Source organism: Bradyrhizobium sp. LeoB3 (assembly GCF_055456055.1).
Map to the genome: position 1 here is coordinate 57,672 of NZ_JBVBEF010000007.1, position 96,960 is coordinate 154,631.

Here is a 96,960-nt window from a genome sequence, read left to right on the forward strand (position 1 = left end):
TCTTCAACGCCGGCTCGAACGTCAACAAGCCGTTGCTCGAGACCACCGAAAAGCTGTTCTTCAAGGCCTGGGAGCTGGCCTGCTATGCCGGATTCCTGGTCGGCCGCGAGGCGGCGCGCTATATGGTGCCACGCGGCCGTGGCACCATCTTTTTCACCGGAGCGACCGCGAGCATCCGCGGCGGCACCGGCTTTGCCGCGTTCTCATCGGCGAAATTCGCACTACGCGGGGTCGCGCAGGCGATGGCGCGCGAACTCGGTCCGAAGAACATCCATGTCGTGCACCTCATCATCGATGCCGGCGTCGACAGCCCGGCCATCCATGAGCGCATGAAGGCCCGCGGCATCGAGGCGAGCGCGATCCCACAGGACAGCCTGACCAAGACGTCGTCGATCGCGGACGCCTATTGGTTCGCGCATCAGCAGACGCGGGACGGCTGGACCCACGAACTCGATCTGCGCCCCTCGGTGGAGAAATGGTGAGATGGCCGCGCCGGAGCTGACCCTCTGGGGCGTGGGCACGAGCCGGACGATCAGGCCGCACTGGGCCATGCATGAGCTTGGCCTCTCCTATAAAACGCGGCCGATCGGTCCCCGCACCGGCGAGACCAAGACGACGGAATATACTTCGCTCAATCCGCGGCAGAAGATTCCGCTGCTGCAGGACGGCGATTTCTGTATCGGCGAGAGTGCAGCGATCGTCGCCTATCTGTCGCGAACCTATTCGACGCCCGAGCGTGCGCTGATTCCGGAGAGCCAGCGCGATTATGCCGCCTGGCTCGAATGGTGCTTCTTCATCGTTGCCGAGCTCGATGCGACCAGCCTGTACGTCATGCGCCGCCACAGCGGCAATGCGCTGGGCCACATCTATGGGGTCGCGCCCGATGTCGTGGCGCAGGCGGCGGAGTATTTCCGCCAGCAATCGCGCCATGTCGAGGTCGCGCTCGCCGACGGCCGCCAATTCCTGATGGGCGATCGTTTCACCAGCGCCGATATCCTGCTCACCACTTGCCTGGATTGGGCAATCGCCTACGGCGTCGGCATCTGCGACCACGCCCATCCCTATCTCGAGCGCATCCATCAGCGGGACGCGTATCAGCGCGGCCAGGCCGCAAACAAGCCGCTTGCCCCGGTCACACCGCCCGCGCCGAGGGCGTGAGCAGCCAAGCGCGGGACAGCAGTTCTCCCTCTCCCCGTCCCTGCCCTCTCCCCGTGAAGAACGGAGAGAGAGAGAGAGAGAGAGAGAGAGAGCGCGCGAGCGCGTCCCACTCGTCGCTTATTGCTTGCGCGGCACCTACACCGCCACCCGCACGGCCTTTTCGCTCACCATCCGATCGATCGCCGCGTCGTCATAGCCGAGCTCGCGCAACACTTCGCGCGAATGCTCGCCGACGCGGGGTGCCGGTCCGCCAATCGACGCCTGGTTGACTTCGAAACGCGCCGCTGGCTTGGGCTGCCGCACGCGCCCGACCTTGGGCTGCTCGAATTCGGTGATGATGTCGCGCGCCACCACCTGCTCGTTATGGATGATCTCGGCGCGGCGCAGGATCGGCGCGCAGGGAACATCGGCGGCATCGAGCCGCTCCAGCCATTCGGCCGTGGTGTGCTGCGCGATATATTCGGCCATCTTGTTGATGCGCGCCGTCGCATTCACCGATCGCGCGGAAGGCGTCGCAAAGCGCGGATCCTTGGCGAGCTCGGGATCGCCGGTGGCGCGGCAAAAGCCCTGCCATTCGGAATCCGAGATCGTGCCGGCAGTGATGTAGCCGTCGCTGGTCTTGAACACGAGATCCGGCCGGTCATTCGGATCGGCGGCGGTCTCTTCGGCGCCGACCACCGTGTATTGCATCATGCCTTCCGGCCACAGATACGAGATCATCGCATCCAGCATCGCGACCCGGATGTGATCGCCCTGCTCCGTCTTCTCGCGGGCATAGAGCGCGGCCGCCACCGCCTGCGCCGTCATCACCGCCGTGGTCTTGTCGCAGACGATGGTGCGGATCATCTGCGGACGGTTCGTAATGGGCTGCGACTGGATGTCGGCGAATCCAGACAATCCCTGGATGATCGGATCGTACACCCGCTTCTTCACATAGGGACCGGTCTCGCCGACCCCGCTGATCGAGACATAGATCAAGCGCGGATGGCGCTGGCGGAGCTCATCCGCGCCGAGGCCGAGCCGCTCCATGGTGCCGGGCCGAAAATTCTGCACCAGCACGTCGGCCTGCGCGACGAGCTTGGCCAGCACCTCGCGGCCGGCCTCGCTCTTGACGTCGATCGCGAGCGAGCGCTTGCCGCGGTTGGAGGAAATGAACAGCGCCGAGAACTCGCCGGATTTGTCTATGGTGGCGCGGCTGCGGCGGGTGATGTCGCCGCCAACAGGCTCGATCTTGAGAACGTCGGCGCCCTGGTCGGCGAGGAACATGGTCGCGAACGGCCCCGACACCACGCCGGTCAGATCCAATACGCGTACGCCATTGAGAGGGCCCGGCATCACGTTCTCCTTATTTGTTCGGCAATCTCCGGCCGCCGCGACCAGGCGCTCACGCGCTCTTGGCCAACTGCCTTGTCTGCTCGACGATGGATTCCTCGACGTCGCGAAGCTGGTCCTTGCCGAAGAACATCTCCTTGCCGACGAAGAAGGTCGGCGAACCGAACGCGCCGCGGTTGACCGCGTCTGCCGTCAGGTCGATCAGCCGCTTCTTGACGTCGTCCTGCTGCGCCCGTGCGATCAGCCTGTCGGCGTCCAGGCCGGAAGATTTGAGCGCGGCGCGAACCACTTCGACGTCATCCATCTTCTTCGGCTCCTCCCACATGTGATGGAAGGCCGCACGGAAATAGGGCTCGAATACGCCTTCGAATTGCGCAGCGACCGCGCCACGCATCAGCATCAGGGTGATGACCGGGAAGAACGGGTTCGATCGATAGGTCGTGATGTTGTGGCGGCGGATGAAGCGCTCGGTCTCCAGCGCCATGTATTCCGGCTTGTTCTTGATGCCGCGCAGTGAATCCGCCGGCGACATGTTGCCGGTCGCCTTGAAAATTCCGCCGAGCAGGACCGGCACATAGTCGAACTTCACGCCGGTGCGCTGTTCGATCGAGGGAATCACGAGTTCCGCCAGATAGGCGTTCGGGCTGCCGAAATCGAAATGGAATTCAACCTTCAAGGGATTTCCCACCGGCCTCTCCTCGCGGGCATCCGTTATTCTCCGCCTGCCACGCGTAGGCGATCTGCAGCCATGCCCTGGCTAGTCCCCGTCATACAGTTCCAAAAATGAACTGTCAATTCTCGAGACCGTCCAATATGCTGCTGCGACCGAAGCTCGAAGCATTGTGCGGCGGAGCCGGCCTCTCAGGGAGCGCCCCTCATGATCACGACCCTCGACCACACCAGCGTCCTGGTTCACGATCTCGACACCGGCATTGCCGCTTATCGCGAGGTACTCGCGAGGGAGCCGGCGTTTCGCGCCAGAACTGATGGCGTCGAAAGCGCGTTCTTCGTTTTGGACAACGCCACCTTTCGGGTCGCGGCACCCAACGGCGAAGGCGCGTTCGGTGCGCGCGCCCGCGCCGTCCTTGCCGAGAGCGGCGAAGGCCTGTGGTGTCTGGACTTTGCGGTCGACGACATCGAAAAGAGTTATCGGCGATTGAAACATATCTCGCTGCAGCCGGACGATGTCGCCGACATCACCTGGAGCGATCTTGCGACCGACACGATGCTCTCCTGGAAGCGGAACGGCTTGCCGGCCGAACAATCACATGGCGTACCGATCCGCTTCAGCAAGCTTCTATCCGAAGCGGCCCGCTCCACAGCGACAGCGCCGGCTACGGTTCGCAGGATGGACCTGGTGGTGGTTGCGACCGACGAGCCGGAGCGCGCGATAGCGCTCTACGGCGCGCGTCTCGGGTTAGAGCTGATCTTCGACCGCGCCGACGCAAAGAGCAAAAGCCGATTGATGCAATTTGCCTGCGGCGACATGCTGATCGAAGTTGTCCACCGTCCGGCCGAGGGCGACGCGCGCAAGGCGGACCGCCTCTGGGGCATCGCCTGGTCGGTCGACGATGCCGACGCCGCCCGTGAGCGGCTGCTGCGCGCCGGCCGCAACGTGTCCGATGTCAAGGCCGGTGCCAAGCCGGGAACGCGGGTGTTCACCCTCCGCGACGGCACGTGCAACGTCCCCACCCTGTTCGTGCAGCATCTTTCGTAAGAGCCGTAGGCCAGAGCCTTCCAGCGCTCACGTCATTTCAACACTTCGCAAACCGTCTGTTGTTCGATGCCCGCCGGCCTCGGATATCGCGCCGAGACGTTGTTCCACCATGCATCGAGCGTATCGCGGTCGCAGCGGAGGCGGACGCTCATGCCGTCGGCGAACTTGGTCCAATGGGCAAAGCGGTGACTGGGCACCGCGATCACGACCGGGATATCCGCGCTCAGCGCACGCTCGACCAGTGCCCTCGCATTCCTGCCGGCCGAAGCGGTTGACGATCAGCACGTCGGCGCCGCGATCGATCGCCGCCGCGATCCGCTGGCCCGCATCGAGCAACTGGCCGACGTCAAGCCGGCAGCCGGCCGAGCAACTGCCAAGGTCCTGGAATAGCTGCAGCTCTTCGCCGGTATGGACCAGCATGGCGGACAGGCCGGCATCGAGGCAGTGGTGGCCGAGCTGCACAATCCCGACCGCGCGATATCCGGCTCTGTTCAGGCTGGCGGCGAAATCGCGCAGGATCTCGTCGGGATCCTGATGCTGCTCATACACGAGCGCAGCAAGATCGCATTGGGAGTCGAACATGGCGGGCCTCATCTCCATTTGCGACGGGCCCCCGGTCCGGGCTCCGTTATATCCGTCACCATATCACGTCTCGGCGGTTTCCGGCCATACCCGTGACGCGGCGCGGCAGGGTCAAGAAAGACGGGCTGGACGCCCGGGATCGCATCGATATATCTTGATGGATATAACGGATATTTGTTCGGAGCCTATGATGCAGATCGACACCCAGGCCCTGACGACGTGCGAAGTCGCCGCTGATGGCGCCGTTTCGCTTGGCTTCGTCGATTCCGCCGGTAATCCCGCGACCCTGCGGCTTTCGCTCAACCAGGTCGGCACGCTCGTGATGACCCTGCCGGGATTGCTCGACAAGGCGCTGCAGCGCCGCTATGGCGACGGCAGCCTCCGCTACGCTTATCCGCTGGATTCCTGGATGGTCGAGCAATCCAGCGATCCGAGCGTGCGCATGGTGACGCTGCGGACGGTGGATGGATCCAGCGTCTGCTTCTCGGTTCTGCGCGAGCAGCAGAACTCCTTGGGAGAGGCGATCGCGGCCGAACCGCAGCAAGGCGTGACGCTGCGCGCGAACTGACGGCGGCATCACGCCTTGCGGGCGATATCGGTCTGCAAGGCCGCCAGCTCCTTGCGCACCGCGCTCGCTGCATCGCGCTCGATCTTGCGATAGCGCGCGACCAGGGAGAGGCCGAACGGCGTCAACATTGCGCCGCCGCCATTCTTGCCGCCGGTCTGCCGCTCGACTGCCGGATGCCGGCAGATCCGGTTGATCTCGTCGACCAGGTCCCACGCCCGCTTGTAGGACATCTCCATGGCGCGGCCGGCGGCCGAAATCGACCCGCAATCGCGGATATGCTCAAGCAACTGGATCTTGCCGGGCCCGATCCGCTCGTCGCTATCGAGATCGATGCGAACGCTCAAATGTGGAAGCGATTTGGCGCCCAGTTTTGACATGCAGAATCCGTTGGTTGCGTCTGCCCCCTAGAATGCCATTGAAGCTTTTCACGGACAAGATGAGCGCCGGCCGATAGCGCCACGATTGACGTCGGCCGGCGCCGTCTCTTCTAAGGCGCGATGAGATGAGGATGAATCATCATCGCGCTTTAGGTGGTTGTTTGAGCGTGATCTTTTCGAAAACCGCTACACACTTTTCCGGATCACACCCTAGACTAGAGCAAGTCGCTCAACTGTTACTTTAACGGAACTGGCGTGATCGCGAATGGACCGGGATCTTTCCCCTTGTTGGGACCGATGAGGTAGGACAGCTTGCCCTCGGCGATCCATCCGGTGTTGCCGACCTGGGTCACCGAAACGGGCTCGGCAAGACCGTCCTTGATGACATCGACCTTGGCCTCATCGCCCGTCACCGTGACCTTGTCGAGCCGGCCCGCGCCTTCGACCAGCAGGAAGTCGCCGCCGAACGCGCGCATGGCGTCCGCGTGATCCAGCGGACGGGACGGCTTCAACTCGGTGATCTCCCCCGCCTTGCCGTCCTTGACCGCGATCCTGAACAGTTTGGCGGGAATAAAGGTCGTGACGTAGAGATGGCCGTCCGATCCGACCGCGATGCCGTCGAGCCCGACCCCGTCCTTGGCCGGCGCCAGCAGCGGATCGGTCGCCCACACGTCGAGCGCCGTGCCGCCCGGCTTCAGGCTGTAGATATACGGCGCGAAGGAGTCGGTGACGTAAGCGGTTCCGTCACCGCCGATCGCGATGTCGTTGCAAAGCGATTTCGGATCCTTGAGCTGAAAGCTCGCCTTCGGGGCGCCGGTGGCGAGATCGAAGGTTTTCAGCCAGGCGCCCTTGGTCTCACTGGGACCGGCAACGCCCGAACCGCTCAGGTCGTTGGAACAGACGTACAAGGTACGGTTCTTTTCATCGGCGAGTACGCCGAGCACCGAACGGCTGCCATCGGCGCCGGGCGAGATGAACTGCTCGGTTTTTCCGCCCGGTGCCGCCTTTATGACGCCGCCCAGGTTGAAGCTTCCGATATAGAGCGTGCCGTCGCTGGTGGCGGTTACGCTCTCCGGATGGCTCTTGTCGGGGACACCGATCGGCGTCTCCGCACGCGCCGTGCCGAGCATGAGCAATATCAACCCGGCCGCGCCGAGCGCCCATGCATTACGGTTCTTGAGCAAGTCTCCCTGTCGCAGCGAGCACAGGGCAACGCTGTCATTCTGTTTCATGTTTTGGTTCCTGATGGACGTGGGGTGGACGAGGCAATGCCCCGAACGAACGATCATCGGTCGACGATCGTTCACTGCGCGTCCTGCAGGACCGGAACTCCGTAGCTCTTCCGGCCCGGCTGTCCGCCCTCGATGTATAGCGCAACATACAACGATGCGAAAGCCGCCGCTGCCGTACGGATCGCCTCGGCGATCTCGCTTTATCGCGCTTCAGACGTCATTTGCGAATGAGAGCCTCGATGCCCGCCTGGCAGACGACGGCGTCCTGCACGCCTGCTCCTCCGCTGCATCCAATGGCGCCGATGACCTTGCCTTCGCTGATGATTGGCATGCCACCCGGCGAAGCGACCAGCGTTGGATCGAGCGTCATCACGTAGGGATGGCCGGTCTCCGTCAGATCGAACATGCCCTTGGTGTCGCGCCGAAAGCGCGCGGCGGTGCGCGCCTTGTTCTGGGCGATGGTTGGCGATGCCAACATGGTATCGTCCATTTTCACGAAATAGGTCAGGTCGCCCGAGGGCGATACGACCGCGATGGCCATCTTCCACCCCCGCTTGGATGATTCCGCAAACGCGGCTTCCACCGCTTGTCGGGCAAGATCGAGCGAGATCGGCGTCCCATAGGGAATGTCGGCGGGCATCTTCTCGGGGACGCCGGGCGGGAGCGGCTGCTGCGCCGATGCCGCTCCTGCGGTGAGCGCCGCCACACAGGCGATGATCCAAGTTGCAAAACCATGACGGAAGCCGAAAGGAACAAAAGCAAACAGCCGTAACGCCAGGAAACGCAAATAAATCATGATAAAACCCCAGTTGTGGCCGCAAGATCAAAGCACAACTTGAGGCCGATCCTCAAGTTTCCGAACGATTTGTCCTGCCGCCGGCGATCCGGGCGCGTCCTTTCAACGCCGATATCGTGATGCTAGTTTCGACCGCGGCAGGGAGCACCTGCTTCCTGCTTCATTCCGGACAGGAGGACGACATGCCTGAGAGCGTCTACAAGGTCATCGAACTGATCGGCACCAGCAACGAATCCTGGGAAAAGGCCGCGGCCAACGCGGTCAGCCAAGCGGCAAAATCGCTCCGAGATCTTCGCGTCGCAGAGGTTGTCAAACTCGATCTGCAACTGGACGCCAAGGGGCAAGTCGAGGCCTACCGCGCCAAGCTCAACGTATCCTTCAAGTTCGAGGGCTCCTGACGTTTTCGCAACCTCGCCCCGCTCGCGGGGCGAGGTTGAACTCGATCGCGGTCCGCTTCCAGCTGATCTCGATTCGAAATTTCGGAGTATCCAGTATCCCGCTCTTTTCGCTCAAGAAATCCGCTGCGCCAATTTGATGGTTTTCAACCGATAGCGATAACCATTTGATTACCGTGCACTGCAAACGAGCTGCGCCTCCACCATTTGGGTAACGATCGGTGACGTATAAGGCGCCGATCTCATCTCGGCCCGGCGTCATGCTTCTCGACCAGTTTTCGATCCTCGTCGCCATCGGCTTCTCGGGCGCCTCCCTTGGACTGACGCTCTGCATGATGTGGGTCGTCGGAAAATCCGAGACCCACCTGCTAAGCTGGTCGATCGGCCTTGCCTTTATCGTCGCCGGAGTGGCGTTCTTTGGCACTGTCATTCAAAGATACGACGCCAATCTGCTGCTCGTGTCCTTCGTGCTGCTGATGTGCGGCTTCGGACTGCTCTACGCGGGCTCGGCCAAATTCTGCTCAAGTCGGTTCAATTGGTTCACCGTATTCGCCGTGGTCGGCCTTGGCATTCTGTCCACATCGGCCACATTCGCGTTTGGCTATTCCGGCACCGGGACGATCGCTGCAAATGTCGTGATCGGCATGCTGCTGCTTATGACCGCTTTCCAGTACTGGACAGGGCGCGCCGAATCCCCGCTCCTGATGTCCGCCAATGCGACGCTCTATCTGATCGCCTCAGCATCGTTCGTCGCGTGTGGCTATGCCCTCGCCGAGCAAGGCCAGTTCGTCCTGACCGCTCGTCCATCCAATTGGGCCGAAGACATCAATTCCATCGTCGTGATCGCGGGCTTGACCGGCATCGGCACATTATCGCTCACCCTCAATCAGGCGCGGATCGCGAATCGGCATAAGTCGGAAGCCATGACGGACGCCTTGACCGGACTCTTGAATCGCCGCGCGCTGTTTGACGGTCCGCCGGCCCATGTCCCGGTTGGCACCGCCGTCGTCGCCATGGATCTGGACCACTTCAAGACCATCAACGATCGTTTCGGACACGATTCCGGCGACCGGACGTTGAAGGCCTTTGCCGAAATCATCACCGCAAATATCCGTTCAGACGATCTGGCCGCGCGAATCGGCGGCGAAGAATTCTGCATCGTGATGCTGAACTCGAGTCCAAGGGCCTCGGCAGCCGTTGCCGAGCGCATCAGAGCGCAGATCGAGGCGATGTCCGTCCCTACTCCTTTGGGCCCAATCCAGACGACCGTAAGCGGTGGAATTGCCTACGCCACCGGATCCGAAACGATCCAGTCGCTACTGATCCGCGCCGACGAAGCCCTCTATGAAGCGAAGACCTCCGGCCGCAATCGCGTGAAACTCTCGGAGTTCGGGTTGGCTGCTTAGGCGCCACCATCGCGGGCTCATACTCAAATAATGAGCGGACGCTTGAGGCAAACTCAACCTCATCGGCACGCGCCGGAATTCGTGATCGTACGACCGCGCCGACCTCGCGCGTGATTGAAACGATGTGACAGAGTATTCCTTTAATCGGTCGATCGCTTCTCCATCTTCACAGAGAATCCTGTAGGCTCTTCGTATCCGATGGAGAAAATTGAGTGAGCAAGTCTCGACTTCTCCCGGCGGCACTGATCGCCGCAGCCATATTCGCAACTCCCGCTCTGGCTCGCGAACATCATGTGAGCTCCCGGCACCTCACAGAGAACGCCGACGCAAATGCCACGATCGGCGCGGGTCATGATGACTGGCGCCCCTGCTACGGCAACCTTGCTGGCGATTTGCATCGTGAACTCTGCGGTTACGAGGGCGGCGATATGTGGGGACAATGGGGCGGCTACTACGGGCCCATGGTTCACGTGCCTTGATGTGTTCGGCGTACGGGATGGATCGCCGCGCGGTAAGCTCGGCGCAAGAATTATTTCCTGAATACCTGCTTTGACGGGGCGTCGAACCTGGCTACGGGCCGATCCATCTGCCAGAGTTCCACATCGTGGCTGTCGACAAGACGCTCGGCGGATTTGATGGCTGAATCATCGTCGACACAATCGATCCGAACCACTCCAATCGACCGGCCGTGCAGTCCAACAATGTATGCATGATAGACCGTCATCCTGACCTCCAGGCAGCGCGAACGCCGCGCGGGTGAATTTTGCCGGCCGACGCCCAAAGCGGACAATCATCTTCTGTCCTTATCGCCAAGACGGGACCGAACGGCTGCCCGGAAGGTGAATGGCAAGGCGTGTAAATTCCATGGGGACTGCTTTGTCCTCTTATAAAGGCCGCATAGTGCCGTCCGGCTCAGATCGGCCTTCCTGACCACGGGTCAGATCATACGCGCGACGATCGGAATCCTTCGCAGCAGGATGGTCGCGCCCCAACTGACGAAGAGTGTGCCGAGGAAGACGATCGCGAATTTGGCAAACACCGGCAGCGGCGGATCGTAGACGAGATACTGCAGCCAGATCAGCGGAACGAAATGCACGAGATAGATGCCGTAGGCCGAAGGCTGCATCGCATCGAGGAACCGAAACCGTGATTGCGCAAAGTGCAGGAACAGCGCGGGCACCGTGAAAGTCATTGCCGCGTTGAACATCGCAAAGGCCAGGCCATAGGCTATCTGCCACCATAGCGGCGGCGAACGGAAATCCGGCAGCACGCTGTGATGGACATAGACCAGGAGCAGGATGACGCCGTAGAATGCGAGCGCACACGTGAGCCATAGCATCCCGCGCTTCGCCACCTCGCCGCTTTCCGCCAGCAGCCCGCCTCTCAGGCTGATGGCACCGACCGCGACGCCGGTGAAGAAGTAGCCGGTGTACAGCAGGATACGGCTGGTCTGGATCGGCAGCGGATAGTGGCCGGGCACGAACCACGCGGAATCGCCGAACTCCAGGTGCAGCGGCAGATAGACGACGATCGAGAAGATAAGGAACGCAGCGAAGGCCGCCATCGGCCGCTGACGAAAGCCATCGACCAATCGCCCGAGCGCCGGGATCGCGCCGGGTGCCGCGGCCCAAAGCAACGCGGCGATCGCGTCCAGCGCAAGCAGCACCCACAGGAACCAGGCCGATCCCGATGACCACGGGCCGACGGTGACCATATGCCAATAGAACTGCGGGAAACTGAGCTCCGTTACATGGTAGCGGTAATAAGCGATCGGCATCAGCACGAAGATCGATACCAGATACGGAATACCCAGCCGCCAGGCACGGCTACCGAGGAAGTTCGCCGGGCCCCTCCGCGCCAGGCTGTCGTGAACGAACAGGCCCGAGATGAAGAACATGCAGGCCATGAAGAAACTGTCGTTGAACAGCGCGATCAGGTCGAAGCCGATCCATCGCATCCGGTCGCCGCCGATACCGAAATAGGTGTAGTTGATTACGCCGTGATACAGCACCACCAGGAAGGTGATGAAGGTGCGCGCACGGTCGAGCGGAACGATGCGTGTCCCGGTCGTCCCGGCCAGCTCGGTGGCATGGGATTTCTTGAGCATCGGCCCCTGCGTGTCGCAATGACGCTGCGTCGCTGCCGCAGCATATCACGGCAGCGACGCAACCATACACCGTCGGCCAAGGGAATCCGATCAGCTATGGCGGCGTAAGCCGTTCACGCCCGTTTGAATCGGCTGCTCAGCCCGCAAAATTTTTCTGAATCGCACGATCGAGTGTTTCATTGCCAAGAAAGCGCTTGCGCAATTCCCGCTTCAGCAATTTGCCGCTCGGGTTCTTCGGCAGGCTGTCCACGAAGATCACGCGCTTCGGCACCTTGAAATGCGCCATCTGGCTGGCGCAATGTCTGATGACGGTCTCCTCATCCAGCGTGTCGCCGCTCTTGACCACAACGATCGCGGTCACCGCCTCGATCCAGCGCGGGTCCGGCAGGCCAACCACCGCGACTTCGGAGACCGCCGGCAGCCGATAGACCATCTCCTCGACCTCGCGGCTTGCGACATTCTCGCCGCCGGTCTTGATCATGTCCTTGACGCGGTCGACGACGGTGACGTGCCCCTCGGCATCGACGGTCGCCAGGTCGCCGCTGTGGAACCAGCCCCCGGCAAAGGCCGCCTCCGTCTTGGCCGGATCATTGTAGTAGCCGGACAACAGATGCGGCGAGCGGTGGACGATCTCGCCGACCTCGCCCACCTTGACGTCCTGCATCTCGGCATTCACCACGCGCGTCTCGACATTGAGCGCGGGCTTGCCCGCCGATCCCGCCTTGGGCAACTGATCCTCGGGCTTCAGCACGGTCGCGAGCGGCGCGATCTCGGTCTGGCCGTAGAAATTCCAGAACTTCACGCCGGGCAAACGCCGCTGCAGTTCGAGCAGCACCTCCACCGGCATGATGGACGCGCCGTAATAGCCCTTTTGCAGACTCGAGAGATCGGTCTTGTCGAAGGCCGGCGAGCGCAGCATCGCAATCCAGATCGTCGGCGGCGCAAAGAAGGCGTTGATCCTGTGGGCCGCGATCAGCGAAAGGATGTGATCCGGCGCAGGCTTGCCGGTGATCACGTTGGTCGCGCCGAGATAGATGCCAGGCCCGAGGAAGACGTCGAGCTGCGCGCAGTGATAGAGCGGTAGCGCGTGCAGGATGGTGTCCTCCGCCGCCATGCCGCCATCGATGATGCAGCTCACATATTGCCACATCACCGCTTCATGGGTGAGGACGGCGCCCTTGGGCAGCGACTCCGTACCACTGGTATAGATGATCTGCGCGATGTCGCGGCTGTCGACGGAAGCCTCGAGCGGCGAGGCGCCGGCCGCAAGCAGGTCCGCAAAGGTCGTGACGTCCTTCGGCGGCTCCGTGGCATCCTCGCCCGGGAGCCAGATCAGTTGCTCGACCTTCGTGCCCTTGGCGGTCGCAGCGCGGCCGGCCTCGACGAGATCAGGGCCGACGGCGAGCAGCCTCGCGCCGGAATTGGCGAGGATGAAATTGATCTCGTCGGGGTTCAGCATGAAATTGATCGGCACCAGGATCGCGCCGATCTTGGCGAGCGCAAAGCGCAGCGCCGCAAAGGCATGCGAGTTGCGTGACAGCACCGCGACGCGATCGCCCTTCGTCACCCCGAGCCCGCCGAGGCCACGGCCCAGGCGATTGCAGATCGCATCCATCTCCGCATAGGTCCATCTCACGTCGCCGCAGATCAGCGCCGTCTTGTCGGGATAGCGCCGGGCCGAGCGGCGCAGCAGGTCGCCGATGCTTTGCTCGCGCGCCTTCTGGATCGTCGTGGTGATGTCCGCGGTCATTTTTCCCTCCCTGAACGTCCGCTGTTTGTTTGTGGTTCGGACGATGCGTTGTCGTTCTATCTACGTCGAACCGCTTGTGCATGCTCCATGTACATATGTTCGACCGACCGGTCGAGCGAAGCGATCCGCTCGAAGCCGCGGCGCCAGTCCTGCAGGTGACGCCGGGTCCACTGCACGCCCGCCGCCTTGTCACGCCGCCGGATCGCCTCGAGCAGATGGCGATGCGCCTCGACCAGGCGCGTGGCGCCCTGCGCGCCATGGCTCACGATCATCTCGGTGGTCGGAAAGAACAATTGCGCGGCTGGCTCGCGCGCGAGCTGCAGCACGCGGTTGTGCGAGGCTTTTGCCACCAGCACGTGGAAATCGGCGTCGCATTCGGCAAGCGCCGCGGGATCGGCGATCACCTGCTCGCTCCGCGCCAGGTTGTCGGCGAGTTCGGCGATGTCCTCCTCGGTAGCCCGTTCGACCGCGCATTCCGTGCTCGCGATCTCGAGCGTCATCGACACCTCGAACAATTCGCGGAAGGTGACCTCGTGGAGCACCAATGCGCGGCTGAGGCGCGTCGCGAGCTTGTTGTAGCGCGGCAGGCAGGCCTGCAAGCGGCGGCTGGAATCGCGCCGCAGCAGGCCGCCTTCCTCCAGCACCCGGATGCCCTCGCGCACCGTCGAGCGGTTGACGCCAAATTGCCGCACCAGCTCAAGCTCGGTCCCGATCGGGTCTCCCGGCTTGATCCGGCCGCTGACGATCTCGCGTTCGATCGCGTCCGCCACCTTCTGGTAGGCGGGCGCGACGTCGATCCGTCGAAACAGCGGCGAAGCGGGCAAAGGTGGCCTCAATGTTGGTTGTCCGACAAAGTAGTCCGGCCGCGACGATGCGTCAATTCGGCCGCGCGGGCTCCTTATCGACAGCCGATTGACTTCCCCGGAACCCAAATCTACTTTGTCCGACAAACTGATAAAAACACGGAGGAGACCCCATGAAGCCTATCGCAAGGATGGTGTCGACGGCTTGCCTGTTGTCGGCGCTATTGATCGCATCAGCGTCCGCTCAGCAGCCAGCCGCGACGCCGCTGAAGATCGGCGTGCTCACCGATTTCTCGTCGGTCTATTCCGACATCGGCGGCGCCGGAAATGTCGAAGCGACCAAGATGGCGATCGATGAGTTCGGCGGCACCATGTTCGGCAAACCGATCGAGATCGTCTCCGCCGACGTGCTGAACAAGCCTGACATCGCGGCTACCATGGCGCGCAAATGGTGGGAGAACGAAGGCGTCGACATGATCATCGATTTGCCGACCTCCGCCACCGCGCTCGCGGTGATGGAATTGTCCAAGCAGCACGAAAAGATCATGATCGTCACGGACGCCGCGAGCTCCGATATCACCGGCAAATCTTGCGGCCCCTACGTCGCGCACTGGACCTACGACACCTATTCCAACGCCCACACGGTCGGCAGCGCCATCGTCAAGAATGGCGGCGATAGCTGGTTCTTCATCACCGCGGACTATCTGTTCGGCCACTCGATCGAGCGCGACACCGGCGATGTCGTGAAGTCCGCCGGCGGCAAGGTGCTCGGCAGCGTCAAGCATCCGCTCAACACGCCGGATTTTTCCTCCTTCCTGCTGCAGGCACAGGCCTCCAAGGCCAAGATCATCGGCCTCGCCAATGGCGGCGGCGACACCATCAACACGATCAAGCAGGCCGGCGAATTCGGCATCGTCGCCGGCGGCCAGAATCTCGCAGCGATCGTGATGTTCATCTCTGATGTGCACAGCCTCGGGCTGAAGCTCGCGCAAGGCCTGATCGTCACCGAGGCCTATTACTGGGACCTCAACGACAGGACCCGCGCCTTCGGCAAGCGCTTCTTCGAGCGCATGAAGCGGATGCCGACGATGAATCAGGCCGCGACCTACAGCGCCACTCTGCATTACCTCAAAGCCGTGCAGGCCGCGGGCACCAAAGAAACAAAGCCCGTGATGGCCAAGATGCGCGAGATGCCGGTGCGCGACGCCTTCACCGACAACGGCGTGCTGCGCGCCGACGGCCGCATGGTGCACAGCATGTTCCTGTTCGAGGTAAAGAAGCCCGAGGAATCCAAAGCGCCTTGGGACTATTACAAAGTGCTGGCCGAGGTGCCCGGCGACCAGGCCTTCCGCCCGCTGAAGGACGGCGGCTGCCCGCTGGTGAAGTGAATGGATTTAGTTACGCGGCTTCCCTTCTCCCCTTGTGGGAGAAGGTGGCGCGCATGAAATGCGCGACGAATGAGGGGTTCTCTCCGCGGGCGACAGCGCAAGTGGAGAGAACCCCTCACCGAAGCGACTTCGTTGCAGGCACCTGAGCCGCCCTCTCCCACAAGGGGCGAGGGCACATCAACTAGCATCGCGCCCGTGTCTCCAACATTGCAACGAAGTCGTAGGGTGGGCAAAGGCGCCCTTCGCGCCGTGCCCACCATCAAGCACTCCGCAAGGAATGGTGGGCACGCTACGCTTTGCCCACCCTACAACGCCTGGCTCACGCCTTGCCGTAGTCGTAAAAGCCCCTGCCAGTCTTGCGGCCGAGATAGCCGGCGTCGACCATCTCCTTGAGCAGCGGCGCGGCGCGATATTTCGGATCGTTGAAGCCCTTGTAGAACACGTCCATCACCGAGAGCATGGTGTCGAGCCCGATCAGGTCGGCCAGCGCCAGCGGGCCGATCGGGTGGTTGCAGCCGAGCTTCATGCCGGCATCGATCTCCTCGGCGGTGGCGATGCCTTCCTGCAGCGCGAAGATCGCCTCGTTGATCATCGGACACAGGATGCGGTTGACCGCGAAGCCCGGGCTGTTCTTGGCTGTGATCGCGACCTTGCCGACGCGCTTTGCAAATGCTTCCGCTTTGGCCAGCGTATCGTCCGAGGTCTGCAGGCCGCGGATCAGTTCGAGCAGCGCCATCACCGGCACCGGGTTGAAGAAGTGCATGCCGATGAAACGGTCGGGCCGGTCGGTCGCGGTGGCAAGCTTGGTGATCGAGATCGAAGACGTGTTGGTGGCGATCACCGCCCGCGGGTTCAGCGTCGCGCTGAGATCCTTCAGGATCTTGAGCTTCAATTCCTCGTTCTCGGTCGCCGCCTCGATCACGAGGTCGCAGGCGGCAAGCTTGGCCTTGTCGGTGGTCGCATTGATGCGCCCGAGCGCGGCGTTCTTGTCGGCCTCGGTCATCTTCTCCTTCTTGACCAGGCGGTCCAGGCTGCTGCCGACCGTCGCCAGCCCGCGCTGCACGGCCGCGTCCGAGATATCGACCATCACCACCTGAAGCCCGGCGGCCGCGCTGACCTGGGCGATGCCGTTGCCCATAGTGCCCGCCCCGATGATGCCAACGGTTTCGATCATTGCTCGTATCCTTCTCGTAAAACGCGCAAGGCCTCGCGCCCGCGCACACAGACGGTTGCGGCGACCAGTCGGCCGCCGCCGATGCCCATGGTTAGCAGGGCCTCGCGTCCAAGGATACGGTGCAGTTTGGCGTGCCGGCGCCGGTTCGATCGGGAAGACGAAGCGTTCCCGCTCAGCAGCAGCAGGGCCCGCGGAGCTGGAGTTCGGTCTGGTCGGGCTTCGTCTCGAGCGAGTCGATCGTATAGGTATTGGCGCAATATTCGCGATGATGCAGGGCGGCGGTTCCGGCCTCGAGCTCGCTTTGGCAGCGGGATTTCTCGATGCAGAGCGCGCACACCCGCATCATGTCGTGCAGCACGCCCGGCTCGTGGCGCTTGATGGCAACTTCGTCGATCCCCAGCGTCTTCAGCATCTTCGGCAATTCGTCGGCACCATGACGCCCCCGGGCAACCAGCGTCTCGAGCTCGGCCGGAGCGATGCGGAGATCGTGCGCCACGGAACAGGCTTCGGCCGGGCTGAGGCCGCGGATTTCGCCGATGTCACGGAACCTTTCGAGGAAGCCCGTGAGCTTGCCGATCAGTCTGGCCGCAATCGATTCCGTCCGTGTTGCCGATGCCATGGCACCCTCCCGCAATTCTATGCAGGTTGACTATCGGCCCATGCAAAGCCGCCGTCATTGCGACAGATCAAACGCCACGATGCGCGGCCGACGGCCCCGGGGTGGTCGGCGTCTCGTCATCGTCGGAGATCGCCCGCCACGCGGCGCCTTCGAGATCGTCATACTGGCCGTTCTTCAGCGACCACAGGAATCCGAGCAATCCAAACAGGCCAAGCAGCAGCGCCAGCGGCACCAGGAACGCGATCACTTCCATCACACCTGCTCCTGCCGCACCCGACGTCCGCGCAGCGCGTTCAACATCACTAGGATCGAAGAGCCCGACATCGCCGCGGCCGCGATCAGCGGCGTCACGAAGCCCAGGATCGCGATCGGCACGGCGAGGAAGTTGTAGCCGACGGCGAGATAGAGGTTCTGCCGCATCAGCCGCAGCGCTTTGCGCGAATAGTCGATGGCGGCGATCACCGGCGCCAAGGGCTTGCCGAGGAAGACGAGATCGGCGGTCGCCTGGCTCAGATGCGCGGCCGAGATCGGCGACATCGAGACATGCGCGGCCGCAAGCGACGGCGCATCGTTCAGGCCGTCACCGACCATCATCACCTTGACGCCCTGCCGCTTCAATTGCTCGATGCGCGCGATCTTGTCCGATGGCATCACGCCGGCACGCCACTCGGGAATGCCAAGCGTCTCGGCCGCCGCCCGCACCGCGGGTTCGCGATCTCCCGACAATATCTCGACCGCGATGCCGCGCCGCTGCAGCGCCGCGACGGTTTCGCGTGCGTCCGGTCGCAGACCCTGGCGGACCGCGAACACGTAGGGCTGTTCGCCGCGGGCAAAGGCGACTACGGAGGCCTCGGGATCGCGGCGCAGGACCTCCTCGGCGAGGTCCTCGGCGTTGCAGAAGGAGGGACGGCCGAGCCTCACCTCTTCGCCGCCGAAGCTGCCGCGCACCCCCTGCCCCGGCTCTTCCGTGACGCCGGGCAGCGGCGATTTCGCACCGGCCGCGCGCGCCAGCGCCGCGGCAACCGGATGGTGGCTTGCCAGCGCGAGCCGGCCCGCCAGTTCGAACACATCGGCCGGCACGGCAGTGGAATTCACCACATCGAGCTCGGGCAAGGTCAGCGTTCCCGTCTTGTCGAAGATGACGTAGTCGACCTCGGCGACGCGCTCGATGGCATCGCCCGAATTGATCAGCACGCCGGCGCGGAACATCGCCCCCGCGGCAATCGTCTGCACCGTTGGGATCGCCAGTCCCAGCGCACAGGGACAGGTGATGATGAGCACCGCGATCGCGGTGATGACGGAATCGTGCAAGCTCGCGCCGGCGATCAGCCAGCCGATCATGGTCAAGAGCGCGGTTGCATGCACCGCCGGCGCATAGAGCCGCGACGCGCGGTCAGCGAGCTGCACATAGCGCGAGCGCGCCTGCACGGCGTGGTCGAGCAATCGCTGGATCTCCGCCAGCAGCGTGGCTTCCGCCGCCGCCGACACGCGGATGCGCAGCGCGCCCGAGATGTTAAGCGAACCGGCATAGACCGCGCTGCCCGCCTCGACCGCCGCATGCCGCGTCTCGCCGGTGATCAGGCTCTGGTCGATCTCCGACCGGCCCTCGATCACGGTGCCGTCGACCGCGCAGCGCTCGCCTGGCCGCAGCAGCACGGTATCGCCGGCCCGGATCGCCGCCGCCGGCACCACCGAAATCTCGTCCGGTCCGATGAACTTCGTCGCAGTCTCGGCCTTGAGCGCGGCGAGATTGCCAGCGACCGCGCGGGTACGCCGCCGCATGTTCTGGTCGAGATAGCGTCCCACCAGGAGGAAGGTGAACAGCATGATAGCGGCATCGAAATAGGCGTGGTCGGCATGTCCGATAGTCTCGACGATGGACATGCCGAGCGCCAGGATCACGCCGATGCTGATCGGCACGTCCATGTTGACATTGCCCGCGCGCAGCGCGTTGAAGGCCGAGCGGAAGAAGGGCTGGCCGGCATAGGCGGCCGCCGGCAGCGCGATCAGCGCCGACATCCAGTGGAAGAAATCGCGCTGCTCCGGCAGCATGTCGCTGACATTGCCGGACCACACCGGAATCGACAGCATCATCACGTTCATGGTCGCGAACGCCGCAACTCCGAGGCAGCGTAGCAGGAAGCGCGAGTTCTCGACCTCGGCGGCTTCAGCGCTCACCGTCTCGAACGGATAGGCCTTGTAGCCGAGTTCGGCGAGCCGATCGATGAAGTTGCCGGGGTCGAGCGCGCCCTCTTTCCATTCCAGCGCCACGCGGCGGTCAGTGAGATTCACGCGCGCCAAGGTCACATCGGGAATCGCCGAAAGCCCGCGCTCGATCTTCGACATGCAGCCGGCGCAATTGACGCCCTCGACCGCGAGGTCGATATGCGCCAATCCCGAGCCGAGATGTTTGACATAGTGCGAAAAGTCCCGTGTCGCCTGCATCACGCCCTCTTAGTTCAGCACCACGCGGTTCCTCGAGAGGAACACGCGCCGGCCATCGGCTTCGCTTTCGAGCACCAGCTCCCATTGTCCGGGGCCGATCGCGCTGCCCTTGCCGCGGTAGCGACCGCCGCCGGCTTCCGACAGCTCGATCGCCTGGTCGGCGCGCCGGTCGGTCGGGCGCTCCAGGCGGGAGGTGAACTGCAATCCGATGAGCGGCCTGCCATTGCCATCACGCGCTTCGACTTCGAGCGCTGTGCCGCCACCGGCATCGCGCGCCAGATGCGCGTCGACCTTCCAGTTGCGGGCGTCCTGCTCGCGCGCGGCGACGATCTCTTTCTCATAGGCGAGGCTCGCCGCGTAGGCGCTGTCGACGTCGGTGCCGGGCAGCGTCAAGGTCGCCAGCTTGATCATGGTGACGTTGACGCCGATCACAACGCCGAAGAATGCGACCAGCATGACCAGCACCTTGCGGCCGGTCAGCGGTTTCTCCGATCCGTATTCCCTATTCATGGCGGCCCTGCTTCTTCCCGTTATGGCGCGACGAAATTGTCGGTGGCGGACGCGACTTCGCCGAGACCGATGTCGGTGACGCGGAATTTCACCGGGATCGACTTCTCGGGATTCCGGTCGGACGGCGCGGTGACGAGCACGCGCAGCTCGGTGGTGCCGTCGCGCCCAAGCACGATCATGGGACGATCCGGCGTGATCGAATCGCCGCCGACGACATGGAGCTTGGCATCCTGCGGGCCGTCGACGTCGATCGCCACCACACGGTCGAAACCACGCTTGTTGAGGAAGCGGACCGTATAGGCATTGCGGATCGAGCCGTCGCTGAGCTTCACCGCGACCGGATTGCGGTCGTGCAGCACGTTGATGTCGAGCAGCGAACGCGTCGCGAGCGCATAGAGCATGATGCCGCCGACGAGTGCGATCAGCGCGGTGTAGATGATGGTGCGCGGCCGAACGATGCGATAGATCGGCGCTTTGCCCTCGATCCGGCGCTGGATGTTGATGTCGTTGTCGTAGCCGATCAGCCGCGTCGGCCGGTTGATCTTCTTCATCACATTGTCGCAGGCGTCGATGCACAACCCGCACTGGATGCAGTCGAGCTGCGGCCCGTTGCGGATATCGATGCCGACCGGACAGACGGCGACGCACTGATAGCAATCGACGCAGTCGCCGGCTTGCTGGCCGAGCGCGCGCAGGTCGTTTGCCTTCTTCACCGACATGCGCTTTTCGCCGCGGTCGTAGCGATAGGTGACGTTGAGCGCCCATTCGTCCGTCAGCGCCGCCTGGATGCGCGGCCACGGGCACATATAGACGCAGACCTGCTCCCGCATGAAGCCGGCGAGCAGATAGGTCGTCGCGGTCAGGATCGCGATCCAGATATAGGCGATCGCCGGCGCCTGGAAGGTGACGAGCTCTTTGACGAGCGTCGGCGCGTCGGTGAAATAGAGCACCCAGGCGCCGCCGGTCCACCAGGCGATCATCAGCCAGATCGAATGCTTGAGCACGAGCTCGGAGATGCGTTCCAGCGTCCAGCGATGGGCGGAGGCATCCTTCTTCATCCGCTCGCGCCGGTCGCCCTCGACCAGGCGCTCGACCGCGTAGAACAGGTCGGTCCAGACCGTCTGCGGGCAGAGATAGCCGCACCAGATGCGGCCGCCGACCGAGTTCATCAGGAACAGCGTGATCGCGGCGAGAATCAAGAGGCCGGTGAAGTAATAGACTTCTTGCGGCCACAGCTCGATGAAAAAGAAATAGAAGCGGCTGTTCGGCAGGTCGATCAGCACCGCCTGATCGGGCGCGGCGAGGCCACGATTCCAGCGCACAAACGGCAGGAAATAATAGATGCCGACGCAGAACGCCATGAGGCCCCATCTGATCCGACGGAAGGTCCCGGAGACCTTCTGCGGGTAGACCTTCTTGCGCGCTGCATAAAGCGGCCCGACGTCTTCGACTTGGTCAGGGTCTATCTGGACGATCTTGTTCATGGGCCGGGATTCTTCTGGCATCGTGGGAGGAGAGGCTATCCCCTCTCCCCGCGACCTGGTTGATCCAGCGCAAACAGGCGGCGTATTCGCCGCTTATTTACCGCCGCCCAGCGTATGCACGTAGACCGCAAGCGCCTTGATGGTGGACGGATCGAGCCGACCGACCCAGGCCGGCATCACGCCGGAACGGCCGTTGGTGATGGTCTCGATCACGGTGGCCTCGTCCGAGCCGTAGAGCCAGATCTTGTCGGTGAGATCGGGCGCACCGAGCTCCTGGTTGCCTTTGCCGTTCTCGCCGTGACAGGTCGAGCAATTGTCGGCAAACAGCTTGGCACCGGCGGCGGCATTGTAGCCCTGGCTCGTCGCCAGGCCCGAGAGCGAACGGACATAATTGGCGACCGTGACGATCTCGTCCTTCTTCAGGATGCCATCCTTGCCGAAGGCGAGCATCGCGCCCTCATGCGCCTTGGCGTTGCCTGAGCGCGCGCCAAACTGGATGGTCTGCTGGATCTGCTCGAGCGAGCCGCCCCACAGCCAGTCGTCGTCGTTCAGGTTCGGAAAACCCTTGGCCCCGGCGCCGCCCGAGCCGTGGCACGGCGCGCAATTGTCACCGAAGGCCGCCTTGCCGCGGGCGCGCGCGAGCGCCAGCAGTGCCGGATCCTTCTCGATATCCTCCAGCGACGCCGCGCCGAGCGCGACCATCTTGTCGCCGCGGATCTTCTCGAGGTTGGCCAGTTCGACGCCGACATCGGCGCGCGACGAATAGTTGATCAGCCCGTTGGTGTGGCTCCACAACAGCGGCCAGGCGGGGTACACCACCCAGTAGCCGATCGCCCAGATGATGGTGGCGTAGAAGGTCAACACCCACCAGCGCGGCAACGGCGTGTTGAGTTCCTTGATGCCGTCCCACTGGTGACCGGTCGTGGTCTTGCCGGAGACTTGATCGAGTTCGGTTTCAGCCATGGTCTCTCACTCCTCCCGCAACGGTATCCGCGATGCCTCATCGAAGGCGGCCTGGTTGCGGGGCCAGAGCGCGTAGATCACGATCGCGACGAACAGGCCGACGAAGATCGGCGTCCACACGCTCGTCACGAGATTCGACGCCAGATTGTGAACTGTCAGAATAGCTTTCATCGTCCGGCCTCTCAGCGAAGATTGGCTTTTTCGTTGTAGAGCTTGAAGTCGACCAGCGTGCCGAGCATCTGCAAGTACGCGACCAGCGCATCCATCTCGGTCGGTGCTCCGCCCTTGCCGTCGAAATTGCGGATCACAGCCTTCGGATAGCGTTTGGTAAAAGCATCGGTGCCGGCATTGTCAGGATCAGCCTGCGCCTTCAGGTCGGCGACTGCGTTGGCGATCTGCTCGTCGGTGTAGGGCACGCCGACCGCGCGGTTGGTCCTGAGGTGATCGGCAATCGCCTCGGGATCGAGCTCGGTCTTTGCAAGGAAGGGATAGCCCGGCATCACCGACTGCGGCACGATCGCGCGCGGATTGGTCAGGTGGGTGACGTGCCACTCGTCCGAATATTTGGCGCCGACCCGCGCCAAGTCAGGCCCAGTACGCTTCGAGCCCCACTGGAACGGATGGTCGTACATGCTCTCGGCGGCGAGCGAGAAGTGGCCGTAGCGCTCGACCTCGTCACGCAGCGGCCGGATCATCTGCGAGTGGCAGAGATAGCAGCCTTCGCGCACATAGATGTTGCGGCCGGCGAGCTCGAGCGGCGTGTACGGCCTGACGCCGTCGACCACCTCGATCGTGCTCTTGAGGTAGAACAGCGGCGTGATCTCGACCAGGCCGCCGATCGCGATCACGACCAGAATGCCCGCGATCAGGATGATCGAGTTCTTTTCGAAGATTTGGTGGCGGGTCCAGAAGGACATGTTGAGCTCCTTATTCCGCCGGCTGCAGCGCGAGTGGCGTGGTGACTTCCACCTCGCCGACCCGCACCGTCATCCAGAGGTTATAGGCCATGATCAGCGAGCCGATCAGGAACAGCGCGCCGCCGGCGGCGCGGATGATGTAGAAGGGATGCATCGCTTCCACGCTCTCGATGAAGGAATATTCGAGGAAGCCGAGCGAGGTGTAGGCGCGCCACATCAGGCCCTGCAGGATTCCCGAGACCCACATCGCGGAGATGTAGAGCACGATGCCGATGGTCGAGATCCAGAAGTGCCAGTTGACGAGCTTCAGGCTGTACAGTTGCTTGCGGCCCCACAGCCACGGCACCAGGCAATACAGCGCGCCGAAGGAGACGAAGCCGACCCAGCCAAGCGCACCGGAGTGAACGTGGCCGATGGTCCAGTCAGTGTAGTGGCTCAGCGAGTTCACCACCTTGATCGACATCATCGGGCCTTCGAAGGTCGACATGCCGTAGAACGCGACCGAGACCACCAGCATGCGCAGCACCGGATCGGTGCGCAGCTTGTCCCACGCGCCCGACAGCGTCATCAGACCGTTGATCATGCCGCCCCAGGACGGCATCCAGAGCATGATCGAGAACGTCATGCCGAGCGTCTGCGCCCAGTCCGGCAGCGCCGTATAGTGCAGATGGTGCGGGCCGGCCCAGATATAGAGGAAGATCAACGCCCAGAAGTGGATGATCGACAACCGATAGGAATAGATCGGCCGCTCCGCCCGCTTCGGGATGAAGTAGTACATGATGGCGAGGAAGCCCGCGGTCAGGAAGAAGCCGACCGCGTTATGGCCGTACCACCACTGGAACATCGCATCCTGCACGCCGCCCCAGGCGATGTAGGACTTCGAGCCGAACACCGACACCGGAAGCGCCGGGTTGTTGCCGAGGTGAAGGACCGCGATGGTGACGATGAAGGCGAGATAGAACCAGTTGGCGACGAAGATATGCGGCTCCTTGCGCTTGATCACCGTCACCAGGAACACGAGCAGATAGACGACCCAGACGATCGTCAGCCACAGGTCGGAGTACCACTCCGGCTCGGCATATTCCTTGGACTGCGTCACGCCCAGGAGATAGCCGGTGCCCGCGACCAGGATGAAGAAGTTGTAGCCGAGCACCACGAACCATGGCGCAAGATCGCCGGCGAGCCGCGCCCGGCAGGTCCTCTGCACGACGTAGAATGAAGTCGCGATCAGCACGTTGCCGCCAAAGGCGAAGATCACCGCCGAGGTGTGCAGCGGACGAAGCCGGCCAAAGCTGGTCCAGGGCAGATCGAAATTGAGCCAGGGCCAGGCGAGTTGGCAGGCGATCACGAGTCCGACGGTAAATCCGGCAATGCCCCAGAACATCGCCATGAACGAGGCGAACTTGATCGGACCGAGATTGTAGTTCGGCTTACCGTTGATCTCCTGCGGCGGCAGCTCCGCCGGGCGATCGAAATAGCGGTTAAGGATGGCGAAGGCGGCAGCGCCGCTGGCCACCGCGGCGAGCGAAGCATGGAAGGCAAACGGCGCATCCAACGCCTTGGCCGCGGCGAAGGCGCAGAGGAAGGCCGCCGCCGTGAAGAATAACGTCAACCCGGCTTCGCCGTGGGTCATCCATTTCGTGGATTGAACTTGCTGCATGTTTGATTCTCTTTGCAGGGGCCTTGCCCCATCAGCCCAGCTTTGGCCGCCACGTCCTTGATCGAGATCAACCGACGGCTACCGATCAGAAAGGACGATGCTTGCGCACTTCCGGCGCCGGCTGCCGCGCCCCCGGTGCGTGAACACTCGCCCAAGCGAGCACCCCGGCGAAAACCACGAAAACTGAAACGACGGCTGCGGAAACCAAAATCGAATCGACGGGCATAGCGACCTCCATTGAAGCTCGCTCGAATATCGTCGCTCGCGCGGAACCGTCTTTGACTTCGATCAAAAATGTGAGAGCACGCGCGCCACCATCACCACTCGTCATGCCCGGGCTCGACCCGGGCATCCACGTTCTTCAAGTCCGCTGTGAGAAAAAGCGTGGATGGCCGGGGCAAGCCCGGCCATGACGCAGCACGCTAGGCCGCTGACAGCGCCTCGGCGCGCGCCGCATCGAGCAGGCTGATGCCGCCCGTAAGAATACGGATGATGCCGTCGCGTTCGAGCTTGGTGAAGGTGCGGCTCACCGTTTCGATGGTGAGTCCCAGGTAATCGGCGATATCGAGCCGGCCCATAGGCAACGGCAGCGCTTCCCCGACATGCCCGATTTCGGCGAGCCGATCGCGCCAGCCGATCAGGAAGCTCGCAACCTTCTCTTCGGCGGAACGGCGTCCGAGCAGAACCATATGCTCCTGCGCCCGGATCAATTCGCGGCCCGCCAGTTCGTTGATACGGCGCAGGAAGCGAGGCCGGTTCTCGGCGAATCGCGAGAAGCTGGCTCTGAAGAACTGGCAAAGCGATACCGCGCCTACCGCATCGGCGGAGAACTCATACTGCGGCGAGCCGGCAAGTCCGAGGAAATCGCCGGGCAAGACAAAGCCGATGATCTGCCGGCGGCCATCCGGCAACAGCTTATAGAGACGCAGGACGCCTTCGAGCACGCTGAAGAACGACGTCGCCATGGTCGCCTGCGCAAACACCGTCGTGCCGGGTTCGCACTGGACATGGCGCGACAGGTTCGCCAGCTCCCATACCTCGGTCTTGTCGAGCGCGGCGCAGATCGCAAAGCCACGTACCGCGCAATCGGTACAGGTTTGCCGATGAGAACCTTCCAAGAGAGAAACCTTCACGCGCCGCTCCGAATGACCGCCGGCGGGCGTCCTTATGCCGCCCGGCGGAGTCAGCGCAGTGTACCGTCCACACCGCCGGGGTGTTGATGCAGATCAATCGCCCCCACCATTGCAAAGCTAATTTCAAAACCGTCGCTCCGTCCAACGCGGAGCTTTTTGATAGATGGGGCCGTAATGCTGCAGTCCGCCGCACGCCAGGTTTTCATTGCGATCGTGCTGACGACATCGGCGCTTGCCGCTTCGCCGTCCGAGCAGCGCGGCCGGACGTTCGCGCTCAACAATTGTGCCCGCTGCCACTCCATCGACAAGGTCACCAAAAGCCCGCTCAAGATCGCGCCGCCCTTCCGCACCCTGCACAAGCGTTATCCCGTCGAGAGTCTCGCGGAGGCGTTCGCGGAAGGCATCCAGACCGGACATCCGACGATGCCGGAGTTTCGGCTTGACCCGGACCAGATCCACGACCTGCTGGCCTACCTGAAGACGCTGGAATAGCGCGACGGCGCCCCGCCGCGAGAGTTGACGCAAATCAACCACGGCATGGCGAGCGCCGATAACAGTTTTTCATGATGCAACAGGGATGAACGAGATGTTCAACACGACCCATCTGAACGACGAACTGCAAGCCCTGAAGATCGATGTGTCGCGCCTCTTCAACACGACAGGTGAAGGCATACGCGACACCGCAAGAGCGAGCGCCGACGCCTTCACCACGCGCATCAAGGAAGCGCTGGAGGAACTGAGCGAGGTCCTGAGCGGCGAAGACACTCAGGTCCGCCAGTTGATTTCGGAACGGCCGATCACCTCGCTCGCCTCCGCCTTTGCGCTGGGCGTGGTCGTCGGCTTCGCAATGCGGAGGTAGCAAAGTGAACACCGAAAATATCGTCAGACAGCTACGCGTACTCTGGCGCACCGACAGGATCATCGCCGATATCCGCCTGCGCCACCTCCTGATCGGCCTTGGCCTGCGGGCCTTCGCGGGCCTGATTGCGGCATTCGGTCTTCTGATGTTCGAACTGTCCGCGTATTTCGCACTGGTCCAGGTCTGGAGCGCGGTCTCGGCCGCGGCGATCCTAGGCGCCGCCAACTTCGCCATCGCGGCGATCCTGTTTGCCCTCGCGCTCCGGCCGCCGTCAGGCCGCGAGCTCGACCTCGCCAGCGAGATCCACGGCGCTTCCGTCGAGGCGCTGCAGGTCGAGGCACGCGCGATGCAGTCGCAAGTCTCCGGACTAGTGCGCAATCCCCTGAACGGAATCCTGCCGGTGCTGGTGCCGCTGATCGGCATCATCATCAACAGCCTGAAGAAACCCGCGGCCGGGCACGCCGCGAAGGACAACGCCTGACGCCGCACACCGCGCCGATCGAGCCGAGTAGAGCAAGATGACAACCGCACCCCAAACGCCGATCCTCAACACCTCCCTGCCGCCGCAGTTTCGCAAGATCCGCCTCGAGCTCGCGCGCGAGCCTGATCATCCCGAAGGCGATGCCGGCGCCGGCTACGTGATGGTCGCGCCGCTCGACGACGACTACAGGATCGACCAGAAGCTGTGGCGGGCCAACCGCGAGGCGTGCCGGGTGGTCCGGCTCCGACCCGACGAGGAATACATCCTCGGCCATCTCGTCCACCACCAGGGCGGCGGCTGGGTCCTGCACTATGACGGCGCACCCGGCACACCTGATGAGATCGGCTTCCACTTCAAGGACGAGCGCTTCGTCGCGGGCGAATACGTCTCGATCGGCGAAGGCGACAAGATGCACACCTATCGCGTCACGATGGTGTCGCGGCTTTGATCACTCCGTAGCCCGGGTGAAGGTCCAGCGTAACCCGGGACTGCTCGCGATCGCCAAAGCAGATGCCCCGGGTTACGCGTTCCGCTCCACCCGGGCTAAGAGCTAGCCACGCGTTCACTCCACCTCTCCCGCTTGCGGGGGAGGTCGGCGCGTAGCGCCGGGTGGGGGCTCTCTCCCCACGACCAGTCTCATCGTGGCGACACCCTCACCCCAGCCCTCTCCCGCAAGCGGGAGAGGGAGAACCAGCACCGCCTCCTCCGCTTCACAGCGCCAGCTTGACGTCACAGAGGCCGTGCTCGAGAGGATCGGCCTTCACCTCGAAGCCGAATTTCCGGCACATGTCGAGCATCACGATGTTCTCGGTCAGCACCTGGCCGGAAATCGCCTTCAGCCCTTCCGATTTCGCGTATTCGATCAGCAGCTGCATCAGCGCCCAGCCGAGGCCCTTGCCCTTCAGATCGGTGCGCAGCAGGATCGCATATTCCCCGCTTTCATAGATCGAGTCGGAATGAATCCGCACCACGCCCAGGATTTCCTGGGTACTTTCGTCGACCGCCACGAAGGCCATCGCGCGTGCGTAGTCGAGCTGGGTGAGCCGGGCGATGAACTCGTGGGAGAATTCCTTGATCGGCGCGAAGAAGCGCAACCGCAGGTCCTCAGCCGTGACGTGCCGCAGCAAGTCGTGGATCTGCGGCTCGTCTTCGGGTCGGATCGGCCGCGCGAAGATACGTCGCCCGTCGATCGGCTGCCCGTCACGGTCCGCAAGCTGCCGCTGCCATCGTGATGGATAGGGCCTGACCGCAAAGTTGCTGAGCCCGGGCCCCGCAAATTTGCGCGGCACGATGCCGACCGCAACGCGCGCATCGACCACGAGCACGCCGGCCTCGTCCGCCAGCAGCGGATTGATGTCGAGCTCCCTGATCTCGGGGAGATCCGCCGCCATCTGCGCGAGCTTGACCAGCACGGTCGCCACCGCATCCGGCTTCACCGCCGGCACGTCGCGATAGGCGCGCAGCAGCCGCGACACCCGCGTGCGCTCGATCAATTCGCGCGCCAGCCGCATGTCGAGCGGCGGCAGCGCCAATGCCTTGTCGTTGATGATCTCGACCGCGACGCCGCCGCGGCCGAACACAACCACGGTGCCGAAGGTCGGATCGTCGGCAAGGCCGAGAATGAGCTCGCGCACCTTCGGCCGCACGATCATCGCCTGCACGATGACGCCGGAAACCCGCGCATCCGGCCGCAGCGCCGTGGCGCGGCCCAGGATCTCGGCGGTGGCCACGCGCACGGCATCAGGCGTGGTCAGATTGAGGATGACGCCGCCGATATCAGACTTGTGCACGATGTCGCGCGACATGATCTTCAGCACGACCGTCATGCCTTGCGCGAACAGGGTGTTGGCATACTTGACCGCCTCCTCCGCATCGGCCGCGAGATAGGTCTCGACCATCGGGATGTCATAGGCTTCGAACAGCCCTTTGATCTCGATCGGGTTGAGCCACTGGCGTCCGTCCGAGATCGCGGCGGTGACAATCTTGCGCGCCGCCGGAGCGTCAGGCGTAAAGCTCTCCGGCATCGCCGGCGGCACCTGCGTCAGTTCCTCCACGACCTCGCGATGCCGCACCAGGTGCATGAAGCCGCGCACCGCGTCGTCCTCGGTGATGTAGTTCGGAATTCTGTTGCCGCTGAAGAGGTCGCTGATCGCGCCGTTGGCGCCGACCCACACCGCAAGCACCGGCTTGGCCGCCCTGCCCCGCTTCTTGCGGTGCTCGGTCACGATCTTGGTCACGGTCGAAGCAATCTCGTCCGGCGCGGCAATCGCGGTCTGCACATTCATGACCAGGACCGCGTCATTGCCGGGATCGGCGAGCAGCGCCTCGAGCGCCACGGCATAACGTGAAGCCCCGGCATCGCCGACGATGTCGACAGGGTTCGAGCCGGACCAGGTCGGCGGCAGGGCCGCATCGAGCTGCGCGTGAGTGTTTGGCGTGATCGTCGCCGGAATTCCGCCGAGCTCGACCAATCGGTCGATCGCGAGCACGCCGAGGCCGCCGCCATTGGTGAGCAGCGCCAGCCGCTTGCCCGGCGGCGAGGCCACGCGCGCCAGCGTCTCGGCGCAGTCGAACAATTCGCGCAGATCGGAGACCCTGAGCATGCCGGCGCGGCGAAAGGCGGCATCATAGACTGCGTCCGAACCGGCAAGCGCGCCGGTATGCGTCGCCGCCGCTTTCGCGCCCTGCGCCATGCGGCCGGACTTGACCACGACCACCGGCTTGATCCTCGCCGCGGCGCGCGCCGCCGACATGAATTTGCGCGCGTCCTTGATCGACTCGACATAGAGCAGGATCGCGTGCGTTGCGCCGTCGAGCGCGAAATAATCCAGGAGATCGGCGATATCGACGTCGAGCTGATCGCCGATCGAGACGATGCCGGAAAATCCGACCACGCGCTGCGCGGCCCAGTCCACCATGCCCGCCGCGATCGCGCCCGATTGCGAGATCAGCGCGAGGTTGCCCGCCGCCGGCAGATGCGTCGAGAAGCTGGCATTGAGACCGACGCTGGGCGCCATGATGCCGATGCAGTTGGGGCCGATCAGCCGCATGCGATGCTTGCGCGCCGCCTGTTCGGTGGCCTCCGCGAGCGACCCCGGGCCGTGGCCCAGTCCGGCGGTGATGATGACGGCGCCGATCGCGCCGCGCTGGCCGGCATCGTCGACGATCCCGGGCACGGCGGCAGCCGGCGCCGTGATCACGACGAGCTCGGGCACGAATGGCAATTCGGCGATGCTGCCGACCGTCGCAACGCCGGCAATCTCGGCATGGCGCGAATTGACCACACCGAACTGGCCCTTGAACTTGCCGCCGGAAATATTCTGCACGATGGCGCGGCCGACCGAGCCCTCGCGCGGGCTGGCTCCGACGAGCGCGACCGAGCGCGGCGACAGCAGGTGATTCAATCTGTAAGTGGACATGCTCTGCTTCCGGACCTTCGGCCGGCACTGGCCGTATCGAGGTTACGAGGCGATGGCGCTGCGATGCGACACCGTAACCAGCCATGGTGGCCGGCCCATGACGAATAGTTCCTGTTCCGGAGTCGGCCTTGCGTTTGCTCAATTCCGACGGGCCCGAACGCGTTGACCTGCCTCAAGCGCCGGGCCTACGGTACGGCTAGGCTGCGACTATCAACCGCATCAAATGGAACAAACCCATGCGCGCCCATCAGATCATGACCCGCCCGGTCATCTCAGTCACGCCTGAAACAACCATCGTCGATGCAGCCAACCTGATGCTGCAACGGCATATCAGTGGACTACCAGTCGTCGCCGCCGGCAAGCTGGTCGGCGTCATCTCCGAGGGCGACTTCCTGCGCCGCGGCGAGATCGGAACCCAGCGCAAATACGGTCGGTTCCTGAAATTCCTGCTCGGCCCCGGCCCGGCCGCGACCGAGTTCGTTCGCGAGCAGGGCCGCAGGGTCGCCGAGATCATGACCTCGGATCCGATCACGGTCACCGAGGAGACGCCGGTCGAGACGATCGTCGCGCTGATGGAGAAGCATCACATCAAGCGCCTGCCGGTCGTTCGCGGTGACGAGATTGTCGGCATCGTGTCGCGGTCCAACCTGCTGCAGGCGGTGGCAAGCCTTGCCCGCGATATCCCCGATCCGACCGCCGACGACGACCACATCCGCGACCGCGTCATCGCTGCGCTGGAGAAAGCGGATTGGTGCCCGTTCGGCCTCAGCGTCGTCGTCCGCGACGGCATCGTGCACTTGAGCGGCGTCATCACCGACGAGCGCAGCCGCCAAGCCGTGGTGGTCGCCACCGAAAACGTCGCCGGGGTGAAGAAGGTCCACGACCATCTCTGCTGGGTCGAGCCGATGTCGGGATTCTATCTGGCTTCGCCCGACGACAGGGAATGGGCGAAGACGGGCTGAAAAGCGCCGGCCCTTCGCAGCGTGACGACGGGCGGTCGTCACGCTGCAATTCCTTCATGAAGATTGAAATTGGAATCAGCCGGCGCAGTCGCGCAGGGCGCGCATCACGTCTTCGCGAGAAATGATGCCGGCGAGCCGTTCGCCCTCGAGCACCGGTATGCTCCGCAGCCGGTGATTGACCATCAGTTCGAGCACCCGCGTCAACCGCGTCTCCGGCACCACATAGATGAATTCCGACGTCATCACGTCCGCGGTCGTTTTCTGCATCAGATCCTCATAGCGCGGCAGGATGCGCGCCGGCGTGAAGACGAAGCAAGACAAGAGGTCGAATTTGGAGACCATCCCCACCACCTGCGTCCCGTCGACGACGGGATAGGTGTTGAAGTCCTCCTTCTCGAAACGTTCGCACAGTTTGGCCATCGTCATCTCGCGCGAGACCGTCTTCGGCTCGCGCGTCATGTAGTCGGCGGCGGTGAGCTCGAGAAATTTGTACAAGGCGAATCCTCTGTCAGCTTCTTTATTTAAGCCAGCCGCCCCGCTGGCATATTGACCGAAGTCAATCACCGAACCTGCCGCGGGTCACGGCGACTGCGGGACGAAGCCCCTCCTCCCCTTGAGCAGGACTGGCCAATCGGACCATAATCTGCCAGACCACTGTACGAATCCGCCCCGCGGCGGCGAAGAACCGGAAAAGCGTTTGACTGGCCTCGACCCTTCCCCTTCCGATGACTGCGCCCCCGATCGGCGCTTTCGGCTCGGCGCCGAGGGAGCCGGGATCGGCGGCTGGGATATTGATCTGTCGACCAAGGAGCTCGCCTGGTCGACCACCGCGCGCAGGCTGTTCGGCGTTCCCGATAACGCGCCGATCAGCTACGAGTTCTTCCTCTCGCTGCTCGGGCCCGATGACCGCGAACGCACCGAACAGGCGATGTCACGCGCGGCCGAAAGCGGCGAGCCCTTCGACCTCGCCTACCGGCTGAGCCGGAATGATGACGGCGACCGCTGGGTGCGGCTCCGCGGCAGCCTGACGCGGGACAAGACGTCCGCGCACCTTTCCGGCATCGTGCTCGACATCGATGAGGAAAAGCGGCATGAGGAAGCCCTGCGCACGCGCGAAGGGCACCTGCGGTCGATCCTGGAGACGATCCCCGACGCGATGATCGTCATCGATGGCCGCGGTACCATGCAATTCTTCTCGAGCGCGGCGGAACGGCAGTTCGGATATGCCGAGCAGGAGGCGATCGGACAGAATGTCAGCATCTTGATGCCGGAGCCCGACCGCTCTCGCCATGACAGCTACATGGCACGCTACCTTACGACCGGCGAGCGCCACATCATCGGCATCGGCCGCATCGTGACCGGCCAGCGTAAGGACGGCACCACCTTCCCGATGCATCTGTCGATCGGCGAGATGCAGTCCGGCGGTGTGCCCTATTTCACCGGCTTTGTCCGCGATCTCACCGAGCACCAGCAGACCCAGGCGCGGCTGCAGGAATTGCAGTCGGAGCTCGTCCACGTCTCGCGCCTCAGCGCAATGGGCGAGATGGCGTCCGCGCTCGCCCACGAGCTCAACCAGCCGCTCGCCGCCATCAGCAACTACATGAAAGGCTCGCGCCGCCTGCTCGGCGCGAGCGATGACCCGAACCGCGCCAAGATCGAGAACGCGTTGGACCGCGCCGCCGAACAGGCGATCCGCGCCGGGCAGATCATCCGCCGGCTGCGCGACTTCGTTGCCCGCGGCGAGTCGGAAAAGCGCGTCGAACGTCTCTCGAAGATGGTCGAGGAAGCCGGCGCCTTGGGCCTTGCTGGCGCGCGCGAGCAGGACGTGCGGATCCGCTTCAACCTCGATCCGCGATATGATCTGGTGCTGGTCGACCGCGTCCAGGTCCAGCAGGTGCTGGTCAATCTGTTCCGTAATGCGCTGGAGGCGATGGCGCAGTCCGAGCGGCGCGAGCTGATCGCCTCGAACCGGCCGGTCGACGAGGACATGATCGAAGTGTCGGTGTTCGACACCGGCCATGGATTTCCTGACGACGTGGAGAAAAACCTGTTCCAGACCTTCTTCACCACCAAGGAAACCGGCATGGGCGTCGGGCTGTCGATCAGCCGCTCGATCATCGAGGCGCATGGCGGGCGGATGTGGGCCGAGTCCAATGACGCGGGCGGCGCGACCTTTCGTTTCACGCTGCCGGCGGTACCGAACGAGAGTTTGACAGATGGCGCGTAGGGGAAATGTCTACGTCATTGACGATGACGAGGCGATGCGGGATTCGCTGCAATTCCTGCTTGATTCGGCCGACTTCGACGTGCGCCTGTTCGAATCGGCGCAAGCCTTCCTGGACACGCTCCCCACCATCGAGTTCGGCTGCGTGGTCTCAGATATCCGCATGCCCGGCGTCGACGGCATCGAGCTCTTGAAGCGCGTCAAGGAAAGCCGCGGAGCTTTCCCGGTCATCATCATGACCGGCCATGGCGATGTCCCGCTCGCCGTCGAGGCGATGAAGCTCGGCGCGGTCGACTTCATGGAAAAGCCGTTCGAGGACGACCGGCTGATCGCGATGATTGACGTCGCGCTCCGCCAAGCCGAGGCCGGCGCCCGCGACGAGGCCGCGACCCAGGACGTCGCCGCCCGCATCGCCTCGCTCAGCCCGCGCGAGCGGCAGGTCATGGACGGGCTGGTGACCGGGCTTTCCAACAAGATGATCGCCCGCGACTACAATATCAGCCCCCGCACCATCGAGGTTTACCGGGCCAATGTGATGACCAAGATGCAGGCGAGCAGCCTTTCGGAATTGGTCCGCCTGGCCATGCGGGCCGGGGCGCTCAAGGATTGAGCTGAATCAAGCCGGCCGGCATCGACAGGCTTATAAACGGAGGTTGATGGACCGGATGGCCGGCCCGGAAGGCGGATAAAAGCCGTGATGCCCGCACCCACCAGACCCCCTCTTGTCTACGTCGTGGACGACGATACCGACGTGCTCGGCTCGCTGCGTTTCCTCCTGGAAACCGACGGCTTCTATGTCCGCACCTTCCGCAGCGCCGAGGCATTGCTGAACGCCATGACCATGGGCGGCGCCGACTGTTTCGTCATCGACTACAAGATGCCGAACATGAGCGGCATCGACCTCGCCGGGATTTTGCGCCAGCGCGACGTCGACACGCCGATCATTCTGATCACCGGCTATCCCGATGCGACCATTCCGGCCAAGGCCGCGGCCGCCGGCATCCGCCATGTGCTGCACAAGCCGCATGTCGAGGACAGTCTGTCCACCCGCATCTGGGACGTGATCAAGACCGCTCCGCCACCGGCCGCCTGACCTCCGTAATTGTACTTAGGGGCTTGCCCTTAAGGCATGGAGCGAAATTTCCGAGTTCGCTTGTTCCGCGTACCAAAAGCCATCCGCTGCACAGGAGATGGCTCAATGCTCACCCAGTCGCCCGCCACCGCTTCCCTCAATATCAACCGGCCTGTCCCGGGCGGCCCTGCGCCTACCGAGCCATTTTGCGGCCTGGCCGGACATGCCGGCCTGATCGCGACCGAATTCACCTACCGGAAGGATGAGGAAATCTACGGCGAGGATGAGCCAGCGGAATACGTTTACCAAGTGGTCCGCGGCGCGGTCCGCACCTACAAGCTGCTCTCCGACGGACGGCGCCAGATCGGCGCGTTTCACCTGCCCGGCGACGTCTTCGGGCTCGAGTCCGGCGCCAAGCACCGGCTGGCGGCGGAAGCCATCATCGACACCACGGTGCGTCTGGTGAAGCGCCGCAGCCTGGAACAGGCCGCCGGCACCGACGTCCAGGTCGCCCACAAGCTCTGGACCATGACGGCTGGTGATCTCAAGCACGCCGAAGAGCACATGCTTCTGCTCGGGCGCAAGAGCGCCATGGAGCGGGTCGCCAATTTCCTGCTGGAAATGGATCGCCGCCTTGCTGTCGCCGGCATGGGCATGCTGGCGCTGCCGATGTGTCGCCGCGACATCGGGGATTATCTCGGACTGACACTGGAGACGGTCTCCCGCGCGCTGTCGCAACTGAACGACGAAGGCGTGCTCGGCTTCTCCGGCGCGCGCCAGATCGTGCTGCGCAACCGCCAGCGCCTGCGCAACATGGACGTCTGATCCGGCGCAGGTCCGTAGCCCGGGTGAAGCGAAGCGCAACCCGGGGTCGCTGGTAGACGTGGATGGAGGTGTCCCGGGTTACGCTGTCGCTCCACCCGGGCTACGCAGTCTTCAGCCCGCACCGAACAAAAGCGGCAGCGCGCGGGGGCCGCGGACGGTGCCTTGCGACCACGCCACCTTGCCGGCCGGATCGAGCCGGAAGTCGGGAATCCGCTTCAGCCATTCCTCGATCGCGACCATCATCTCCATGCGCGCGAGGTTCGAGCCGACGCAGCGATGGATGCCGAGGCCGAAGGCGGCGTGACGATTCTCCTTGCGATCGATCACGACCTTGTCGGCGTCCGCGAACATCGCAGGATCGCGATTGGCGGCGGGGAAGGACAACAACACCATGTTGCCGGGCTTGACGGGGCAGCCGCTGACCGTGGTCTCCTTCACCACTTCGCGCGCCATCGTCACCGGGGAATAGGCGCGCAGGAACTCCTCGATCGCAGTCGGCAACAATTCCGGCTGAGCAACCAGCCGCTCGCGATCCGCGGGCGTCTTCGCGAGGTGCCAGAGCGAGGAGCCGATCGCGCTCCAGGTGGTATCGATGCCGGCGACCAGGAGCAGTCGCAGCGAGCCAAGCACATGGGCGTCCGACAATGGCTTGCCGTCCTTGTCGCGCGCGTTCATCAGCGTCGTGATCAGATCGTCGGTCGGCTTGCCCTTGCGTTCGGCGATATGGCCCGCGAAATACGCACTCATCTCGTGGAGCGCGCGCATCAAGATGTCCTGATCCTTGATGCCGAGCTCGAGGATTTCGTGGATCCACTTGATGAAGAGGTCGCCATCCTTCTCGGGTATACCCAGCATATGGGCGATGGCGCGCACCGGAATATGCTTCGTGTAGCGCTCGGCGGCGTCGCATTTTCCGTCGTCGATGAACTCGTCGATCAGCTCGTTGCAGATCGCGCGGACCCGGGGCTCGAGCTTCTTCATCGCGTCGGGCGTGAACGGCGGCAGCAGCAACTGCTTGGCCGGCTTATGTTCGGGTGGATCGGAGGTGATCGGCGGCGCCGGCTGCGTGACCTCCGGCCGCACGTCGCGCACGATGATGCGACGGGACGAAAAATGCTCGGTGTCGTAGGCGACCTGCTTTACCGCCTCATAGGTGGTCGGCATATAGCAGCCGAGGAAGCGCTCGGTGTGAACGACCGGCGAGGCTGCACGCAACTGCTCCCAGATCGGAAATGGATTCTCGGTCCAGGCCGGATCGGTGTGGTCGAAATCACGGATCCAGTCGGTCACCGGCGGGTGTTCGGGCATCATGCTGACGGAATCGGACATCGGCAGTTTCCTTCCGCTTTGTTCGTTCAGATCAAGTGTGGATCAAGGTGGCGGTTCGACCGCGCGCCTCACTCCTCGATGACTTCGATCGCGAATTCGGGGCAGTTGGTCTGGGCAAGATAGGCCTTGTCCTCGAGGCCTTCAGGCACACGGCCTTCGCCGTGCTCATGCGCATTGCCGTATTCGTCGAGGTCGAACAGTTCGGGCGCGAGGGCCTTGCAGCGCGCGTGTCCCTGGCACCTGTCCTGGTCGACGTGGATCTTCAGCTTTCCGGACATGGGCGCTTCCCTCTGCCGCGCGCGGCATCGATGCCCGTGGCTCGATGCGCGGACTGGCGTTTCCTCGGCTTCTCGGCGGACGCGGCTTGCTTCGGCCACGTCTCAAATTAGAGCTATTACATTCGCGGTCCGGTTGTGCTGTCAAGCGAAAAGTTATAGCCTATCACATTAGGATGGGAACACGCCTCGCCCGCAAGCCACAGAATGCCTATCACCATGGCGATCTCCGCGACGCCCTGGTGCACGCTGCACTGCGGGAAGCGGAACTCGGCGGCCCCGAAGCCATCAGCATCAGCGCCCTCGCCAAGAAGCTCCGCGTCTCGCAGCCCGCACCCTACCGGCATTTCGCCGACCGCGAGGCGCTGCTGACGGCCGTCGCGGCGGAAGCGTTTCGCCAATTCAACACGATGCTGCGCGACGCCATCGACGGACCGTCGAAGCGGACAAAAATCTCGCGCTTCGCGCAAGCCGCCCTCGCCTTCGGCCAGCGCCGCCACGGCATCTACCGCCTGATGTTCGCCTCGCGCGTGATGGCCTGCTCGCCAAAGGACAGCGAGCTGCACAGCGCTGCGATGGAGACATTCGGTCTGCTGCTCGAAGCGCTGGAGTCGCCGGCGGTCGCCCTCCTGCGCGAGCGCCACGCGCTGCAGATCTGGGCCGCGCTGCACGGCGTCGTCATGCTCGCCGAGCAAGGCCTGCTCACCGGCCAGCTGGCCGAAACCACGCGCGAAGAACTACTCGACGACATGGTCGCGCAGATCAAGCTGAGCCTCACGCTCGCGATCAAGGCGGCGGAAAGAGGCCGCTAGTTTAGAGATATCTCTCCTCGTCATTCCGGGGCGCGCAAAGCGCGAACCCGGAATCCATTAGGCGGCGTACTCTGCGGTTGGATCGATTCCGGGCTCGATGCTAACGCATCGCCCCGGAATGACGGCCTCCGTCATGCGAGCGCGCCGAAGCAATCCATGCCTCCGCTTGCCGCGCTATGGATTGCTTCGCTTCGCTCGCAATGACGTCGAGAGAGCATGCCGAGCGCGCAGGTGCCGTAGGGTGGGCAAAGCGGACCACATTCACCGGTGCTCGAACAAGCACAGGCGCAAGCGTGCCCACCGTCACGAGCGCGATGCTTGATGGTGGGCACGCTTCGCTTTGCCCACCCTACGGCACTTCCCTCACCTCGCCGCTTCAAACCCGCCGAGCACCGCGGTCAGATTGTCGCCGAGGATGTCGGAGAGATAGCCGCCTTCCTGCACGAACACGGTGGGCAGGCCGATCCGCGCGATCGCGGCGCCGATGCGGCGGAATCCTTCCGTGGTGACGGCAAGCCCGGCCAGCGGATCGTGCTCGGAGGCATCGAGACCGAGGGCAATGACAAGCGCGCCGGGCGCGAAGGCCTCGATCGTCTTCTGCGCCGTCGCAAGTGCCGCGAGGTAGCCGTCGTCGCCGGTTCCGATCGGCAGCGGGATGTTGAGATTGGTGCCTAGCCCGGGACCGGCACCGCGTTCATGCGCATAGCCCCAAACGAACGGATAGAAGGCGACCGGATCGGCATGGATCGACACCGTCAGCACATCACCTCGCTCGTAGAAGATGCCCTGCGTGCCATTGCCGTGATGGACATCGACGTCGAGGATGGCGACGCGCTCATGTTTCAGCCGCAGATGCGCGGCCGCAACCGCGCTGTTGTTGAGGAAGCAGAAGCCACCGGCGATATCGCGATAGGCGTGATGACCGGGCGGACGGCACAGCGCGTAGACGGCGTCTTCGCCCTCCATCACCATCTGCGCGGCGGTCGCTGCGACGTCGGTCGCAGCACAAGCGGCGGCCCAGGTGCCGGGACCGATCGGTGCGGCAGTGTCGGCCGTGTGCCAGCCAAGCCGGCCGATGATGTGGGTCGGATACGTTGCGGCATTTCGTACCGGATGGATATTGCCGATCATTTCGGGCCCTGCATCGCCAAGCGCCGACCAGGCGTCCCAGGCTTCCGCGAGGAAGCTCAGATATTCGGCGCTATGCACCCGCGCCCGCGGCCCCTGCCCGAACACGGTCGGCTCGACCAGCTGATGCTTGCCCGCCTTCAATCCCGCCAGCAGACGGTCGGCGCGCTCGGGCTGTTCGGTGGTGCGCTTGACGACGCCGCGGACCAGGAAGAATTGCGGATCATGGCTGCGATGCAGTTCGGTATAGACGGCCTTCACGAACAGGCTCCCATCATTGGCGACAGGAACATCCCTTGCATAGAACCGCTGGAATCGCAAAGCGCCCCGGTTGCGAAAAGGATCTCCATGCTGCTGTTCATTCCTTAAGCGCCGACTGCCGAGAGTTTAACCTTGCCCCTCCAGGTCAGACCCGTTGAATCCACAGCGATGACCGCCTCCTTGGCACACGGCTGTGTCATCTCCCGAACGAGCTGAAAGGTTCCGATGCTCGGATTCATCGCGCAACGAATTATGAAGGCGATCGTCGTGCTGCTTGCGATCGTCGTCTTGAACTTCTTCCTGATCCGCCTGGCGCCCGGCGACCCCGCGGTGGTGATGGCCGGCGAAGCCGGCGCCAGCGATCAACTCTTCGTCGCGCAGCTCCGCGAGAAATTCGGGCTCGATCAGCCATTGCCCGTGCAGCTCTATCGATATGTGAAGGGCATCGCCACGCTGGACCTCGGTTTCTCCTTCCGCCAGCAAGCGCCGGTGTCGCAATTGATCCTGGAGCGACTACCGGCAACGCTGCTGCTGACCGGCACGGCGTTTGCGATCTCGCTGCTATCAGGCGTGCTGTTTGGAACCCTGGCAGCGCGCCGCGCAGGCAGTTGGGCCGATACCGCGATCACGATAATGGCGCTGATCTTCTACGCCACGCCGCTGTTCTGGGTGGCGCTGATGGCGATCCTGTTGTTCTCGGTTGCGATGGATTGGCTGCCGAGCTTCGGCTACGAGACGGTGGGCGCCAACTACACCGGTTTCGCTCATGTGCTCGACGTCGGTGCGCACCTGATCCTGCCAGCGATGACGATCGGCCTGTTCTTCATGGCCACATACACCCGCATGACGCGCGCCTCGATGCTGGAGGTGAAGCGGCTCGATTTCGTCAAGACCGCGCGCGCCAAGGGCTTGCGTGACGCGGTGATCCAGCGCCGCCACGTCCTGCGCAACGCGTTGCTGCCGGTGGTGACACTTGCGGGCCTGCAGGCGGGCACGCTGGTCGGTGGCGCCGTGCTGACCGAGACCGTGTTTGCCTGGCCCGGCATCGGCCGGCTGATGTACGAGGCGCTGCTGCAGCGCGACTATAACCTCTTGCTCGGCGTCTTCGTCGTCTGCTCGGCGATGGTGCTGGCGTTCAACCTGATCACCGATCTGATCTACCGCTCGGTCGATCCGCGCATCGAGGTTGCGGCATGAAGCGGTTCTGGAAGCTATTGCTGCGCAATCCCGGCGGATTGATCGGCTCGATCATTCTCCTGATCGCGATCGCGGTCGCGCTGTTCGGGCCGATGATCTTCCCGAATTCACCCTGGCGCATGGTGCAGCGGCCGTTCCTGCCGCCGTTCACGATATCAGGCCTGCCGCTCGGCACCGACGCGCTCGGCCGCGATGTGTTCGCGGGCATCATCTATGGCGCGCGCGTCTCGCTATTGGTCGGTCTGGTCTCGACGCTCGCTGCGCTTGCCGTCGGTATTCCCGTCGGCGCCCTCGCCGGCTATTTCGGCGGCCGGATCGGCGATGCCCTGATGCGCTTCACCGAGTTCTTCCAGACCGTGCCGAGCTTCGCGCTCGCGATCGTGCTGGTGGCGATCATGCAACCATCGATCGTTTCGATCGTGCTGGCGATCGCGATCGTGAGCTGGCCGCCGGTGGCGCGGCTGGTGCGCGGCGAAGTGCTGTCGCTGCGCACCCGCGAATATGTGCAGGCCGCGATCGTCACCGGCCAGACCCATAGCTGGATCATCTGGCGCGAGATCCTGCCCAACGCGCTTTCGCCCGTCATCGTGCTGGCCTCGCTGATGGTGGCGACCGCAATCCTGCTGGAGTCCTCGCTCTCGTTCCTCGGCCTCGGCGATCCCAACCTGATGTCGTGGGGCTACATGGTCGGCGCCGGCCGCACCGTGATCCGGCAGGCCTGGTGGATCACGGTGTTTCCCGGCATCGCGATCCTGGTTTCGGTGCTGGCGCTGAACCTGATCGGCGAAGGCCTCAACGACGCGCTCAATCCGCGCCTCAACAAGGATGGGCGCTGAGCAATGTCCGAGAGCAAAGCCGTCGTCGTCATTAAGGACCTCAAGCTGGCACTGCCGCCCGGCGCCGACCGCGCCTACGCTGTCGACGGCGTGTCGCTTGATCTCGTCCCCGGCAAGATCCTTTGCGTGGTCGGCGAGTCCGGCTCCGGCAAATCGATGTGCGCCCACGCGTTGATGGGCCTCCTTCCCGACACGATCGGCCGCGAGGCCGGCGAGATCCTGTTCGAGAGGCAGAACCTGCTGCGGCTCGACGACGACCAATGGCTCGGCCTGCGCGGCCGGCACATCGCCATGGTGTTCCAGGAGCCGATGACGGCGCTCAATCCGTTGATGCGGATCGGCGATCAGATCGCCGAGATGTTCGAAGCGCACAATCTGCTGACGCCGAAGCAGCGCCGGCAGAAGGCGCTCAACCTCTTGCGCGAGGTCGGCCTGCCCGATCCCGAACGCACCGTGCGCGCCTATCCGCACCAATTGTCCGGCGGCCAGCGTCAGCGCGCGATGATCGCGATGGCGCTCGCGCTCGAGCCGGCGGTGCTGGTCGCGGACGAACCGACCACCGCGCTCGACGTCACCACGCAGGCGCAGATTTTGAAACTGATCCGCGACCTGCAGCGCCGCCGCAACATGGCAGTGATGTTCATCACCCATGATTTCGGCGTCGTCGCCGATATCGCCGACCGCGTGGTCGTGCTTCAGCACGGCAAGGTGGTCGAACAGGGTTCGGCCGATGCCGTGCTGCAACGTCCGCAGCATCCCTACACACGCGCACTGCTTGCTGCAGTGCCATCGATGGAACCTCCGCAACGCGCTCCCCTCGTCGACCGTCCCAAGGCGGTCGAGGTTATCGGCCTCGACAAGACCTATGTCTCCGGTGGCGGCTGGTTCCAGCCGGAGCGCCGCGTGCAGGCAGCCAAAGCTGTCAACTTCAACATCCTGCAGGGCGAGACGCTCGGCCTGGTCGGGGAATCCGGTTCCGGAAAATCCTCGGTCGCGCGCCTCGTCATGCGCCTGATCGAGCCGGACCAGGGCACGGTCCGTCTCGGCGACACCGACTTCACCGCGATCAGCGGCAAGGAGCTGCGCAAGGAGCGCAGCCGCATCCAGATGATCTTCCAGGATCCCTTTGCCTCGCTCAATCCGCGCCGCAAGGTCGGCAACATCATCGCGGATGGGCCGATCGCACATGGCACCGATCCTGATGCGGCGCGGCAGCGCGCTCGCGATCTGCTCGGCATGGTCGGCCTCAATGCCAATGCGATGGAGCGTTTTCCGCACGAATTCTCCGGCGGCCAGCGCCAGCGCATCGGCATCGCCCGCGCGCTGGCGCTCGAGCCGGAAATCCTGGTCGCGGACGAAGCGGTCTCCGCGCTCGACGTCTCCGTGCAGGCGCAGGTCCTCAATCTGCTCGAAGACCTCAAGGCGCGGCTCGGGCTATCGATGCTGTTCATCACCCACGATCTGCGCGTCGCCGCGCAAATCTGCGACCGCATCGCGGTGATGCAACGGGGCGAGATCGTGGAGCTCAGGCCTGCGGCCGCGCTGTTCGCGGCGCCCGAGCATCCCTACACGCGCGAGCTGCTCGCCGCCGTGCCCGGCCGGACATCACCGAGCGAGGAGCCTGCCCGTCCTTATGCCACCGCGTGATAGTCCGGTGCTGAGGCAAGGAAGCGCGCATAGGCATCGGCATCCGGCGGCGTGAATTTTTCGGCGAGCGGATTGCGCCGGCGGACCGTCGTTCCGATATCCGCCAGCAGCTCGTCGAAGTGACGGTAATGATAGGGCGCAACGCAAAGCCCGCCATAGACGCCCGCCGCCGGCCGTTCGACGCGTTTGAAGTGAAGCATCATCGCGATGTTCTCCTTCATCTCCGCGGCAGTCGGCTGACGCGCAAGCTGGCCGTCGGCGTAGCGCACCAGCCAATTGGCGGCCAGCTCGGCGCAAAGCACCGTGGCGAAGCTGGAATTGAATCCAACGAACCCCATATCCGGCAGATCCGGATTGGCGATCAGGCGATAGAGCCGATACTGCCCGTCGGGCTCGACCAGCTTGCTGCGATAGCTTTCGGCAAGGAACGGAACGCCAAGCTTGTAGCCGATCGCAAGCACCGCCACATCCGCCGCCACCCGCTCGCCCCCGCTCATCACGATGCTGTCGCCATCATAGTGATCGAAGGTGCCGCGGATCGCCTTGATGCGGCCATCGGCCACCATCGGATAGAATCCGGGCGTTGCAATCGGCACCGAACAATTGACGCCGTCCTCGATCGGCTGCTTCGGCACCATGTCACATTGCTTCAGCTTGAGCTGGACCTTTAGAAGGCTCTCGAGCCCGCGCCAGTTCGCCCACACCAGCGGCCTGGCCAGCCCATGCGCGAGCCGCGACAGCGGGCCGATGCCCCAGCCCGGGAACATCTCTTCCTGGGCGCGGATATAGAGGATGCGCTTGAAGTTGACCAAGCCGCCGACGAAATAGGGAATGCGCCACACCGGCTCGCGATAGACGATGGTGACTTCGGCAGCGCCCGAGTTGACAGCGTTGACGGCAATGTCGGTCGCCGATTTCGAGCCGCCGAGCACCACCACCCTACGCCCCTTGGCCATTGCCGCGTCGTTGTATTGCGAAGAGTGCAGGACCTTGCCGCCCTGCGCCTTGAACGCATCCTCGCCGGGAAGGCTGAGGGTTTGCGGCTGGTTGAACTGGCCGGTGCAGACTGCGACGAAGTCAAAACCCTCATTGCTCACGCTGCCGTCCCTGGTGCGAAGCGTGAGGGTCCAGCCCGGCTTGCCGTCGGCGCGGCGATCCATCGCCACGACGGTGATGTTGAAGCGCAGGGCATCGTCCAGCCCATGCTCGCGCGCGTAGTCGCGCAAGTAAGCGTGGACCTGCGGCCCCTTCGGCCATTCCGGATAGGAGTCCGGCATCGCCTTGTCGGTGTAGCGATAGAGATCCTTCGGGCTCTGGGTCTGGACCTCGGGATAGGACCGCGCCGGCTCCCAGACGCCGCCAAGATCGCCGCTGCGCTCGACGATGGTCACCCTGTGTCCTCGTTCGGAAAACGCCTTGGCTGCGGCAAGCCCGGAAACGCCGGCGCCGATGATGCAAACATGCTTCTGCTTCACCATGTGGATGCTCCGGAAAATCACCATCCCGTTCGAGTGTACGCGCACGCCATTGTCATCGCCGGACACGATCCCGGCAATTCCACTGCTTCCGACGTTGGGCCCGCTACCGGGTCAAGGTCAGTCGTTGGCTTCCGGCGGCAGGAAATTCACCTCGTGCTCGGCGGAGATGCGCACCACCTCGGCTGGGTCCTGCAGATTGTGCAGTTTGTCGAACAGCGCCTCCAGCTTCTGCATCGGCGAGACCCAGAACAGCGCGCGCGCCGGCTTGTCCGACTTGTTGAAATAGCCGTGGGGGATGCCGCGCGGCATGCGCACGAGGTCGCCGGCCTCCGCCTTCACCCAGACGCCGTCCAGCTTGAGGTCGAGCGTGCCCTCCTGCACCAGGATGAACTCGTCCTGGGTCGGATGGATGTGCACCGGCACGTACTGGCCGGGATCGCTGTTGGTCTCGAATGCGAAGGTCGAGTCGGTGACCGCCTTGGGAAAATAGACCTGGCCCAGAATATTCCAGGTCTTGCCGCCGTAACCCGTGCCGTTCCGCGTAATGCCTTTCTCGAGCGCACCCATTCCGCCACCTCCCTGTCTGGACTGCACCGCGCCCGTGAGGCTGTCGTCGGAGTGGCAGCTTGTCTAGCCGATAAACGAATCCCGCGGCCCCGACGCTCATGTTGCGCTGCAGGAAGAGCTGCCGTTGCCCAAGCGCACGGCAAGGGCCCGCATAACGATCGGGCACGCCGCGCGCCGAAACCGCGTTTCCCCGCGCCGAGAGATGCATTAGGCTCCCAATATTTTAAACCTCAAGCAACTCCGCGGCGGTTGCGATGAATGCAGGTGCCTTGGCCAACATGCGGCTCGCGGATTTCGCCCGCGTCTCGACCGCCAGTGTCGATGACGCCGCCGAGGCGATCGGACGGATTTTCTGCCCGCATGAATTGAAGCCGATCGGCCATTTCGAGAATGACTTCAGCGCCCAGCACAACTGCGCAGCCTTCGACGGGTTTTCGGTGAACTATGTCGCCTATGGCGGATCGGTCTCGATCGATCCCGGCTGTCTCGATCGGTTTTTCCTGTTGCAGATCCCGCTGCAGGGTTGCGCGGAGATACGGACAGCGGCGCGCGAGGTGATGACTGCGCGTGGCGCTGCGGCATCGCTGCTGTCGCCGACCATGCCGACGCAGATGACGTGGCGACAGGATTGCGCCCAGCTCATCCTGCTGCTCGACCGAAAGCTGGTGGAACATCGCGCGGCTGCGCTGGCAGGCACGGCAGCGAGAGCGGTGGAGTTCGATCCATCGGTCGACCTCACCACACAGTTTGGACATGCGCTTCAGGCAGGAATCTGCGATCTCGTCGATCTCGCCGAGCATCTTGGTCCGACAAAGCGCCTGTCACCGCTGGCAGCAGCCGATTGGCGGGAACGATTGCTGAGCGCGCTGCTCAACGGCCAGCATCATAGTTTGAGCCGGGCGATCGCCGTCTTCGAAGGCCGCCTCGAGACGCAGCCGGCAGCGCTGAAGCGGGCGCGCGCCTGGCTCGAGGCCCAGGCCGATGAGCCGCTCGATCTCATGCAGCTTGCCGATGCCGCGGGCATCGGCATTCGCGCATTACAGCTCGGCTTTCGCCGTCATTTCGGGACGACCGTTTCAGCGATGCTGCAGGACATCCGGCTCGCCCGGCTCAATAGCCGGCTGAAAGACGCGCGCCCGGACGAGCGCGTCGTCGACATCGCCTTCGATCTTGGCTTCACCCATCTGAGCCGGATGGCAAGTGCTTATCGCGCAAAGTTCGGCGAGAGCCCTTCGGCGACGTTGCGGCGCCTGAGCTGACTTCAACCGAGCGAATGATTATGAGGGAAAATCTGCCGAGTCGATCCGGATGCGGTCGGCGTGCAGCGACCAATCACACAGCGCCTGCGCCTTGCAGAATTTCTGCTTGGCCATTTCCGCGGCCTCGCCTTCGTTCAAGGCATTAATTTCGAGCGAACTCTGGCAAACTTCCCGTTCGCGACCATTGTCACCAAGCACGTCCTTCATGAAGCTAACGACAAATCGTGACATGGGAGCCTCCTGCTAGACGGGTAGCGTCGGTTTTTTGAATAATAGCATCCTGGAAAAGTGAATTGAGGAAAATCAAGAATGATGGGTCCAATCGCGAGTTGCTAAACACCGGTCGCCTGACAGCCGCCGCCGGTTCCGTACCGTGCTCGGCTGCGCATTCGGCAGTGGATTTGACCAATCAGCAACGTCCCTAGTTCGGCGCGAACCCGAACGCCCGCTCAAACCGCCTGGCGTAAACTGGCCAGACCTCCGGATTGATAATCCGCGGCGGCCGCTTGCCGTCGAGGGCATCAAGGACCTGCTCGGCGGCGATCCGACCCATGTTCTCGCGCGCCTCCACGGTGACGCCGGCCGTATGCGGACTGGCAAGCACATTGTCGAACTGCAGCAGCGGATGCTCCGGCGGCGGTGGTTCCTTGGCCCAGACGTCGAGGCCGGCGCCGGCGATGCGCTTGTTGCGCAGCGCGTCCTCCAGCGCGTCCTCGTCGTGGATGAAGCCGCGCGCTGTGGTGATGAAGAACGCGTGCGGCTGCATCAGCGCGAATTCGCGCCCGCCGATCATGCCGCGGCTCTCCTTCGTCAGCGGGCAACTGACCGAGACATAGTCGGCACGGCGCAGGAGCTCGTCCAGCTCGACCTTCTCGCCTCCCCGCTTGCCCATCTCCTCGGCGGTCAGATAGGGATCGTAGGCGATCACCTTCATGTGCAGGAGCCCCCTGCAGAGCTCGGCGATCCGGCGACCGACATTGCCGAGACCGATGATGCCGATGGTCTTGCCCTGCGCCTCGTTGCCGATCAGGGCATTGCGGTTGACGTCCCGCTGGCGCCGCAGCACGCGGTCGGATTCGATGATGCGCTTCGACAAAGTGAGCAGCATCCCCAGCGCGTGCTCGGCGACGGAATTGGCGTTGCCGCCGGATTGATTGACCACCAGCACGCCCGCCGCGGTGCAGGCGTCGACGTCGACGGGATCGAAACCCGCCCCGTTGGAGGAGACGATCAGGAGGTTCGGCGTACGGCGGAGCAGATCCTGGTCGACATGGAAGTGCCTGGCCAGCTCGTCGCGCGCCGCGCCGATCTGGTAGGCATGCGCCGCTTCGAGGATGGGTGCCGCGACCTCATCGGGGCTCTCATTCTCCAGGCGGTCCAGCCGCACGTCGGGGCGGCCCTTGAGGATTTCCGCATAGATGTTGTGGGCGAGGTATTTGACGTAGAAGACGCGCTTGTTGTTGGCGGTCATGTCCTTCTGCAACTTTCAGTTCGGGTCCTGGAATACGAACGGGCTTGGCCGGACACGGCGGTGGAGGACATGACCGCCGCAATGGCGGCTCGCCTGAACCGATCGTCCATGACATTCCTCCCACTGCTGTCGCCTCATTGTCGTTGCCGCCTGTATCGCATGGCGGACCGGCGTCCGCACCAGCGGAAACCGCAGGTCACGTTGCGACTGCGACATGTTGACAATCGCGCCGGTCGGGTGAAGTTTTGCCGCAAGAAAGCGGCCGCAGCGTCGCGGGATGTGAGGGAGAGCAAGGATGGCGCTCGCGGAGGATGAAAGCCCGCTCAAGACCGCAGCGGAGAAGAGCTGGCACGGCATCGTGCTGCAGACGCTCAAGCGAAACGAGGTTCGGCTCGTGCCCTATGTGCCGGACCGCGTGCTGACGCCGCTGATCAAGAACCTGCACGCCGATCCCTTCTTCACGACGTTTCCCACCGCGCGCGAGGAGGAAGCGGTCGGAATCGTCTCCGGTGCCTGGATGGGCGGCGTGCGCAGTGCGGTGCTGATGCAGACCTCCGGTTTTGCGACGCTTGCGAATGTCCTGGCCTCGCTCGCGATCCCCTACCAGATCCCGGTGATCATGTTCGTCTCCGAGCGCGGCACGCTCGGCGAATTCAACTATGGTCAGGCGCTGGTCTGCCGCACCATGCGGCCGGTGCTCGACTCGCTTGCGATGGAGCATCACACGGCAACCCGGCTCGACGAGTTCGAGTTCATCGTCGACCGCTCCATCAAGCAGGCCATCGCCACGCAGGCGCCGGTGGCGCTGATCCTCTCCCCGCTGCTCACCGGCGGCAAGGTCTTTGACAAGTGAGCGGTCCCATGAACACGCCAAGCAAGACGACTACCCGCAACACCAAGGTGATGAACCGGTTCGATCTCACCTCGCGCCTTGTGGAAAAGCTGAGGAACGAAGAGGCTGTGGTCGGCGGCATCGGCAACACCAATTTCGACCTATGGGCCGCCGGCTATCGCCCGCAGAACTTTTACATGCTGGGAAGCATGGGGCTCGCATTTCCGATCGCGCTAGGGGTGGCGCTGGCGCAACCCGAGCGGCGCGTGTTCGCGCTGGAGGGAGACGGCTCGCTCCTGATGCAGCTCGGCTCTCTCTCGACGATCGCCACGCTGGCGCCGAAGAACCTCACCATGGTCGTGATGGACAACGGCATCTACCAGATCACCGGCGCGCAGCCAACGCCAGCAGCGGCGGCCTCCGATCTTGTCGCCATCGCGGTGGCGAGCGGTCTTCCGAACAGCTCCTGGGCCGCCGATGAGGATGACTTCGAGCGCCTGATCGATCAGTCGCTCGCCTCGGACGGCCCGACATTGATCGGCGTGCGCATCGACGACAAGCCTGGCACCGGCGCGACCCGCCGCGATCCCGTGCAGATCAGGGAACGCTTCATGCTCGGCCTCGGCGTGCGGCAACCGCTGTAAACGTACAAGACAATCCCCGCAGGCAAGACGCCTGCGAGGATCAAGGCGCGTGTCGGTCTTCATTAATCGATGATCTTGACCACCCTGCGGGTACGCGGCTCGACGATCACCCGGCGGTCATTGACGATGGCGTAGCGATACTCCGTATGCCGCGGCACCGTACGCAATTCGACGGTGGACGGCAGCGGCTCGCCGACCACGACGCGCTCACGCACCACGACCGACGGCTCGTCGCGCGGGATCGAGGTGATCACGGCGTTCGGAATTTCCAATCCGGCGCCGACCGCAGCCCCCACGGTGCCACCGACGATCTCGCCCACGGGACCTGCGATTTCGCCGCCCGCGCGGGCGCCATTCGCCGCGCCTTCCACCGTGGTGGATTGCGCGAACGCCGCGCCGGACGCAAGCAGCGACGCGGCAATGACAGAGATGGCAACACGCTTCGTCATCATTCTCCTCCAGTGAAATTGACGATGCGCTTCAACCATCCTGCCCGATAGTTGTTCCGGTTCCATGGTGGCGGACCCGGAGAACCGATGTGGCATTCGGCGGTTCCCGACTTGCGTATCAGGCCGCGCCGATCTCGTGATCTCCCAACAGCTCGAGCGCCCGCACCATCGCCGAATGATCCCACGCCTTGCCGCCGTGCGCGGTGCAGGAACTGAACAGTTGCTGCGCAATCGCCGTGCTCGGCAGCGAAAGTCCAAGCGCGCGAGCGCCTTCGAGCGCAAGGTTGAGATCCTTCTGATGCAATTCGATACGAAAGCCCGGATCGAAATTGCGCTTCACCATGCGATCACCATGCACTTCCAGAATCCGCGACGACGCGAAGCCGCCCATCAGCGCCTGCCGCACCAGCGCGGGGTCGGCACCGGCTTTCGAAGCAAACAGCAACGCTTCACCGACCGCCTCGATCGTCAGAGCGACGATGATCTGGTTGGCGACCTTGGTGGTCTGTCCGTCACCGTTGCCGCCGACCCGCGTGATGTTCTTGCCCATCTTCTCGAACACCGGCTTCATCGTGTTGAACGCAGCCTCCGGCCCGCCCACCATGATGGTCAGGCTCGCCGCCTTGGCGCCGACCTCGCCACCGGACACCGGCGCATCGAGATAGTCTGCGCCGAGCGCCTCGATCTTCTTCGCGAATTCCTTCGTCGCAAGCGGCGAGATCGAGCTCATGTCGACGACGATTTTGCCTTTCGACAGTCCTTCGGCGACCCCGCCGGGACCGAACAGCACCGCCTCCACATGCGGCGTATCCGGCACCATGATGATGACGGCTTCCGCTTCCTGGGCGACGTCTCTGCCCGATTTGCAGACGACACCGCCGCCCGAGACCAGCTCCGGCGGGATCGGCCCGACGTCATGCAGAAACAGGCGATGGCCGGCTTCTTGAAGGTGACCCACCATCGGACGTCCCATGGTGCCGAGGCCGATGAATCCAATCTTTGCCATTGCGATATTCCCCCTCCAAATCAGGTGACGAGCGTGAGCGCCGCGTGCCAGCCGAGGCCGTCAACGGTCGTCGTCCGCGGCTTGTATTCGCATCCGACCCAGCCGCGATAACCAATCGCGTCGAGATGACGGAACAGGAAGGGGTAGTTGATCTCACCGGTGCCCGGCTCGTTGCGGCCGGGATTGTCAGCGAGCTGAATATGCGCGATGCGCGCCAGGTGTTTTTGCACGGTACGGCCGATGTCACCCTCCATCACCTGCATGTGGTAGATATCATACTGGATGAAGAGATTGCTCGAGCCGACGTCGGCGATGAGCTGCGCCGCCTGCTCGGTGCGGTTCAGGAAGAAGCCGGGGATATCGAGCGTGTTGATCGGCTCGACCAGGAGCTTGATTTGCTCCTTGGCGAGCGCGTTGGCGGCAAAGCGCAGATTCTTGACCAGCACCTCGTTCAATTCGAGCGGATCGGCGTCGCGTGGTGCGATACCGACCAGGCAGTTCAATTGCCGGCAATCGAGCGCCTTGGCGTAATCAATGGCGCGGAAGACACCGTCGCGGAACTCCTCGACACGATCGGAAAAGATCGCGATGCCGCGCTCGCCTGTCGCCCAATCGCCGGCGGGGAGATTGTGCAGGACCTGGATCAACCCGTGCTTATCAAGCTGCTCGCGCAGCTCGGCTCTATCGAAGTCATAGGGGAACAGATATTCGACGCCATTAAAACCGGCGGCTTTGGCGGCGGCGAAGCGCTCCAGGAACGGCAATTCCCCGAAAAGCATCGTGAGATTGGCAGCAAATTTCGGCACAATCAAACTCCTTACTCGGCCGACAACAATTTGCCGGGCTGACGTGCGTCAACGCGCGGCGGCACCTCGTCCAGCGGCAGATCGAGCAGTTCCTCGAATTCCACGACGTTGTCGATCTCGGTCCCCATCGAAATATTGGTGACGCGCTCCAGGATGAACTCGACCACGACCGGCACCCGATACTTCGCCATCCATTCCTGCGCGGTCGCAAACGCCGCCTGCGCATCATTCGGATCGGTGACGCGGATCGCCTTGCAACCGAGGCCTTCGGCGACCGCGACATGGTCGACGCCGTAAGAGCCGATCTCCGGCGCGTTGATGTTCTCGAACGACAATTGCACCTGGTAGTCCATGTCGAAGCCGCGCTGCGCCTGGCGGATCAGGCCGAGATAGGAATTGTTCACGACGACATGGATGTACGGCAATTTGAATTGCGCGCCGACCGCGAGCTCCTCGATCAGGAACTGGAAATCATAATCGCCCGAGAGCGCGACGATCTCGCGCTCCGGATCAGCGGCGCGCACGCCGAGCGCGGCAGGCAGTGTCCAGCCCAGAGGCCCCGCTTGCCCGGCATTGATCCAGTTGCGCGGGTGATAGACACGCAGGAATTGCGCGCCGGCGATCTGCGACAGTCCGATCACGGTGACGTAGCAGGTGTCGCGGCCGAAGGTGCGGTTCATCTCCTGATAAACGCGCTGCGGCTTGATCGGCAGATCATCGAAGTGGCTCCTGCGCAGCATCGTGCGCTTGCGGTCCTGGCATGAGGCCGGCCACGCCTGCCGCTCGCGGAGCTTTCCGGCTTTCCGCCATTCCTTCGCAACGCTCACGAACAGCTCAAGCGCTGCCTTGGCGTCGGAGACGATGCCAAGGTCCGGGTTGAACACGCGGCCGATCTGGGTCGGCTCGATGTCGACATGCACGAAGGTGCGGCCCTTGGTGTAGGTCTCAATCGAGCCGGTGTGCCGGTTGGCCCAGCGGTTGCCGATGCCGAGCACGAAATCCGATTGCAGCATGGTGGCATTGCCGTAGCGGTGGCTGGTCTGCAGCCCGACCATCCCGGCCATCAACACGTGATCGTCGGGAATTGCGCCCCAGCCCATCAGCGTCGGCACCACCGGCACGTTAATGGTCTCCGCGAAATTCACCAGCAGTTCGGATGCATCAGCGTTGATAACGCCGCCGCCGGCCACGATCAGCGGCCGCTCGGCCATGTTCAGCATTTCCAGCGCGCGCTCGATCTGCGCGCGCGTCGCGGTCGGCTTGTAGACCGGCAGCGGCGCATAGGTCTCATCGTCGAATTCGATCTCGGCGAGCTGCACGTCGAGCGGCAGATCGATCAGCACGGGACCCGGACGCCCCGAGCGCATCAGGTGAAACGCCTGGCTGAACACGCGCGGCACGAGGCCCGGCTCGCGCACCGTGACCGCCCATTTCGTCACCGGCTTTGCGATCGACTCGATATCGATGGCCTGGAAATCTTCCTTGTAGAGCCGCGCCCGCGGCGCCTGTCCGGTAATGCAGAGGATTGGAATGGAATCGGCGATCGCCGAATAAAGCCCGGTGATCATATCGGTGCCCGCCGGCCCCGACGTGCCGATGCAGACGCCGATATTGCCGCGTTTGGCGCGGGTATAGCCCTCCGCCATGTGGGAGGCGCCTTCGACGTGGCGCGCGAGGATATGCCGGATCGAGCCGCGCTTCTTCAGCGCCGAATAGAGCGGATTGATCGCCGCGCCGGGAACGCCGAACGCGCAATTGACCCCTTCCTTCTCCAGAATACGCACCGCCGCATCGACCGCCCGCATCTTCGCCATCTCGCGCCTCGCTGATGTTGCATCGGCGCGATGATCGCGGGAGCGCTCGACGATCTCAACGACGCTGATTTTGTTTCCCACGATACGGAATGAACGGCGAAAACCGCGCCAGATCAAACGATTGGATCGCCGATGGAATGAAAGCATGCGACAGCAGCGGAAAGACGGATCGTTTCACTCGCAATGACGATAGCCAAACTTGAGCTGGATCAAACCCAACCAAACCCAAGTAGGCTAGTAAGATTTACCCGAAGACCGCAGGCGGGGGGAAGATATGATCATCAGTTGCCTGAAGTGGTTGATGATTGCCAGCCTTACCGCTGGGTTTGCTGGCGCAGCTCGGGCTGGAGACATCGGCAAGTCAGAATTTGAGTCTTCGAGCGCGAGCTGTCATGGTGCGGATGGAAAGGGCAAAGGACCTGTCAGCGAGCAGCTCAAGGTACCGCCTTCCGATTTGACGATGTTGGCCAACAACAAGAACGGGGTCTTTCCCACGACCGCTGTTTATGAAACCATATATGGATCGAAAACAGTTCCCGCTCACGGCACTCGCGAAATGCCAATTTGGGGGAACGATTCAATCCCATTGTCAACTTGCCTCACTATGTTGATCCATCTTACTGGAAGATGGCCGGGCCGCAGCAAAGCCCGGATGTCGTCGTACGCACACGCATCCTCGCTGTTATCGATTATCTGAGCCGTATTCAGCAAAAGTAGCAACCGACGAGCATCAGATTACTTGCTCCCGGCCGGGAGCTCGTTCGTTCGACGACGGTGATTTAAGAGCGCTGAAGTCAAACTCAAAAGCGAATACCGCCTTCCAACCACCGCATCTATTCGCTTCGCTGGCCCCCGTTCTTGATAGCGAGCGAGGTTTCGCACCATTTGGCGATCCGTAGCAGCTTCAGGTTTTCGCCGAATGGCGCGACAAGCTGGATGCCCATGGGCAGGCCGTTCGACCCGATCCCAGCGGGCAATGCGATCGCCGGAACCCCGAGAGTTGTCCAAGGCACGCACAGGCCAGGGTCGCCGGTATCAGACAATCCTTCCGGCGCTTCGCCAGTTGCTGCGGTCGTGAGAACAGCGTCAAAACCTGCGAGCGCGCGGGTAAATTCGGCGCGCAGCGCAAGCTGCTTGGCGCGGGCGGAAATATACTCCGCCGCGGAAATCGGCGCGCCGCGTTCGACAAGGGCGTGAAGCCGGGCGCTGGTCTTGTCCGGGAAACGTGTGACCAGATCACCGAAATTCGCCGCCCCCTCCGCGCCGCAGAGCGTAGCGGAGAGCGCCGGCAGTTGCTCGAACTCCGCAGGCAACGCAAACGGCTCGACGATCGCTCCGGCATCTCTGAAGAGAATGGCCACTTGCGCGAGCAACGTGCTTTGGCTTTCGTCCAAGGGCGGCGTTGCCGCCGGACGAAGCCACGCTATCCGCGGCGCGGGAAAAGGATCGACGCCTTCAGGAGAAATCTGGAACGGCGCCTGCGGAGAAGCACTGGGGCCGCCGGCCAGCAGCGCCAGCAGATACGCGGCGTCATCCACACTGCGGGCGAACAGGCCGAGGTGGTCCAGGGACTGAGAGAGCGGATGGACGCCCTGCAGGCTGATGGTGCCAAAGCTGGGTTTCAGTCCCACCACACCACAATAGGCGGCAGGTCGCAGGATCGAACCCAGCGTCTGCGTGCCCAGCGCCGCTTGCACCGAGCCGCTCGCAACGGCTGCCGCAGAGCCGGACGATGAACCGCCGGGCGTATGCCTGGATTCCACGGGTTGCGGGTGGGGCCGGGTTCGCGCCACGCGAATTCGGTGGTGACCGTCTTGCCGAGAACTGTTGCCGAGAGATCTTTCAGGCGGCTGACCACCCAGGCATCCTCATTCGGCTGGTGATCCGCATACACCGGCGAGCCATAGGTGGTCGGCATATCGGCCGTGTCTATGAGATCTTTCACGCCTATTGCGACGCCTGCAAGTGGTCCATTTCCCGCTGAAACGATCGGCGGTTTGGACGGCAAATAAGCGAAGGCGCGAAGATCGGGTTCGACAGCCGCGGCGCGCGCGTGGCTGGCCGCAATCAGGTTCTGCGCTTGTGCCGAGCCCCCCGCGATCATGCGGACGATTTCGAGGACCCCAGAGTGGTCTTGCGCGAAGTTCATTTCCGGATGGACCTGTAACCGAGGTGAGAAAGGTCTAAAGGCAAACGGCTCCGGGTTCAGCCCGAAGCCGCGGTGACGAAGATCGGCAAAGCTCAGTTCGTGGATATCGCCTTTTCGATATAGGTTCTTGGAACGAAGGTCTTGTAGTCAGGCTGGGCGGCGAGATTGCCGAGCGCGATCTGCGTCTCGAGCGCAAGCTTCAGCGCGTCGGGCGTGATATCGACACTGGTGGGGTAAACGTTGTCGGCAAGCATGCGCTTCACCGCCGCTTCCACCACGGCAGGCTCAAGATTCGGGAATTCCTTCTGAGCGATTTCCACCGTGCGCGCCTGGTTCTTGTGCATGAAACGCACCGCCATTTCGAGGCCATTGGTCAGCCGCTGCGCAAGGTCCGGATCGACATCGTTGCGCGCGGTGATGGTAGAGAAGGCATAGGCGCCGTACAGTTTCGGGAAGCCGACCACCACCTTCATGCCCTTGGCCACCACCTGGTCGAGGCCGGGCTCGTACATGACCGCCACTTTGGCCTGGCCGGCAACGAAGGGGCCGGGCTCGGTGCCGAGCGGAACCTGGATCATCTCCACGTCCTTGCTGGCGTCCATGCCGTTTTCCTTCAGCAGCTTGATGAACAGCGAGGTGCTGGTGGTCGGCATCAGGCCAGTCACGATCTTCTGTCCCTTGAGATCTTTCACACTGTCGAACTTGAAGTCGGGCGTGGCGGCGATCCATACCGCGGCGCCATTCACGACGTTGGCGATCGTGTTCACCGGGGCGCCCTTGGACGCAGCGATGGCTGTCCATTCGGGTCCATGAAGCGAGAATTGCGCACTCTTGGAGATCACGGCCGAGAGAGCAACGCTTCCGGAACCGGCGCTCTCCTTGTTGAGATCAAGCCCCTGCTTCTCGAAAAAGCCCTCGTTCATGCCGACGTAGAGTGGCAGGTATAGCAGCGATTGAAACGCCTGAGAAATGGTCGCCTTCTTCATCTCGGCGGAAGCCGGCCCTGCGGCGGCTATGCCGAGCGCAAGAGCGAGGGCAACGGAAAGAGTGCTCAATTTCGGAATTCGCCGTCTCATTTTAGAAGTCTCCTGAAAGAAGATCAAACGTTGATCTGCGTGCCGCTCTGCTGTTGCTTCCAGGGAAGCAGCCAATTCTCGATGACCTCGACCAAGTGGTAGAAAAGAAAGCCAACGAGCATCAGCGTGAACAGGCCAGCCCACACCGTATTGAGATCGTAAAGACTCGAGGCCACGTAGATGACGTGGCCGAGACCATGCTGGGAAGAGATGAATTCTCCCACGACCGCGCCCACCAGGGCGAAGCCGATATTGATCCGAAAGGTGGCGATGATCGCAGGCAAGGTAGAGGGCGCGATCACCCGCTTGAAGATCTGCTGCTTGGACGCGCCCATAGAGAAAAGCAGCGCCTGGAGATCCTTGTCCGCGTCCTTTGCCGCCTGGTAGGCGGTGATGAGAGCGACGATGGAGGTGAGCGAGATCGCGAGCGCGACCTTCGATAGCAAGCCGGTGCCGAACCACAGGATGATGATCGGCGCCAGCGCGATTTTCGGCACCGAGTTGATGGCCGCGATAAACGGTTCCACCAGCCGCGCCACGAACACCGAGTACCACAGCGCAAGGCCGATGACCGAACCGATCACGGTACCGAAGGCAAATCCCAGGATCGCCTCGAATATTGTGTAACCGGTGTCAGTGAAAAGAGAGCCGTTCGTGATGGAGCCGATGAGGTTGCGCAGAACGCCGCTCGGCTGACCAACGAGGAAGCCCGACAACCATCCCCATCGCACCGCCGCTTCCCACAGCAGGAAGAAACCGACGACGGCAAGGATCTGAAGCGCGCTTCGTCCGATAAGGGAATCGAACACGTTGCGGCGCTTTTTCTCGCGTGGGCGAGCGGGCGCCGCGGTTTTTACAAGTTGAGCCGTTTCCGTCATGCACTCTTCCTGGTCTGGATATCGAGCTCCGCGCAGAGCGTGTGGAAATAACCGGAGAAGCGCGGATCGCTTCGCGCCGCGATCGGCGAATGTTCGTTCAGCGCGATGTCGTGAACGGCCTTCACGCGCGCCGGACGTTGACTGAGCACGACCACACGCTTGGAAAGCGCCACTGCCTCATCGATGTCGTGGGTCACGAGGATCACGGTCTTGTGAAAGGTTTCCACCGCCTCCATCAGAATGCCCTCGAGATACAGCCTCGTCTGATAGTCGAGCGCCGAGAACGGCTCATCGAGGAGCAGGATGTCGGGATCGAGCACGAGAGTGCGGATCAAGGCCACGCGCTGACGCATTCCGCCGGACAGCATCTTGGGATATGAGTTCTCAAAGCCGGAAAGACCGAACGTGCTGAGATATTCTCTCGCGGTATCCAGAGCCCGTTTTGGATCGACGCCCTTGGTCTCAAGGCCGAGCAGAACGTTGTCCAGCACCGTACGCCAAGGAAAAAGCAAGTCCTTTTGCATCATATAGCCCACGCGACCGCGCAAGCTTTCCACTTCCTGGCCGCGATAGAGCATGACGCCATCATCGGGATCCACGAGGCCGGCGATAATATTGAACACCGTCGTCTTGCCACAGCCGCTCGGGCCAATGATGCTGACGAAATCACGCTCATGGATATCGAAGGTTAAGCCGTCGAGAACCTGCGTCGCCGCTTCCTTTCCAGGAAAGCTCTTACGGATGCCGTTCAAACGAAGTTGCACTTTGGGCGATGACATGGTGTCTCCTGTCCACCATGCACTTCAAGCAACCACCGTGCCAAACGCGACGGCATAAGTGCGCAAGAAATTGCGCTGTTGAGCGTGCGTTCCGTCAGGATGAGCTTCTTGCTGCCTTCGATTCGAGCACGTGCTGCCTTTTTGCAGCCAGCGCATTTTTCCCTCTGAGGCTATCGCGCACGGATGCTGAGATTCCGTATCTCAGTGTCTCCAGACAGCCATTGTGTGATTCAGCGGAACGGAGTTTGTCCGCTCCACCCGCCAGTTCAGACGTCAACGCTGTTCTGCTCTTACGAGCACATCTAGGTGAACAAATCGGCTCAGTTCAATCGCAGCTCCGTGATATGCCGCGGATCCGGGCTTAGCTCGTTACGTTCCACGCGCTTGACGAGGTCTGTCAACACGGCATTAGCCGCACAAGAAATTCCGATCTTCTCGCCCTCGCGCACCACAAAACCGTTGAGGAATTCGATCTCGGTGCGCCGGCCTTTCTGCATGTCCTGGCCCATCGAGGGACGCTGCTCGGATGAAGTGCGCTTGCCGTCCTTGAAGCGCTGCTCGTCACACGCGCGCATCGCCGTCTCGTCGCCTTCTCCGGCACGCGCGATCGTCTCGGGCGGCAGGTGCAGGATCTCCTCCAATTGATAGCCGAGCGCCTGACCGACGCGGATCGCTTCGCTGCCGAGCCGGGTAACGGCGGATCGGTTCGCTCTGCAACATGTCTCCGCCCGGCAGACCCGTGCAGGCCGAGAGCCCATTGCCCATGACATTGGCGACCAGTTTCGACCAGCGTTCGCCCCACAGATTGCCGGTGACTTTGGCGCTGTCGGAGTAGCCCACCAGTCGGCAGATCTCTTCCGCCCGCACCGTGATACGGCCGTGCACTTCACCGGCGCGAAATACGGGTGCGCCGCCCCGCCCTTGCCGGCGCCTCGGTGGATATGGCCGGGCTCAGGCAGGTTGACCGTGATGCTGCTGGCAATGCATCCGAGCGTCTTGCCCCAGCCGACGATGCCGGCGATCGTCTCTTCATTCATGCAGTTCTGCAGCGACACGACATAGCCGTCCGGCGCCAGATACTGCTGGATCAGCATGGTCGCCCAGGCCGTGTCGTAGGATTTCATGCAGACGAAGGCGATGTCGACCGGCTTCTCCTTGGCGAGCTGCTGCGCGTCCGTGATGTGCAGCGCACGCACGGGCACCGAGAATTCCGCGACGTCTCGTGCATGGGTGACACGTAGTCCGTGCTTCCTCATGTGATCGATATGCTCGGGCCAGGGATCGATGAACGTGACGTCCTCGCCCGCCTGCACCATATGGGCACCCACATACCCGCCGACGGCACCAGCCCCGACGATCGCTATCTTCCGACCCATGGTTTCTCCCCGGCATTTTCTCGCGGCCAGGGAAGCAGCCGATCCACTGGCCCGTTGCCGCCCACTCTAATGGATTTGGGCCTTCCGCCAAATGCACGCGTCGCGCCGCAGGGCGGCGTCGGCGTCATGACGGCTGAACGATCAGTCAGGCTTCGTCGCAGGCATCACGCCACCGAGCGCAACTGTCAGCTCGGCGGCCACCTCGCGCACGGTCTGGCCGAGTGCAGCCAGCCTATCGTCGGTCAGGCGGCTGGTCATGCCTGATACCGAGATCGCCGCGAGCGGCTCGCTGCAATCGTTGTAGACGACGGCGGCGATGCAGCGCAGCCCCATGCAGGCCTCCTCGTCGTCGACGGCGTAGCCTTGGCGGCGGACACGTTCGAGTTCCCTGAACAGGTCGCTCGGCCGCGTGATCGTCTTCTCGGTCAGGCGCGGCATGCCATGATGGCGGATGATCGCGCTGACGTCCTCATCCGAATATGTCGCCAGCACCGCCTTGCCGACGCCGGAGGCCACCATCGCCACGCGACCGCCGACCTTGGTCAGCGAACGCATGATCTCGCGGCTCTCCATGCGGGTGAGCACGACGATGAACTCGTCGTCGACCACGGCGAGGTTGGCGGTCTCACGCGTGAGGTCGCGCAGTTTGCGCAAATAGGGAACTGCCTGGGCGGTGAAGTTGCGGCGCCTCGCAAAGGTGGCGCCGACGGTGAAGCTGCGGGCGCCGACATGCCATTTCGATTCGGTGCGGTCGAATTGCACGAAGCGGCGGCTTTCGAGCGTTGCCAGCAGACGGTGCACGGTCGAGGTCGACAGCCCGGTGCGGATCGCAAGATCGCTCAGGCGGTAGCCTTCGTCGTCTTCGGCGAGCGTCTCGATGATCGAGAGCGCGCGGTCGACGGATTGCACGCCGCCGTCGCGGCTTTCGTAATCGTCGGTGGTGGATTTCGGCGCAAGCGCCTTGCGCCGGATCACGTCCCTCTTCATCGCGACCTGCTTCAGCCGTTGCGGAAGACGCGTTCGCTATCGGATTGGCCAGTTTGTTCGGTCCCTGGACCGAAATGCCGCTCCGGATTTTTCCGAAGCGGCATTTTCACATTCGTTACAGCAGGCCAGCGCCGCGCGCCCATTTGTACTTGGCCCCTAACACCTCGACCGGCAGCTCGGTCGAATAGGCATAGGCCGGGATGCCGTGCTGGTAGAGATATTCGGCGGCCTCCTCGACCTCGACGTCGCCGGCGAGCGAGGCCACCATCGGCTTCACGAAGCCCTTGGCCTCCATCTCCTTCTTCACTTCGACCATGTTGCGCGCGAACACCATCGGCGGCGTCACGATGGTGTGCCAGTAGCCGAGGATCAGCGCGTGGATGCGCTCATCGGAGAGGCCGAGCTTCACCGTGTTGACATAGGTGATCGGCGGCTCGCCACCGGTGATGTCGACGGGATTGCCGGCGGCGCCGAACGGCGGGATGAACTTGCGGAAAGCAGCATCGAGGTCCGGCGGCATCTGCATCAGCGACAGGCCGTTGTCGACCACAGAGTCGGACAGCAGCACGCCCGAGCCGCCGGCGCCGGTGATGATCAGCACGTTCTCGCCCTTGGGCGTCGGCAGCACCGGCACGCCACGGGCGAATTCGAGCAGTTGCCGCAAGCTGCGGGCGCGGATCACGCCGGACTGTTTGAACACGTCCTCATAGATCTTGTCGTTGCCGGCGAGCGCGCCGGTGTGCGACGACGCAGCCTTGGCGCCCGCCGAGGTACGGCCGGCCTTCAGCACGATCACCGGCTTCTTCTTTGAGACCCGCTTGGCGGCTTCGGCAAAGGCGCGGCCGTCCTTCAGGTCTTCACAGTGCTGCGCGATCAAATTGGTGTTCGGGTCCTGCTCGAAGAAGGCGAGCAGATCGTCCTCGTCGATATCGGACTTGTTGCCAAGGCCGACGATCGCGGAGACGCCCATCTTCGCCGAGCGCGAGAAGCCGATGATCGCCATGCCGATCCCGCCGGACTGCGATGACAATGCCGCATGGCCCTTGACGTCGTAGGCCGTGCAGAAGGTCGCGCACAGATTGGCCGGCGTATAATAGAAGCCGTAGATGTTCGGCCCCATCAGGCGGATATCGTACTTCTTGCCGACCTCGACGATCTCGGCCTGCAATTCAGGCGCGCCGGCTTCGGCAAAGCCGGACGGGATCAGTACGGCGCCGGGAATTTTCTTCTCGCCGCATTCGGCGAGCGCACCGGCGACGAATTTCGCGGGGATCGCGAACACGGCGACATCGATCACCCCGGGCACATCCTTGACGCTCTTGTAGGCCTTGTAGCCGAGGATCTCGGGCGCCTTCGGGTGGATCGGATAGATCTCGCCCTTGTAGCCGCCGTTGATGAGGTTCTTCATCACGGAGTTGCCGATCTTGCCGTCCTCGGCGGAGGCGCCGATCACGGCGACCGCCTTCGGCTGCATGATGCGGTTCATCGCGGCGACGATTTCCTCGGTGGGTCGCGGCGCCGGGCGCGGCTTGTAGTCGAAATCGACCACGATGCGCACGTCGGCGGCGATCGCGTCCTTCTTGGTGGCGAATACGGGATTGAGATCGAGCTCGACGATTTCGGGGAAATCGCTCACCAGCCGCGACACCTTGACGATGACGTCGGCAAGCGCCTCGCGGTTGACGGGATCCCCGCCGCGCACGCCCTTCAGCATCTCATGCGCCTGGATGCCGTCGAGCATCGACAGCGCGTCTTCCTTGGTCGCGGGCGCGAGGCGGAAGGTGATGTCCTTCAGCACTTCGACCAGCACACCGCCGAGGCCGAAGGCGACCAGCTTGCCGAACGACCCATCGGTGATCGAGCCGATGATCACCTCGGTGCCGCCGCCCAGCATCTGCTGGACCTGCACACCCTCGATCTTGGCGTCGGCCTTGTACTTCTTGGCGTTGGCGAGAATCGTCTCAAAGGTTTTCTCGGCGTCAGCCGCGGTCTTGACGCCGACCACCACGCCGCCAGCCTCGGTCTTGTGGAGAATGTCCGGCGAGACGATCTTCATCACCACCGGGAAGCCCATCCCGGACGCGATCCGCGCCGCCTCGGACGCCGACTTGGCGACGTCCTCCTTCGGGACCGGGATCCCGTAGGCATCGCAGACCAATTTGCCCTCCGGCGCCGTCAGGCTCGTGCGCTTGTCCGCTTTGACCGCATCGAGAACGTTGCGGACTGCATCCTTTGAATTTGACATCGGCTTCCTCCCAGGACAAATTTGATGGCATTTGGTATGCCAGAAGCCAAAAAGTCAAGCCGGTCTTCTCTCGCCTGATGCAGAAAACAATGGCAACTTGACATTCTGGTATTTGGCATGCCAAAAACCTGATGGTATTTCTTCTGCTAAGAAGACGTCTCCGAAACGGAGGAGACGAGTCGTGGCAACACCTAAGGAAACCAAGGCACCGCCTGCTATGGCTGAGGCAGATATTGCGATCGTCAGGATCGCGCCAGAGACGAGTTTCAAGAACAAGGCTTATGAGGCCTTGAAGGAAGCTATTCTCAAGATGGACATCTATGCGACGCCCGAGCCGGTGATGCTCGACGAGCGCGCGTTGTCCGAGCGCCTCGGCGTCAGCCGCACCCCGATCCGCGAAGCGATCGCCATGCTCGAGCAGGACGGTTTCGTCAAAACCGTGCCGCGCCGCGGCATCGTCGTGGTCCGCCGCACCAAGACCGAGATCGTCGACATGATCCGCGCCTGGGCCGCGCTCGAGAGCATGGCCGCACGGTTGATCACGACCACCGCGCGCAAGAAGGACATCACGGCGCTGCGCGACTTCTTCAAGGATTTCAACAGCGACCGCCGGCCGGAAGATCACATCGAGGAATATTCCAAGGCCAACATCGCCTTCCATCAGGCGCTGATCTCGCTGTCCGAGAATCAGGTCCTGGTCGATATGACCAACGACATCCTGTTGCATGTGCGCGGCTACCGGCAGCTCACGATCGGGCGGAAGGATCGCACCGCGACATCGCTACCCGAGCATCTCGGCATCATCGAGGCGCTCGAGGCGCGCGACACCGAGCTCGCGGAAAAGCGCGCGCGCGACCACACGCTTGGCCTTGCTGCTTACGTCGAAGCGCACGGCCAGGAACTTTTCACTTAAAGCGTCACTCAGAAGACGACGAACTCGTCCGAACCAGAAAAGCCAGAGGGAGACCAGGCCCATGCTAAATACTGCCACCAAGACGACTGAAGCACCGGGCACGGAACAAGAGCTGACGGACGGATTCCATCTCGTCATCGACGCGCTGAAGCTGAATGGCATCGACACTGTCTACGGCGTGCCGGGCATTCCGATCACGGATCTCGGCCGCATGGCGCAGGCGGCGGGCATTCGCGTGTTGTCGTTCCGCCATGAGCAGAACGCGGGCTACGCGGCGGCGATCGCGGGCTTCCTGACCAAGAAGCCCGGCGTCTGCCTGACGGTGTCGGCGCCCGGCTTCCTCAACGGCCTCACCGCGCTCGCGCACGCCACCACCAACTGCTTCCCGATGATCCTGGTCTCTGGTTCCTCGGAGCGCGAGATCGTCGACCTGCAGCAGGGCGACTATGAGGAAATGGACCAGCTCGCGATCGCCAAGCCGCTCTGCAAGGCGGCGTTCCGCGTGTTGCACGCGCAGGATATCGGCATCGGCTTTGCCCGTGCGATCCGCGCCGCGGTGTCCGGTCGTCCCGGCGGCGTCTATCTCGACCTGCCGGCAAAACTGTTCTCGCAGGTGATCAACGCCGAAGCCGGCCAGAAGTCGCTGGTGAAGGTGATTGATGCGGCGCCGGCGCAGATCCCTGCCCCGTCGGCGGTCAAGCGCGCGCTCGACGTGCTCAAGGGCGCCAAGCGTCCGCTGATCATTCTCGGCAAGGGCGCAGCCTACGCGCAGGCCGATGACGCGATCCGCAGCTTCGTCGAGAAGAGCGGCGCGCCGTTCCTGCAGATGAGCATGGCCAAAGGCCTGCTGCCCGACACGCATCCGCAATCCGCCGGCGCCGCCCGCTCGACGGTGCTGAAGGATGCCGACGTGGTGATGCTGATCGGCGCCCGCCTCAACTGGCTGCTCTCGCATGGCAAGGGCAAGACCTGGGGCGACGCGCCGAAGAAATTCATCCAGGTCGATATCGAGCCGAAGGAGATGGATTCCAACGTCGAGATCGCAGCTCCCCTGGTCGGCGATGTCGGCTCCTGCGTCACTGCTTTGCTCGAGGGCATGGGCGGCAACTGGCCGGTGGCGCCCGCCGACTGGACTACAAAAGTCAACGCCAAGCGCGACGAGAACGTCGCCAAAATGGCGCCGAAGCTGATGAGCAATGCCTCGCCGATGGATTATCACGGCGCGCTCGGCGTGCTCCGCACCGTCATCAAGGAGCGGCCCGACGCCATCCTCGTCAACGAAGGCGCCAACACGCTCGACCTCGCCCGTGGCGTCATCGACATGTACCAGCCGCGCAAGCGGCTCGATGTCGGCACCTGGGGCGTGATGGGCATCGGCATGGGCTATGCGATCGCAGCCGCCATCGAGACCGGCAAGCCGGTGCTCGCGGTGGAAGGCGACAGCGCGTTTGGTTTTTCGGGCATGGAGATCGAGACCATCTGTCGCTACAACCTGCCGGTCTGCGTCGTGGTCTTCAACAATGACGGCATCTATCGCGGCACCGACACCAACTCGGCCGGCGCCGATCCCGCCACCACGGTGTTCGTGAAGGGCGCGCGCTACGACAAGATGATCGAGGCGTTCGGCGGCGTTGGCGTCAACGCGACCTCGCCGGATGAATTGAAGCGTGCCGTGAATGCGGCGATGGACTCCGGCAAGCCGACGCTGATCAACGCGGTGATCGATCCGGCGGCGGGTTCGGAGAGCGGCCGCATCGGCAATCTCAATCCGCAGAGCGTTCTGAAGAAGAAGTAACGGATCAACTGAACGGCGTCATTCCCCGCGAAAGCGGGGAATCCAGTAGCCGCCGAGCTATCGTGAGGCGAACACTGAGCCCGACTGAATCGACGGTGATTACTGGATGCCCGCCTTCTCGGGCATGACAGCAACAGGTAGTAACAAGGAGAGGACAGATGACTAAGGCGCTTACGGGCGTTCGCATTCTCGATTTCACCCATGTCCAGTCGGGACCGACCTGCACCCAGCTCCTGGCCTGGTTCGGCGCCGACGTGATCAAGGTCGAGCGCCCCGGCGTCGGCGACATCACGCGTGGCCAGTTGCAGGACGTCCCGAACGTGGACAGCCTGTATTTCACCATGCTCAACCACAACAAGCGCTCGATCACGCTCGACACCAAGAACCCGAAGGGCAAGGAAGTCCTGACCGCGCTGATCAAGAAGTGCGACGTGCTGGTGGAGAATTTCGGCCCCGGCGTGCTCGACCGCATGGGCTTTCCCTGGGAGAAGATCCAACAGATCAACCCGCAGATGATCGTGGCCTCGATCAAGGGCTTTGGCCCCGGTCCGTATGAGGACTGCAAGGTCTATGAGAACGTCGCGCAGTGCACCGGCGGCGCGGCCTCGACCACCGGCTTCCGCGACGACGTGCCGCTCGTCACCGGCGCGCAGATCGGCGACAGCGGCACCGGGCTGCATCTGGCGCTCGGCATCGTCACCGCCCTGTTCCACCGCACCAAGAGCGGCAAGGGCCAGCGCGTCACCGCGGCGATGCAGGACGGCGTGCTCAACCTCTGCCGCGTCAAGCTGCGCGACCAGCAGCGCCTCGCCCATGGCCCGCTCAAGGAATACAGCCAGTTCGGTGAAGGCATTCCGTTCGGCGACGCCGTGCCGCGCGCGGGCAATGATTCCGGCGGCGGCCAGCCCGGGCGCATCCTGAAGTGCAAGGGCTGGGAGACCGATCCCAACGCCTACATCTACTTCATCACGCAGGCGCCGGTCTGGGAGAAGATCTGCGACGTGATCGGCGAGCCCACCTGGAAGACGCATCCTGACTACGCCAAGCCGGCGGCACGCTTGCCGCGGCTGAACGAGATCTTCGCGCGCATCGAGCAGTGGACCACGACCAAGACCAAGTTCGAGGCGATGGAGATCCTCAACCAATACGACATCCCCTGCGGCCCGATCCTGTCGATGAAGGAACTCGCCGAGGACCAGTCGCTGCGCGCGACTGGCACGGTGGTCGAGGTCGACCACCCCACCCGCGGCAAGTATCTGTCGGTCGGCAACCCGATCAAGCTCTCGGACAGCCCGAGCGAGGTGCTCCGCTCGCCGCTGCTCGGCGAGCACACCGACGAGGTTCTGCGCCAGGTGCTGGGCTTCAGCGATCACCAGGTCGCCGAGATCCACGACTCCGGCGCACTCGACCCGCCGCAGAAGCAGGCGGCCGAGTAAGAAGGCCATCAAGCTGGAAACATAGGCCGCCGGGGACCCCCGGCGGTCTTTTTGCCATTTGGGATGCCTGATAACTGATCTATGCTGCGTTGCAAAAGACGAATGCTGCTATGCAAACAAATGCGTTGTTGCTGGCATCTGGTATACATAGATTGTCCCCAGATCACGAAGCGGTAGTTCCGCTGCAACTTCAGAAGGGGACATCATGTCCAAGACTGCTTCCATCGCAATTTCGGCCCCGACTTCGCTGTGGGGACGTTTGCTGGCCACGATCGATCGGCTGCTGATGAAGAGCGCCGAGATTTCGATCCGCAACGGCGACGTGCCGCGCTTCGGCCTGTAATTTCGCAGCGCACCGGTACGCCCCGCCGGCGCCGCGAAATCAGATTTCCTGCATCCCCAATGGCCCCGTCTCCGGGGCCATTTTTCTTGCGCGTTAAACGACCCCAGGCATGCAACCGCGCGCTCTGCTGCCGGACAATCCTGCGGCATTTTCACGCGGCCGTGTGCTGCCGCTTGAATGTTGGCATATGGAATACCAAGATGGCCGCGGCACGTTTGGGACAAAACAAAACAGAGACGCGCCTTGGGAGGACCTATGACAGAGATGGTACAGGCTACGGCTCCGCCAACCGCCCGTGTCAGCGATACCTTTCGCTGGACACAACTTGCGATCGGCGTCGCGGCGATGGTGATGATCGCCAATTATCAATACGGGTGGACATTCTTCGTCCCCGACATTCAGAAAAAATTCGGTTGGGATCGCGCCTCGATCCAGTGGGCCTTCACCCTGTTCGTTTTATTTGAGACATGGCTGGTGCCGGTCGAAGGCTGGTTCGTCGACAAATACGGCCCGCGCATCGTGGTTCTCGTCGGCGGCATCCTCTGCGCCATCGGCTGGGCCATCAATGCCCAGGCGACCTCGCTCAATGGCTACTATCTCGGCATGATCATCGCGGGCATCGGCGCCGGCGGCGTGTACGGCACCTGCGTCGGCAACGCGCTGAAATGGTTTCCCGACAAGCGCGGTCTGGCGGCCGGCATCACCGCAGCCGGCTTCGGTGCAGGCTCGGCGCTGACGGTCGCGCCGATCCAGGCGATGATCAAGGACTCCGGCTTCCAGACCACCTTCCTCTATTTCGGTCTCGGCCAGGGCATCATCATCGTGCTGCTCTCCTTCTTCCTGCTCGCGCCGAAATCCGGACAGGTGCCGATGGTCGCGCAGAACGCCAATCTGGTTCAGAGCCGGCGCAACTATCAGCCGACGGAAGTGCTGCGGCAGCCGATCTTCTGGCTGATGTACTTCATGTTCGTGATCGTCGGCGCCGGCGGCCTGATGGTAACGGCGAACCTGAAGCCGATCGCTGTGGACTGGAAGATCGACAGTGTCCCGGTGACCCTGATCGGCATGACGATGACCGCCGTGACCTTCGCCGCGACCATCGATCGCGTCCTCAACGGCCTGACACGTCCGTTCTTCGGCTGGATCTCCGACATGATCGGCCGCGAGAACACGATGTTCATCGCCTTCGGCATGGAGGGCATCGGCATCTGGGCGCTCTACATGTGGGGTCATGATCCGATCTGGTTCGTGATCCTGTCGGGCTTCGTGTTCTTCGCCTGGGGTGAGATCTACTCGCTGTTCCCCTCCACCTGCACCGACACCTTCGGCTCGAAATTCGCGACCACCAATGCCGGCCTGCTCTACACCGCCAAGGGCACGGCCGCGCTGCTGGTGCCGCTTGCGAACTACGTGCAGCAGTCCGCTGGCAATTGGGACAATGTCTTTCTCATCGCCGCGGGCGCCAACATCCTGGCATCGCTGCTCGCCATCCTCGTGCTGAAGCCATGGCGCAAGGTCGTGGTGGAAAAATCGGGCGCATCGTAGATCGCGCAACAGAGTTGGTCTGAAGCGCCCGGCCCACAGCCGGGCGCTTTTTTGCTGCGCTTCCGATTTTCCGAATTCGCCGTGACCGCCGAGCTGCGGCATGCCCTATGCCGCACTGCAGCACAAGTTCGGCTTGCATTGTGGGATATAGTATACCAACATCCGCCCAGTGCTTGCGACGATAAGTCACAAACTCGCGACAGAAGGCCGCAACCGCAGGCACGCGCTCGGGAGGACTTGATGGTTTTAAGCAACGCCGCCGCCGCACCTTCAGCACCTGCGTCCAGCGGCTTCCGCTGGTTTCAGCTCGCCATGGGCATCGTCTGCATGGCGATGATCGCCAACCTGCAATACGGCTGGACGCTGTTCGTCGATCCGATCGACGCGAAGCATCATTGGGGCCGTGCGGGCATCCAGCTCGCCTTCACGATCTTCGTGGTGACCGAGACCTGGCTCGTCCCCGTCGAAGCCTGGTTCGTCGACAAATACGGGCCGAGCATGGTGATCATGTTCGGCGGCGTGATGATCGCGCTGTCCTGGGTCCTCAATTCCTACGCGGATTCGCTGGCGCTGCTTTATACCGCCGCCGTGATCGGCGGCATGGGCGCCGGTGCCGTCTACGGCACCTGCGTCGGCAATGCGCTGAAATGGTTTCCGGACCGTCGGGGCCTCGCTGCCGGCGCGACCGCCGCCGGCTTCGGCGCGGGTGCCGCGCTCACCGTGGTGCCGATCGCAAGCATGATCGCCGCCAGCGGCTACCAGACCGCCTTCTTCGACTTCGGCATCGGGCAAGGCCTGATCGTGTGCGTGCTCGCCTTCTTCATTCGGCCGCCATCTGTCGCGATCCCTCCGAAAAAGAAGCAGCTCAACCTGCCGCAGACCAAGACTGATTTTACCCCGCCGCAGGTGCTGCGCAGCCCGATCTTCTGGGTGATGTACCTGGTGTTCGTGATGGTCGCCTCTGGCGGCCTGATGACCGCCGCACAGATCGCGCCGATCGCCGACGACTTCCAGATTGCCAAGACGCCGGTCTCGCTCGCCGGCATCCAGATGGCGGCACTGACGTTTGCGATCTCGCTCGATCGCGTCTTCGACGGATTCGGCCGGCCGCTGTTCGGCTGGATCTCCGACAATATCGGCCGCGAGTACACGATGTTCATCGCGTTCGGCACCGGCGCGCTGATGCTGCTGACGCTCTCGACCTATGGCGCCCATCCGATCGTGTTCGTGCTCGCGACCGCGGTCTATTTCGGCGTGTTCGGCGAGATCTACAGCCTGTTTCCGGCCACCAGCGGCGACACCTTCGGTGTGAAGTACGCCGCCACCAACAACGGCATGCTGTACACGGCGAAAGGCACCGCCTCGCTGCTGGTGCCGCTCGCCAGCATCGTTGCCAAGAATTTTGGCTGGCACGCCGTGTTCGTGATGGGCGTAGCGCTCAACGCGACGGCGGCGCTGATGGCGCTGTTCGTGATCAGGCCGATGCGACGCGCCTTCATCCTGGGCAACGAGACAGCGGCGGCAGAGGCGACCGCGCGCAGTGTCACGACAGCATGATCGCAGCCGCTGCGACAGCGAAGGCGCACTCCGGTGCGCCTTTTCTTTTGCCAAAAGTCAAAGGAATACAAAATACAACGATATAGGTCAGCGAGATGCCGTCGTCCATCGGACGAAAAGCGTCAGCGTTACTTACTGTTTTTGCTATATTTTTCTGAAGGCATCTACCCCCGCCGCGTTGACAATTGGCATTTTGTATACCAGACTTGCGGCTATCAACGAACCCAAGGAGGTTGTCATGCAAGTCGGAGATATTCTGCGCAAGAAAGCCGCCCGTGTCGCAACGGTTCGCATGAACGAGACGGTGGCGATCGCCGCGCAACTGATGCGTTCGGGCAATATCAGCGCGCTGGTGGTCAAGGATGTCGTCCGCACCGAGGGCAACACGGCAGTGGGCATGTTCACCGAGCACGACGTGGTGCGCGCCATCGCCGAGCATGGCGCGGCCGGCGCCAACATGCGCGTGTCGCACTTCATCTCAGTGCAGCAGCTCGTGTCCTGCACCTCGCGCGACTCGCTCGAGCATATCCGTCACCTCATGAACAGGCACAACATCCGCCACGTGCCGGTCATCGACGATTACAGCCTGATCGGCGTCATCAGCATCCGCGACATCGCAGCCGCATTCGACGAGCAGGCGATCGCCGCGCGGGAAGCCATTCCGGCTTGAAAGCACCCCAGCGTCAGCGCGCCGGTCTGAGACGTCCTCGGCACCGGCGCACGACCAGCGCTGAAACATCAACCCCGCCTCTTTTGCGAAACATCCCATGAAGATTTGCATTTACGGCGCCGGCGCGATCGGCGGCTATCTCGGCGTGCAGCTTGCGCGCGCGGGCGTGGAGGTGAGCCTGGTCGCACGCGGCGCCCATCTCGCGGCCATGAAGGCGAACGGGCTGAAGCTCCTGATCGGCGATGAAGAGCGCATCGTGCATCCCCGCTGCACCGACGATCCGGCCGAACTCGGCACGCAGGATTTCGTCATCATCTGCCTGAAGGCGCATTCGATCACCGGCGTGCTCGAACGGATGCAGCCGCTGCTCGGGCCGCACACGCGCGTCGTCACCGCAGTCAACGGCATCCCCTATTGGTACTTCCACAAGCACGGCGGCGATCATCAGGGCTCGACGCTGGAGAGCATCGATCCCGGCGGCCGGCAGTGGCGCGAGCTTGGCCCCGAGCGCGCGATCGGCTGCATCGTCTATCCCGCCACCGAGATCGAGGCGCCCGGTGTCATCCGCCACGTCTATGGCGACCGCTTTCCGCTCGGCGAGCCCTCCGGCGAAATCACCGAGGACGTGCAGCGTCTGTCTGATGTCTTCACCAAGGCGGGCATGCAGGCGCCCGTGCTCGAGCGCATCCGCGACGAGATCTGGCTCAAGCTGTGGGGCAATGTCTGCTTCAACCCGATCAGCGCCCTCACCCATGCGACCCTGGACGTGATCTGCTCCGATCCGCCGACCCGCGCGCTGTCGAAAGCGATCATGCTGGAGACGCAGGCGATCGCCGAAACCTTCGGCGTCAAGTTCCGCGTCGATGTCGAACGCCGCATCGAAGGCGCGCGCAAGGTCGGCGCCCACAAGACCTCGATGCTGCAGGACCTCGAGCGCAGTCGCCCGATGGAGATCGATCCGCTGGTCACCGTGGTTCAGGAAATGGGACGCCTGACGGGCATTCCGACGCCGTCGCTGGATGCGATGCTGGCGCTCGCTGCCCAGCGCGCCCGGATCGCCGGGCTCTACGACGGAAGGGTGCTTCCGTCGCCGGAAGCAAAAGTTGCGGCGGTCACGTGATGTTGCAGCGTAACGTGACCCATTGGCTTCGCTTCCGCCGCCAGGGTGAGACCGGCTTCGGCGTGCTGACGCCATCCGGCATCGCTGTACATGACGGCGAGATGTTCGGCACCTCCAAGCCGAACGGACGAATACTCGCGCTGGAGGACGTCGAGCTGCTCGCCCCCTCCGAGCCAAGCAAGATCGTCGCGCTCTGGAATAATTTCCACGCGCTCGCCGCCAAGCTGCAGCAACCTGAGCCGGCCGAGCCGCTCTATCTGCTGAAAGCAACCACCAGCGTCACCGCGCCGGGTGCCGTGATCGAGCGCCCCCTCTCCTATGACGGCAAGACCACCTATGAGGGCGAGCTCGGCATCGTGATCGGAAAGCCCTGCACCAACGTCTCTCCTGATGAGGCCGACGACTTCATCTTCGGCTACACCTGCGTCAACGACGTCACCGCCAACGACATCCTCAACCGCGACAAAACGTTTGCGCAATGGGCCCGCGCCAAGGGCTTTGACGGCTACGGCCCGTTTGGCCCCGTCATCACCGCAGGGATCGATCCGGCAAGCCTCGTCGTGCGCACCATCCTCAACGGCGCCGAGCGCCAGAACTACCCGATATCAGACATGATCTTCAGCGCGCAGGAGCTCGTCAGCAAGATCTCGCACGACATGACGCTCTTGCCCGGCGATCTCATCGCCTGCGGCACATCGGTCGGCGTCGGCGTCATGAAGGAGCCGGTCAACACCGTAACGGTGGCAATCGACGGCATCGGCGAGCTCACGAACGAATTCAGGCAGTAGCCGACGTCACCTGAAGCCAATGGCGTGAACCCCTTCATTCGAGGACTTTGGGTCGATCCGGCTAGAGCGTTTTCGAGCGAAGTGGATACCGGTTCGCGTGAAGAAAACGCGTCAAAACAAGAATCTAGAGCTTCGGTTCTGATTCAATCAGAACCGAAGCTCTAGTTCCGCCTTGCGGAAACAACGCGGCGCTTTTGCATGATGGCGTTGCCCTGACCATCACCCGCCCCCGTGGACTTTTGCAGGGGGCGACGGCATCCTGCTGTCCGAAATTCTCGATAAACAGCGCGCGGTGGTCCGCGCCGGGGAAACAGAGGGCAGTAATGATCAAGACACGCTTCACCGAGCTTTTCGGCGTCGAGCACCCGATCGTGCAGGGCGGCATGCAATGGGTCGGACGCGCGGAACTCGTCGCTGCCGTCGCCAATGCCGGCGCGCTCGGCATGATCACGGCTCTGACCCAGCCGACACCGGATGATCTCCGCAAGGAAATCGCGCGCTGTCGCGAGATGACCGACAAGCCGTTTGGCGTGAACCTGACCATCCTGCCCGCGATCAAGCCGCCGCCTTACGCAGAATACCGCCAGGTCATCATCGAGAGCGGCATCAAGATCGTCGAGACCGCGGGCAACAAGCCGCAGGAACATGTCGACGAGTTCAGGAAGCACGGCGTCAAGGTCGTGCACAAATGCACCAGCGTCCGCCACGCGCTGTCGGCGGAGCGCATGGGCGTGGACGCGATCTCGATCGACGGCTTCGAATGCGCCGGTCATCCCGGCGAGGACGACACCCCCGGCCTGATCCTGATCCCCTGCGCGGCCGACAAGGTGAAGATCCCGATGATCGCCTCCGGCGGCTTCGGCGACGGCCGCGGCTTGGCGGCTGCGCTGGCGCTCGGCGCCGACGGCATCAACATGGGCACACGCTTCATGTGCACCAAGGAGAGCCCGATCCATCAGCTCGTCAAGGAGCGCATCGTCGCCAATGACGAGCGCGAGACCGAGCTGATCTTCCGCACCATGCGCAACACCTCCCGCGTCGCCAGGAATGCGATCTCGACCAAGGTGGTCGCGATGGAGAAGGAAGGCGCGAAATTCGAGGACGTGCGCGAACTCGTCGCCGGCGCCCGCGGCAAGATGGTCTACGCTAGCGGCGATGCCGACGAAGGCATCTGGTCGGCCGGCCAGGTGCAGGGCCTGATCCACGACATCCCGAGCTGCGCCGAACTGGTATCGCGCATCGTACGCGATGCGGAGGCGATCATCCGCGGCCGTCTCGAGAGCATGATTTCGGGGGCGCAGCGCCAGGCCGCCGAATAGAGCATTTTCGAGCGAAGCATGCCCTCGGACTTGATCCGAGGGTGGAGACCGGTTCGCGTGAAGAAAACGCGTCAAAACAAGAATCTAGAGCGGTCTTGCTGCCCAACCAAAGAGAAGAGCCGATGAAAGCCTATGTCTATGGCGCCAATGGCGCTGAGATCACCGACGTCGCCAAGCCAACGCCGAAGGGCACGCAAGTGCTGGTCAAGGTTCACGCCTGCGGCCTCAACCGCGCCGATCTCGGTATGACGAAGGGCCATGCCCATGGCAGCGCGGGTGGCGTCGGCACCGTGCTCGGCATGGAGTGGGCCGGCGAGGTTGCCGAGCTCGGACCTGACGCCAAGGGCGTCAAGGTCGGGGACAAGATCATGGGTTCCGGCAGCGCCGCCTTTGCTGAATACACGCTTGCCGATCACGGCCGGCTGTTCCGCGCGCCCTCGAACATGAATTTCGAGGACGCCGCCACCCTCCCCGTCGCACTCGCGACCATGCACAACGCCGTCGTCACCAATGGCGCGCTCCAGGCGGGACAGACTGTGCTGATCCAGGGTGCCAGTTCCGGCGTCGGGTTGATGGCGATGCAGATCGCCCAGCTCAAGGGCGCGAAGCTCGTGATCGGCTCCTCGACCGACGCGATGCGGCGCGGCCGGCTGAAGGATTTCGGCGCCGATCTCGCGATCGATTCCAGCGACCCCACCTGGGTCGAGCAGGTGCTGAAGGCAACCGGCGGCGAAGGCGTCGACCTCATCGTCGACCAGGTCTCCGGAAAGGTCGCCAACCAGAACCTCGCCGCGACCAAGATCAAGGGCCGCATCGTCAATGTCGGCCGGCTCGGCGGCACCCATGCCGATTTCAACTTCGACCTGCACGCGGCGCGCCGCATCCACTATATCGGCGTCACCTTCCGCACCCGCACCATCGAGGAGATCCGCGAGATCTTCGACGAAGTCCGCAAGGACATCTGGGGCGCCGTGGAATCCCGCAAGCTGCAACTGCCGATCGACCGCGTCTACAAGTTCGACGAAATCGGCAAGGCGTTCGAGCACATGGAAGCCAACAAGCACCTCGGCAAGATCGTGGTGACGCTGTAAGTGCGGTCGTAGATCGTAGGGTGGGCAAAGCGCAGCGTGCCCACCTTCTCTTGCACCGAACGTGGATGGTGGGCACGGCGCGAAGAGCGCCTTGGCCCACCCTACGCCATGCGGCTCAGATTGCCCGTCCCGCTATGGTGGCCTGATAGCTATGGATCTGCTTGGCAGTCGTAATCGCCGCAAAAATTGCTGCCAAAGCGAATGCTATGGAAAAGGCGAAGAAAACAAAACGTGGCGTCATTGAGTGGGCTCCCTTTCAGGACCCCCCGCGCCATATCTAACGTGAATTCCGAGGCCTTCAAGGCGCGCACGGGCGGTCCACTTAGAATCCCGCAGACTGAAGGGCCACGCCTGTCGCGAAAGGCACGGCATCGGCTTCTCTCAACGGCGTGGATGGTCACGCCATGTGCTCGGCCGTTTGCCCTCAGGTGAGGCAGTTGTCAGTGCGATTTGTGACGACGCCTTACGAGACGATAGACGCCATACCCGACTGCAATAAGAGCAAGAGGAAGCCCAGCGCCAGCGACAGGTCCAGGAGCGCCATGGACGCTACCAGGAGCGCCATGGACGCCACCATCGGTCCAACCGGCAGGGCTACCATCTCCGTTGAGAACATAACCGGCGGTCGCGATCCCTAACACAGCTAGTCCGCCAAGAGCGCCTTTGAGAGACAAAAGGCGTGTGAATTTCGTCCAAGACATCCAAAACATGATATTTAATCTCCTCGCCCCGCGATTTGATTAAATATTAACAATTCGTGATAATAATAGCAATATTAAATAAGCAATGCAGTCGCGATGCTGCAAAGCAACACAGCCTCTAATTGATTCAGTGGCTGAGCGCACGCCCCCACAGCCCAACGGTCGGGCGACGCCCAGGCGTAAATCTCGGATTTTGCGCCGGAGCTAGAGCGTTTTCGAGCGAAGTGGACACCGGTTCGCGTGAAGAAAACGCGTCAAAACAAGAATCTAGACCTTCGGTTCTGATTCAATCAGAACCGAAAAATGCTTTAGCCGATATCACTTGATGCGCCGCTTCGTTGCCGCGTCTACGCTCGGGCGAAATGTTGCGAGGAAATCGGTTGCGGTCGCGAGGTCGCGTTCGTCCGCTCTCGGACGGCGGGAAATCGCTTCTGGCCGAGACAATCGGTCCAGTTCTGCCCTGAGACGAACGACCTGCCCGTGACGAGTTGCCAAGTCATGGCTTATGCGGAGCAGCGCAATGAGAAGATCGCATTCTTCCATAGCGTCGAATTGAACCCTGGCTATCAGTCGTTAAGCGGCCGCTGCCGCAATCTCTGGTCCATTGTCAGCGTTCAAGAACAGGATGTCCTCGAGTCCCTCACGGGTGTTCAGCCGCTCGGAGACGTCGACGATATGCTGCACGGCGATTGACATCGCACTCGCTCAAGAAATTCGATTGGACCTTGAAAATGACGGGAAATCCTGTCGGTCCTGTAATTAAATAGCGGTGGCGCCGAGCGCACTTGCCTCGACCCACTGCCCTGATAATCGGACTTCGGACGGTAGGCAAGGAGTGTGGCCCGGCAACGATCATCGTGGTTCGCCGGAAAATGCCTGCTGCAGTGCTTTCAGCCTGTCGAGCGCAGCGTGCGGCAGTGGCCCTTTCTCGACCGCTGCGAGTGCGTCCTCGAACTGCCGCGGCGTCGCCATGCCGACCAGGACCGTGCCCATCGCCGGGTGGGATATTGCAAATCGCGTGGCGGCTTCGGTCAGGCTCGCCGCGAACCCCTCCGTGACCAGCGCGATGAGACGGCGTGCGCGATCGATATCGGCATCGTAGCTCATCGCCGAACCGATCGGCTCGGGCGCGGGACCCGCAATCGGATGACGCTCGGCTGAGCCCGACAGCGCACCGCCGGCCAGTACGCGGATGCCCACGACGCCAACGCCGGCGGCCTTGGTGTGATCGAACAATCGTCCGTAGTCCTGCGCCGGATAGCTCGGCGGCAAATCGTCGGCGGCAGATGGATTGAGCATGTTGTAGACGATTTGAGCGCTGTCGAAGACGCCGGCATCGATCACTTGCTGCAGCGCCGCCGTGTCGCCGACGGCCGTCATCCCGAGGAAACGGATCTTCCCCTGCTGACGCAGCCGCTCGAACGCCGGCACCACGTCGTCGAGCACCTGCCGGACGCTCAGCGCCGATCCGCCTCCGCTCCCGGTAATCGCATTGTGCAGATGAAAGACGTCGACTCGGTCAAGGCACAGTCGCGCCAGGCTGCCTTCGAGCGATATCCTGACGGCGTCGGCAATCCGGCCAAACGCGCCGGGCGGCAACCGGACCTTGGTGCCGACGGCCACATTGGCCGGTTTCAGCCTTTGCAGGACGCGGCCAAGGTTCTTTTCCGATTCACCATCGCCGTACTGCACGGCTGTGTCGAAGTAGTTGACGCCGGCGGCGATCGCCCGCGCGACGGTCCGCTCCTGGTCGACCGGATCGCCGCGCACCATGAATCCGCCCACCGCGCCGCAGCCGAAACCCAGCACCGAAAGCTGCATTCCCGTGCGCCCAAAGACCCGCAATTGCATCGCTGTTCCTCCGGCCGGTTGAAGATTATGCAATGTCGAACGCCGGCTACTCTACCGCAACATTTGCCGCGTGGTGATTGGCCCTCACTTTTCGATTGCAGGCTCTCTGACTGCGGCCAGCACGTAGCGCCATTAAAGGCTGGTTGTTCTCGCAAGTGAAGAAAGCTGCGGTCTCGTTGGCCGCCGCAATCTGCGCGGGGCGCGCGCCAACTCATCCCGTGCAGCGAGCAGCGCGTCGCGCTCGGTCATGTCGCGCAGCCTACCTCCCCTTTGTAATCCATTTCACACATGCAGCGAGCGCGGTCCGATATGATTTCTTGAGGGGGCCTCGAAACGAGAGGCCGAGATGCCAACCTCATCTCACCTTTTGCGATGGTCGACCGAGATGCTGCCGGAGCGCGCGCGGCTCTCCACGTTCCGTGAGGAATTTGCGCGGCAGAACCTCGCCTTGGACGTGATAGATCACAGCGGCGGGCGCCCGCGTATCGACGTCACCTACTTGCCGCTCGGCGCGGTCGGCCTTTGTCGCGTGGCCGCAACGCCGGTGGAGTTTGTCCGTCACAAACACCACCTCAAGGATAGCCGTGACCAATTCGGACTGAACATCGTCGAGACCGGACCGGTCCAATTCGCAAATGCAGGCCAGGAGCATGTCTATGATGGCGGCTCCGCTTGCTTGATTGACCGGGGAAGGCCGCTGCGCGTATTTGGGCCGCGTGGCGCCAGAGTCAGATTCGTGGTCGTGCAGGCTGCCGCTCTTAGGTCTCTGGTTGCGCAGCCGGAAGATCTATCGGGTCGGCCGGTGCCTGCCGGACCTGCGCTTAGACTCCTCGACCGCTACCTGCGCTCGCTCGCATACCTCAAAGAATCTCCGTCATCCGAGCTGGCCTCCACCATCGGCATACATCTGCTCGATCTCGTGGCCGCGACGCTCGGGCCGACCGCCGAAGCTGCAAACATCGTGACGGAGCGTGGTGTGAAGGAAGCCAGGCTGCAGGCGATCCTGGCTGAGATCGCGCAACGCTTCAGCGATCCCAATTTCGATCTGGACAATGTCGCCGGGGCGCTCGGCATGTCGCGGCGATACGTGCAAAAATTGCTCGAGGGGACCGGAAAGTCGTTCACCGAGCACCTTGCAGGATGCCGGCTTGAGCGTGCCTTCGCGATGTTGACTGACCCGCACCATGTGGATTTGGCCATCATCGATATCGCGTTTGCAGTCGGCTTTGGTGATGTTTCTCATTTCAATCGCATGTTCCGCCGGCACTTCGGCGAGACGCCATCAGGAGTGCGGGCAGCTTCGACCCATGCGGGAGCAGAAGTGATCCTGCACCCCCTCACAGCGCGCCGGCGAGGCCGCCGAGAACGCGGGCTTGACGTGTAAGCCTGTCGGCATCGCCTTCTGGCCGATTCCAATTGCGGTAACGGTGCATTTTAAACGGGGCGTCATGACCCCAGCCGATCAGCACCATCTGTGCTGCAGGGTCGGTGTCGGCTGGCGCCGTCAACACGTGGCCTTGTCTTGAAGCGAGACCACAAATGACCGACCAGCGACAGGGCTAGCGCGCCCACAATAATAGGGAGCCAAATCGACGTGGTTATGATGAAGAAGGAAATGACGACCACACGTCCAAAGACCGATTCGCTCACCGGGTACTTAAGACGTGCCAAATATGCGTAGATAACAAAGGTGACGGCCAGCACCATCCACGCAGCGACAAGCACGAGTAATACGTCAATAAGTTCGCCGAGATAATGGTGCATGGGCGCACCTCCTGACAGCGTCAGCGCGAATTGCTGTCATCCACTGTGAGCGGCCGTCGCGGTGATCGTCGAGGAGAATTTGGTCTTTTTGGCGTTCTCGGGCATCTGGCGCCGCGGTCCCCGCCAGCGCCCAGGCCATGCGGAGGCACAGCGTTCGATTCGGCCGAGCCAGGCCTGTCAACGCGCGCTCGTCGAGATGGCTCGGGCAAGGGCTCGTCCAATGCAGTCGTAACCGTCGGCGGTGTTGTGCAATCCGTCAAACGTCACGAGTTCGCCCTGCGCAACCCCGGCGGTGATCGAGTTTCGCATCAGCGCAAAACGAGAGAATAGCCCGACCTTTTCCTGTTTTGCGACATCGACGATGATGCCCTCCATCGTTGAGTAGCTGGCGGAAGCGAGCACCTGTGGCGCATATTGCATGTCCATCAACACGACGTCCGAGGACCCTGCCTTAAGTGCCCTAACCCCTTCAAGAACGCTTCTCTTGAGCCCTTCGCCCGGCCGCCCCCCCCAGGCGACGTCATTAGTACCCAACTGCCAGATAACGAGATCGGGCGTGTACGCGAAAACGTCCCGCTGGAAGCGTGCGATGTTGTTTGGAATCGTATCGCCGACTCGACCGCTGTTGATGACCTCGATCGTGGCATTGGATCTAAGTCTCGAGAGCTCTCGACGCATCACCTCCGGATATGTGGCGGCGGACCTAAGCACCCAGAGTCCCACTGTTGACGATGATCCAATCGCCACAATCTTCAGCGGCTCACCAGATTTCAAACGCGCCGCCGTGCGGGGCAATTGTGCACCCAGCGAGACGTTGAAATTTGCCGAAAGGCATCTCTCCGCAGATGATAACTCGTCCTGTGCCTGAGAGGGCGCACTGCCGGACAATCCGATAAGCAAGGCCGCCACGATCGACGCTATTGGTCGAGCGGTTCCGGCACGGAGGGCAAAACAGGTCAACATCTTCCCCCAATAATTGGTCGATTCTCTCTTGACAACCCTTGGTATCAGACGCTTCGCTATGCGGCGCAATTACAATTGACGCGTGGACAGCGAGCAACACGATGAATCCGCGGATAGTCGAAACCGCGGATAGTCGCAGGCGAGACGATGATCGGAAAGCCTGTAGCGAAGCGGCTGGTATTTCATATTGGCGGCTATGATCCAATCACGTCGCATCTCAGCGCGCAACGACGCTTTGTGCGCGAAATTGCCAGGTTCCAACGTACCTGGTCAGTGAAAGCGACCGTCGACGGTTTGCGCGATACCGCCGATCAGATTGGATGGAATGTGACGACAACCGGCCCCGATTGGCTGGTCGAAACCGATTACCGTCTGGTCCGGTGGGACGACGTCATCGAGGCCTACGGGCGTCGAAGCATTGGCTCACGCATTTCCATCGGCATTCTCACGTTTCTGGATTTCGTTTTTTCCGGCACTCTTTGGCGTTACTCGGTGACCAACTGGCGATACGCAGGTTTCTTTCTCTATCCATTCGTCATGTTCGGACTGCTCGTCGCGGCCGCCTTCTTGATTGGCGCGTTTGCATTCAAAATCACCGGATCGATTGCCATTGCTGCTGGTGGCGGTCTTTTCGGGTTCGCTGCCGCCTTGGCGGGTCCGTGGCGCTGGCTGCACCTGGGCGACCTGTTCGATGATTGGATTTTTTCTCGCGAGTACATTCGATACGGCAATCTAGAAATCGAGCAAAGACTGGACAGGTTGGCCGGCGAGCTCGTGGCTGCGGCGAGCAACGTTGCCGCAGACGAAATTTTGGTCTTGGGGCACAGCCTTGGCGCCGTGCTTGCGGTTGGTCTGCTTGATCGCGCTCTGAAGCTGGAGCCGGCGCTCGGTGGGAACAAAACGCCGATCACGTTCTTGAGCGTTGGATCCTCCATACTCAAGGTCGGCCTGCACCCGAAGGCAATACGCTTTCGCGCGGCCATGGAACGCGTCGCCAAGTCGCGCGCGATCTTCTGGGGCGACTATCAGGCCCTCATCGATCCCCTGAACTTCTACAAAAGCCGGCCGATGACCGAAATGGGCTTGTCGACGGAAAACGAAACGACCGTCAGGATCGTGAAACTCAGTCGAATGCTTAACCACGACATGTATCGACGCATCCGCTTCCATTTCTTCCGTTTGCACAACCAGTTCGTCAGTGGAAATGACAGGCGAACATCGTACGATTACTTTATGCTGACATGCGGGCCTGTTTCAGCTAAATCCCAGACGCTCGCCCCGGATGGCGCCCTGTCCATGATCGCTGGCGACGGAGGACTTATTGCGAGCGCGCCGCTGCCGGAAAGCGAACTGCTGGGAAGTCCGGGCGCGGCAGCCTGATTCAAATGACGCCCACCATCTCTAAAGCCATTTTCGTCGCCTTGGCGATCGGCTGGTACCTCATACGTTATAAGTACGCGCGGCGCTCTCGCCGCGAAAAGATTGTATGGAGCGCCCGCGGCCCGGTGGAAACTGCGCTGCTGCTCATATCTCTTACAGGACTTGGACTTGTGCCGCTCCTCTACGTAGCGACAGCGATACCTCGTTTCGCTGCCTACAGCTTTCATCCCTTGTTCGCCTGGCTCGGGCTTTTCTTTGCGATTGCGGCTTTGGGTATGTTTCACCTGACGCATCGTGCGCTGGGACGGAACTGGTCGATCAGTCTCGATGTGAGGGAGAAGCATGAACTGGTGACGGAAGGGATTTATCGGAGAGTTCGACACCCGATGTATTCGGCATTTTGGCTGTGGGCTATCGCCCAGGCCCTGCTGCTGCCTAATTGGATTGCCGGCTTTGCGGGCCTGGCCGGCTTCGGGGTCTTGTACTTTGGCCGCGTCGCCCGAGAAGAACGAATGATGTTGGAGACCTTTGGCGACAGCTATCGCGCGTATATGGCGCGGACGGGTCGGGTGTTCCCGCCAGTACTCAGAAGCAGGTCCTGACAGGTATCGGATCTGGGGAACCACAAGCGACCGGGTTCCAGACGCCTCAAATTCCGTGCCATTTCCGCAACATCTGACAACAAACGGCTGCTGCGACCGCTAATTGCCCAGTCTAATTGTTGCTGCCATGGCGAGCGTCGGGCTATCTGTTGACGGGTGAATTTCACGGTATCCTGATTCAGTGGGAGACTAAGATGTTGAAGTTCGTGATCCTCGGTGTCGCCTCTCTAGCTTTCGTGGGAACAGCAACCGCTGCTGACCTCCCGCGGCCTCAGCCTCAGCCGGTAGCTGCGCCGGTCGGCAAATATCCCTTGGGCAAATATCCCGTCGGCAAGAGCCCGGTAGGCAAGTATCCGGTTGCAGCCCCGGTCGTGACCAAAGGTTGATCTAGTACCTAGTCGTGCGCCGACGGCGCACGTTTGAGGTAAATCGACTAGCTGTGGCATCCGATCTTTGATTCGCGAGGATTCGAAGATGCTGGGAATGACTCGGAAATATCCAGGTCTTCAACGTCTTGCTGGGGTCGCGGTGCTCGCGGCCTCCGTGAGCTTGGGGGCCGGGAGCGGGAGCGCACAACAGCTCGCGGCGCGCTCGGACCAGCAGCAACGGGACGCTTCCCCTAAACCGGCAGCCAAGCATGCTGAGAGCATGGCTGCGGTTACGCCCAGTGCCCCGCCTGCCAGGTCAGACGCTAAGCCGATCCAAAGAGCTACGGCCAGAGGCCCCTACTACGTCGATTTTCGTGCCCGCACGGCAGCATCCTACGGTCATGCCTTCGTCTGGTACGGAAAGACGAGCGAAAAGGAGGTCGAGGTCGCGGGTTTGGCTCCGGCTGGCGACACGCTGCCCTACATGTTGGGACACCTCGTATTTGTTCCCTCTGAAACAGGGGCGAGCTATGGCGATCTTGACGAGCAATATTTGACGGCGAGCTATCGTGTCTATTTGAACGAGGCTGACGCCAAGAAGGTCTTTGCTTACATCAAGCATCTCCAGGAGACCTCGCCGCTATGGAATGCGGCAACCACCAACTGCACCTTCTTTATCGGCCGCATAGCGACCTTTATGGGCCTGAAGGCTCCGTTTCATCTGTTAAAGCCTGAGGAATACGTAAACGAGCTCAGAGAGCTGAACGGTGGCCGGAAAACGGTGCAGCTTGAATCCGATCGGAGCTAGGCTCCTCCGCATTGAGTTCATCCAGCTTTCCTGACCGTTTCGATAGCCGCGCGCTCTTCAACGAGTTCAAGCGAGTGGTTTCCTTGGAGGAAACGCGACACTCGTGTGCGCCTCGTTTGATTGGACGTGCCCATCGGTACACCTCGCGACAAACGCGAAGCGTTTGCGCGGAGATCATGCTCAAGCAAAAGACAGAGCGGGATGATGATTCGAAGAAAAATCATCACACTCTAGTTAGCGTCGCCCGCATTTGGAGGCGATGGATCAGACCCTTGTTTTGAGCTAAGCCGTTCGAGCCGCCTCGAACGGCGCGGGCGGCGGCTCCACTGCGGCAAATCAAGTGCGCGTAAGCTATTGCGCCGGTTCGGGGACGTTAATGCGGGTCTATATCATTGTTGCCGGCCTGGTCCTTTCGGTCATCGGAGGGGCAAGCGCCACGGTTGTCGATAAAGGAATCGACGCGCAGAGATCTTGCGAGCTGCTTGTTCAGAACTCGTTTCGCAATCAGGACGACGCTCGGTCCGCCGGCGCATGTGAGGGAATGATCGAGACTGCAGTGCTGTTTTCACCGAATCTGCCGGCTGACATACGTGCATGTCCGCCCGCGCAAGGCAGCATATTGCAGGGCGCCAAGGTCCTTCTGCGATATCTTGATAACAATCCGGATCGAGCGAAGGAACCGGGCATCACCGTCGCTATCGAAGCATTCAGAGATACTTGGCCTTGCCAGGGGGACGACGCCGATTCGTCTCCCAAGGCTGGACCAAAAAAGCGCGCGCCGAAAAAACCAAAACAATAGAAAGCGCCCTTTTGGCTCGCTGACGTCCTAGCGCATTGACCATGGCCATACCGATGACGGTTGCGGATTTTTGGCTTGCGGCCGCGCCGGGGCGGGCGCCGGCTTGTGCGTCTGGGCGACGTTGGTCGATGGCCGTGGACGCGGCACTGGTATTTCGAGCGTCACCTTTGGCTCTTCGGGGCTGATCTTTGGCTCTGAAGTGTTGGCGATGACGCGGGCCAATTGTTCCTGGCTTGCGTTGAGCCGCTCGGTGACCGTCGCGCTTTCGCGCGCCATCTGTATCTGGGCCGCCTTGATCTGATCGATGATATTGTTGTTGCGTGCCATTTCTGCCTGGATCGCCTTGAGTTGGCTCGCGACATTTTCGTTGTCGCGGACCAATTGCCCTTGCGCCGCCTCGAGCTGTTCGACCGCTTGCCTCAAGGCAGCGAGATCGCGCGCGATCGGTTGGAGCTGCTGTGCCAAGTCGGACGACGGGACGACCGGAGTCGGCGCGACATTGGTCGGCGCAGCGTCTTTCGGTGCGGTCTGTGTCAGAGGTGCTGGGTCTGAGAGAGCCATCGTCTCCGTATGAACGGAGGACGACCGCCACCAGGTAGCGACACCAATGGATGCTGCCAACAGAGAACCGACGAAAACCACATGGCGCCAATCCGCCGCTCGATGAATCCTTGCCAGGGGGGCGCGAGGCGGCTTCATGCTGGTCGGCGAGGGCGAAGGACCAATGCTGGTCGGCGGGTCCGAACGATTGACTCCCGCTTCGCGCGCCAAAAGGTTCGAAATCTGCTCCTGCAGGTTCGCGACCTGCCCTTCCGCGAGTTTGCCGTCCAGCGTGGAATCCATTTGGTGCTCCGTATCAAACGCAACGTCACCCGCCTGAGAGCGATCCGCGCACTGCGCTAAAGCGAGCTAACATTCAACGAGAGACAGATGCTTTTTGCAGAAAGTTCCCCCCCAAACTGTCCCTGCGTTTTAACACTGCCGACGAGGCGGAACTATGTTTACGGCCGGCGAACAGCTTTGGGCCAGAAAAATGGGACGCCGATCCGTCCAACTGCCGAAAATGCATAGTCCGCCGCTGGGGAGCAGCGCTAACGTTTAGGTTCACTTAGGTTGTTGGTGCAGCATCGCTCGGGCCAGGTCGGTGCTCTAAATTTTCCAGACACTTATTCGTCCGAGGCCCGAGCCAAATCAAAGGAGGACGCAATGAGTAAGCTCTTTTCGGCAGCACTGATCGCTGTGGCCATGTTCGCCAGTCCGGCGATGGCGGCATGGTACGACAGAAACGGCGCAGCCGTCGCTTCTTCCCGCATCGTTCACTGCATCCGGGCTCCAGACGTTGGCCAGTTTGCCGGAGGTGCCTGGAATAATCCTCCCTGCGAACCGGCAACCTGGCGCTCAGGCGGCAGGGCGGCGTGGTATGACAGAAACGGCGCAGTCATCGCCCCCTCCCGCGTCGTTCACTGCATCCGGGCTCCAGACGTTGGCCAGTTTGCCGGAGGTGCCTGGAACAACCCTCCCTGCGAACCGGCAACCTGGCGCTGAGGCGCCAGGTCATACTACGGTACGGCCAGTGACACCCCTGCCACTGGACCCGCGACGATGACCGGGCCGCAATCAAGCTTTCCCCGGCGCGCTTGTCGTTTGTCAGGCATCTCGTGCCGGTGCGCCCTATTCGTGCTCGCCGTTAAGGATCAGAGCGCCGAGTCCGAAGAACGTGACGCCGCCGACCCAGAGTAGTTCAAGCGCGGCCTCGGTCGCCGAGGTCTCGATCGGCACGTCGCGCGTGAAGGACACGGCGACGAACACCAGGTTCACAAGCAAGCCGATCCAGCCACACGCGAAGAACAGCCATTTGAACAGGGATTTCATGATCCTCGCTCTTGTCTTTCGCCTTGCCCAACCGGCGAAAATCGTCGAGGGCGCAGCGGAGGCCGTACAGCGGCACGCGCAGTTCACAGTGAATATAGGGGTGGAGCGAATTTAACGCACCGGCGGGCGACGGCGCGCCATCATTTGTTGCTTGAGATAAATCAAACGGGAACCAATAGGCTTGCATCACCATTCTGCGTAGGCGTCCTGTTTCTGAGCCAGCCATCTCCCGTGAAAAGCGCACCCGTGCAGCAGCGCGCCCTGGATGTTGGAGAAGCAGAGCCGAGATGGGAATAAGAAGCTTTATCCGACTGATATTTGGGGCCGTTCCCGCTCCGCCCGATGCCACGAGGCTCGACGGAACAACCGAGGGCGCGCTTGCTCGCTCCTTGTCGAAATTCTCACCGGGCAAGCGGGGCTGGATCACGTCTGCCGAGGCGAGCATCTTGTTCTCGAACAAGGACGCACAATACGCGTTCGGAGAAACGGACCGGGACGGCAGAAGAAACATCGAGACGTTCGCGGCGCAGCACGGCTCTGTTGTCACCTTCATGCCGGTCGAAAGCCGGGTCTATTTTCAGCGCGATCCGACCTGAGCGGCTTCGTCGTCACCAGAGACGGGCGGGCACTCGTCACGAGTCGGGCCAGCATCTGCCTCAGGGCGCGATGCTCAAATGATCCGATACCGATTCGATTCCTGGCGTTGCCTCGGCCGCAACGCGAACGGCGGTCTTCTCATCCACGCTGTAGACAAATCCCCAGAGATCGGCGCAGCGGTCACTGACAATGATGTTGAAGGGTCTGCCCGCCCACGGCTGATCCTTGATGCTGTCGACGAAGCGTTGATGTAGCACGCGGTCGCTTTCAACCCAATCCGTATCGTCGTTGGCGCGCGCCAAGACTTGCAACAGGTTCGCACGGCTGACGATACCGACCACGAGTTCGTCCTGAACGATCGGCACCCGCTTGATGCTGTGCTTCTCCATCAAGTTCGCGATTTCCCGTAACGGTGTTTCCGGCTGCGCCGTGATCACCTCACGCGTCATCACATCGCTGACCCGTTTGGCGTGCGACTTGACGAACTCCTTCGCCAGCGCGTCGCTGGACATGAGTGTTTCGCTCCCTCCGGAACGGCGCTGTTCGGTGCCGATCTCGACGCGCCGGATCAGATCGCCTTCCGAAACGATGCCGACCAGCTTCGCGCGGATATCGATGACCGGGAGCGCGCTGACGCAGTTACTGACCATCGCATTGGCCGCGATTTGAACGGGGATATCGGGGCCAACCGAGATAACCCCACGAACCATCACGTCACGCGCCTGCATGTCCGGCTCCCTTGTTCGGGGCAAAAAATCTACCACGCGCGCCGACTTATTGCAGCCCCGCAGGAAGCATGTCCGGTCGGGGTTCAAGATACAAAGAACTCAGAGTGAGCAAACCTAGCCCACTCCGCCCCAGTAAGCGGACCTCAATGAGGCGCTCGTTCCAATCGAAAGTAAACAGGCGAAAACCTTCTGAGAAACGTGCTACACTCGGCCTATGAAAACGTTTTCAGATAAGGTCCGCGACATCGTACGCAAGATCCCAAAGGGGACGACCATGACGTACAAAGCTGTCGCTGCTAAAGCCGGCAATCCGAAAGCTGCACGCGCGGTTGGTGCCATCATGCGCACGAATTACGACCCATCGATCCCGTGTCATCGCGTTATTGCAAGCGACGGCTCAATGCGCGGCTACGTTCGTCCGCGCCGTCGGCCGGCCCAGCAATGATCCGCCTGACAGGGAGCTTCACCGCTGTATCGCGGAAGAACGTGACGTAGCGCGCTCTACCGCTGCTTTGGGTCAAACTGAGAAGAACTCAGAGTGAGCCCATCTTTTCCGCTTGACCTCGAATGCGGACATTCATCACAGCGGTCCGCATGTCTCCGACGGGCCAAAATCTGAAGTGTCTGACTGGCGCGCCCTATCCGTTTCGTAGACTGGCAACCTCGGGCCTAGCCAGAAAATGGGTGGTGCCCGAACGGGCCTTGATTGTGCCGAACGTGAACGTGTCGCGCCGCCTTGGCACGCCTTCGGCCGCGCTAGATGATCGAGTGACTTCGATTGAGCGGGGCTCGCCACGTACTTGTTTGACGTGCTTAGAGAACAAAGATCGTTGTTTTTCGAAAGCCAAGGCGTTGAAGTCGTCGCACACTACTCAATACGACGGACTATCGTCTCGATCAGACTTTTCGGATATCAAACTGCCGAGCAAGTCGGTTGACGTTCGGTATTGATTTCCCTTTCCCTGATGAGGTGGGTTTTACGTCTGAGCTCGATAGCTGCTTGAGAGCGGATCATGTCAAGCAAGTTTGTATATGGAGTCACATTGGCTCTGGCGTCGTTGTTGCTGGCGAACATTGGATCTGCAGAGGACGCCTCGTCAGGCCGCAAGGGATCATGGCCGATCCGCAATGGGCACAACTACCAGCCAACCGAGCATGAACTGAGAGGCTTGCATCAGGAGGATGTCACGGCCGATCAGGCGCGCGAGATTGACCGATTGTATGATCAGCTCCTGGCAAACGGTGAAAAAGTCCGAAATCGGCATCCCGCACCCAAACGTTGAGGATACGCCGTTGGGTAGGAGGTGAGCGGCTATCAGGTGAAGAACCTCTCGCAAACGCTGGATAAAGCCAAAGCGGCAGGCGTTGGGAGCAAGCAAGAGCAATTGCAGGCATCGCTCCTTTAGTTACTACAGGGTCTACTTTTCCACCTCTGGGCGACAGGAAATCGCAATGAAAACATATGACTTGATGGTGATTGGGTCAGGCACCGCCGCTCAGGTCACCGTGTCCTCCGGGCGAGACGATGGAGCATATAATTGAGCCTGTAAAGCCTCATCAATCTCAGTCGCGCGCTTATGGTGACATTCGTCGTCATCAGCCAGATGCGATCTTGGCTCCGGAGTGCGATCCCGAGGATTGCTTGGCCTTCTCGTTGAGGAAAATCCAAATGAACGCTATCGCTCAGCTTCTCGGCCGCACGGGCCTCCTGAAGGTCGATTATCACCTGCTCCGTGCCGCAATGGTGATCATCTTCGCATGGTTCGGGTACGACAAATGGTTCGAATCGGAGATCAGAGGACTGCTGCCCATAATTACCCACGGCCCGCTTATCTCCTGGACGATTCCGGTGTTGGGCATTCGCGGCACCGGCATTCTTCTCGGCACCTCAGAATGGACGTTTGGCACGTTGCTGCTTCTGGGTTTCTGGAACAACAAAGCGGGCATGCTGGGCGCCCTCGGTTCGACCTTCACCTTCATCGCTACCTTCACGGCATTTCCGTTCGTTCCGGACGCGTGGGATGCTGGCGCCGGAGGCTTTCCAGCGATGACGAATAGTTCGGCCTTCCTTTTGAAGGATCTCGTGCTGCTCGCCGTCTCAGTCTACCTCCTGAAGGAAGACGTTAAACGGATCGTCACCCCGGGTCGCGCGTTGCAATCTTCCGAACTGAAGGCTGGTGCGCTCCGACTGGCAGACAATTGAAAAGATCAAAGAGTCTACCCGGGGCGCTGGTTGCGGTGTCCTACAAGACGGCAACGGTCATTTATGACGACGCTAACGCCGACGTGAACCAACTAACCTCGGCCACCACGAAGGCTAGTTATCCGTCCACACCCAAGAGCTGATCCGATGCTTTTCAATCGACTATCACTTGTCCGTACTGCGCCGTCGCGAAAGTCGAGATTATGCCGACGGATGCCTGTCAGTTTTTCTATGAATGCACCGGCTACGGCACAAAGCTAAAGCCCAAGTCCGTGATCTGGATCATCGCCCTCATCTGGATGGGCGCAGCGCGCATGCTGAATGCGCGAAGCTGTACTCGTACACACTGCCGATACATCGGACCTTACTACCTCGCCATGACCGTACCCGTGATGGTGCTTGGTGCGGAGGTCGTCACCATCGGCATACTTGGATGGGTTTGTTTGGGCGTGATCATCCTCGGTGGCAGCGGGCTGATATGGTGGGCCACAGAACGCGCTGGGGGAAGCTCTCTCAGTGTTGATAGCGGAACGCTGTTCACCGCACGGGGTCCGTTGTGGGTCATTTTCGACCCATTCCGCGGGCTCTGCCTACCACTTGATGTCCGCTTTGCCCCAAAACGGTTGCCGGCCCGAGCATCGTGTTTGACCTGACGGTTGTGACTCAAGCTCACGAGCTGGGGCCACGTTTCATGCGCTCCGAACTCGCGACTATGGGGGAGACGGCGTTCGCGCCAGCTGCAGCGCAGCCTCGACGCCGCCTTCCAGGATCTGCTCCGCCTGGGCAGCGTCGGGCACGGCCCGCGCGAACTGGAGGGTGCCCACCATGAGGCCGAAGATGGCCGTCGCACGGCGGACGCTCTTTGCGGAGCCGGCATCTGGAAGCAGTGCAGCCAGCGTCGAAACGTAGCTTCGCAGCGCCTCCTCGTAGGCCCGCCGGGTGGGCAAGGGCTGGCGGGCGATTTCCGGGAGCAACGCCGCCGAAGGGCACCCCGCGGCCAGGTTTTCAAGGTGGGCGCGGTTCAGGTAGCTCCGGATCGCGCCTTCGAGATCGAGGCCCCTTCGCTGATCTTCATCGAGGCGATGTTGCTGGTCGGCGAGCGCACTCGCCAGCGCCTCGCGAACGAGCGCCTCCTTGGAGTCGAAGTGCGGAGAGAATGCCCCTTTGGTCAGGCCGGCCTCGCCCATCACCCCGCCGATCCCGGCGGCGGAGACGCCGTCTCGGCGAAAGCATTTCGACGCCACATCGACGATGTGCCGTCGCGTCGCCGCCTTATGACCCTTCTCGAAACGCATTGTTCCTTCTCGTTCCCTAGCCTGCCGACAAGACGCCTTCGATCCGGCGTGCAAGGTCCAAGAGCGTCCTGTCACTCCCCAAGGGGGCGTCCAGCTCAAGGCCGATGGGGAGGCCGCCGCGCGATAGGCCAGCCGGAAGGCTAATACCCGGCAGGCCCACGCTGCTCGCCAACACGGTGTGGTTCGCCAGGGTAAGGTGACTAACCTGCCGCCCCGCGATTTGGAAGTTCGTCTGCTGTTCGATCAAAGGCGCCGTGCAGGGCGTCGTCGGTTGCAGTATGGCCTGCACCCCTCGGGCGACGAACACCTCGTCGAGCCGGCGTTGGATTTCCGGGCGGCTCACAGCCAGTGCGGTCTGATAGGCCTCTGCGGAGATAGCGCCTGCACCTTCCGGCAAGACCACATGTCTCCACGTGTCCCGAAGCTCGGGCTTGAGTCCCTCGATGATCTCCTCGAACGTGGTCGGGATATCGTGGCGGCGAAGGAACTCAGAGATCGCGCCCATCGTCTCATGGAAGAAGATGCTCCATGTCGCTGTCTGCGTAAGGGCGCCGAAGTCATCGCCAAGGTCGACCTCAACGACCTCGGCGCCGGCGTCCCGCAGCCGGCGCACCACCTCGCGGAAGCGCGCTTCGATTTCCGGGTCGACGAGGTCGAGAACTTGACGCGGCGCGTAGGCCAGCCGGGTCCCCTTCCCGTCGTATCCGCGCCCGGATGGCTCCGCGGCCATTTCACCGGTCACCACCTGATCCATAAGAGCGCAATCCTCAACGCTGCGGGCGAACACGCCCGTCGTGTCGAGGGTATGGGAGATCGGCGCAACGCCATTGCGCGGCCATCGCCCGGTCGTAGGCTTGAATCCCACCACGCCACAGAGCGATGCGGGCACCCGGATCGACCCGACGGTATCACCCCCTAAGGATGCGGGAACGATGCCGGCGGCCACGGATGCGGCGGAGCCGCTCGACGAGCCGCCCGACACGCGATCGCGGGCGAACGGGTTCTTCACCTGGCCATAGCGGGCATTGTGACCGGTCAAGCCGTAGGACATCTCGACGAGGTTGTTCTTGCCGAAGACCAGAGCGCCCGCCCCCTTGATGGCGCGGACAGCGTCCGCGTCTTCCCGCGGCACGAAGTGAGCGAGACCGTCGAGACCAAGGCTCGTAGGCAGCCCTTTCGTCAAATAGCTGTCCTTCACCCCGAGCGGCACGCCCAGGAGCGGCGCCACCGACCCGGCCGCACGCGCCTCGTCCGCGTCCCGCGCGGCCACGAGCACGGCGGCCTCGTCGATAGTGATGAAGGCATTGAGCTCGGCAAGCGCTCCGGCGCGCTGCAGAAGCGCCGTGGTGTAGGTCTCCGACGTGATGTCGCCGTTACGAACTGCGGCTGCAGCGGCTGCGAGCCCAAGAGAGGCCAGGTCCGCGGTGTCTCGCGATGCGGCGCGGCGTGAAGCGGCGGTTGTGTCGTCCATGAAATCCTCGCAAGAGAGCTGAGACGCGGCATCTCACTGCCACGAACGGCGGCTTAGCTCGATGTAATTACGATCATCATATAAAATTACGATCGTAATTCAATAGGACTCTTCGCGGAGATTGGCGTCGCCAGACACATAAAGGTGAGACGCCGGCAGCAGCGGCCAAACGGTGGCCAGGGCAATCATGCGGGTGTACGGCCGCCGAGCACGCTCTTACGCACCCATTCAGCATGGAAGATGCCGATTGATTGAGCCGGGGCAATCACTCGTTTCGACGAACCACAGACCTGGCTCATCGTCGTCATAGTGATCGCAGGGCTCCTCAGATTGCGGGAGCCACGCCATCTATTTGCTCAAGCATTCCGGGCGGCGGGACTGCTGGCCTACTTCACACCGGCGCCATGGTCACGGTCGGCAGGCTGAGCCCATGACTTTTGCGTCGGAGACTAGACTCCCAAGAGCGCCGACACACCTTCCCGACGAAACGACGTGTGGGCGGTCGCAAACTGTCATCTCAAGCGTTCGGCCGTCGCTAGCGTCGGCGCCGGATAGCGGGCATAGAGGGTGTCGACGCGGTCCCGCCACATCGCCACGAACGCGCCCGAGGTGAGGCGATCGACCGACTTCCATTCGCGTTTGACCGCCGGCAGCGTGTTGCCCCAGATGGCGCGCTTGCACCATCGCTCGCCCTTCGCCAAGCCCTCCTGGGTCGCGCACATCGATTTCCAGGCAATCCGCTGCGGATGGCTGACGTGTTCGGCGGCTCCTTCCCCGCCCTGCTGGTGGATCAGGTAGAGATCGGAAAACGTCGGCTGCTTGTGAGTTATTACTTCGAATAGAACAGCCTCGGTGACGAACTTGTATGCGGCAGCCATCGCGTTGTCGCGAGGATTGAGGATGTCGCCCGATCCGTATTTGCCGAACTCAGCCTTGCTCAGCTGGAACAGACCGATATAGGAGCCAGTGCGTTGCTTGGGATCGAAATCGGATTCGATTTTGGCGACCGCCTTCATGAAATTGGCATCGACATCGAACGCCTTGGCCGCGCGTTCGATCTCCTGGACGGGCGTTCCGAACGGGACGCCGCTCAACGCCGACAAGGCGATCTTCGCGGGTTTCTCCGGCGGCGGAATTTCCGAGTAGACATAATACTTCAGATACGACTGTTCGCCTTCGTCCGGATTGGGCGAAGGAGGCGGACGGCCCTGTCGTAGCGTTGTCTCGTTCTCGGGCGGCACAGCCTCGAGGCTGGCACTGGCGTGCAACGTTCGTCCTTGCGGCAGCGAACTGGTCACATCGGACGGCAGCGCCGCGGCGCTGAATCCCTCCGCAACAATCGCATTAGTCGATGACCTTGTATCGAATTTCGCCTCGCGGACCGGGTCCGGCAACGCTGCCAGGGCGTTTGTCAGGACCCTCGTCACATTCAGCGGGACGACGCTGAATGCATCAGCAACTCTCGCATTCGGCGTTGCGACGCTCGGGAGCGATACCGCGATTTGACAAATCGCGGCGAGCGAAGTCGCGATCAGCGCGCCGGCAACACAGCTTGCTTGCCAAATCTTCAATGTCGCCAGCCGCGCTGCCGCGGTTCCCCCATACAATTCCGACTGCAGATCCCCGACTTGGTGCGCAGATTAAGGGGACAAAGGGAAGACAATAGGGCGCACCTGTGGCGCAGGTGCGGCCTGTCTCGGCCGCTTCGCCGAGATCGCCTAAATTGGAGTTGGGGCCTTGATGCACCTCCCGCCGAGGGACAGAACAGACGCCATGTGCGCGCCTTCTCGCGGCACGAAGTGAGCGAGACCGTCGAGACCCGGGTTCGTGGGCAGCCCTTTCGTCAGATGGCTGTCCTTCACCCCGAGCGGCACGCCAAGGAGCGGGGCCGCCGACCCGGCCGCACACGCCTTGCCCGCGTCCCTCGCGGCCACGAGCACGGCGGCCTCGTCGATGGTGATGAAGGCATTGAGCTCGGCAAGCGCTCGGGCGCGCTGCAGAAGCGCCGTGGTGTAGGTCTCCGACGTGATGTCGCCGTTACGAATTGCGGCTGCAGCGGCTGCGAGCCGTGCGGCATCGGCGGCTAATCTTCTTCCGTTCTCACATACTGACTGCCGTATGGATGGAGCGGCAATGTTGTACCAAACCGTCGTGCGAGACCACGAAATACTTCAGCGGTGTGTCGATCTCGTAGAAATAGATGTTGGCGACGAAGCCATAGATGCCGGCGTCGATGGCCGTCGGTCTGTCGCCATGCACATAGCGTTGCCGCGGGATCAGGCTCGCGAGTGCGGCGAGATCGGCGAGGCCGCGGGCCATCACGGCGTCAGCCTCGAAGCGGCCGATGCCCTGGTAATAGTAGCGCTGGATGTTGAACTCCCTGGCCTTCATCAACCCGTCATCGGTAAGGCTCGGATGCTCGCGCTTGAGCGCATCGCGGAACTGGGGCCAGTAGCGCTCGTCCTTCCAGCGGGAATAGGACATCACCCAGTAGAGATCGTCGAGCGTGCGTGTGATGAGGAGATTGGTCGCGCGCTGCGCCGGCGTCAGCGCGACGTCCAGCGTCACGCCATATTTTTCGGTGGCATACGCAAGGATGGTCTCGCTGTCACCGACGGTGTCATGGCCATCTACGATATATGGCAATTGTCCGCGCGGCGCCTTCGACGCATCGAAAATATGCTCGTGCCGGAACGGCACGCCAGCGAGCTTGAGGAAGGCGAATACCTTCAGACCGTAGCCATTGTTGTCGGCGACGCCGAACAGCGGCGGATAGGAATAAAGCGTGAGCATGGTGGCCTGTCAGGTTCAAGCAGGCTATTTTCAAAGTTGACCAGTCGAAAAAGACCGGCAGACACCCCCAGTGCGCCGAGCATAGTCTAGGCCACCAATTAAATCGAGGATGCCAACGTCTGCTTTGGGCCGACACCGGAAGTAGCCAGCCTATTCGATCGCGCGGTCGATGCGCGGGCTGAACGTCGGCGGAAATTCGAGCATTGCCGCTCCGCATCAATCTGCCGCACGCCAGGTGACCACCTGCTCAAATGCCGCGATTGCAAGCACAACGGGGGCAAGGATTAGACCTGCATCGGCGACAAGCGGGCGCGATCATGTGGCTGACTGCGCCTACGCACTGCCCGATGATCACGAACCTAGAAATATCGCCACGGACAAGCACGCGTAATCTGTGCGTCAGGAACTTTGTTCAATCTCATGATCCTTCTAAAATTTGCACTGCCGCAGATAGGACAGAAGTACCAAGACTCACTTGCGATTACCCTCGGACCCGGACCGGGATTGAAACCGCACATCGTTCGATGAC

Annotated in this window: 103 protein-coding genes (1 of these 103 cut by a window edge); 47 read left to right on the plus strand and 56 right to left on the minus strand. The window is 62.5% G+C overall.

Going from position 1 to position 96,960, the window contains the following annotated elements:
• Positions 1 to 482 carry the 3' portion of an SDR family NAD(P)-dependent oxidoreductase gene (locus ACZXDY_RS08220; protein ID WP_464345136.1) on the plus strand. Its footprint begins 259 nt before the window's first position, so the window shows 482 of its 741 coding nt (coding positions 260–741); its start codon lies off the left edge, out of view; the stop codon is at positions 480 to 482.
• Between the two features lies 1 nt (position 483).
• Positions 484 to 1,158 carry a glutathione S-transferase family protein gene (locus ACZXDY_RS08225; RefSeq protein ID WP_028169051.1) on the plus strand — a complete coding sequence of 225 codons (675 nt, stop codon included), beginning with the start codon at positions 484 to 486 and terminating at the stop codon, positions 1,156 to 1,158.
• 135 nt (positions 1,159 to 1,293) lie between these two features.
• Here ACZXDY_RS08225 and ACZXDY_RS08230 read toward each other — a convergent pair whose 3' ends face one another.
• Both ACZXDY_RS08230 and ACZXDY_RS08235 read right to left on the minus strand, forming a co-directional pair.
• Positions 1,294 to 2,493 carry a CaiB/BaiF CoA transferase family protein gene (locus ACZXDY_RS08230; protein WP_464345137.1) on the minus strand — a complete coding sequence of 400 codons (1,200 nt, stop codon included), beginning with the start codon at positions 2,491 to 2,493 and terminating at the stop codon, positions 1,294 to 1,296.
• A 49-nt stretch (positions 2,494 to 2,542) separates the two neighbouring features.
• A complete protein-coding gene (locus ACZXDY_RS08235; protein WP_028168614.1) occupies positions 2,543 to 3,178 on the minus strand; it encodes a 2-hydroxychromene-2-carboxylate isomerase in 636 nt (211 codons plus the stop codon).
• Between the two features lie 189 nt (positions 3,179 to 3,367).
• Here ACZXDY_RS08235 and ACZXDY_RS08240 point away from each other — a divergent pair, with 189 nt between their 5' ends.
• The gene (locus tag ACZXDY_RS08240) at positions 3,368 to 4,207 is read left to right on the plus strand and encodes a VOC family protein (RefSeq protein ID WP_028168615.1); all 840 of its coding nucleotides are present in this window, start codon (positions 3,368 to 3,370) and stop codon (positions 4,205 to 4,207) included.
• Between the two features lie 27 nt (positions 4,208 to 4,234).
• Here ACZXDY_RS08240 and ACZXDY_RS08245 read toward each other — a convergent pair whose 3' ends face one another.
• Positions 4,235 to 4,789, minus strand: a complete 555-nt coding sequence (locus tag ACZXDY_RS08245; RefSeq protein WP_464345138.1) for a DUF2478 domain-containing protein — start codon at positions 4,787 to 4,789, stop codon at positions 4,235 to 4,237.
• A gap of 190 nt (positions 4,790 to 4,979) precedes the next feature.
• Between ACZXDY_RS08245 and ACZXDY_RS08250 the strand changes: the two genes are divergently transcribed.
• Positions 4,980 to 5,357, plus strand: coding sequence for a hypothetical protein (locus ACZXDY_RS08250; protein WP_464345139.1), 378 nt, complete (start codon positions 4,980 to 4,982; stop codon positions 5,355 to 5,357).
• 8 nt (positions 5,358 to 5,365) lie between these two features.
• On the opposite strand, the gene ACZXDY_RS08255 is transcribed toward ACZXDY_RS08250, so the two are convergent.
• The 3 genes from ACZXDY_RS08255 to ACZXDY_RS08265 form a co-directional block, all read right to left on the minus strand.
• Positions 5,366 to 5,734 carry a winged helix-turn-helix domain-containing protein gene (locus ACZXDY_RS08255; RefSeq protein ID WP_028168618.1) on the minus strand — a complete coding sequence of 123 codons (369 nt, stop codon included), beginning with the start codon at positions 5,732 to 5,734 and terminating at the stop codon, positions 5,366 to 5,368.
• Between the two features lie 236 nt (positions 5,735 to 5,970).
• Positions 5,971 to 6,966 carry an SMP-30/gluconolactonase/LRE family protein gene (locus ACZXDY_RS08260; RefSeq protein WP_464345140.1) on the minus strand — a complete coding sequence of 332 codons (996 nt, stop codon included), beginning with the start codon at positions 6,964 to 6,966 and terminating at the stop codon, positions 5,971 to 5,973.
• Between the two features lie 217 nt (positions 6,967 to 7,183).
• Positions 7,184 to 7,762 carry a GlcG/HbpS family heme-binding protein gene (locus ACZXDY_RS08265; protein ID WP_080664115.1) on the minus strand — a complete coding sequence of 193 codons (579 nt, stop codon included), beginning with the start codon at positions 7,760 to 7,762 and terminating at the stop codon, positions 7,184 to 7,186.
• 182 nt (positions 7,763 to 7,944) lie between these two features.
• Between ACZXDY_RS08265 and ACZXDY_RS08270 the strand changes: the two genes are divergently transcribed.
• Together ACZXDY_RS08270 and ACZXDY_RS08275 are read left to right on the plus strand one after the other, a co-directional pair.
• Positions 7,945 to 8,160: a dodecin family protein gene (locus ACZXDY_RS08270; RefSeq protein WP_028168620.1), complete on the plus strand. Its 216-nt coding sequence runs from the start codon at positions 7,945 to 7,947 to the stop codon at positions 8,158 to 8,160.
• Between the two features lie 218 nt (positions 8,161 to 8,378).
• Positions 8,379 to 9,563, plus strand: coding sequence for a GGDEF domain-containing protein (locus ACZXDY_RS08275; RefSeq protein WP_464345141.1), 1,185 nt, complete (start codon positions 8,379 to 8,381; stop codon positions 9,561 to 9,563).
• 529 nt (positions 9,564 to 10,092) lie between these two features.
• Here the strand turns inward: ACZXDY_RS08275 and ACZXDY_RS08280 are convergent.
• From ACZXDY_RS08280 to ACZXDY_RS08295, 4 genes are all read right to left on the minus strand, one after another.
• Entirely contained in the window at positions 10,093 to 10,287 is a 195-nt protein-coding gene (locus tag ACZXDY_RS08280; protein ID WP_027577817.1) for a hypothetical protein, read from the minus strand.
• 213 nt (positions 10,288 to 10,500) lie between these two features.
• The gene (locus ACZXDY_RS08285) at positions 10,501 to 11,670 is read right to left on the minus strand and encodes an acyltransferase family protein (RefSeq protein ID WP_464345142.1); all 1,170 of its coding nucleotides are present in this window, start codon (positions 11,668 to 11,670) and stop codon (positions 10,501 to 10,503) included.
• A 136-nt stretch (positions 11,671 to 11,806) separates the two neighbouring features.
• The gene (locus ACZXDY_RS08290) at positions 11,807 to 13,420 is read right to left on the minus strand and encodes an acyl-CoA synthetase (RefSeq protein WP_464345143.1); all 1,614 of its coding nucleotides are present in this window, start codon (positions 13,418 to 13,420) and stop codon (positions 11,807 to 11,809) included.
• Positions 13,421 to 13,476: 56 nt separating this feature from the next.
• A complete protein-coding gene (locus tag ACZXDY_RS08295; RefSeq protein WP_208820458.1) occupies positions 13,477 to 14,244 on the minus strand; it encodes a FadR/GntR family transcriptional regulator in 768 nt (255 codons plus the stop codon).
• A 152-nt stretch (positions 14,245 to 14,396) separates the two neighbouring features.
• On the opposite strand from ACZXDY_RS08295, the gene ACZXDY_RS08300 reads away from it, so the two are divergent.
• Positions 14,397 to 15,611, plus strand: a complete 1,215-nt coding sequence (locus ACZXDY_RS08300; protein WP_028168625.1) for an ABC transporter substrate-binding protein — start codon at positions 14,397 to 14,399, stop codon at positions 15,609 to 15,611.
• Between the two features lie 319 nt (positions 15,612 to 15,930).
• On the opposite strand, the gene ACZXDY_RS08305 is transcribed toward ACZXDY_RS08300, so the two are convergent.
• The 12 genes from ACZXDY_RS08305 to ACZXDY_RS08360 form a co-directional block, all read right to left on the minus strand.
• Positions 15,931 to 16,785 carry a 3-hydroxybutyryl-CoA dehydrogenase gene (locus ACZXDY_RS08305; RefSeq protein WP_282526354.1) on the minus strand — a complete coding sequence of 285 codons (855 nt, stop codon included), beginning with the start codon at positions 16,783 to 16,785 and terminating at the stop codon, positions 15,931 to 15,933.
• Positions 16,786 to 16,957: 172 nt separating this feature from the next.
• Positions 16,958 to 17,404 (minus strand): DUF6455 family protein, encoded by a 447-nt coding sequence (locus tag ACZXDY_RS08310; protein WP_464345144.1) that lies wholly within the window; start codon positions 17,402 to 17,404, stop codon positions 16,958 to 16,960.
• 67 nt (positions 17,405 to 17,471) lie between these two features.
• Positions 17,472 to 17,657, minus strand: a complete 186-nt coding sequence (gene ccoS / locus ACZXDY_RS08315) for a cbb3-type cytochrome oxidase assembly protein CcoS (RefSeq protein ID WP_208820454.1) — start codon at positions 17,655 to 17,657, stop codon at positions 17,472 to 17,474.
• The gene (locus ACZXDY_RS08320) at positions 17,657 to 19,849 is read right to left on the minus strand and encodes a heavy metal translocating P-type ATPase (protein WP_464345145.1); all 2,193 of its coding nucleotides are present in this window, start codon (positions 19,847 to 19,849) and stop codon (positions 17,657 to 17,659) included. Before ACZXDY_RS08320 ends, ccoS begins: the two co-directional genes overlap by 1 nt.
• Positions 19,850 to 19,858: 9 nt before the next feature.
• Positions 19,859 to 20,359 (minus strand): FixH family protein, encoded by a 501-nt coding sequence (locus ACZXDY_RS08325; RefSeq protein ID WP_464345146.1) that lies wholly within the window; start codon positions 20,357 to 20,359, stop codon positions 19,859 to 19,861.
• A 20-nt stretch (positions 20,360 to 20,379) separates the two neighbouring features.
• On the minus strand, positions 20,380 to 21,843 hold the full coding sequence (gene ccoG / locus ACZXDY_RS08330) for a cytochrome c oxidase accessory protein CcoG (RefSeq protein WP_464345147.1): 1,464 nt from the start codon (positions 21,841 to 21,843) through the stop codon (positions 20,380 to 20,382).
• A 93-nt stretch (positions 21,844 to 21,936) separates the two neighbouring features.
• Positions 21,937 to 22,806, minus strand: coding sequence for a cytochrome-c oxidase, cbb3-type subunit III (gene ccoP / locus ACZXDY_RS08335; RefSeq protein ID WP_464345148.1), 870 nt, complete (start codon positions 22,804 to 22,806; stop codon positions 21,937 to 21,939).
• A 6-nt stretch (positions 22,807 to 22,812) separates the two neighbouring features.
• On the minus strand, positions 22,813 to 22,977 hold the full coding sequence (locus ACZXDY_RS08340; protein WP_028168632.1) for a cbb3-type cytochrome oxidase subunit 3: 165 nt from the start codon (positions 22,975 to 22,977) through the stop codon (positions 22,813 to 22,815).
• An 11-nt stretch (positions 22,978 to 22,988) separates the two neighbouring features.
• A complete protein-coding gene (gene ccoO, locus ACZXDY_RS08345; RefSeq protein ID WP_456646882.1) occupies positions 22,989 to 23,723 on the minus strand; it encodes a cytochrome-c oxidase, cbb3-type subunit II in 735 nt (244 codons plus the stop codon).
• Positions 23,724 to 23,733: 10 nt separating this feature from the next.
• Entirely contained in the window at positions 23,734 to 25,356 is a 1,623-nt protein-coding gene (gene ccoN, locus ACZXDY_RS08350; RefSeq protein WP_464345195.1) for a cytochrome-c oxidase, cbb3-type subunit I, read from the minus strand.
• A 112-nt stretch (positions 25,357 to 25,468) separates the two neighbouring features.
• Entirely contained in the window at positions 25,469 to 25,714 is a 246-nt protein-coding gene (locus tag ACZXDY_RS08355; RefSeq protein WP_464345149.1) for a hypothetical protein, read from the minus strand.
• A 91-nt stretch (positions 25,715 to 25,805) separates the two neighbouring features.
• Complete coding sequence (locus ACZXDY_RS08360; protein ID WP_464345150.1) at positions 25,806 to 26,516, minus strand: helix-turn-helix domain-containing protein; 711 nt, start codon at positions 26,514 to 26,516, stop codon at positions 25,806 to 25,808.
• 174 nt (positions 26,517 to 26,690) lie between these two features.
• Here ACZXDY_RS08360 and ACZXDY_RS08365 point away from each other — a divergent pair, with 174 nt between their 5' ends.
• From ACZXDY_RS08365 to ACZXDY_RS08380, 4 genes are all read left to right on the plus strand, one after another.
• Positions 26,691 to 27,008, plus strand: coding sequence for a c-type cytochrome (locus ACZXDY_RS08365; RefSeq protein WP_130228540.1), 318 nt, complete (start codon positions 26,691 to 26,693; stop codon positions 27,006 to 27,008).
• An 85-nt stretch (positions 27,009 to 27,093) separates the two neighbouring features.
• Positions 27,094 to 27,375: a hypothetical protein gene (locus ACZXDY_RS08370; protein ID WP_464345151.1), complete on the plus strand. Its 282-nt coding sequence runs from the start codon at positions 27,094 to 27,096 to the stop codon at positions 27,373 to 27,375.
• 4 nt (positions 27,376 to 27,379) lie between these two features.
• Positions 27,380 to 27,856 carry a phage holin family protein gene (locus tag ACZXDY_RS08375; protein WP_464345152.1) on the plus strand — a complete coding sequence of 159 codons (477 nt, stop codon included), beginning with the start codon at positions 27,380 to 27,382 and terminating at the stop codon, positions 27,854 to 27,856.
• Positions 27,857 to 27,893: 37 nt separating this feature from the next.
• Positions 27,894 to 28,304 (plus strand): hypothetical protein, encoded by a 411-nt coding sequence (locus ACZXDY_RS08380; protein ID WP_464345153.1) that lies wholly within the window; start codon positions 27,894 to 27,896, stop codon positions 28,302 to 28,304.
• 262 nt (positions 28,305 to 28,566) lie between these two features.
• On the opposite strand, the gene ACZXDY_RS08385 is transcribed toward ACZXDY_RS08380, so the two are convergent.
• A complete protein-coding gene (locus tag ACZXDY_RS08385; RefSeq protein ID WP_464345154.1) occupies positions 28,567 to 31,275 on the minus strand; it encodes a bifunctional acetate--CoA ligase family protein/GNAT family N-acetyltransferase in 2,709 nt (902 codons plus the stop codon).
• A 236-nt stretch (positions 31,276 to 31,511) separates the two neighbouring features.
• Between ACZXDY_RS08385 and ACZXDY_RS08390 the strand changes: the two genes are divergently transcribed.
• The gene (locus ACZXDY_RS08390; protein WP_028167435.1) at positions 31,512 to 32,237 is read left to right on the plus strand and encodes a CBS domain-containing protein; all 726 of its coding nucleotides are present in this window, start codon (positions 31,512 to 31,514) and stop codon (positions 32,235 to 32,237) included.
• A 75-nt stretch (positions 32,238 to 32,312) separates the two neighbouring features.
• Here the strand turns inward: ACZXDY_RS08390 and ACZXDY_RS08395 are convergent, their stop codons facing one another.
• Positions 32,313 to 32,732, minus strand: a complete 420-nt coding sequence (locus ACZXDY_RS08395) for a CBS domain-containing protein (RefSeq protein ID WP_028167434.1) — start codon at positions 32,730 to 32,732, stop codon at positions 32,313 to 32,315.
• A gap of 202 nt (positions 32,733 to 32,934) precedes the next feature.
• Here ACZXDY_RS08395 and fixL point away from each other — a divergent pair, with 202 nt between their 5' ends.
• The 4 genes from fixL to ACZXDY_RS08415 all read left to right on the plus strand — a co-directional run bounded on the left by fixL (position 32,935) and on the right by ACZXDY_RS08415 (position 36,358).
• Positions 32,935 to 34,464, plus strand: coding sequence for a sensor protein FixL (fixL, locus tag ACZXDY_RS08400; RefSeq protein WP_028167433.1), 1,530 nt, complete (start codon positions 32,935 to 32,937; stop codon positions 34,462 to 34,464).
• Positions 34,454 to 35,071 (plus strand): response regulator FixJ, encoded by a 618-nt coding sequence (gene fixJ / locus ACZXDY_RS08405; RefSeq protein WP_464345155.1) that lies wholly within the window; start codon positions 34,454 to 34,456, stop codon positions 35,069 to 35,071. Before fixL ends, fixJ begins: the two co-directional genes overlap by 11 nt.
• Before the next feature lie 87 nt (positions 35,072 to 35,158).
• Positions 35,159 to 35,554: a response regulator gene (locus ACZXDY_RS08410; RefSeq protein WP_464345156.1), complete on the plus strand. Its 396-nt coding sequence runs from the start codon at positions 35,159 to 35,161 to the stop codon at positions 35,552 to 35,554.
• Between the two features lie 105 nt (positions 35,555 to 35,659).
• Positions 35,660 to 36,358, plus strand: a complete 699-nt coding sequence (locus ACZXDY_RS08415; RefSeq protein ID WP_028167430.1) for a helix-turn-helix domain-containing protein — start codon at positions 35,660 to 35,662, stop codon at positions 36,356 to 36,358.
• A gap of 111 nt (positions 36,359 to 36,469) precedes the next feature.
• On the opposite strand, the gene ACZXDY_RS08420 is transcribed toward ACZXDY_RS08415, so the two are convergent.
• Together ACZXDY_RS08420 and ACZXDY_RS08425 are read right to left on the minus strand one after the other, a co-directional pair.
• Positions 36,470 to 37,687, minus strand: a complete 1,218-nt coding sequence (locus ACZXDY_RS08420) for a cytochrome P450 (RefSeq protein WP_464345157.1) — start codon at positions 37,685 to 37,687, stop codon at positions 36,470 to 36,472.
• A gap of 68 nt (positions 37,688 to 37,755) precedes the next feature.
• Positions 37,756 to 37,965 (minus strand): ferredoxin, encoded by a 210-nt coding sequence (locus ACZXDY_RS08425; protein ID WP_027577791.1) that lies wholly within the window; start codon positions 37,963 to 37,965, stop codon positions 37,756 to 37,758.
• Between the two features lie 173 nt (positions 37,966 to 38,138).
• Here ACZXDY_RS08425 and ACZXDY_RS08430 point away from each other — a divergent pair, with 173 nt between their 5' ends.
• On the plus strand, positions 38,139 to 38,774 hold the full coding sequence (locus ACZXDY_RS08430) for a TetR/AcrR family transcriptional regulator (protein ID WP_028167427.1): 636 nt from the start codon (positions 38,139 to 38,141) through the stop codon (positions 38,772 to 38,774).
• 363 nt (positions 38,775 to 39,137) lie between these two features.
• On the opposite strand, the gene ACZXDY_RS08435 is transcribed toward ACZXDY_RS08430, so the two are convergent.
• Entirely contained in the window at positions 39,138 to 40,163 is a 1,026-nt protein-coding gene (locus ACZXDY_RS08435) for a histone deacetylase family protein (protein WP_464345158.1), read from the minus strand.
• Between the two features lie 225 nt (positions 40,164 to 40,388).
• Between ACZXDY_RS08435 and ACZXDY_RS08440 the strand changes: the two genes are divergently transcribed.
• The 3 genes from ACZXDY_RS08440 to ACZXDY_RS08450 are packed head-to-tail and all read left to right on the plus strand — an operon-like array spanning position 40,389 to position 43,843.
• Positions 40,389 to 41,360: an ABC transporter permease gene (locus ACZXDY_RS08440; protein WP_028167425.1), complete on the plus strand. Its 972-nt coding sequence runs from the start codon at positions 40,389 to 40,391 to the stop codon at positions 41,358 to 41,360.
• Positions 41,357 to 42,196, plus strand: a complete 840-nt coding sequence (locus tag ACZXDY_RS08445) for an ABC transporter permease (RefSeq protein ID WP_028167424.1) — start codon at positions 41,357 to 41,359, stop codon at positions 42,194 to 42,196. Before ACZXDY_RS08440 ends, ACZXDY_RS08445 begins: the two co-directional genes overlap by 4 nt.
• Before the next feature lie 3 nt (positions 42,197 to 42,199).
• Positions 42,200 to 43,843, plus strand: coding sequence for an ABC transporter ATP-binding protein (locus tag ACZXDY_RS08450; protein ID WP_464345159.1), 1,644 nt, complete (start codon positions 42,200 to 42,202; stop codon positions 43,841 to 43,843).
• Here ACZXDY_RS08450 and ACZXDY_RS08455 read toward each other — a convergent pair.
• Both ACZXDY_RS08455 and ACZXDY_RS08460 read right to left on the minus strand, forming a co-directional pair.
• On the minus strand, positions 43,828 to 45,321 hold the full coding sequence (locus ACZXDY_RS08455) for a flavin-containing monooxygenase (RefSeq protein ID WP_464345160.1): 1,494 nt from the start codon (positions 45,319 to 45,321) through the stop codon (positions 43,828 to 43,830). The genes ACZXDY_RS08450 and ACZXDY_RS08455 overlap by 16 nt on opposite strands.
• Positions 45,322 to 45,438: 117 nt before the next feature.
• The gene (locus ACZXDY_RS08460; protein WP_130229872.1) at positions 45,439 to 45,888 is read right to left on the minus strand and encodes a cupin domain-containing protein; all 450 of its coding nucleotides are present in this window, start codon (positions 45,886 to 45,888) and stop codon (positions 45,439 to 45,441) included.
• 254 nt (positions 45,889 to 46,142) lie between these two features.
• Here ACZXDY_RS08460 and ACZXDY_RS08465 point away from each other — a divergent pair, with 254 nt between their 5' ends.
• Positions 46,143 to 47,147, plus strand: a complete 1,005-nt coding sequence (locus ACZXDY_RS08465; RefSeq protein WP_464345161.1) for an AraC family transcriptional regulator — start codon at positions 46,143 to 46,145, stop codon at positions 47,145 to 47,147.
• Positions 47,148 to 47,165: 18 nt separating this feature from the next.
• Here ACZXDY_RS08465 and ACZXDY_RS08470 read toward each other — a convergent pair whose 3' ends face one another.
• Positions 47,166 to 47,378, minus strand: a complete 213-nt coding sequence (locus ACZXDY_RS08470) for a hypothetical protein (protein ID WP_028167419.1) — start codon at positions 47,376 to 47,378, stop codon at positions 47,166 to 47,168.
• A 190-nt stretch (positions 47,379 to 47,568) separates the two neighbouring features.
• Entirely contained in the window at positions 47,569 to 48,618 is a 1,050-nt protein-coding gene (locus tag ACZXDY_RS08475) for a hydroxyacid dehydrogenase (RefSeq protein WP_464345162.1), read from the minus strand.
• 295 nt (positions 48,619 to 48,913) lie between these two features.
• Here ACZXDY_RS08475 and ACZXDY_RS08480 point away from each other — a divergent pair, with 295 nt between their 5' ends.
• Both ACZXDY_RS08480 and ACZXDY_RS08485 read left to right on the plus strand, forming a co-directional pair.
• Positions 48,914 to 49,471, plus strand: a complete 558-nt coding sequence (locus ACZXDY_RS08480) for a thiamine pyrophosphate-binding protein (protein ID WP_464345163.1) — start codon at positions 48,914 to 48,916, stop codon at positions 49,469 to 49,471.
• 8 nt (positions 49,472 to 49,479) lie between these two features.
• A complete protein-coding gene (locus ACZXDY_RS08485) occupies positions 49,480 to 50,094 on the plus strand; it encodes a thiamine pyrophosphate-dependent enzyme (protein ID WP_464345164.1) in 615 nt (204 codons plus the stop codon).
• A gap of 62 nt (positions 50,095 to 50,156) precedes the next feature.
• On the opposite strand, the gene ACZXDY_RS08490 is transcribed toward ACZXDY_RS08485, so the two are convergent.
• The 12 genes from ACZXDY_RS08490 to ACZXDY_RS08545 form a co-directional block, all read right to left on the minus strand.
• Positions 50,157 to 50,543, minus strand: a complete 387-nt coding sequence (locus ACZXDY_RS08490) for a DUF1236 domain-containing protein (protein WP_208820394.1) — start codon at positions 50,541 to 50,543, stop codon at positions 50,157 to 50,159.
• A 118-nt stretch (positions 50,544 to 50,661) separates the two neighbouring features.
• Entirely contained in the window at positions 50,662 to 51,549 is an 888-nt protein-coding gene (locus ACZXDY_RS08495; RefSeq protein WP_464345165.1) for a 2-hydroxy-3-oxopropionate reductase, read from the minus strand.
• 20 nt (positions 51,550 to 51,569) lie between these two features.
• Complete coding sequence (gene hyi / locus ACZXDY_RS08500; protein WP_464345166.1) at positions 51,570 to 52,355, minus strand: hydroxypyruvate isomerase; 786 nt, start codon at positions 52,353 to 52,355, stop codon at positions 51,570 to 51,572.
• 11 nt (positions 52,356 to 52,366) lie between these two features.
• Positions 52,367 to 54,169, minus strand: coding sequence for a glyoxylate carboligase (gcl, locus tag ACZXDY_RS08505; RefSeq protein WP_464345167.1), 1,803 nt, complete (start codon positions 54,167 to 54,169; stop codon positions 52,367 to 52,369).
• Positions 54,170 to 55,002: 833 nt separating this feature from the next.
• Positions 55,003 to 55,866, minus strand: coding sequence for an amidase family protein (locus tag ACZXDY_RS08510; protein ID WP_464345168.1), 864 nt, complete (start codon positions 55,864 to 55,866; stop codon positions 55,003 to 55,005).
• Entirely contained in the window at positions 55,791 to 56,318 is a 528-nt protein-coding gene (locus ACZXDY_RS08515; protein WP_464345169.1) for an amidase family protein, read from the minus strand. Before ACZXDY_RS08515 ends, ACZXDY_RS08510 begins: the two co-directional genes overlap by 76 nt.
• 92 nt (positions 56,319 to 56,410) lie before the next feature.
• Positions 56,411 to 57,394 carry an ABC transporter substrate-binding protein gene (locus ACZXDY_RS08520; RefSeq protein ID WP_464345170.1) on the minus strand — a complete coding sequence of 328 codons (984 nt, stop codon included), beginning with the start codon at positions 57,392 to 57,394 and terminating at the stop codon, positions 56,411 to 56,413.
• A gap of 23 nt (positions 57,395 to 57,417) precedes the next feature.
• Entirely contained in the window at positions 57,418 to 58,272 is an 855-nt protein-coding gene (locus ACZXDY_RS08525; RefSeq protein WP_464345171.1) for an ABC transporter permease, read from the minus strand.
• The gene (locus ACZXDY_RS08530) at positions 58,269 to 59,051 is read right to left on the minus strand and encodes an ABC transporter ATP-binding protein (RefSeq protein ID WP_130227145.1); all 783 of its coding nucleotides are present in this window, start codon (positions 59,049 to 59,051) and stop codon (positions 58,269 to 58,271) included. The genes ACZXDY_RS08525 and ACZXDY_RS08530 overlap by 4 nt, the downstream gene beginning before the upstream one ends.
• A gap of 320 nt (positions 59,052 to 59,371) precedes the next feature.
• The gene (locus ACZXDY_RS08535; protein ID WP_464345172.1) at positions 59,372 to 60,427 is read right to left on the minus strand and encodes a ketopantoate reductase family protein; all 1,056 of its coding nucleotides are present in this window, start codon (positions 60,425 to 60,427) and stop codon (positions 59,372 to 59,374) included.
• 141 nt (positions 60,428 to 60,568) lie between these two features.
• Positions 60,569 to 61,414 carry an IclR family transcriptional regulator gene (locus ACZXDY_RS08540; RefSeq protein WP_028167406.1) on the minus strand — a complete coding sequence of 282 codons (846 nt, stop codon included), beginning with the start codon at positions 61,412 to 61,414 and terminating at the stop codon, positions 60,569 to 60,571.
• A 115-nt stretch (positions 61,415 to 61,529) separates the two neighbouring features.
• Positions 61,530 to 63,659 (minus strand): acetate--CoA ligase family protein, encoded by a 2,130-nt coding sequence (locus tag ACZXDY_RS08545; protein WP_464345173.1) that lies wholly within the window; start codon positions 63,657 to 63,659, stop codon positions 61,530 to 61,532.
• 217 nt (positions 63,660 to 63,876) lie between these two features.
• Here ACZXDY_RS08545 and ACZXDY_RS08550 point away from each other — a divergent pair, with 217 nt between their 5' ends.
• The 6 genes from ACZXDY_RS08550 (at position 63,877) to oxlT (ACZXDY_RS08575) (ending at position 71,248) form a co-directional block, all read left to right on the plus strand.
• Positions 63,877 to 64,572: a GntR family transcriptional regulator gene (locus tag ACZXDY_RS08550; RefSeq protein ID WP_464345196.1), complete on the plus strand. Its 696-nt coding sequence runs from the start codon at positions 63,877 to 63,879 to the stop codon at positions 64,570 to 64,572.
• A 61-nt stretch (positions 64,573 to 64,633) separates the two neighbouring features.
• On the plus strand, positions 64,634 to 66,367 hold the full coding sequence (gene oxc, locus ACZXDY_RS08555) for an oxalyl-CoA decarboxylase (RefSeq protein WP_464345174.1): 1,734 nt from the start codon (positions 64,634 to 64,636) through the stop codon (positions 66,365 to 66,367).
• A 158-nt stretch (positions 66,368 to 66,525) separates the two neighbouring features.
• On the plus strand, positions 66,526 to 67,803 hold the full coding sequence (gene frc / locus ACZXDY_RS08560; protein WP_464345175.1) for a formyl-CoA transferase: 1,278 nt from the start codon (positions 66,526 to 66,528) through the stop codon (positions 67,801 to 67,803).
• 205 nt (positions 67,804 to 68,008) lie between these two features.
• Entirely contained in the window at positions 68,009 to 68,146 is a 138-nt protein-coding gene (locus tag ACZXDY_RS08565; RefSeq protein WP_464345176.1) for a hypothetical protein, read from the plus strand.
• A 255-nt stretch (positions 68,147 to 68,401) separates the two neighbouring features.
• Positions 68,402 to 69,691 (plus strand): oxalate/formate MFS antiporter, encoded by a 1,290-nt coding sequence (gene oxlT / locus ACZXDY_RS08570; RefSeq protein ID WP_028167401.1) that lies wholly within the window; start codon positions 68,402 to 68,404, stop codon positions 69,689 to 69,691.
• Between the two features lie 240 nt (positions 69,692 to 69,931).
• Positions 69,932 to 71,248: an oxalate/formate MFS antiporter gene (oxlT, locus tag ACZXDY_RS08575; RefSeq protein ID WP_464345177.1), complete on the plus strand. Its 1,317-nt coding sequence runs from the start codon at positions 69,932 to 69,934 to the stop codon at positions 71,246 to 71,248.
• Here oxlT (ACZXDY_RS08575) and ACZXDY_RS08580 read toward each other — a convergent pair.
• Positions 71,235 to 71,492, minus strand: a complete 258-nt coding sequence (locus ACZXDY_RS08580) for a hypothetical protein (RefSeq protein ID WP_464345178.1) — start codon at positions 71,490 to 71,492, stop codon at positions 71,235 to 71,237. The genes oxlT (ACZXDY_RS08575) and ACZXDY_RS08580 overlap by 14 nt on opposite strands.
• Here ACZXDY_RS08580 and ACZXDY_RS08585 point away from each other — a divergent pair.
• The 5 genes from ACZXDY_RS08585 to ACZXDY_RS08605 all read left to right on the plus strand — a co-directional run bounded on the left by ACZXDY_RS08585 (position 71,487) and on the right by ACZXDY_RS08605 (position 76,236).
• The gene (locus ACZXDY_RS08585) at positions 71,487 to 71,918 is read left to right on the plus strand and encodes a CBS domain-containing protein (RefSeq protein WP_028167399.1); all 432 of its coding nucleotides are present in this window, start codon (positions 71,487 to 71,489) and stop codon (positions 71,916 to 71,918) included. The genes ACZXDY_RS08580 and ACZXDY_RS08585 overlap by 6 nt on opposite strands.
• Before the next feature lie 97 nt (positions 71,919 to 72,015).
• Complete coding sequence (locus tag ACZXDY_RS08590; protein WP_028167398.1) at positions 72,016 to 73,038, plus strand: 2-dehydropantoate 2-reductase; 1,023 nt, start codon at positions 72,016 to 72,018, stop codon at positions 73,036 to 73,038.
• Complete coding sequence (locus ACZXDY_RS08595; protein WP_456645035.1) at positions 73,038 to 73,826, plus strand: fumarylacetoacetate hydrolase family protein; 789 nt, start codon at positions 73,038 to 73,040, stop codon at positions 73,824 to 73,826. Before ACZXDY_RS08590 ends, ACZXDY_RS08595 begins: the two co-directional genes overlap by 1 nt.
• Before the next feature lie 323 nt (positions 73,827 to 74,149).
• Positions 74,150 to 75,145 carry an NAD(P)H-dependent flavin oxidoreductase gene (locus ACZXDY_RS08600; RefSeq protein ID WP_028167396.1) on the plus strand — a complete coding sequence of 332 codons (996 nt, stop codon included), beginning with the start codon at positions 74,150 to 74,152 and terminating at the stop codon, positions 75,143 to 75,145.
• 122 nt (positions 75,146 to 75,267) lie between these two features.
• Positions 75,268 to 76,236: a zinc-binding dehydrogenase gene (locus ACZXDY_RS08605; protein ID WP_464345179.1), complete on the plus strand. Its 969-nt coding sequence runs from the start codon at positions 75,268 to 75,270 to the stop codon at positions 76,234 to 76,236.
• 115 nt (positions 76,237 to 76,351) lie between these two features.
• On the opposite strand, the gene ACZXDY_RS08610 is transcribed toward ACZXDY_RS08605, so the two are convergent.
• Positions 76,352 to 76,477, minus strand: a complete 126-nt coding sequence (locus tag ACZXDY_RS08610; protein WP_283807056.1) for a hypothetical protein — start codon at positions 76,475 to 76,477, stop codon at positions 76,352 to 76,354.
• A gap of 958 nt (positions 76,478 to 77,435) precedes the next feature.
• Here ACZXDY_RS08610 and ACZXDY_RS08615 point away from each other — a divergent pair.
• Entirely contained in the window at positions 77,436 to 77,630 is a 195-nt protein-coding gene (locus ACZXDY_RS08615; protein ID WP_028169078.1) for a hypothetical protein, read from the plus strand.
• A 159-nt stretch (positions 77,631 to 77,789) separates the two neighbouring features.
• Here the strand turns inward: ACZXDY_RS08615 and ACZXDY_RS08620 are convergent, their stop codons facing one another.
• Positions 77,790 to 78,788, minus strand: coding sequence for an aldo/keto reductase (locus ACZXDY_RS08620; RefSeq protein ID WP_464345180.1), 999 nt, complete (start codon positions 78,786 to 78,788; stop codon positions 77,790 to 77,792).
• A gap of 385 nt (positions 78,789 to 79,173) precedes the next feature.
• On the opposite strand from ACZXDY_RS08620, the gene ACZXDY_RS08625 reads away from it, so the two are divergent.
• The gene (locus tag ACZXDY_RS08625; protein ID WP_464345181.1) at positions 79,174 to 80,172 is read left to right on the plus strand and encodes a helix-turn-helix transcriptional regulator; all 999 of its coding nucleotides are present in this window, start codon (positions 79,174 to 79,176) and stop codon (positions 80,170 to 80,172) included.
• A gap of 62 nt (positions 80,173 to 80,234) precedes the next feature.
• Here the strand turns inward: ACZXDY_RS08625 and ACZXDY_RS08630 are convergent, their stop codons facing one another.
• Positions 80,235 to 80,552 (minus strand): hypothetical protein, encoded by a 318-nt coding sequence (locus ACZXDY_RS08630; protein WP_464345182.1) that lies wholly within the window; start codon positions 80,550 to 80,552, stop codon positions 80,235 to 80,237.
• Between the two features lie 177 nt (positions 80,553 to 80,729).
• A complete protein-coding gene (locus ACZXDY_RS08635; protein WP_464345183.1) occupies positions 80,730 to 81,461 on the minus strand; it encodes an SGNH/GDSL hydrolase family protein in 732 nt (243 codons plus the stop codon).
• A gap of 201 nt (positions 81,462 to 81,662) precedes the next feature.
• Here ACZXDY_RS08635 and ACZXDY_RS08640 point away from each other — a divergent pair, with 201 nt between their 5' ends.
• The 5 genes from ACZXDY_RS08640 to ACZXDY_RS08660 all read left to right on the plus strand — a co-directional run bounded on the left by ACZXDY_RS08640 (position 81,663) and on the right by ACZXDY_RS08660 (position 85,472).
• Entirely contained in the window at positions 81,663 to 82,895 is a 1,233-nt protein-coding gene (locus tag ACZXDY_RS08640) for a hypothetical protein (protein ID WP_464345184.1), read from the plus strand.
• 5 nt (positions 82,896 to 82,900) lie between these two features.
• The gene (locus ACZXDY_RS08645) at positions 82,901 to 83,497 is read left to right on the plus strand and encodes a protein-S-isoprenylcysteine O-methyltransferase (RefSeq protein ID WP_464345185.1); all 597 of its coding nucleotides are present in this window, start codon (positions 82,901 to 82,903) and stop codon (positions 83,495 to 83,497) included.
• Positions 83,498 to 83,691: 194 nt separating this feature from the next.
• The gene (locus ACZXDY_RS08650) at positions 83,692 to 83,883 is read left to right on the plus strand and encodes a hypothetical protein (protein ID WP_464345186.1); all 192 of its coding nucleotides are present in this window, start codon (positions 83,692 to 83,694) and stop codon (positions 83,881 to 83,883) included.
• 91 nt (positions 83,884 to 83,974) lie between these two features.
• Positions 83,975 to 84,673: a hypothetical protein gene (locus ACZXDY_RS08655; RefSeq protein ID WP_433994576.1), complete on the plus strand. Its 699-nt coding sequence runs from the start codon at positions 83,975 to 83,977 to the stop codon at positions 84,671 to 84,673.
• 376 nt (positions 84,674 to 85,049) lie between these two features.
• On the plus strand, positions 85,050 to 85,472 hold the full coding sequence (locus tag ACZXDY_RS08660) for a Rap1a/Tai family immunity protein (protein WP_464345187.1): 423 nt from the start codon (positions 85,050 to 85,052) through the stop codon (positions 85,470 to 85,472).
• Positions 85,473 to 85,499: 27 nt separating this feature from the next.
• Here the strand turns inward: ACZXDY_RS08660 and ACZXDY_RS08665 are convergent, their stop codons facing one another.
• Complete coding sequence (locus tag ACZXDY_RS08665; RefSeq protein ID WP_464345188.1) at positions 85,500 to 86,315, minus strand: hypothetical protein; 816 nt, start codon at positions 86,313 to 86,315, stop codon at positions 85,500 to 85,502.
• Positions 86,316 to 87,143: 828 nt separating this feature from the next.
• Complete coding sequence (locus tag ACZXDY_RS08670; RefSeq protein ID WP_028169070.1) at positions 87,144 to 87,344, minus strand: hypothetical protein; 201 nt, start codon at positions 87,342 to 87,344, stop codon at positions 87,144 to 87,146.
• A 446-nt stretch (positions 87,345 to 87,790) separates the two neighbouring features.
• Between ACZXDY_RS08670 and ACZXDY_RS08675 the strand changes: the two genes are divergently transcribed.
• Positions 87,791 to 87,940, plus strand: a complete 150-nt coding sequence (locus ACZXDY_RS08675; RefSeq protein WP_155255643.1) for a hypothetical protein — start codon at positions 87,791 to 87,793, stop codon at positions 87,938 to 87,940.
• A 60-nt stretch (positions 87,941 to 88,000) separates the two neighbouring features.
• Here ACZXDY_RS08675 and ACZXDY_RS08680 read toward each other — a convergent pair whose 3' ends face one another.
• Positions 88,001 to 88,669, minus strand: coding sequence for a CBS domain-containing protein (locus ACZXDY_RS08680; protein WP_208820326.1), 669 nt, complete (start codon positions 88,667 to 88,669; stop codon positions 88,001 to 88,003).
• A gap of 214 nt (positions 88,670 to 88,883) precedes the next feature.
• Here ACZXDY_RS08680 and ACZXDY_RS08685 point away from each other — a divergent pair, with 214 nt between their 5' ends.
• From ACZXDY_RS08685 to ACZXDY_RS08700, 4 genes are all read left to right on the plus strand, one after another.
• On the plus strand, positions 88,884 to 89,114 hold the full coding sequence (locus ACZXDY_RS08685; RefSeq protein ID WP_455999110.1) for an MGMT family protein: 231 nt from the start codon (positions 88,884 to 88,886) through the stop codon (positions 89,112 to 89,114).
• Between the two features lie 568 nt (positions 89,115 to 89,682).
• Positions 89,683 to 89,952 (plus strand): hypothetical protein, encoded by a 270-nt coding sequence (locus ACZXDY_RS08690; protein ID WP_130230395.1) that lies wholly within the window; start codon positions 89,683 to 89,685, stop codon positions 89,950 to 89,952.
• Positions 89,953 to 90,338: 386 nt separating this feature from the next.
• Entirely contained in the window at positions 90,339 to 90,872 is a 534-nt protein-coding gene (locus tag ACZXDY_RS08695; RefSeq protein WP_130230401.1) for a YkgB family protein, read from the plus strand.
• A gap of 164 nt (positions 90,873 to 91,036) precedes the next feature.
• Entirely contained in the window at positions 91,037 to 91,525 is a 489-nt protein-coding gene (locus ACZXDY_RS08700) for a GDCCVxC domain-containing (seleno)protein (protein ID WP_464345197.1), read from the plus strand.
• 57 nt (positions 91,526 to 91,582) lie between these two features.
• Here the strand turns inward: ACZXDY_RS08700 and ACZXDY_RS08705 are convergent, their stop codons facing one another.
• The 4 genes from ACZXDY_RS08705 to ACZXDY_RS08720 form a co-directional block, all read right to left on the minus strand.
• A complete protein-coding gene (locus ACZXDY_RS08705) occupies positions 91,583 to 92,167 on the minus strand; it encodes a TetR/AcrR family transcriptional regulator (RefSeq protein WP_028169234.1) in 585 nt (194 codons plus the stop codon).
• Positions 92,168 to 92,183: 16 nt separating this feature from the next.
• Positions 92,184 to 93,638, minus strand: a complete 1,455-nt coding sequence (locus ACZXDY_RS08710; RefSeq protein WP_464345189.1) for an amidase family protein — start codon at positions 93,636 to 93,638, stop codon at positions 92,184 to 92,186.
• 512 nt (positions 93,639 to 94,150) lie between these two features.
• Entirely contained in the window at positions 94,151 to 95,209 is a 1,059-nt protein-coding gene (locus ACZXDY_RS08715) for a transglycosylase SLT domain-containing protein (RefSeq protein ID WP_464345190.1), read from the minus strand.
• A 147-nt stretch (positions 95,210 to 95,356) separates the two neighbouring features.
• Positions 95,357 to 95,599, minus strand: a complete 243-nt coding sequence (locus tag ACZXDY_RS08720; RefSeq protein ID WP_464345198.1) for an amidase family protein — start codon at positions 95,597 to 95,599, stop codon at positions 95,357 to 95,359.
• Here ACZXDY_RS08720 and ACZXDY_RS08725 point away from each other — a divergent pair.
• Positions 95,486 to 95,725 carry a hypothetical protein gene (locus ACZXDY_RS08725; RefSeq protein WP_464345191.1) on the plus strand — a complete coding sequence of 80 codons (240 nt, stop codon included), beginning with the start codon at positions 95,486 to 95,488 and terminating at the stop codon, positions 95,723 to 95,725. The genes ACZXDY_RS08720 and ACZXDY_RS08725 overlap by 114 nt on opposite strands.
• A 13-nt stretch (positions 95,726 to 95,738) precedes the next feature.
• Here ACZXDY_RS08725 and ACZXDY_RS08730 read toward each other — a convergent pair whose 3' ends face one another.
• Positions 95,739 to 96,431 (minus strand): glutathione S-transferase C-terminal domain-containing protein, encoded by a 693-nt coding sequence (locus tag ACZXDY_RS08730; protein ID WP_464345192.1) that lies wholly within the window; start codon positions 96,429 to 96,431, stop codon positions 95,739 to 95,741.
• Positions 96,432 to 96,960: the final 529 nt, after the last annotated feature.

Coding starts and splice junctions, on each gene's coding strand:
- ACZXDY_RS08225 (WP_028169051.1), top strand. CDS start 484: ATGGCCGCGCCGGAGCTGACCCTCTGGGGCGTGGGCACGAGCCGGACG.
- ACZXDY_RS08230 (WP_464345137.1), bottom strand. CDS start 2,493: ATGCCGGGCCCTCTCAATGGCGTACGCGTATTGGATCTGACCGGCGTG.
- ACZXDY_RS08240 (WP_028168615.1), top strand. CDS start 3,368: ATGATCACGACCCTCGACCACACCAGCGTCCTGGTTCACGATCTCGAC.
- ACZXDY_RS08245 (WP_464345138.1), bottom strand. CDS start 4,789: ATGTTCGACTCCCAATGCGATCTTGCTGCGCTCGTGTATGAGCAGCAT.
- ACZXDY_RS08250 (WP_464345139.1), top strand. CDS start 4,980: ATGCAGATCGACACCCAGGCCCTGACGACGTGCGAAGTCGCCGCTGAT.
- ACZXDY_RS08255 (WP_028168618.1), bottom strand. CDS start 5,734: ATGTCAAAACTGGGCGCCAAATCGCTTCCACATTTGAGCGTTCGCATC.
- ACZXDY_RS08260 (WP_464345140.1), bottom strand. CDS start 6,966: ATGAAACAGAATGACAGCGTTGCCCTGTGCTCGCTGCGACAGGGAGAC.
- ACZXDY_RS08265 (WP_080664115.1), bottom strand. CDS start 7,762: ATGATTTATTTGCGTTTCCTGGCGTTACGGCTGTTTGCTTTTGTTCCT.
- ACZXDY_RS08270 (WP_028168620.1), top strand. CDS start 7,945: ATGCCTGAGAGCGTCTACAAGGTCATCGAACTGATCGGCACCAGCAAC.
- ACZXDY_RS08280 (WP_027577817.1), bottom strand. CDS start 10,287: ATGACGGTCTATCATGCATACATTGTTGGACTGCACGGCCGGTCGATT.
- ACZXDY_RS08285 (WP_464345142.1), bottom strand. CDS start 11,670: ATGCTCAAGAAATCCCATGCCACCGAGCTGGCCGGGACGACCGGGACA.
- ACZXDY_RS08290 (WP_464345143.1), bottom strand. CDS start 13,420: ATGACCGCGGACATCACCACGACGATCCAGAAGGCGCGCGAGCAAAGC.
- ACZXDY_RS08300 (WP_028168625.1), top strand. CDS start 14,397: ATGAAGCCTATCGCAAGGATGGTGTCGACGGCTTGCCTGTTGTCGGCG.
- ACZXDY_RS08305 (WP_282526354.1), bottom strand. CDS start 16,785: ATGATCGAAACCGTTGGCATCATCGGGGCGGGCACTATGGGCAACGGC.
- ACZXDY_RS08310 (WP_464345144.1), bottom strand. CDS start 17,404: ATGGCATCGGCAACACGGACGGAATCGATTGCGGCCAGACTGATCGGC.
- ccoS (WP_208820454.1), bottom strand. CDS start 17,657: ATGGAAGTGATCGCGTTCCTGGTGCCGCTGGCGCTGCTGCTTGGCCTG.
- ACZXDY_RS08320 (WP_464345145.1), bottom strand. CDS start 19,849: ATGCAGGCGACACGGGACTTTTCGCACTATGTCAAACATCTCGGCTCG.
- ACZXDY_RS08325 (WP_464345146.1), bottom strand. CDS start 20,359: ATGAATAGGGAATACGGATCGGAGAAACCGCTGACCGGCCGCAAGGTG.
- ccoG (WP_464345147.1), bottom strand. CDS start 21,843: ATGAACAAGATCGTCCAGATAGACCCTGACCAAGTCGAAGACGTCGGG.
- ccoP (WP_464345148.1), bottom strand. CDS start 22,806: ATGGCTGAAACCGAACTCGATCAAGTCTCCGGCAAGACCACGACCGGT.
- ACZXDY_RS08340 (WP_028168632.1), bottom strand. CDS start 22,977: ATGAAAGCTATTCTGACAGTTCACAATCTGGCGTCGAATCTCGTGACG.
- ccoO (WP_456646882.1), bottom strand. CDS start 23,723: ATGTCCTTCTGGACCCGCCACCAAATCTTCGAAAAGAACTCGATCATC.
- ccoN (WP_464345195.1), bottom strand. CDS start 25,356: ATGACCCACGGCGAAGCCGGGTTGACGTTATTCTTCACGGCGGCGGCC.
- ACZXDY_RS08355 (WP_464345149.1), bottom strand. CDS start 25,714: ATGACGAGTGGTGATGGTGGCGCGCGTGCTCTCACATTTTTGATCGAA.
- ACZXDY_RS08365 (WP_130228540.1), top strand. CDS start 26,691: ATGCTGCAGTCCGCCGCACGCCAGGTTTTCATTGCGATCGTGCTGACG.
- ACZXDY_RS08370 (WP_464345151.1), top strand. CDS start 27,094: ATGAACGAGATGTTCAACACGACCCATCTGAACGACGAACTGCAAGCC.
- ACZXDY_RS08380 (WP_464345153.1), top strand. CDS start 27,894: ATGACAACCGCACCCCAAACGCCGATCCTCAACACCTCCCTGCCGCCG.
- ACZXDY_RS08385 (WP_464345154.1), bottom strand. CDS start 31,275: ATGTCCACTTACAGATTGAATCACCTGCTGTCGCCGCGCTCGGTCGCG.
- ACZXDY_RS08390 (WP_028167435.1), top strand. CDS start 31,512: ATGCGCGCCCATCAGATCATGACCCGCCCGGTCATCTCAGTCACGCCT.
- fixJ (WP_464345155.1), top strand. CDS start 34,454: ATGGCGCGTAGGGGAAATGTCTACGTCATTGACGATGACGAGGCGATG.
- ACZXDY_RS08410 (WP_464345156.1), top strand. CDS start 35,159: ATGCCCGCACCCACCAGACCCCCTCTTGTCTACGTCGTGGACGACGAT.
- ACZXDY_RS08415 (WP_028167430.1), top strand. CDS start 35,660: ATGCTCACCCAGTCGCCCGCCACCGCTTCCCTCAATATCAACCGGCCT.
- ACZXDY_RS08420 (WP_464345157.1), bottom strand. CDS start 37,687: ATGTCCGATTCCGTCAGCATGATGCCCGAACACCCGCCGGTGACCGAC.
- ACZXDY_RS08425 (WP_027577791.1), bottom strand. CDS start 37,965: ATGTCCGGAAAGCTGAAGATCCACGTCGACCAGGACAGGTGCCAGGGA.
- ACZXDY_RS08430 (WP_028167427.1), top strand. CDS start 38,139: ATGGGAACACGCCTCGCCCGCAAGCCACAGAATGCCTATCACCATGGC.
- ACZXDY_RS08440 (WP_028167425.1), top strand. CDS start 40,389: ATGCTCGGATTCATCGCGCAACGAATTATGAAGGCGATCGTCGTGCTG.
- ACZXDY_RS08445 (WP_028167424.1), top strand. CDS start 41,357: ATGAAGCGGTTCTGGAAGCTATTGCTGCGCAATCCCGGCGGATTGATC.
- ACZXDY_RS08450 (WP_464345159.1), top strand. CDS start 42,200: ATGTCCGAGAGCAAAGCCGTCGTCGTCATTAAGGACCTCAAGCTGGCA.
- ACZXDY_RS08455 (WP_464345160.1), bottom strand. CDS start 45,321: ATGGTGAAGCAGAAGCATGTTTGCATCATCGGCGCCGGCGTTTCCGGG.
- ACZXDY_RS08460 (WP_130229872.1), bottom strand. CDS start 45,888: ATGGGTGCGCTCGAGAAAGGCATTACGCGGAACGGCACGGGTTACGGC.
- ACZXDY_RS08465 (WP_464345161.1), top strand. CDS start 46,143: ATGAATGCAGGTGCCTTGGCCAACATGCGGCTCGCGGATTTCGCCCGC.
- ACZXDY_RS08470 (WP_028167419.1), bottom strand. CDS start 47,378: ATGTCACGATTTGTCGTTAGCTTCATGAAGGACGTGCTTGGTGACAAT.
- ACZXDY_RS08475 (WP_464345162.1), bottom strand. CDS start 48,618: ATGACCGCCAACAACAAGCGCGTCTTCTACGTCAAATACCTCGCCCAC.
- ACZXDY_RS08480 (WP_464345163.1), top strand. CDS start 48,914: ATGGCGCTCGCGGAGGATGAAAGCCCGCTCAAGACCGCAGCGGAGAAG.
- ACZXDY_RS08485 (WP_464345164.1), top strand. CDS start 49,480: ATGAACACGCCAAGCAAGACGACTACCCGCAACACCAAGGTGATGAAC.
- ACZXDY_RS08490 (WP_208820394.1), bottom strand. CDS start 50,543: ATGACGAAGCGTGTTGCCATCTCTGTCATTGCCGCGTCGCTGCTTGCG.
- ACZXDY_RS08495 (WP_464345165.1), bottom strand. CDS start 51,549: ATGGCAAAGATTGGATTCATCGGCCTCGGCACCATGGGACGTCCGATG.
- gcl (WP_464345167.1), bottom strand. CDS start 54,169: ATGGCGAAGATGCGGGCGGTCGATGCGGCGGTGCGTATTCTGGAGAAG.
- ACZXDY_RS08515 (WP_464345169.1), bottom strand. CDS start 56,318: ATGAACTTCGCGCAAGACCACTCTGGGGTCCTCGAAATCGTCCGCATG.
- ACZXDY_RS08520 (WP_464345170.1), bottom strand. CDS start 57,394: ATGAGACGGCGAATTCCGAAATTGAGCACTCTTTCCGTTGCCCTCGCT.
- ACZXDY_RS08525 (WP_464345171.1), bottom strand. CDS start 58,272: ATGACGGAAACGGCTCAACTTGTAAAAACCGCGGCGCCCGCTCGCCCA.
- ACZXDY_RS08530 (WP_130227145.1), bottom strand. CDS start 59,051: ATGTCATCGCCCAAAGTGCAACTTCGTTTGAACGGCATCCGTAAGAGC.
- ACZXDY_RS08535 (WP_464345172.1), bottom strand. CDS start 60,427: ATGGGTCGGAAGATAGCGATCGTCGGGGCTGGTGCCGTCGGCGGGTAT.
- ACZXDY_RS08540 (WP_028167406.1), bottom strand. CDS start 61,414: ATGAAGAGGGACGTGATCCGGCGCAAGGCGCTTGCGCCGAAATCCACC.
- ACZXDY_RS08545 (WP_464345173.1), bottom strand. CDS start 63,659: ATGTCAAATTCAAAGGATGCAGTCCGCAACGTTCTCGATGCGGTCAAA.
- ACZXDY_RS08550 (WP_464345196.1), top strand. CDS start 63,877: ATGGCTGAGGCAGATATTGCGATCGTCAGGATCGCGCCAGAGACGAGT.
- oxc (WP_464345174.1), top strand. CDS start 64,634: ATGCTAAATACTGCCACCAAGACGACTGAAGCACCGGGCACGGAACAA.
- frc (WP_464345175.1), top strand. CDS start 66,526: ATGACTAAGGCGCTTACGGGCGTTCGCATTCTCGATTTCACCCATGTC.
- ACZXDY_RS08565 (WP_464345176.1), top strand. CDS start 68,009: ATGTCCAAGACTGCTTCCATCGCAATTTCGGCCCCGACTTCGCTGTGG.
- oxlT (WP_028167401.1), top strand. CDS start 68,402: ATGACAGAGATGGTACAGGCTACGGCTCCGCCAACCGCCCGTGTCAGC.
- oxlT (WP_464345177.1), top strand. CDS start 69,932: ATGGTTTTAAGCAACGCCGCCGCCGCACCTTCAGCACCTGCGTCCAGC.
- ACZXDY_RS08585 (WP_028167399.1), top strand. CDS start 71,487: ATGCAAGTCGGAGATATTCTGCGCAAGAAAGCCGCCCGTGTCGCAACG.
- ACZXDY_RS08590 (WP_028167398.1), top strand. CDS start 72,016: ATGAAGATTTGCATTTACGGCGCCGGCGCGATCGGCGGCTATCTCGGC.
- ACZXDY_RS08595 (WP_456645035.1), top strand. CDS start 73,038: ATGTTGCAGCGTAACGTGACCCATTGGCTTCGCTTCCGCCGCCAGGGT.
- ACZXDY_RS08600 (WP_028167396.1), top strand. CDS start 74,150: ATGATCAAGACACGCTTCACCGAGCTTTTCGGCGTCGAGCACCCGATC.
- ACZXDY_RS08605 (WP_464345179.1), top strand. CDS start 75,268: ATGAAAGCCTATGTCTATGGCGCCAATGGCGCTGAGATCACCGACGTC.
- ACZXDY_RS08610 (WP_283807056.1), bottom strand. CDS start 76,477: ATGACGCCACGTTTTGTTTTCTTCGCCTTTTCCATAGCATTCGCTTTG.
- ACZXDY_RS08615 (WP_028169078.1), top strand. CDS start 77,436: ATGGCTTATGCGGAGCAGCGCAATGAGAAGATCGCATTCTTCCATAGC.
- ACZXDY_RS08620 (WP_464345180.1), bottom strand. CDS start 78,788: ATGCAATTGCGGGTCTTTGGGCGCACGGGAATGCAGCTTTCGGTGCTG.
- ACZXDY_RS08625 (WP_464345181.1), top strand. CDS start 79,174: ATGCTGCCGGAGCGCGCGCGGCTCTCCACGTTCCGTGAGGAATTTGCG.
- ACZXDY_RS08630 (WP_464345182.1), bottom strand. CDS start 80,552: ATGCACCATTATCTCGGCGAACTTATTGACGTATTACTCGTGCTTGTC.
- ACZXDY_RS08640 (WP_464345184.1), top strand. CDS start 81,663: ATGATCGGAAAGCCTGTAGCGAAGCGGCTGGTATTTCATATTGGCGGC.
- ACZXDY_RS08645 (WP_464345185.1), top strand. CDS start 82,901: ATGACGCCCACCATCTCTAAAGCCATTTTCGTCGCCTTGGCGATCGGC.
- ACZXDY_RS08650 (WP_464345186.1), top strand. CDS start 83,692: ATGTTGAAGTTCGTGATCCTCGGTGTCGCCTCTCTAGCTTTCGTGGGA.
- ACZXDY_RS08660 (WP_464345187.1), top strand. CDS start 85,050: ATGCGGGTCTATATCATTGTTGCCGGCCTGGTCCTTTCGGTCATCGGA.
- ACZXDY_RS08665 (WP_464345188.1), bottom strand. CDS start 86,315: ATGGATTCCACGCTGGACGGCAAACTCGCGGAAGGGCAGGTCGCGAAC.
- ACZXDY_RS08670 (WP_028169070.1), bottom strand. CDS start 87,344: ATGAAATCCCTGTTCAAATGGCTGTTCTTCGCGTGTGGCTGGATCGGC.
- ACZXDY_RS08680 (WP_208820326.1), bottom strand. CDS start 88,669: ATGCAGGCGCGTGACGTGATGGTTCGTGGGGTTATCTCGGTTGGCCCC.
- ACZXDY_RS08685 (WP_455999110.1), top strand. CDS start 88,884: ATGAAAACGTTTTCAGATAAGGTCCGCGACATCGTACGCAAGATCCCA.
- ACZXDY_RS08690 (WP_130230395.1), top strand. CDS start 89,683: ATGTCAAGCAAGTTTGTATATGGAGTCACATTGGCTCTGGCGTCGTTG.
- ACZXDY_RS08695 (WP_130230401.1), top strand. CDS start 90,339: ATGAACGCTATCGCTCAGCTTCTCGGCCGCACGGGCCTCCTGAAGGTC.
- ACZXDY_RS08705 (WP_028169234.1), bottom strand. CDS start 92,167: ATGCGTTTCGAGAAGGGTCATAAGGCGGCGACGCGACGGCACATCGTC.
- ACZXDY_RS08710 (WP_464345189.1), bottom strand. CDS start 93,638: ATGGACGACACAACCGCCGCTTCACGCCGCGCCGCATCGCGAGACACC.
- ACZXDY_RS08725 (WP_464345191.1), top strand. CDS start 95,486: ATGGCTGTCCTTCACCCCGAGCGGCACGCCAAGGAGCGGGGCCGCCGA.
- ACZXDY_RS08730 (WP_464345192.1), bottom strand. CDS start 96,431: ATGCTCACGCTTTATTCCTATCCGCCGCTGTTCGGCGTCGCCGACAAC.